Source organism: Qipengyuania aquimaris (assembly GCF_009827445.1).
GTDB lineage: Bacteria > Pseudomonadota > Alphaproteobacteria > Sphingomonadales > Sphingomonadaceae > Qipengyuania > Qipengyuania aquimaris.
The window spans coordinates 654,172-766,416 of the sequence record NZ_WTYI01000001.1; the positions used below are offsets into that span (position 1 = coordinate 654,172).

Consider the following 112,245-nt stretch of genomic DNA (forward strand, 5'->3'; position numbering starts at 1 on the left):
GTGACCCGTACGGGAATCGAACCCGTGTTTCAGCCGTGAAAGGGCCGCGTCCTAACCGCTAGACGAACGGGCCACACCCGTTGCCGGGTCGGTGGCGTGGCGGGGCACTTAGGCGGGGGCGTCGAAAGCGTCAAGCCTCGAATTGTGCAACTTGCCGATCAGTCTGCGAAAGCGGCGTCTTCGAGGTGCAGTTCCGCATGCGGACGGCTGCCCCAATCGTCGATCTTTGCGCGGCCTGCCAGCCACAGTCGTCGTCCACGCGAGCCACGGAGAAGGGCCTGGCCCATCTCGCTGTCGGCGGCCCGGAATGCGATTCCCTTAAAGCTTTTTCCGTCATCGCCGCTGGCAATCAGGCGGACATGGTCCGTGCCCACGATATCGCATTTCACGAGCCGCACGGGACCGACTGCTACACGCGGACCTGGCCAGCCAACCCCGTAAGGCCCCCCGGCATCAAGCGTGTCGACCAGCTCGGGCGTGAGACCTCCCGGAGCGACCGCGATATCAAGCAGCATCTCGAGGTTGTCGGAAGCGCGTGCGACCGCCTGCTCGAGATGGCTGTCGAGCCAATCGGCCAGCGCATCGATCTTGCCGGCCTCTACCGAGAGTCCTGCTGCCATCGCGTGTCCGCCACCCTTGACCAGAAGGCCTTCCTCGCGCGCACGGATAATGGCAGCGCCCAGATCTACGCCGGAGATCGAACGTCCCGATCCTTTGCCTTCCCCTGACGCCTCGTCCACCGCGATGACAACCGAGGGTTTGCCGGTCTTTTCCTTGATCCGCCCAGCGACAATGCCAATCACGCCGGGATGCCACCCTTCGCCGCTGAGAACGTGGACGGCACGATTGTGCTGGGCGGCGAGCTGTTCTTCCGCCGCCTGCTGGACTTCGGCCTCGATGGCGCGCCGTTCCTCGTTGAGTGCAGAAAGCTGAGCGGCAATCTGCGCAGCTTCCTCCGTATCCTGCGTGGTGAGCAATCGCACGCCCAAGGTGGATTCGCCGACGCGCCCACCAGCGTTGATGCGCGGTCCCAACGCAAAGCCCAGATCGGAGCAGACCGGACTACGCTTGAGCCGGCTGGCATCGATGAGTGCCGCCATGCCCGTATTGGCGCGCTTGCCCATCACTTTCAGGCCCTGTGCGACGAATGCACGGTTAAGACCATGCAAGGCGGCGACATCGGCGACAGTGCCAAGCGCGACGAGGTCGAGCAGGGCGAGCAGGTCGGGTGCGGGACGGTTCTCGAAATATCCGCTTTCGCGCAGAGTCCGGACGAGCGCGATCGCCAGCAGAAAGGCCACACCAACTGCCGCGAGATGGCCATGCGCTGCGGCAAGGTCGTTCTCATCTAGCCGGTTCGGATTTACGAGCGCGACCGTGCGCGGAAGTTCGGGCGAGCATTTGTGGTGATCGACGACGATCACGTCCACGCCCGCATCGCTTGCCATGGACAATGCATCATGAGCCATTGCGCCGCAGTCTACCGTAACCACGAGGCTGGAGCCGGATTGACCCAGCTTGATCAGCGCTTCGCCCGACGGACCGTAACCTTCCAGCAGGCGATCCGGGATATAGTAGTCCGCATCGACACCGAGCTCCCGAAGCAGCCGGATCAGCAGCGCGGAACTGGTCGCGCCATCGACGTCGTAATCGCCGTAAACGGTGATTTTCTCATTCGTCAGGATAGCCTGCGCAATACGTTCTGCAGCCACGTCCATGTCATTGAATTCGGACGGATCCGGAAGGAAATCGCGCAGGGTCGGGGTCATGTGGCGATCGATGTCGTCGGAAGCCACCCCGCGCGCGAGCAGGATCTGCCGCAGGATGTCGTTGCCGCCCGCGAAATTTCCCTGCCCGAGGTCCATATTGCCTCCGCGCCAGCGCCACGCTTTTCCGGAGAGCGAGCGCGAAACGCCATAAACATAGGGCAGTGCTGATGTAGCCATGCTGATGTTCTACCTTCTACTGCTAGTGCGCAGCAAGCTGCCGCCATTGACAATCGACAGCCATGCTGGATGGTTCAGAGTGAGATGGAAACAGGGCCGCTACTCATAATCTGGCATAGCCGAACAGGCACGAGCGAGTCGCTCGCCAAAGCCGCCAAGGATGGCGCCGGAGAAGCAGCAATCCTTCTTGCCGCGGGCGAGGTGGAACCGGCCGATATCCTCGAGGCGGCTGGGTATCTCTTCGTTTGCCCGGAGAACCTCGCATCGATGAGCGGCTGCATGAAAGAGATGTTCGATCGCTGCTATTACCCGGTGCTGGGAAAAATCGAAGGCAGGGCTTTTGCCACTATCATAGCGGCGGGTTCCGACGGGGAAGGGGCGCAGCGCCAGATCGATCGTATCGCGAAAGGCTGGAGGTTGAAGCGCGTCTTCGATCATTTGATCGTCAATACGGATGCCCAGACTGCCGAAGCGATATTGGCATCGAAGGTTGTCCCTGAAGATCAGTTGAGGACCGCGAGAAGTCTGGGGGAGGCATTCGCCGAAGGCATCGGGCAGGGAATTTTCTAGACGCAGTAGAATCAACCAGTCTGGAAGTAATTCGGCGCAAGAGCCTCGACGTCATAGAGCATTTCGCTAAAGGCTTGAAATCAGTGGGATCGGGGATTTGGGACGCACTATGTTGAAGGGGTCGGTAGAAGCGAATGATCGACCGGCTCCTGTTGATGCCTTATTCTTGATCTTTGATCGCGATCGCCGACCGCAAAGGTCGGATTTGATCGATGCTATCTCGACTATCCAAGACACTTCAATCAGTCACGATCCTTTCGAGCGGGATGCTCTGCACCGTCAAGCTCGTGAAGCTGGCGCTGTCAGGCGGGACGGCACATGGCTGGAATTGCTTAAATGGGGAATGACGTTCGATTGTCTCGGACTTGCTCCAGGACCGAAGCTCGCTTTGCCGCCAGTCAGACATCGACTGAGCATTTCATCCGATATCGACTTGGCCTCTCAGGATACCATCGCGCTTACGCCTGGTCCCCATCTGGCGGATGCATCGAACAGCATTCCTGTCGTGCGAGCATTGCTAGATACTGCGATGGATCTGACTAAGGCTCTCGAAGGTGTTGAATCTCTGTGCTGGGGGCCGAGTGGATCGGCGATGTCTCGGTCGGTTTTCACCTCGCTCGCTTCTTCATGGATTGAGGGAGGACCTTTCCCTGCTCTCGGACTGATTGGATACTATCTCGATCGCGAAGGGCGTCTTCGTTCCGATGGGTTGCAATGGTTTTTGGGCCGTGAGCTGGCTCTCTCGCCGGATCTATCACGAGATCGAAATGCAGCAACGCGCATTGCGATACGATTGATCAATGAACTGATGCCGCTCGGGCGCTTGGATCAAGAGACACGATTCATCTGCGATGAAGGGGAGGAACTGTTCGTCGCGCCGGCCCCCGAGCATCTGATCGAGGTTCGCAAGATGTAAGGAAATCGTTTTGGGTCGCCATCTCTATCTGGACGAGCGCTTTCGCGTGCCTTTTCGTGCGGTCAACCGGCGAGGAGCGCGGGACCATGATCCGGCAATGCAACGACATCATCTTCTGCCGCGGCAATTGCTGAATCGTTCTTGTTTCGGCTCGATGTTCGCTGCGTTGGGACGAGAGCGCATCGGTTTTGACGACTTCAGGATAAACGGCATGCTGTTGCCGTCGTGCGAAAGGGCTGCACAGCGCACGGCATTACCTCTCCACCGCGGCCCGCATCAGGATTACAATGCCATGGTGATAGATCGCGTCGGGGATATCGAGGCCTTATGGACAGTTCGCCGCAAGTCCGATTGCGACGCGGCTGGCCGCGATGCGATTGCCGACTTGAGAATGCTCCAAAACGCGCTTCGCAAGCAGCTTCTGGATGAGGCGCGCCCGATCCGTCTCAATCGCAGGGATCCGACCGGCAAGAGCATCGATTTCTCGGAACTCGATGCCCTGGCCGATGATCTGTGGGCGGCCGCAGCCTAGGCGGTCGCTTCGGCGAGAGCCTTCTTGGCTGTGGTGTATTCGCTTTCCAGCCGGGCTACCATGTCCTCTACCGGGCCCACGTTCTTCACCGTTCCGATACCTTGCCCTGAACCCCAGATGTCTTTCCATGCCTTGGCCTTGGTGTTGCCGCCACTGCCGAAGTTCATTTTGCTCGGGTCACTTTCCGGAAGGTTTTCCGGATCGAGGCCAGCGTTTTCGATGCTGGAACGCAGGTAATTACCATGCACCCCGGTGAAGAGGTTGGAATAGACGATGCCGTCTGCGCTGCCTTCGACGATGCCTTCCTTGTAACCGTCGACGGCGTTCGCTTCCTCGGTCGCGATCCACGGCGAACCGATATAGGCAAAATCGGCTCCGAGAGCTTGCGCTGCCAGGATAGAGCGACCGTGGGCGATCGAACCGGATAGCGCGACCAATCCATCGAACCACTCGCGGATTTCCTGCATCAAGGCGAAGGGGCTGAGCGTACCGGCATGGCCGCCAGCGCCTGCGGCGACCGGGATGAGCCCATCGGCGCCCTTCTCGATGGCTTTGTGAGCGAAGCGATTGTTGATGACGTCATGCATGGTGATGCCGCCCCAACCGCGGACCGCGTCGAAGATTTCTTCCCTCGCGCCTAGGGAGGTGATTACCAGTGGAACCTGCCATTTCGCGCAGGTCGCCATATCCGCTTCGATGCGGTCATTGGATCGATGAACGATCTGATTGACCGCGAATGGCGCTGCCGGGCGATCCGGGTTGTCCCGGTTGTGGGCTGCCAGTTCTTCGGTGATACGATGAAGCCATTCGTCCAGTTCGCTTTGCGGACGCGCGTTGAGAGCCGGGAAGCTGCCGACAATACCGGCCTTGCATTGGGCGATCACCAACTCCGGCCCGGACACGATGAAGAGAGGCGATCCGATTACCGGAATGCGCAGTTTGTCGAACGGGGCAGGCAGGCTCATGCTGGAAGGCTCCTCTACTCTTCTGAAGCAGCGTGCCTATGGCGCAGCATCCGACTTGTCGAGTGTGACGTTACGTAAACGTCAGGCCCCATCCAGCAAGTGTTCCATACCGTATACGCGTGCCGCGGTGCCAGCGAAGAGCGCGCGCTTCTCATCGGCGGAATGGCCTTGTGCCAGGCGCTTGAATGCATTCCACAGGACAGAATAGCTCGCACCCCATCTATCGACAGGATAGTTGCTTTCGAACATCGCGCGATCCGGGCCAAAGCTCTCGATGCAAGTCTCGACGTACGGGCGCCAGAGCGCTGCCAGATGCTCCGACCCGTGACCCTTCGCAGGGCCTTCTTCGGGCATGCCGCAAAATGCCATCGCCAGGCCTCCCAGCTTCACCGATACGTTGGGGCATTCGGCGAGCGCGTGGATCGATCTGCGCCAGCGATCAAAGTTTTCATGCAGTTTGCCGCGATAACTCGCGATGTTGAGCGGTGTGCCGCAATGGTCGAGGATGATTACCTGCTCCGGAAACCTTTTCGCCAATTCGATGACGTCGCCAAGTTGCGGCTCGAGAAGCCAGGCATCGAAGGTTAGTCCGTATTCGGAATAGGCTTCGAAACCGACCAGGAATGCGTCACTGCGATACAGGCCTTCGGGAGCGTGAAACGGCGGGCCGAGGACCTCAGGATCGGCGTCCCACGCACTCGCGTGGCGTATGCCCCTGAAACGCCCGTTCCCCGCAGCGACCAGCGCTTCGACGACAGGGCGGACCGCATCCCCTAGCGTCAAATCGGCATGACCGACAATGCCGGCACAGGGGCGAATATCCCCATAGAGTCCGCTGGCACCCTGCGCGGCCACACCGTTGACGAACTCGACTTCACCGACACTTTTCAGCGCATCGTCTCGAGTGGCATCATAGAATGCGCCGCATTCCATGAAGACCGTGCCAATGATGTTGTGACCCGTGTTGATGTCAGCCATCAACTCGTCGAAAGTGTAATAGGCTGCACCTGCGATCGCTTCGATGAAGTCGTGGCGAGGTTCGGGAAAGGCAGGAACGAGCGGCCTCAGGTCCCACAGGTGATGATGGGGATCGATGATTGGCAGTTCGGGTTCGAGAATTTCTTCCGACATCTTCAATCTCCTGCAAAGGCACTAGGATAGGCCGCCAGATTCCAGTCCTGCCGTCTTGCCACCGGCCTCGTCGAGCGTCTTGTGGATCTTGGCCGGATCGCAATTTGCATCAACACAGTCGACCGAAACGAAAACGCGCCCTTTCCGAATTTCCTGCTCATAAAGAGTGGCAGCGACACCATCCACATCATGGTCGGTCAGCATCTTGGCGATGCCGCTCCCGGTTGCGCCGATAATCCCGGAAAATGCAGCCACGGAAGAGAACGCAGAGGCGGTAAGAGCTCCGGCAACCGCTACCGGACCGACGCCGGGAATGATAAGGATCGCTGTTCCGAGCATTGCACCTGCGATACCGCCGCCAGCCATGGCAGAGGCAATGCCGAGATAGCCATGCCCTTCGCTCGGCTTGTAATCCGCGTCGAGATATTGGCTGGTCCGCCACACCATCGACACGGCTTTGTCCGGAATGCCTTCCTGACGCAGTTTCTCTACGGCCGCTTCTGCGCTTCCCGAACCTTCGAAGACCGCCGTCACTATTCGGGCGGAATTCGATCTCATGTGACGCCGCGCTTCCAGGAAGGTGCGGGCGAACTTGTCTCTTTCGGACTCGCCAGGGAATGTGACCCTCAGCCCCGAGGATTCGTGCAGTTTCTTGACACTCGGCGAGCGCGGATGCCTAAAAAGCGTGCGCAAAAGCATATCGACGGTGGAAGGCCGCAGCACCGAATTGGTGCCCCGATTGATCCATTCCATACGACGCGGGCGAGGGTGCGAACGCTCCAGATAATAAAGCGCCGGCAGATGGTCAGCCTTGATGACGTAGAAGGGGTCTTCCAACGGGATTGCTACTCATCCAGCGGCGATAACAGCCTGTTTTATTGCGATAGTGACCCTGTTCTTACCATACACAGTATGTTGCGCTTGTATAGAACCAGCATGCAATCCCGCTGTGGGACACAATTAGTCTCGGGGCGCTCTCGATACTGCGGAATTTGCCGCGCTAAGCACCGACCGAACACTGGCTGTCGCGACATCTTCATCGATGCCGCATCCCCATATAGTGTTACCCTCTCCGTCGCGGCATTCGAGATATGCCGCGGCCTGGCTGTCGCGACCGGTGGTCAGTGCGTGCTCGCTATAATCAATAATTTCGAGTTGCAGGCCAAACGCCTTTTCGATGGTCGAAAGCACCGAGGAGATCAGGCCGTTGCCGCGGCCGGAAACGCTTTGCTCGACACCATCGACAGCGATCGTCCCGCTGAACAGCCTGGTGCCGTCCGATGCGCGCCGCTCGTCATAATCGACAAGCTGGAAGCGCTTCTCGCTGGTTTGGACGTGGTAAGCCCGTTTGAAGGCTTCCCAGATGTCCGCTGCGCCCAGTTCGCGGCCGAGCTCGTCTGCCATGCGCTGGACATGGGGGCTGAAATCGGCCTGCATTTTCTTCGGCAGCTTGAGGCCCTGATCCTGTTCGAGGACCCATGCAAAGCCTCCCTTGCCGGATTGCGAATTAACGCGGATGACCGCCTCATAAGTGCGCCCGAGATCGGCAGGATCTATTGGCAGGTAGGGGACGCGCCAATGAGGATCGTTCTGCACCTCATGGGCCGCGAATCCCTTCTTGATTGCGTCCTGATGGCTGCCCGAGAACGCGGTGTAGACCAGCTCGCCGCCGTAGGGATGGCGCTGGTGCACGGGCAGTTCGTTGCAGTACTCCACCGTCTCGATAACCCGGTCAATGTCGGAGAAATCGAGGCGGGGATCGATACCCTGCGTGTACATGTTGAGCGCCATCGTTACGAGGCAGCAGTTCCCCGTCCGCTCGCCGTTTCCGAAAAGGCATCCTTCAACTCGGTCCGCTCCGGCCATCAGGGCCAGTTCGGCTGCAGCAACGCCGGTGCCACGATCGTTATGGGTGTGAAGGCTGATGACCGCACTGTCCCGATTGGGCAGGTTGCGGATGAAATATTCCACCTGGTCTGCGTAGATATTCGGAGTGGCCGCTTCCACCGTCGCAGGCAGGTTGAGGATGATCGGATGTTCGGGAGTGGGGGCAAGAACTTCCATCACCGCTTCGCAAACCTCGAGGCTGAAATCGAGCTCTGCGGTTGAGAATGTTTCCGGCGAATACTGGAAGTGCCAGTCGGTGCCCGGTTGCTGCCCCGCCTCGTCGCGCATGACCTTGGCACCGCGAACGGCGATATCGCGCACCTGCTCCCGCGTCATGCCGAAAACGACTTCGCGCCATGCGGGGCTGACCGCGTTGTAGAGGTGCACAATGGCCTGCTTCGCCCCCTTGAGACTGGCGAAGCTCGTACGGATCAGGTCTTCCCTGCTTTGGGTGAGGACTTGCACCAGCACATCGTCCGGGACGCGGCCTGATTGGACGAGGCCGCTGATGAAATCGAACTCTGTCGCGCCCGCGCTGGGAAAGCCGACTTCGATCTCTTTCACGCCGATCTCGACGAGGAGATCGAAGAAGCGGTTCTTCTTGTGCGCATCCATCGGATCGACGATTGCCTGGTTCCCGTCCCGAAGATCGGTCGACAGCCAGCGGGGCGGGGCGGTGATTGTTCTGGTTGGCCACTGACGATCGGTCAGGGGGACCTGGGGAAAGGCCGAGTATTTGGCGCTGGGGTCGCTGAGCATTGGCATGGAGAAACTCGTATCGGGGTTCGGCTATCGTCGGAAAGGCCCTTGGGTGCGCGGTGCACCCTGATGGCACACCGAGTTCACGCCCAAGGGCGTGTAAGTCGCAGAAGTAGTCCGATGCGGTTCATAGCATGATGAATTGCGCAATTTTTCGCGCAGGACAAGGTGAAGTTTTCTTTTCTATCGCCAACGCAGGCGATCGCGGGTCAATTCTTGCACGTTTGTAACACCCATGAGGCGCATGCCCCGCTCGATTTCGTCCTGCAGTATGGCAAGTGCGCGCTCGACACCTTCCTGGCCGGCCGCGGCGAGAGCATAGAGGTAGAGCCTGCCACCGGATGCAGCGGTTGCGCCCATCGCAAGGCTTTTCAAAACGTGGGTGCCACGCCGAACGCCGCCGTCGCAGATGATTTCGATCTCGCCTCCGACGGCATCGACGATTTCCTGCAATTGGTCGAAAGGGGCGCGGCTGCCGTCAAGCTGCCGTCCACCATGGTTCGAGATCATGATCGCGTCCGCTCCGATCTCGACTGCGCGCCTTGCATCGGCAGCGCTCATGACGCCCTTGAGGCAGAACGTGCCGCCCCAGTCCTGCCGTATCCGTGCGGCGGTGTCCCAATCCATGTTCGTGTCGAGCATGGTGTTGAAGTAATCCTGGATGCTCACGGCCTTGCCGGTTCCCTCCTGCACATGGCCATCCAGGTTGGGCAGGCGGAACCTGGGGGAGAAAATGTAATTGAGTGTCCAGTACGGCCGCGTCGCGTAACTCCACAGCGATGAGGCGGAAAAGCGGGGCGGGGTGGTGAATCCCGAGCGCAGGCAGCGCTCCCTCTTGCCCGATACGATCGTGTCTACTGTGAGCGCCAAAGCGTCGAAGTGGCTTTCCTGACAGCGTTCGATCATGCTCGCGTTGAGGCCCTTATCCTTGTGGACGTAGAGCTGGAACAGCTTGGGGCCGCTGGTCAGGCTGGCGATTTCCTCGATCGAGTGTGTCGCCAGGCTCGAGATACCGAACCACAGGCCGAATTTCTCCGCAGCGAGTGCGACTGCGCGCTCGCCGTCGCGGTGGAAAGCTCGCTGCAGGGCTGTCGGGCTGAGCATGAGGGGAAGCTCGCTCTTTCGCCCCATGATGGTGCAGCTAGTGTCGATCTCGCCCACACCGGCAAGTACGTCCGGCACCAGGTCGACACTGTCGAACGCGCTGGTGTTGCGGGCCTTCGTCAGCTCGTCGTCTGCGGCACCGTCGATATAGTCGAAGACCGGCCACGGCAACCGAGCCTTGGCCAGCTTGCGGAAATCATCGATATTGTGGCAGTCGGACAAGCGCATGCGGACCGTCGTGAAGGCTCGCGATGCGCTTGTCGAGAGGCCTTACTGCAGTTCGAAGGCTGCGCTTATGTCGAGGTCGACTTCGCTTCCGACTACTGGCGCGAGGTAATCGATACCCCATTGCGTCCGGTCGATTGTTGCGCGCGCGTGGAAACCGACTGTGCGCGCTTCGTTCATGGGATTCTGGCCTGCGCCGGTGAAGTCGACGAGCATGGTGACCGGACCGGTGTTGCCGTTCATCGTCAGCTGTCCGGTAACAACCGCCGATGTGTCGCCGACCCGGCGAACGGAAGTCGAAACGAACCGTGCCGCTTCCGGATCTGGGCCGAAGAAGTCTGGTTCCGCCCCGTCCTTGCCCGGGCGCAGGAGATGGTCGCGCAAGCCCTCACTAGGCACGGCCACGCTGGTGATGGGGATCGAGATGTCGAAACTGCTCGCTTCGATGTCCGCAGGATCGAAGGTCATAGTGCCCTCGATATCGCCGAACAGTCCAAAGTAGTCGTTGAAGCCGAAGTGGCTCAAGCTCCACTGCACGAGGGTGTGCGCGGGATCGAGGGCGTAGTTGCCGGCAGCGACGCGGCTGGCGTCGACGGCACCCGGCACCTGGCCTTTTCCCTGGGCAGAAAACGAAGTGACGGCTAGGCCTGCGCTGGTGGCGAGGGCTAGGGCGAGGATCGGCTTTTTCATGTTCGGTCTCCTGCGGGAATGCCCTCTTGCAAAACCGCAGCGCCAGCCTCGTTCCTGATTAGGCGACACGAAAATCCGATCACTCTAACCGAGTGCGCGACGTTCGTCCGGTGTGAGCCTTCGCGGAGTGGCTATCGGCTGCAATGTCATCGGATCGAACAGCGGATTGCGCCTCCGGTCGCCGGAAAAAATATCGCGGATCAGGCGCTTGAAGAAGCTGCGCAGCAGGGCGTTCATCGAAAGTGGCTTCAGGCCATCGGTGTTGCCGGGAGCGTCTTCCAAGAAGAGGTGTCCCCGTACCGGACCAAGGGCTGCGCGTCCTCCCGGTTCGCAATTCGCGACAAGCACGGTTGTATAGGGAAGCTTCCCGTTCGCGTAGGTGTTGAACATCGGCGTGTCGCAGCACTTTGCAAACCAGCGTAAGGTCGGCTTGTCGGTCATGTGAAGACCTGCAAGCTGGTCCGCGCCCGAATAGAATGCGAGCCGGGCGCAACGGGTCTGGTAAAGTTCGGTCCCACCAGCCTCGTCCAATATGCGGTCTTCTGCACCGAGGAACTTCGGTACCGACTGGCAATCGGTGCAGTGACAATAGACGTGGTCCCCTTCACCGGGACCGACATCTTTCACGACACCCGTCACGGTGCCGCAAGCGCAAGAGAAGGCGAGGTCCGTCATGACCTCACCCTCTCCGTATCGCGCTGAACCGCAAAGGGTTTTCGACTAATTGCGTTCTTTGTCGACGAGCTTGTTGGCGCCGATCCACGGCATCATGGCGCGAAGCTGCGCTCCGGTCTTCTCGATCGGGTGGGCTGCTGCGGCCTTGCGGCTGGCCTTGAGCTCGGGCTGTCCCGCCTGGTTGTCGAGCACGAAATCTTTCACGAAGCGACCCGACTGGATGTCCTTGAGCACGCGGCCCATCTCGGCCTTGGTCTCTTCGGTGATGATGCGCGGGCCGGTCTTGATGTCGCCATATTCTGCGGTGTTCGAAATCGAATAGCGCATGTTCGCGATGCCGCCTTCATAGAGCAGGTCGACGATCAGCTTGGTTTCGTGGAGGCATTCGAAATAGGCCATTTCAGGCGCGTATCCGGCCTCGACCAGCGTTTCGAAACCGGCCTGGATCAGGTGGGTGATCCCGCCGCAAAGCACTGCCTGTTCGCCGAAGAGGTCGGTTTCGCACTCTTCCTTGAAATCGGTCTCGATGATGCCCGACCGACCGCCGCCGACTGCGCTGGCATAAGAGAGCGCCAGTTGCTTGGCGAAGCCGTTGCCGCCGGATTGGATGCTTTCCTGGTGGACGGCGATGAGGCAGGGGACGCCGCCGCCCTTGATGTACTCACCGCGAACCGTGTGGCCGGGGCCCTTGGGGGCAATCATGATGACGTCCACGTCAGCGGGCGGATCGATCAGGCCGAAGTGAATATTGAGACCGTGCGCGAAGGCGAGGGCGGTTCCGGGACGCATCTTGCCCGCAACCTCGCCCGCATAGATCGCAGCCTGGTGCTCGTCGGGCGCGAGGATCATGAGCACGTCGGCCCATTCGGCGGCTTCCGAGACAGTCTTGACGGTGAAGCCTGCGCCTTCGGCTTTCTTTGCCGTGGCCGAGCCTTCGCGCAGGGCAATGACGACTTCGCCCACACCGCTGTCGCGAAGGTTCTGCGCGTGAGCGTGGCCCTGGCTGCCGTAACCGACAATGGCGACCTTCTTGTCCTTGATCAGCTGCTGGTCGCAATCGGCGTCGTAATAAACTTGCATTTCTAACCCCATATTAGGCGCGGTCTGGCCCGCGCATCATACCAACGATCCCCGAGCGGCCGACCTCGACGAGGCCGAGTTCACGCATCAGGACGATGAAACTGTCGATCTTGTCCGGCGCGCCGGTTAGCTCGAAAACGAAGCTTTGCGTCGTGGTGTCGACGACATTCGCGCGAAACAACTCTGCAATGCGTAGCGCCTCGACCCGGTCGTCGCCCTTTCCGGCGACCTTCACCAAAGCCAGTTCGCGTTCGACGTGCGCGCCGTGTTCGGTCAGGTCGATGACCTTGTGGACCGGTACCAGCCGCTCCAGCTGGGCGCGGATCTGGTCGATCACCGGCTCGGGACCGCGGGTCACGATGGTGATCCGGCTGATCGCATGGTCTTCCGATATGTCGGCCACCGTCAGGCTGTCGATATTGTAACCGCGCGCGGTGAACATGCCGGATATCTTGGCAAGAATGCCGGCTTCGTTGTCGACGATCACGTTCAGGACGTGACGTTCGCTGGACTGCTCGGCGATTTTCACGGCTGGCGCTCCTGCCAGACAGGTTCGAACATGCGGCCTTCTCCGTCGTAATCGCGCAGGAAATCGCGTCCGCGGCGGACCGCTTCGAAATTGTCGGTCTGGCGCGAGAGATCGAGCTGGTCCAGTAACAGAACCCAGCTGCCATCGTCGCGTTTTTCGGCAACATCCATGCCGATGAAACGGTGCCCGTCATCCTCGAGCCAGTCGAGCAGACGCTCCGCATCTTCGCGCGCGAACCATTTCTTGCGTTCTGCGCGCTGCGCGAATTGGGTGGGGATTTTCATATGCATACCCATCACACCAGCGCCTTCGCTTCGTCGTCCATCGTGCCCCCGACCTGGTCGCCATAGAGGAGCATCTCCGTATGCGCCGCACCGCTCGGGATCATCGGGAAGCAATTGGCATCCTTGGCCACCTGGCAATCGACGATCACCGGCCCGTCATGGGCGAGCATCGCCTCGATCCCCGCATCGAGCTGGCTTTCATCCTCGATACGAATGCCCTTCCAGCCATATGCTTCGGCCAACTTCACGAAGTCGGGCAGGCTGTCGGAATAGCTGTTCGAATAGCGGCTTTCATAGGTCAGTTCCTGCCACTGGCGGACCATGCCCATGTATTCGTTGTTGAGGATGAAGACCTTGACCGGCAGGCGGAACTGGCTCGCCGTACCGAGCTCCTGGATATTCATCTGGATACTCGCTTCACCGGCAATATCGATGACGAGGCTGTCGGGATTGCCCAGCTGCGCGCCGATGGCGGCCGGCAGGCCGTAACCCATCGTGCCGAGGCCGCCGCTGGTCAGCCATTTGTTGGGGCCCATGAAGCCGAAATACTGCGCCGCCCACATCTGGTGCTGGCCGACTTCGGTAGTGATGATGGGATCGCGGTCCCTGGTTAGCGCGAACAGGCGCTCGATGCTCTTCTGCGGCATTATGACATCGGAACGTTCGGGATAGGCGAGGCAATCGCGCGCCTTCCAGCCGAGGATACGCGCCTGCCATTCCGACAGGTCGTTGGGTTTGCGCGCGCCCCATTCCTGCAGCAGCTGGTCGAGCACATTGCCGCAGTCGCCCACGATGCCGAGATCGACCGGCACGATCTTGTTGATCTGCGCGCGGTCGATGTCGATGTGAATCTTCTTCGCCTGAGGAGCGAAAGCGTCCAGCCTGCCGGTCACGCGGTCATCGAAACGGGCACCAACTGCGATGATGAGATCGGCCCGGTTCATCGCCATGTTGGCTTCGTACGTGCCATGCATGCCAAGCATTCCGAGCCAGTCGGGATGGTCTGCCGGAAAGGCCCCGAGGCCCATGAGGGTGCTGGTAACAGGCGCGCCGGTTGCCTTCTGCAATTGGCGCAAGCGCTCCGTTGCCTTGGGCCCGGCGTTGATGACACCGCCGCCGGTATAGAAGACCGGGCGTTCAGCCTGCGCCAACATCTGGATGGCCTGCTCGATCTCGCTCGCGCTGCCGTCGACTTCTGGCTGGTAGCGATGCGAGGGCAGGGGCGCATCGTCTTGGTCGCCCCAGGATGCGAGCGCGATCTGAACGTCCTTGGGAATGTCGATCACAACCGGTCCGGGACGCCCGGTAGTAGCAATGCGGAAAGCTTCCTCGATCGTGGCGCGCAGGCGCTCCGGATCTTTGACCAGATAGTTGTGCTTGGTGCAGTGGCGCGTGAGACCAACGGTATCGGCTTCCTGGAAAGCGTCGGTGCCGATCAGGCCGGTGGGGACCTGTCCGGTGATGACCACCATAGGTATGGAGTCCATGTAGGCGTCGGCGATGCCGGTGACTGCATTGGTTGCGCCCGGACCACTGGTGACAAGGACAACGCCCGGTTTGCCGGTCGAACGCGCGTAGCCTTCAGCCGCGTGGGCAGCGCCTGCTTCATGGCGAACGAGGATGTGCCGGATATCGTCGTCTGCAAACAGCTCGTCATAGATCGGCAGCACTGCACCGCCGGGGTAGCCGAATACGAATTCGACACCCTGCCGCTTAAGGCATTCGATCAGGATTGCGGCGCCGCTGCGCTCTTCCGACACGGGTATTCCTCCACTTCCAGTCACAAATCGGCCCGGCGCTGGGGTCATAGCACCGGGCCGACAGGAGCCTCCGTATGAGTAACGAATAGCGCGTTGTCAACTCGATTTGCGTAACAAAGAAACAAAATGATCCGCCAAAGCGTCATTAATGTTACTCGTTCGCGGCCATGTCTCCGGCGGCTGGTGCCTGAACCACGTGTATTGCCGTTTGGCGTACCGACGTGTCGCAATCTGGCCAGCGACGATGGCTTCATCCCGCGATAGCTCGCCTTTGAGATAGCCCGCGATTTCGCGGACACCGATGGCGCGCATAACGGGAAGCTGGGGATCGAGGCCTCGCTCGAGCAAGCTTTCCACTTCCTCGACCGCGCCACCTTCCATCATCAAGACAAAGCGGCGATCGCAGCGCTCGTATAGCCATTCGCGTTCGGGCAGCAGGACAAGCGGGGAAAGGCTGATTTCCCCAGCGATACCGCCTGTCTTGCGTGCCTGCCAATCCTTAAGCGTTCGGCCGGTCGATCGCACGACTTCGAGTGCCCTTGCGGTGCGTGCAGCATCGGCCGGCGCAAGGCGGGATGCGGCCTCCGGGTCCTCTGCCTCCAGCGCTTCGCGCGCCTCTGACTGGGATAGAGCTCTTACCTCGTCACGTAGACTTTGGACGATAGAAGGTACGGGCGCGATGCCTTCCAATAGCGTGCGCATGTAAAGTCCAGTACCGCCGCATAGGATCGGTATCGCACCTTCGTCGTGAAGTGCGGAAATTTCGCCTTTGGCGGCTTCGGCCCAGTCGGCTGCCGAGCACGCGGTCGCACCGTCCCATGCACCGTACAGGCGATGCTCGATGCCCTGCATCTCTTCTTCGTCGGGCCGCGCCGAAAGGGCCTGGAGATCGGAATAGACCTGCGCGCTGTCGGCGTTGATGACGACGCCGCGTCCGCCGCCTTCTTCGATGGCTTTCGCAAGGCGCACCGCCAGATCGCTCTTGCCGCTTGCGGTCGGCCCTGCGATGAGCGTCACCGGTTTTTCAAGAGACGGTTCTTCAGGAGAATAGGCAGTGCTCATCGCGCGACTGATAGCAGAGCAGGAAGGACTGGAAACCCGCCTAGAAAAGGCGCGGGCAGGATTGGACGAGGCGGGAATGCCGCTGGCGTCCGCTGCCATGATGGATTTCTGCGGAGAAGTTCTCGAAATCACTTTTCCCGCCGGACAGGCCGATACGGTGACCGACATCCTGTCCGATGCGTTTGGCGATTGCGACATGCTGGTGGCCGATCATGCAATCGAAGTCCCGCGCCTGTTCGTTTCCGACATGGATAGCACGATGATCGGCCAGGAATGCATCGACGAGCTGGCCGACTATGCCGGCATCAAGGAACACGTCGCCGAAATCACCGAACGCGCGATGCGCGGCGAGCTCGATTTCGAGGCGGCGCTCAGGGAACGCGTCGCACTGCTCGAGGGGCTGGACGAAACGGCCATCCAGCAATGCCTCGATGAACGCATCCGCCCCGTCGCGGGTGCGCGTATATTGGTCCAGACCCTGCGAAGCCATGGCTGCCGCCCTGTCCTCGTCACCGGAGGGTTCCATCATTTTGCAGACCCGGTGGCAGAGATGCTCGGCTTCGACCGAGTGGTCGGCAATCGCCTCGCTGTAGCCGACGGCGAGCTTACCGGAAAACTCGCAGGGCCCGTCAGCGATGCATCGACGAAGCTTGCAACGCTGGAAGAGGAGCGCGGTCAGCTGGGCGAGGGCGCGCGGGTTCTGGCGACCGGGGACGGGGCCAACGACATACCCATGATCGTCGCTGCAGATTACGGCGTCGCGTACCGCGCCAAGCCCAAGGCGAGGGATGCCGCAAGCGGCCGAATTGTCAGCGAAGACCTTACAGTTTTGCTGTCTCTTCTAGGGATTGCGCGATCCGATTGGGTAGAAGGCTGAAATTGAGACGGTTTTTTGGCGCATCCGTCCAATAGAAATCGCCAATACTGGGCTACCACCCTGATCGGGATCAAAGATGGTAGTCGACGTTACTCATATGGCCGGACCGGGCGTAGATCATGCTGCAGACGGAATTCCGTTCCGGCACCCGGCACGGCCGCATCGCAAGCGCAATCTTCGGCGCGCGCTCCATCACTATCGAAAGCTGGTCGAAAACAAGGAAGACACCTCGCACGTCTTCCATATTTACGACGCGCTACCTTCCGAACATTTCGAACCTGATGCCGAGCGTTTGGCCTTGACCGATCATGGCGAAATGCTCCGCAAGTCGGAGCCTTATCTTCCGCACATCCTGGACGACCACAAAGCGTTGAGGGCCCTGCCCAAGGGCACGGTCGGACAGGCCTATTGCGATTTCATGCAGGCGCAGGGACTGACCGCTGAAGATCTGGCGAGGAAGGGTACATGGTCCGGCAGGCCGATCTACGGCGATATGATCGAATGGTTCGGCTGGAGACAGCGCGATACGCATGATCTGCTGCACGTAATGACAGGCTATGGCCGGGACACGCTGGGAGAGGCGTGTGTCCTCCTGTTTACCCACGGTCATTCGCCAAGCCCGGCACACTTGCTTCTCGGATACTCCGGCGCCCTGAAGATCAGGCAGTCAGTGCAGACGCAGGCGCCTGTCATCGATGCTGCACGCGAAGCACGCCGCGCGGGCAAGGTCTGCGCTGGGCTTATCGGGCATCCCATCCGCGAGGTGCTGCACATGGACCTGCATCACGCCCGCCAGACCTTGGGCTTTTCGGAACCGGTCGCTTACCGCCGCTGCCACGAGATCTGGCAGGACGAGAATATCGACCCGCACCAGCTCCTGGCGCGCCAGGCCTGACGGGTCAGAGCCAGGAACTGATCGTCGACAGGGGTTTCTTGTCGAGAGCGTGTTTGGGGACCGTTGCCCCTTCTGCGGGAAGGCCGGCAACCACGACCATCAGGGGCTTCTCGTGTTCCGGCCGTTCACAGATTTCGCGGAGGAATCCCATCGGGGAAGGGGTATGTGTCAACGTCGCGAGGCCCGCTTCGTGGAGCGTTGCGATAAGCATTCCACAGGCGATCCCCACGCTTTCGTTGACGTAATAATTCTGCGTCTTCCCGTCTTCGGCGATACCGCCTTTGCGCTGGGCGAAGACGACGATCAGCCATGGCGCGGTTTCCAGGAAAGGCTTGTCTGCATCGGTCCCCAAAGGGGCAAGCGCCTCGAGCCATTCCTCGCTCGCCTTGCCGGAATAGAAAGCGCGTTCTTCGGCTTCGGCGGCTTCGCGAATGGCGCGTTTCCTGTCTGGCGAGGAGACCACGGCAAAATGCCAGGGCTGGTGATTGGCGCCATTGGGCGCGGTGCCTGCCGCCTCGATCGCGGCCTCGATTACCTCGCGGGGGACCGCTGCATCGGAAAAATACCTGCAAGTGTGCCGCTGCTTGAGGCTGTCGCGCATCGAACGCGCGCGCTCGATGCGCGTTTCATCGTCCATCGCGGGCAGAGAATACGGTACGGTTTCGTGATCCAGCATGACCCCTCCTATTCCTGTTTCGGCGGTGAAAGGGAACCCGTTACATGGACAGGCAATTTACAGTATTGTAAGTTGCTGCCTGCAATGGAGTCTCGCATGGCACTTTCTGAACGTCCCCTCGTGCATCCGGAACGCAAGACCAGCGGCATTCGTCCGCTCAAGGCGTGGCAGCATTTCCGCAAGCTCGTTGCCGACAAGGAAGACACCGCGCAGGTGTTCCACATTATCGAGTCGCTGAAGGGCAAACGCAGCCACCTGCAGGCGTGGAGCTTCGTGCAGTCCGATGAGGGGCGCCGGTTCCTCAAAAACGGAACCGACATCCCGGCAATGCTCGACGATCACGAGCGTTGGTCCGACTGTGGCCCGAATACGGTGGCCGCGAAGTACATTGCCTTCATGAAGCGCGAGGGATTGTCCGCCGCTGGATTGGTGGCGGAATCGCACAGGTTCAATCCGCCGGAAAATCGCCATGACGATCTGACGGAATGGTATTTCTGCCGCCTGCGCGACACGCACGACCTCTTCCACATCCTGACCGGTTACGGGCGTGACGCTCTGGGCGAGGCCGCGTTGCTCGGCTTCAGCTACGAACAGAATCTCAATCCCGGCGTGTTGTTCATCGCTTATGCCGGTGCGCGCCAGATCAAGAAGGGTACGGGGACTTCCGCCCCGATCTTTGCTGCGATCAATGAAGGCCGCCGGCTCGGCAAGGCGGCGAAGAAGCTGGCGCATATGGATGTCGAGCAAGTGATGCGCGAGGACATCGAAGTCGCGCGCAAGCGGCTGAACGTCGGGAAGCCCGAGACCTATTTCCGCTGTCTTGAAATCATGCGCGGTGAAGGCCTTACCGAAGACCAGATCATGCCGCCGCAGCAGCAGGCTGCCTGATCTTCAGCGCAATTCCTTGCGGATGGCGAATTTGAGGCCCGACCAGGTCTCGTCCACTGCGCATTTCTTAGTGTCCACAAACCCCAGCGCCAGCCCCGCTTCGCGCACCGCGTGTTCGTCGATTTCGGTCGCGACGCCTGATGCCTGTTTCGGCCAGCTGACCCAGACATGGCCATCGGGCGACATCGCATCGCGCAGCACAGCCAGCTTCTCTTCCATCGCCGTTTGATCGGTTACGAAGATATGGGCCGCGTCCGGTCCGGCCTCAGGACCCGGGACGAATGTCAGTTCCAGTGCGTATTCATCGATCTCGTCGATGATACTTTCGGGCATGCCGTCGAACCACACGGTAAGTCCGTCCCTGAGGGACAGCTTTTTGGCGAGGGGTGTGTCGGAATAGCCAGCGCTCATCGTTTCAGTTCCAGTCCTGCATGCCGCAATCGCCCAGGTCGACTGCAAGGTGCCATAGCGCGCCCACGGCGAAAGCGCGAACCCACCACTTGGGCACCAGCAGCATCGCGCAATATATGCCGGCAGCGATCCAGCCGTGAAGCGGGTGGAAGCCGATGCTGCACCGGTCGGGATCGAATATCGGATCGGCCAGCAAATGATCGAGGTCGATCAGATTTGCCGAAACGATGACCAGCCCCGCGCGGAGCCAGTTCTTCGCCCATAGGAGCCGGGCGATCAGGAAGGGGGCAAGCCAATGCCCGCCATAGTGAAGTGCAAGTTGAAGCAGCGCCACGGGCGCTGCCTCAGCCTTCCATCCACTTGCTGAAGAAGCTCTTGTGGGCTTCGCGCAGCTTGGTCACCGGGACGCCGAATAGCTCGTTCCCGCCGACAGTGCCGAGGCGACGAAAACCGACGCGGGCCGTGTCTTCATTTTCCGTTCCCTTGGCGAGATAGGCGTTGAACGCCTCTGCATCGGGGACGGTGATGACATAGCGGCCCTGGTCTTCGCCGAACCACCACTGCGCCTGCGTGTAATCGTCATTGCCGATGGTCTCTGCACCCATGCCGCTGGCCATGGCCATTTCGGCGAGTGCCACGGCAAGACCGCCATCGGAGACATCGTGAACCGCGCTGACCAGACCTGCCTCGATCAGTTCGCGCACGCCTTCGCCCGCGTTCTTTTCCAGCGTCAGGTCGACCGGCGGAGCGCGGCCTTCGTCGCGGCCATGGATTTCGGCAAGCCACAGCGATTTGCCGATGTGCGAACGTTCCGGATCGGGGGTCGCCCATTCTTCTGGCCAGATGAGGTAGATCGCCTCGCCTTCGGCCTTGAAGGGCATGGTCATCATCTTGGCGTAATCGTCGATCAGACCGACGCCGCCGATAGCCGGGGTGGGCAGGATCGCGCTGCCGCCGCCGGTCGCCTTGCTCTCGTTGTAAAGGCTGACGTTGCCCGAGACGATCGGGAAGTCGAGCGCGCGGCAGGCGGCGCCCATACCGTCGAGCGCATGGACGAACTGAGCCATGATTTCGGGGCGCTGCGGATTGGCAAAGTTGAGGCAGTTGGTGACAGCGAGGGGACGCGCGCCGACTGCGCACAGGTTACGGTATGCTTCCGCGATCGCCTGCTTTCCGCCTTCATACGGGTCCGCGTGGACGTAACGCGGCGTACAATCGGTGCTGATCGCCAGCGCCTTTTTCGTGCCATGCACCCGCACAACGCCGGCGTCGCCGCCCGTCTGGAGCGTATCTGCGCCAACCTGGCTGTCGTACTGTTCCGAAATCCAGCTGCGCGAGGACAGGTTGGGGGAGGCGAGGAGAGTAAGCAGGTCGCCGCCGACATCGCTGGTGTCGGGGCGGTCAACCATCGGCTTGATCCCGGCCCAGGCGGTGTACTCTTCCTTCGAAAGATACGGGCGGTCGTATTCGGGCGCATCTGCGGCGAGCGGGCCGAGCGGAATGTCGCACACCACTTCGCCGCCGAATTCGAGCACCATGTGCCGCGTGTCGGTAACTTCGCCGATTACCGCGAAGTCCAGCTCCCATTTCTCGAAGATGGCCGCCGCCATTTCTTCCTTGCCGGGCTTCAGCACCATGAGCATGCGCTCCTGGCTTTCGCTCAGCATCATTTCGTAGGGCGTCATGCCTTCTTCGCGGCACGGCACGTTGTCCATGTTGAGGCGGATACCGGCCTTGCCGTTGGTCGCCATCTCGACACTGGAGGAGGTGAGGCCTGCCGCGCCCATGTCCTGGATCGCGACAATGGCATCGGTGGCCATCAATTCGAGGCAGGCTTCGATCAGCAGCTTTTCGGTGAAGGGATCGCCCACTTGAACCGTGGGGCGCTTGGCGTCGGCATCTTCCTCGAAATCGGCAGAGGCCATGGTCGCGCCGTGAATGCCGTCGCGGCCCGTCTTCGAGCCTACATAGACGATCGGGTTTCCGACGCCGGTCGCGGCCGAATAAAAGATCTTGTCAGCATCGGCGACGCCAACGGTCATGGCATTTACGAGGATGTTGCCGTCATAGGCCGGGTTGAAATTCGTCTCGCCAGCGACGGTCGGGACGCCCACGCAATTGCCATAGCCGCCGATGCCCGCGACCACGCCCTGCACGAGGTGCTTCATCTTCGGATGGTCGGGCCGTCCGAAGCGCAACGCATTCGCGTTTGCAACCGGGCGCGCGCCCATTGTGAAGACATCGCGCAGGATGCCGCCGACGCCCGTCGCAGCACCCTGATAGGGTTCGATGTAGCTCGGGTGGTTGTGGCTCTCCATCTTGAAGATGGCGGCCTGCCCATCGCCGATATCGATGACGCCCGCGTTCTCGCCCGGACCGCAGATGACCCACGGAGCCTCGGTCGGCAGTTTCTTCAGGTGAAGGCGGCTGGACTTGTAGGAGCAATGCTCGCTCCACATGACCGAGAAGATGCCGAGTTCGACGAGGTTAGGCTCTCGTCCAAGGGCGTTCAGGACGCGCTCGTATTCTTCTTCGGAAAGGCCATGCTGGGCAACGACGTCGGGGGTGATTTCGCTCATGGCCCGCGCCCTTACGGTGCTGCGCGCCGAGGCGCAATATGCAGGGCTACCACAATGGTGGGCTTGCCACTCCCAGGCCGACCTCGTTGCGATGCCAGCGGGTCGTGCCAACCCAGTAGGCGAGGGCAGTGAGGAACCCGAAGGCGAAGAGCGCCGTCAGGGGCAGGGCGATCGAATATTCTGTAGGTTGTGGGCCGAACCAGCTTACAAGTTGGAAGACCAGCATGAAGCCGATCAGGATCAGCGGGGGTACGATCGGCCCCTTGGTTGCACGCATGAACCAGATGAATGCGCCAAGAGTGATTCCCAGCTCAAGCGGGATTTCGATCCACGGGTAATTCCACAGTCCCCAGCCAAGCTTTTCGTCCCCTCCTGCGAGCGTGAGATCGGGGCGATGGACGAACAGGTCCAGCACCCAGTGGCTCATCACCACGATCGCGGTCCAGGTCGCAGCCACTGCGTTGCGAAAGGTAATGCCGACCACCGCTGCAAAGCCTACCGCGAACACCGCTGTGCCGAGCAGGCTGTGCGTATAGGGCATGTGATAGAGGTCGAGCGGGCTCATTACCGTGATGCCGGGTTCGATCCTCGCCTGCTCGATGCCGACCATGAAGAAGGCCATGAAGGCCCAGTCCACCAGCTGAGCGGCGATGAACAGCGTGCCCAGCTTGGGGGCTTCGTTCGTGATTGCGCACGCGGCGAAAGCCGGTGCGAAGTGACCAATGAACATGGAGCTGCTGCTTCCCTCAGGCGAGTTTGCTCGCGGCGTAGGTGGCGACGGTTGCTGCAACCGATGTGGCGAATGCGCCCCAGATGATGTCGGCGATGGTAACCGTGGTCGACCACTGCTTGAGCGTTGCCTGGTTCGTCAGGTCATAGGTCGCGTAGCAGATCGCGCCGAGCAATGCCCCGTTGAGCGCCGCGCTGCCGAGCCCGGCGCTGAGGCCGGGGCGAACTGCGAACCAGACCATAGCGGCCACGTAGGCGGCATAGAACACCAGTGCCGGGCCCATCCGGAAGCTGTCGGCAAGCATGTCGCCGAGCCGGGGGCGATAGAAATTATTCCCGGCCCAGCCGAGCCACAGCGCGTCCAGCGCCCCGAAAGCCAGTGCCGCTGCAACGAATGCGATAATCCACGTCATATCCGCTCCCCAGTTTTTCCATGTTCTTGACCGCGCGGCTGCGCCCCGTCAATGCTCACCCCATATGACAGAGGGTCTAGACAAGCCGATCGGCGAAATGAGTTTCGAGGAAGCGCTCCGCGCGCTCGAAGGTGTCGTGCGCAATCTCGAAAGCGGGGAAGTGCCGCTCGACGAAAGCATAGCGCTCTACGAACGCGGCGAGGAATTGCGCAAGGCGTGCCAGGCAAGACTGGATGCGGCGCAGGCGCGTATCGAAAAGATTGTCCAGGGCGCCGACGGCAAACCTTCCGGGACCGCGCCCTTCGATGCGGAAAGCTGAGGCATGACCGTAATGACCGCAATGCCCGATCTACTGGCCGACGCTTTCGAGCGGATTCAAAGCGAGGTGGACGGGGCATTCGATGCTTTCCTTCCCGTGCCGCAGGATACTCGCGCGCGTCTGGTCGAGGCGATGAGGTACGCAGCGATTGGCGGGGGGAAGCGCGTCCGGCCTTTGCTGGTCTGCGCCACTGCACAGCTCTTCGGAGTGACGCGCCAGGCCGCCGTCAATGCCGGTTGCGCCGTCGAGGCGATCCATGCCTATTCGCTGATCCACGACGACCTTCCCTGCATGGACGATGACGATCTGCGCCATGGCAAGCCTACGCTGCACAAGCAGTTCGACGAGGCGACAGCGGTCCTCGCGGGCGATTGCCTCCACGCGCTGGCATTCGACATCCTGACCATGCCGGACACCAGCAACGACCCCTTTGTTCGCGCAGAGTTGGTGGCTGCTCTTGCCAAGGCAAGCGGCCATGAAGGCATGGCTGGCGGCCAGATGATGGACATCGTTTCCGACGAACAGAATTACGATCTGCGCCAGGTTACCCGCCTGCAACAGCTCAAGACAGGCGCTCTGCTTGCCGCCAGTGTCGAAATGGGGGCGATCCTTGGCCGCATCCCGCCCGAAGGCCGCACGCACTTGCGCGCCTATGCACGCGACATCGGGCTTGCGTTCCAGATCGCCGACGATCTCCTCGACGTAGAAGGTGACGAGGAAAAAGCCGGGAAAGCGCTGCGCAAGGACGAGGGGCAGGGCAAGCAGACCTTCGTGACCCTGATGGGCCGCGATGCCGCGCGCGCGCAGGCGGAAATGCTGGTCGAGCAAGCTGGGCAGCACCTTGCCAGCCACGGTTCGGACGCTGCATTGCTGGTCGAATTGGCGCGATTTGTCGTGAAGAGGGATCACTGATGGGCGAACGTATCGGCATTTACCCGGGGACTTTCGATCCCATCACACTCGGTCATGCGGATATCATCCGCCGCGGATCGAAGCTGGTCGACAAGCTCATTATCGGGGTGACCACGAACCCTTCGAAGAACCCGATGTTCTCGACCGAGGAACGCTTCGCGATGGTAGAGCGCGAGATCGCACGTATGGGACTTGGCAATGTCGAGGTCGAAGGATTCAATGCGCTGCTGGTGAAATTCGCGCAAAAGATGGGCGCCAACGTGCTCATTCGCGGACTACGAGCCGTCGCCGATTTCGAATACGAATACCAGATGGCCGGCATGAACCAGCAGCTCGACGACGATATCGAAACGGTTTTCCTCATGGCAGACGTCTCGCTTCAGCCGATTGCCTCCAAGCTGGTGAAGGAAATCGCCCTTTTCGGCGGTGATATCACGCCCTTCGTGAGCCAGGCGGTTTGCGAGGATGTGGTCAAGCGTGTGGAAGAAAAGGGACAGCTGGGCGACTATTGATCCTGCCAAAGCTATTCATTGAACCGACAGCGCCCGCTCGCTAGGGCGTTTTGCATACCAGACAATTCGACGGAAACCCGATGCTCAAGACCTCGCTTGCCTTTGCTGCCGCCGCCCTGACGGCTCTCGCTCCGCTATCCGCGACAGCGCAGGATGCCGAAGCCCCGGCTCCGCGCGCGAAATTCGAGCCGATTAATTACAGCGTACAGGAAGATCCGGAGAACATCCTGCTGCTCGACCTGTCCAATGGCGAGCGGGTGGCAATCCGCCTGATGCCGAGCTGGGCGCCCAACCATGTTGAGCGTATCAAGACGCTGGCCCGCGCCGGTTTCTATGACGGCGTGATTTTCCACCGCGTAATCGACGGCTTCATGGCGCAGACCGGAGATCCGACGGGCACCGGTCAAGGCAGTTCGGAGCTTCCCGACCTTGAGGAAGAATTCAACATCATGCCGCACGTACGCGGTACCGTGTCGATGGCCCGCGCTGCCGATGAAGACAGCGCGAACAGCCAGTTCTTCATCGTCTTCTACCCGCGTTTCAACCTCGACAAGCGCTACACGAATTTCGGCCGCGTGATTTCGAACATGGCCGCAGTCGACGCGATCAATCGCGGCGAACCGCCGCAGGACCCCACTCGCGTCCTTCAGGCTTCGATCGCGGCTGACAATCGTCCGGTCCCGGCTGCTCCGCGTATCATGGCCGATCCCGAGGTTACTACGGACGATCTCAACGCGCCGATCGGTTAAGCGCTTTTCCTGAACCCGCCATGCGTTTAGAGGCGCTGGCGATGAAGGTAGACCTGTTCGATTTCGATTTGCCGCCCGAACGCATAGCCTTGCGTCCGGCGCGCCCGCGCGATGCCGCTCGCATGCTCGTCGTCGAGGGTGCCGAGGGGCCGATGCGCGACTGCGGCGTGTGCGATCTTCCTTCCCTGCTGAAGGCGGGCGACGTGCTGGTCTTCAACGACACCCGCGTCATCCCGGCACAGCTCGAGGGGCGCCGCGGCGAAGCGAAGATTGGCGCAACCCTTCACAAGCGCGTCGACCTGCGCCGGTGGCAAGCCTTTATACGCAACGCGAAGCGCGTGCGGGCAGGGGACCTGATCGAGTTCGGCGGGGGCGTTTCCGCCATTGCCGAAGAGCGCTTGCCCGACGGGTCTTTCATCCTGGCATTCGAGAGAGACGAACCGGTCGAAGTGCTGCTCGAACGCGCAGGTCGCATGCCCCTTCCGCCCTATATCGCCGGAAAGCGCGAGACCGATGCGCAGGACCGGGAAGACTACCAGACCATGTTCGCAGCCGAGGACGGTGCCGTCGCAGCGCCCACGGCGTCACTGCATTTCACCCCCGAACTCGTCGCCGCTCTGGATGATGCAGGCGTGCGCAGGGAAACCCTCACCCTCCATGTCGGGGCCGGGACCTTCCTGCCGGTAAAGGCGGAGGATACGGACGATCATGCCATGCACTCGGAATGGGGCCGGATCGAACCCGAGGTTGCAGACCGGCTCAACGCAGCGCGCGCATCGGGTGGCCGGATCATCGCCGTCGGTACGACGAGCCTCCGCCTGCTCGAAAGTGCGACGCAGGCCGATGGCGTGATCCGCGCGTTTGCAGGCGACACCGACATCTTCATCACGCCCGGATATCAATTCCGCGCGGTCGACGGCCTGATGACCAATTTCCACCTGCCGAAATCGACCCTGATGATGCTGGTGAGCGCCCTTATGGGCAGGGACCGCATGATGGCGGCCTACTCCCACGCGATTGCCAACGAATACCGTTTCTACAGCTACGGCGACTCATCGCTTCTCATTCCCTGAGCCGGGGATCGGTCCGCAGTCCGAACTTGGCTCTCCCGATCCTTGGCCTATGGTGACCGCGAGGTCCGAATCGCGACCTCAATTCAACGGAGGGACGCAATGAAATTCACCGGTCTGGCAGCGCTAGCCGCAGTCGCCATGAGCACGCCGCTCGCGGCGCAAAGCATGGTTGCAGCGCCGAACGAAGCATCGGCGAAACTGGGGCAGTGCCTGGTCGACAGGACCACCGGCAGCGATCGCACGCTGGTTGCTCGCTGGATGGCAGGCAGCATGGCATCCTCACCGATGATGGAGGGCCTGGTCGAAGTCGATACCTCAGCGAAGGAGCAGGTCGATCGCGAGATGGCCGACCTCTTCGCCCGCCTGCTTACAAAGGACTGCAAGGCGCAGGCCAAGGTAGTCATGCAGAGCCGCGACCGGATGGGTATGCAGGCTGCGGGCGGTCGGCTCGGCGAGATCGCGAAGGCGGAACTGATGATGGACCCAGCGGCCATGCAGGCTCTGATGGCGTATATCCAGTATATCGATCCCGCTGCCATGATCGCGCTGGCCGAGTAGGAGCGCTATCCTGAGCTCGGACCCGATCCTCGAACTCGAAGGGCTGACCAAGGTCTACCCAGGCGGCCTGAAGGCGCTCGACAATGTCGACCTGACTATCCGCCGGGGCGAGATCTTCGCCCTGCTCGGGCCGAACGGAGCGGGCAAGACGACCCTGATCGGCGCGGTTTGCGGCCTTGTGCGGCCGACATCCGGCACCATGCGCGTATTCGGGCACGACCTCGCTACCGAGTGGCGCCAGGCGCGTAGCCGGATCGGCCTCGTGCCGCAGGAACTGAGCACCGACATGTTCGAGCCGGTGAAGCGTGCGGTTGCCTACTCTCGCGGGCTCTTCGGGCTTCCGCCCAATCCGGAGCGGATAGAGGAAATCCTGCGCTCTCTCAGCCTGTGGGAGAAGCGCGACGAGCGGATCATGGCCCTGTCGGGAGGAATGAAGCGCCGCGTGCTTATCGCCAAGGCCCTGGCGCATGAGCCCGACCTCCTGTTCCTCGACGAACCTACCGCAGGTGTGGACGTCGAATTGCGCAAGGGCATGTGGCGCATCATCGACCAGATGCGCGAGCGCGGGGTCACGGTGATCCTGACCACACATTACATCGAAGAGGCCGAGGAAATGGCCGACCGCGTCGGGATCATCAGCGGCGGCAGGATCCTGATGGTGGACGAGAAGGACGCCATGATGTCCCGCCTTGGCAGAACAGAGGCACACATTACGCTCGCCAAGCCGCTGGACGCACTGCCGGCAGCGCTCGGACACTTTCCGGTCGAGCTGGAGGATGGTGGAAATGCGATCTGCTATCGCGGCGGGGACGGGACCGGGAAGGGCAAGGAAGAGGTCGCTGCTCTGACCAAGGCCCTGATCGCGGCCGGGATCGATTACTCAGGTATCGACACGCGCGAGAGCAGCCTGGAAGACATTTTCGTCACCCTGCTCGGTGAAGACGAGGATGCGGCATGATCAACTGGCGTTCGACCTGGTCCATCTACACGCGCGAACTGATGCGTTTCCTGCGCACGGCCTTTCAGTCCGTCCTTGCGCCGGTCCTGACCACATCGCTGTATTTCATCGTTTTCGGTGCGGCCATCGGCGGGCGGATGCCTGACCTTGGCGGGGTCGATTACGGCGCTTTCATAATTCCCGGTCTACTGATGCTGACCTTGCTGGGCGAGACGACCAGCAATTCAAGTTTCGGCATCTACATGCCGCGCTTCACGGGTACGATCTACGAGCTTTTGAGCGCCCCTGTCGGAGTGGGCGAAACCCTGATCGGATTCGTCGGGGCAGCCATGACCAAGAGCCTTATCCTTGCAGCGATCATCCTCCTGACCGCGCGCCTGTTCGTCGATTATTCGATCGCGCACCCTTTGCTAGCAGTGATCTATATCATGCTAGTGGCCGCCGCCTTCAGCCTGTTCGGCTTCATCCTCGGGATCTGGGCCGACAATTTCGAGAAGCTGGGCATCATCCCGATGCTCTTTCTCACGCCGCTGACTTTCCTCGGCGGCACCTTTTACTCGATCGACATGCTGCCCAAGCCCTGGGACACGATCGCGCTGGCAAATCCGATCGTATACCTCGTCAGCGGGCTGCGCTGGACCTTCTACGGCAGCAGCGATGTGAACATCTGGATCAGCTTCGGGATTACGCTCGCTTTCCTGGCGGCATGTACCGGCGTGATCGCCTATATCTTCAAGACAGGCTGGCGACTGCGCGCATGACACGCTAGGCGCGGGCGCCATGAAGAACCTGCGTCATATCCTGATAGCCCTTTTGGTCGGGTGCCTGGCTGTGCCCGCCAGCGCCGAGCTTCCTGAAGCCGCCCGGACAATGATCGAAAACGCAATCGCGACCGGCGATGCGGCTAAGGTGGATGCCGTGATATCGGTCGCCCGCTCGAGCTTTCCTGACGATGCGAGCGCAATCGACACGCTCGAGAACGGCTGGAAGGCTACCCTTGCGGAACGTACCGCCGCGGCCGAGCAGGCGCGGATCGCCACGATCAAGGACGCCGGCCCGCTCGATCTGTGGTCGGGCGAGGGCGAGATCGGCGGCTTCCAGTCGTCCGGCAACACCGACAGCGTCGGCATTGCAGCGTCACTCAAGATGAAGCGCGAGGGCATCGACTGGAGCCATCGTGTTCGTGCGCGTCTCGACTACCAGCGCCAGAACGGCGAGACGAGCCGCGAACAATACCTGCTCGCCTACGAGCCTCGCTGGCAGTTCAACGACCGGATGTTCGTCTACGGCCTCGCCCAGTACGAGCGCGACAAGATCCAGGGTTTTTCGGGCAGGTACGCCGTATCGGGCGGGATCGGTTACAAGCTGGTGGACAGCGAAACGCTCGCCCTGTCGGTAAAAGCGGGTCCGGCATATCGGGTCACCGAGTACACCGATGGCCGGACGGAAAACCGTATTGCGGCACTAGCGGGCCTCGATTTCGACTGGCAGATTTTCGAACGCCTTTCGTTCACTCAGGACGCGAATGCGCTGGCCGAAACGGGCGGGGAAGCGCAGCTGATCGTCGATGGATCGAACACCAGCCTGACCTTCATCAGCGGTCTCGATTTCGAGATCAACAACCGCCTCCGCTCGCGTTTGTCGTACCAGATCGACTACGACAGCAATCCGCCCGTCGGAAAAGTCTCGACCGACACGCTGACCCGCGCCACGCTTATCTATGGATTCTGAAATGGCCAGCCGGTTCGACTTCAAGATGGACGCGACCGACGGTGCTGCGCGCACTGGTCGTATCTCGATGCTGCGCGGTGACATCCGCACGCCCGCGTTCATGCCCGTAGGCACCGCCGCCACGGTCAAGGCGATGAAGCCGGAGACCGTGCGAGCGACGGGCGCGGACATTATCCTCGGCAATACGTACCATCTTATGCTGCGCCCTGGTGCAGAGCGCGTTGCCCGGCTTGGCGGTTTGCACAAATTCATGAACTGGGATCGCCCGATCCTCACCGATAGCGGCGGCTATCAGGTGATGAGCCTGTCCGACCTGCGCAAACTGACCGAAAAGGGTGTCGAGTTCCGCAGTCATATCGATGGCTCGAAGCATATGCTGACGCCCGAGCGTTCGATGGAAATCCAGCGACTGCTCGGGTCCGACATCGTTATGGCCTTTGACGAATGTCCGCGCGCCGACCGTCCGCGCGACGAAATCGCAGCCAGCATGCAAATGTCGATGCGCTGGGCCAAGCGGAGCCGCGACGGTTTCGACGCGGGTGGTGAACACGCCGAGCGTTCTGCCCTGTTCGGCATCCAGCAGGGCGCCCTCGACGAGGAATTGCGCAAGATCAGCGCGGAAAAGCTCACCGACATCGGGTTCGACGGTTACGCGATCGGCGGCCTTGCAGTGGGCGAGGGGCAGGAGGCGATGTTCGCCACGCTGGATTTCGCACCCGCCCAATTGCCGCAGGACCGGCCACGATACCTGATGGGCGTCGGCAAGCCCGACGACCTGGTCGGCGCCGTAGAGCGCGGGGTGGATATGTTCGATTGCGTCTTGCCGAGCCGGTCGGGTCGAAATGGACAGGCTTTCACCTGGCATGGCCCATTGAACCTTCGCAATGCGCGGTTCGCCGAGGACACGGGACCGCTGGACGAGAAATGCGCCTGCTCGGTTTGCTCTACCTATTCGCGCGCCTATCTTCATCACTTGCAGAAAGCGGGCGAGATACTCGGAGCGATGCTGATGACCGAACACAATATCGCATTCTACCAGCAGCTGATGCAGGCCATGCGTGACGCTATCGCTGCGGGCACTTTCGCGGCCTTCGCCTCTGACTTCCGCAGGGATTACCTTGGAGCCGCCAAGCAGTGACGTGGCGCCGCGCAGCTGTGATCGGCGCGTCCGGCGGCATTGGCGCGGCGATTGCCGACAGGCTGGAAGCTGACGGGGTCGAGGTCATCCGTCTGAGTCGTTCGGGCGGTGACGTGAAGATAGACCTGGAAGACGAATCCAGCATTGCCGAGGCAGCAGCGAAATCGGGCGAGAGTGGACCACTCGACCTCGTGTTCGTCGCGACCGGCTTTCTCCATGAGGAAGGCAGTGGCCCCGAGAAGGACTGGCGACATCTGGAGGCGGAAAACCTCGCGCGAAACTTTGCGATCAATGTCACCGGGCCGGCACTGGTGGCCAAGCATTTCCTGCCGCTCCTTTCGGATGAACGGCGCTCTGGGTTTGCGGCGCTTTCGGCAAGGGTCGGGAGCATATCCGACAATCGCCTGGGTGGTTGGTATGCCTACCGGGCAAGCAAAGCTGCGCTCAACATGATGATCCGGAGCCTGTCGATCGAACTGGCGCGAAAGAAGCCTGAGGCCTTTTGCGTCGGACTACATCCCGGCACGGTCGACACGCGGCTGAGCGTGCCTTTCCAGCGCAATGTCCCGGCGGGCAAGCTGTTCACGCCGGAATATTCTGCGGCAAGTCTTCTGGACGTCCTCAACGGGCTTGGACCATCGGACAGCGGAAAGTGTTTTGCCTACGACGGCGAGGAAATTCCGGCCTGATGAAGAGTAGAGGCGCAAGATGACCAGTTGGCGTGCAGGTGGCGGGCTCCCGTCGAACGACCGGAACGAGATTACTGCGCTGGTCGTCATGGCGATCGTCACGATCCTCCTGTGGCATTCGCCTTACGGCGGATATCTGCTCTACCCGTTCACGATCCTGTCGACCTGGTTTCATGAAATGGGACACGGCCTTGCGGCGATGGCATTCGGCCACGAGTTCGAGCGGTTGGTCATATTCCCCAATGGTTCGGGCTATGCTGCGCACCTGTCCGAGGGCGAGCCGTCCAGATTGTCGAGTGCCCTGATCGCAGCCGCCGGACTTCTGGGGCCGACATTCGCAGGATGCGCGCTGATCCTGTCCTCACGAACGAGGCGCGCTACTCGGAATGCGCTGGTTGTACTGGGCGGGGTGTTATTGGTCTCGACCCTTATCTGGGTGCGTTCCCTCACGGGATGGCTGGTCCTGCCTGCAGTCGGGCTGGCCTGTCTCTGGTTCGCTTTCAAGGCAAAGCCGAACCAACGCCATTTCGCAGTCCAGTTCCTTGGCGTGCAGGGCTGCATCAGCATCTATCGCGACTTCGGCTACCTGTTCAGCCAGGGCGGCATGCTCGGCGGGCGGCCGCAGCTATCGGACACCGGTCACATCGCGCAGGCGCTTTTCCTGCCGTACTGGTTCTGGGGTGGCCTCATCACAGCGATTATCGTCGCAATGATCTACTGGTCCCTACGCTTGGCCCATTCGCGCTGACCAGGCTTTTCCTGCATTTCGAGGATCGTCCCGCGATAGGCGGTGAAGCTGCCGCCGGGCCCTGTGAAGCCGGCGCCGATCGCGTTTGCATTGCGCTGTGCGTCGGTGAGCGAGGCATACCATTTGCCGATGCGATTGCGTGTCACGAAGCGATAGAAGACCATAGCATCGACACAACGCCAGGCCCGTGGCTGGTTCCTGCAACTTCTTGAAAATGCGACCAATCGAAACGAAAAGGGCGGCCCCGCAGGACCGCCCTTTCGTGTTTCGTTGCCGAAGTGATCAGCGCGAATAGAATTCGACGACCAGGTTCGGTTCCATCGTGACCGGGTAGGGCACTTCGTCGAGCTTCGGCACGCGGGTGAAGGTCACCTTGTCGGTGCCGTCGGGCGCGACGTAGTCGGGAATTTCACGCTCGGGCAGGCTCTGCGCTTCGATGACGAGAGCCATGTCCTTGGCCTTGCTGCCGAGGCTGACGACGTCGCCGACCTTGACGCGGGCCGATGCGATGTTGGTCTTCACGCCATTGAGGAAGATGTGGCCGTGGCTCACGATCTGACGGGCGGAGAAGATGGTCGGAGCGAACTTGGCGCGATACACAACCATGTCGAGACGCTGTTCGAGCAGGCCGATCAGGTTCTGACCGGTGTCGCCCTTCATGGCCGACGCTTCCTTGTAGGTGCGCTTGAACTGCTTCTCGGTCACGTCGCCGTAGTAGCCCTTGAGCTTCTGCTTGGCGCGCAGCTGCAGGCCGAAGTCGCTCATCTTGCTCTTGCGACGCTGACCGTGCTGGCCGGGGCCGTAGGAACGCTTGTTGACCGGGGAATTCGGACGACCCCAGATGTTTTCACCCATCCGGCGGTCGAGTTTGTACTTGGCGCTCTTGCGCTTCGACATAAGTCTTTCCTTCAATTTGCTGAGCGAACCCAATGTCCGCCATCCAACCCGGCATCGCACCGCTGGAAGAGTGTTCCAGCGCGGCTACCGCTTCACCGGGGTGCGGAGCCAATTAGCGAAGGCGCGCGCATAGCAGGATTGTGCAGCGCGTCAAGCGTTGCGCGCTGCCTTGCAGAAGGCGCGGATCATTTCCGGGTCCTTATGGCCCGGCGCGGTTTCGACGCCCGAGGAGGTATCGAGCAGCGGCGCGCCCGTCTTCGCCAGCGCACCTGCCACATTGGCGGCAGACAGCCCGCCGGCCAGCCCCCATCCGGGCTTGCCCCGCCATGCAGACAGCAGGGACCAGTCGAAGCTGAGCCCCATGCCACCGGGGAGGGCCGCATCCTTGGGCGTCCGCGCATCGAACAACAGGAGATCGGCAACCCCATCGTGGGCCTTGGCCTTTTCGACATCCCTCGCAGTCGCGACGGGAATTGCCTTCCAGACCGGCAGCCCGAAGCGTTCCTTCACCTGCGCCACGCGCTCCGGCGTTTCCTCGCCATGCAACTGGATTGCATCGAGTCGGCCAGCCCTGACGCTTTCTCCGATCAGGCCGTCGTCCGCATCTACGAAAAGGCCCACGCGCCCGATAGTGGATCCCGCACGCGCAGCCAGTGCTGCTGCAGCGTAACCGTCCACGTGTCTGGGGGAGGGCGGAAAGAACACCAGTCCTACGAAGTCGGCGCGCGCCGCTGTCGCTGCGTCGAGGGCATCCGGGGTCGAAATCCCGCAAATCTTGATCGCTACATCGGTCATGAAGTGAACCTAGGTGTCCGCGAGCCGCTTTGCCAGCACCGCGAATTCCAGCGGTGGATCGCGGGGAACCGGGAACGGGCGGGTTTCGCTCGTCCGCTTATATCCGCGCCGCTTGTACCAGGATATCAATGAGGAGCGCTGTGTAATCACAGTCATTTCGAGCGTTTCTATGCCGCGTTTCAAAGCTGCCAGTTCCGCCGCTTCTAGCAGCGTCCCGCCAAGCCCTCCCGACTGCATCGTTGGCGAGACGCACAGCATTCCGAGATAGCCGCATGTCGCGTCGAGCTGTGTCACGGCAACGCAGCCGATCGGCGCTCCGGCATCGCCCCGGGCCAGCTGGAAGCTGACTTTTTCGTCTTTGATGAGGCGCTCGATCTCTTCGAGAGAAGTGCGTTCGTCGTCGAGGAGGTCGGCTTCGTGGTTCCAGCCCTGCCGCGCGCTGTCGCCGCGATAGGCGCTCTCTATGAGGAGCTTGATCTCGGCGGCATCCGCAAGGGATGCCTCGATAATGGAAGTCAAAGAGTAGCCTCGATCGCGCGGGCCGCTTCGGCGGGATCGTCCGCCCGGCTGATGGGGCGTCCGATGACGAGCACGCTGGCGCCGTCGTCGCGCGCCTGGCGTGGTGTGACCACGCGCTTCTGGTCGCCGACCGCGCTGCCGGCGGGACGCAGGCCTGGAACGACGAAATAGCCGTCTTTCCATTGATCGTGCACGGCTTTCACCTCGTGACCGGAACACACGATCCCGTCGAGCCCGCTGTCCTTGGCGAGTTCCGCGAGACGCATGACCTGGTCGTGTGCCGTGCCCTGGACGCCGGTGCGCTGCAAGTCGCGGTCATCCATGCTGGTGAGCATGGTGACGCCGACCACCTTCGTGTTCTCTCCCGCAGCAGCCTTCGCGTCTTCCATCATCGCGCGTCCGCCGCTGGCATGGATGGTGACGATCGAAGGTTCGAGCTGGTGGATCGCGTGCATCGCACCGGCCACCGTGTTCGGGATGTCGTATAGCTTCAGATCGAGGAAGATCGGCAGGCCGAGCTGCCCGATCATGTGCACCCCGTGCGCGCCGTGGGCGCAGAAGAATTCCAGCCCCAGCTTGATCCCGCCGACGTGCGCCTTGACCTTTTCTGCCAGCGCAACTCCATCGCGCAGGCGAGGGACGTCGAGAGCGAGGTAGACAGGGTTGCTCATGACCGCGCGTCGGGTTCCGGATCTACAGGATTGGCAGGCTCGGCCACTGTCGAGGCCGCTGGCGTAGGTGCAGGGCGATCATCGGCACGCGGTGCCGCCATCTGAGAGGTCGCTTGCTCAAGCGCGGTAATCCGGCGCGTGTGACGCCAGCGTACCCCGCGATGATAGAGCCACATCGGCACGATCCCGATCAGGAAAGACACGATGACGAGGGCAGGCACGCGGGTGTCCCACACGATGCCGGGCCAGATGCGCACATCGATCTGCTTGTCCCAATTGCCGAAGGAAAAGGCGAGGATCGCCACCAGCAGTGCAATCCAGAGGATCGTTCGGACGATTTGCATTTCTTAGCTACCCCTCACCGGTTTTCCGGCAATGCTAGGCGCACACCAGACGTGTCGCAAGGCTCAGCCGAAAACGCGGTCGAAGATCGTATCGACCTGCTTGAAGTGGTAATCGAGGTCGAAGCGTTCCTCGAGCTGCTCGTTCGAAAGCGCGGCGGTCACTTCCTCGTCCTGCTTGAGCAAGTCGAGCAGCATCAGCCTGCCATCCGATTCCCACACCTTCATCGCGTTGCGCTGGACGAGGCGGTAGGCGTCCTCGCGGCTCACGCCGTTCTGGGTAAGGGCGAGCAGGACGCGCTGCGAATGGATGAGGCCGCCCATGCGGTCCATGTTGGCCTGCATGCGCTCCGGATAGACGAGCAGCTTGTCGACCACGCCGGTGAGGCGCGCGAGAGCGAAGTCGAGCGTGATGGTCGCATCGGGGCCGATGAAACGCTCCACCGAAGAGTGGGAAATGTCCCGTTCGTGCCAAAGTGCCACGTTTTCCAGCGCGGGCAGGGCGTAGGCGCGGATCATGCGGGCCTGTCCGGTGAGGTTCTCGGTCAGGATCGGGTTGCGCTTGTGCGGCATAGCCGACGAACCCTTCTGGCCCTTGGAGAAGAATTCTTCCGCTTCAAGCACCTCGGTGCGTTGCAGGTGGCGGATTTCCACCGCAACACGCTCGATCGATCCGGCGATAACCGCGAGAGTGGCAAAATACATGGCGTGGCGGTCGCGCGGGATGACCTGGGTGGAAACCGGTTCCGCCTTCAGGCCCAGCTTTTCGGCGACATAATCCTCGACGCTGGGGTCGATATTGGCAAAAGTACCGACAGCGCCGGAGATTGCGCAGGTCGCGATTTCCTCGCGCGCGGCGACCAGGCGGGTCTTGCAGCGATCGAATTCCGCATATGCCTGGGCCAGCTTCAGGCCGAAAGTCACCGGCTCTGCGTGGATGCCGTGGCTGCGCCCTATGGTGGGCGTGTACTTGTGTTCTTCCGCACGGCGTTTGATCGCGGCGAGCAGCTGGTCGAGATCTTTCAGCAGCAGGTCGGTCGAACGCGCCAGCTGGACCGCCAGTGTTGTGTCGAGCACGTCGGAACTGGTCATGCCCTGGTGCATGAAGCGTGCTTCATCGCCAACGTTTTCGGCAACCCACGTGAGGAAGGCGATCACGTCGTGCTTGGTCACCGCCTCGATGGCGTCGATCGCCTCAACATCGATCTTGGGATCGGTCGCCCACCAGTCCCATAGGGCTTTCGCGGCGCTCTTGGGCACGACGCCAAGCTCGCCGAGTTTCTCGGTCGCGTGCGCCTCGATTTCGAACCAGATGCGATATTTCGCCTCCGGCTCCCAGATGGCGGTCATGGCAGGGCGGGCATAGCGGGGGACCATCGGTCGACTCCGAGTCTAAGGATTGCGGTGCAGGGGTGCGCGCTAGGCAAGGGCGCGCGTGCTGGCAAGGGGAGGGGCGGCATGCATTCAAAATATTGGTGAACAGGCAGTTTCGCATGCTCACTCACTGTGATTGCATGTGGTTCGAATTGCGGTAAGTTGTTCTACATGAACGATCAGACGATACTTCCGATTTCTCGAACAAGCCTGGCTGCATCGGCCGCGATGGCAATCATTCTGGCTGCTCCTGCCAATGCAGGTGAAACGGTTCTTTATGGCCCGGCGCCCGATTGGATTGACGCAGCGTCGCTTGATCTAATCGACGTGGAGGACGCGCCTTCTACCCTTATCTACGATTGGCAGCAGCGCCTCGAGGATGGTGTCGTCACCGAATACGAAGATGCCGCGATCCGCATCGACAATCCCGAGCTACTCATGGACCACGGGACTGTTTCGCTTTCCTGGCTGCCCGACAAGGGCGACCTGACTGTGCATCGCGTTGAAATCATCCGCGGCGATGAGCGTATCGATGTTATCGACGGCGGCACGGAATTCGAGGTTATCCGCCGCGAACGAGGCCTCGAACAAAGGCTTCTCGATGGACGCCTCACTGCAACTCTCGCTGTTTCCGGCTTGCAGGTCGACGATATCCTTCGTGTTACCCATTCGGTCACTGTCGATGACCAGGCGCTCGGCGATGAGATGCAGGCTTCGCAATATCTCTTCCAGGAGCCGTGGCAGGTCGGTTTCTCGCGGGCGATAGTCAGCTGGCCCGAGAACGAAGATGTATACTGGCGCGCTGAAGACGTAGCCGGAATAGAGCCTCCGGTGGTCAAGGAAGGCTACAAGACGCTCACCGTGGCGCTGCCGATAGATGAACTGCCGGATATGCCGGGCGATGCCCCTTCGCGCTTCAGCCGCGATCCTGTCTTGCGGGTCGGGACATTCGCCGATTGGCAGGAATTGTCGCGCGCTTTCGCTCCGCATTACCAGGTAGCGGCCGAGGTGGCTGATGACAGCGCTGTCGCTGCGAAGGCTCGCGAAATTAGGGCGGCTACCAGCGATCCGCTTGAGCGCACGGCCTTGGCAGTGCGGCTGGTTCAGGACGAGGTGAGCTACCTCCTCAACGGTCTCGATGGCGGCAATTACATGCCGCAGTCGGCGGACGAGACGTGGGAGAAGCGCTACGGAGACTGCAAGGCTAAGTCGGTCCTGCTGTATTCCCTGCTGTCGCAAATGGGTATCGAAGCGATCCCGGTGCTTGTCTCCACCAGGGGAGGCGATGCGATCCCCGAATTGCTGCCGATCCCCGGCAATTTCGATCACATGATCGTGCGCGCAAACATCGACGGCACGGATTACTGGCTCGATGGCACCAGCACCGCAACGCGCCTGTCCAACATCGGCGATGTCCCGGCGTTCTTCTATGCCCTTCCGTTACCGGTAGAGGGCGCGGACCTCGTCCCGATGATGCAGCGCCGCAAGGCTATACCAAACATGGCTATGGACGGCACTACCGATTACTCGGCAGGGATCGATTTCCCATCGCTGTTCTCGCTCACGATGAGGATTTCCGGGCCGCAGGGCGCCAGTCTCAGGGCCGCGGCCGACGAAGCGGACGAAGAACAGCTGAAGCGCTTTGCTTCAAGCTTTGCTTCCGGACCCGGAGGCGCACTGACGTCGGTGGCCTTGTCCTATGACGACGAAGAAGCTGTCGGAATTCTCGAGGTCGAAGGCGTCATGCCCACGGAATTTACCTGGACCGACGGCCGGATGCGGCTGAGTTCGGACCAGACCGAAAGGTTTGCCTTCAACCCGGACCGGGCGCGGCCCGAATGGCGCGATATCCCCGTGAGGACGGGAGGTCCGCAGTACACCCGCATCAACGCCACTATCGTTTTGCCTGACGGAATGACCGATTTCGAGGCGACGGGCGATGCTGTCATCGACGACGGGTTCGCCAATACGGTCATCTACGGCAAGCGCTCGCTCGACGGGAACGTCATCCGCTACGACGTCGATGTCTGGAACGACCTCGGCGAAATTCCCGCTTCGAACCTGCCGGCGCACAAACGCAAGGTCCGGCAGTTGAACGCACTCAAATCGGAAATCCTCGCACCCGAGGATTTCGCCTGGCGATGGGAAGTGGACAGCGCAATGCTCGCGCGCCGCGTGAAGCCCCTGCTCGAAGCCTATGATGCGGCAGTAGATTTCGCTGCTGATGACGATTGGAGCCCCTTGACCCAACGCGCCAGCTTCAAGGCGCAAATCTTCGACTGGGAAGGGGTGCTGACCGACCTCGATACTCTTATCGCCAACCAGCCGAGCGCCTATCTCCTTGGCTGGCGCGGCGGTGTGCACGAAGCCCTCGGCAACCGGGAGGCCGCGATCGCGGATGCGCAGGCCGCCTACGATCTCGATCCGAGCACATACTTGGCCCTCAATCTGGCGGAGCTTCTTGCTTACGGCGGCCAGCGTGACGAGGCGCTCGAACTGCTGTCAAACCTTCCCGTCAGCGACGATGAGGAAGGCTCATACGCCAGCACCTTCGCTACGGTCGCCGGTCTTGCCGGTCGTACGGACGATGCGATTGCAGCGCTGGAAGAGCAGGTGGCGGACAAGCCGACCAATGCGTCGGTCCTGAATGCGGATTGCTGGTTCCGCGGACTGTTCAATGTCCAGCCTGAAGCCGCCTTGTCATCCTGTACGAAAGCCATCGAACGCGCGACCAACAGCGCGCCTATGCTCGATAGCCGGGCGATGGTCAGCTACCGGATGGGCGATTACGACGCTGCGCTCAGCGATCTGGACAGCGCTCTGGAACTGGCGCCGGGCCTGTCTGCATCTTTGTATTTGCGCGGTATCGTGCGCCTTGAAAAAGGTGACAAGGCAGGCCGTACGGATGTCGAGCGGGCGCTGCGCATGGCGCCGGAGCTGGCGGCCAAATATGCGATGCACGGTGTCGTCCCTAAGGACTGAGGCTATAGCCTAGATCAAACCCTTTGCGCGCAGCGACACATGGCTGCCGCGCCCCATGATCACGTGGTCATGCACGGTGATGTTGAGCAGGCGCCCTGCCTCGGCGATCCGGTTGGTGATCTGGATGTCCGCACGGCTGGGTTCGGGATCGCCGCTCGGGTGGTTGTGGACCAGGATCAGGGCCGACGCACCGATGTCGAAGGCCTTGCGGATCACCTCGCGCGGATGGATCGCAGCCTCGTCCACCGACCCTTCTGCCGCGAGATGATCGAGGATCAGCCGGTTGCGGGTGTCCAGGTAAAGCACCCGCACGCGCTCATGCTTCAAATGGCTCATGTCGATGGCGAGATAATCGATCAGGGCCTGCCAGCTACCGAGCACGGGCTGCTGTTCGATTTCGCCGCGCGCCATGCGGCGGGCTGACAGGGCGATGGCGTGTAATGTGGCGGCGCTGGCATCGCCCATTCCCTTGACCTGCGCCAAGGCACCCGGATCCGCATTCAGCACGCCGGAGAAGGAGCCGAACCTTTCGATCAGGCGCTTCGCCAGCGGTTTGGTATCCCCTTGCCGGAATGCTCCGAAGAGGAGGTATTCGAGCAGCTCGTAATCGGCCAGCGCTTCCGCGCCACCGCTAAGCAGGCGGCTTCGCAACCGCTCGCGATGACCGGCGCCGGCATGCGGTTTTGCATTGCTGGTTTCCTGCGGCAAATTCGACCCCCGAAGCGCGACCTTTCAAACGCTTGCATTGCCTTCGCACTGCGATGGGCGCAAGTGTGCACGGGATGGAAGAGGTCGCATCGCCCACACATTCCGATTCCCGGCCGCGGTGGCGCAAAAAGCGCTACGCCGCGCCCGGCCTCACGTTGCTGGTGTTGCTGGCCCTGTCGCTGACCGCGTGGTCCAGCCGCGAATCCATCGCCGACGACTTCATCCGCGACCAGCTCGACGTTTACGGGGTCGAAGCAACCTATGAGATCGAACGGATCGGCGGGCAAACGCAAATCCTGCGCGATGTGGTGATCGGCGATCCGGAGAGGCCGGACTTCACTGCCGAGAAGGTCATTCTTGAACTGGAACATCGCTTGGGCCTGCCTTCTGTCGGCAGTGTGGAGCTGGTCGCGCCGCGTTTGTTCGGGACCTATCGCGACGGACAGCTGAGTTTCGGTTCACTCGACCCGATCGTTTTCGACGACAGCGGCGAATCCACGGGATTGCCCGATTTACGCCTCTCCATTCGCGATGGGCGCGGCCTGCTTGAAACCGACTTCGGCAATGTGGGATTGAAGCTGGAAGGCGCCGGCCCGCTGCGTGACGGGTTCGCGGGGGTCCTTGCGGCCAACGCGCCCGAATTCAACGCGTCGGGCTGCGACCTGTCGGGAGCGACCCTGTTCGGGGAGATCACGACAGCAGCGGGAGCACCCGGTTTCGACGGTCCCTTGCGAGTTGAAAAGCTTGCCTGCGGGGATGAGGGTGTGACGGTTGCGAATGTCGTCGCACAGCTGGAAGCGGACCTCGAACCATCGCTGGCGGATCCGAAGATCGCTGCCCGTTTCGATACCGATGCAGTCACGCTGGTGGGCGTTGCGGCACAGTCCCTGTCGGGGAACCTGCGCTTACAGTTGAGGGATGACGATCTCGCCGGAAGCTATACTATCGCTGCCCGCGGCGTCGCCAACGAGCAGGTCATGGCAGCGCTACTGACTGCTGATGGGGATGTGCGCGGCAGGGATGGCTTCTCGCGCATTGAGATCGACAGCGCTGTCGAAGGCAACGGCCTGCGGCTCGGGCCTGCGCTGATCGCATCGGTGGAGAGCCTTGCGAGTAGCGGCGAGGGTACGCTGGTCGAACCGATCGCGCGAAAAATCGCTGCCGCATTGCAGGCGCAGACCCGGGGCAGTTCGCTACAGGGTCGCGTTCGTGTGAGCCGTACGGAGGACGCACTCACGCTGCTCGTCCCCGAAGCCGAGGTTCGCGGCGGGCAGGGCGCAAGGCTGCTGTCCGTTTCGCGGTTCGAGGCGAGCAGGCAGGGTGATACGCCGATGCGCTATTCGGGCAATCTGGCGACCGGCGGTCCCGGCATCCCGCGCATTTCCGGACGGATGGAGCGAAGGACCGAGAGCGGTCCTGCATTCCGCCTGTCCATGGCCCCCTATGAAGCAGGCGTGGCGCGCCTCGCCATCCCGAGCCTGTCGATCGTCCAGTCCGATCGCGGCGCATTGGGCTTTTCGGGCGAAGTGGAGGCGAGCGGGCCGCTTCCCGGCGGTGCGATCGATGGCCTGTCGATGCCGGTGTCGGGTCGTTATGAGCCCGGTGGCAGCCTGGCATTATGGCGAGATTGCACGCGCCTGTCCTTCCGTCGGCTAGCCGTGTCGAACCTCAATATTGAAGGTCCTGGCCTGACCCTGTGCCCGCCGCCCGGCAAACCGATCCTCGCTTACTCAGCGAGCGGGTTGCAGCTTGCCGCTGGCGCACCGCAACTGGACGTGAGGGGAACCCTCGCCGATACGCCGATCCGCATTGCCAGCGGGCCGGTCGCCTTTGCCTGGCCCGGCGTGGTGAAGGCGCGCGATCTCGATGTCGTGCTCGGTCCTGAGGATACGGCAAGCCGTTTCGCTATTACCGATCTGGATGCGCGCCTTGGCGAGGAAATCGAGGGAAGTTTCTCCGATGCCGAGATCACCCTTGCATCCGTGCCGCTTGATATCCGCAACGCCCAAGGAGACTGGTCCTATGCGGGCGGGGTCTTCGCGATTGCAGATGCCGCGTTCCGCCTTTTCGACAGGGCAGAGCCAGACCGGTTCGAGCCGCTCGCAGCGCGCGAAGCATCGCTCGCTCTGCATGACAATATCATCACCGCGCAGGCCGACCTGCGCGAACCGGAGAGCGACCGTCTCGTCACCGCAGTGGACATCGACCACAATCTCGGCACCGGAGCAGGATCGGCGCGGCTGGTGGTGGACGACCTGCTGTTCGACGACCGGCTGCAATTTGCGGACCTCACGCCGCTCGCGCTGGGCGTGATTGCCAATGCGCAAGGGTCTATCGACGGGGTGGGGCGCATCGCGTGGTCCGCCGATGGTGACGTGACCAGCAGCGGCGAGTTTTCGACCGATAGCCTCGACTTTGCCGCCGCCTTCGGCCCGGTAAAAGGCGCAAGTGGGACCATCCGTTTCACCGACCTTCTCAGTCTGACGACCGCTCCCGGCCAGAAGCTGCGCGTCGCGTCGATCAATCCGGGGGTCGAGGTGCTGGACGGCGAAATAGAGTTCGCGCTTCGCAACGGCGAAGTCCTTGCCATTGCAGGCGGCAGCTGGCCCTTCATGGGCGGACGCCTTGTCCTGCGGGACTTCGACTTCAACCTTGGTGTCGAGGAAGAGCGTCGCTACGTTTTCGAGATAATCGGACTGGAAGCGGCGCAGTTCGTCGCCCAGATGGAGTTGGAGAACATCTCCGCCACCGGCACATTCGACGGCACGGTCCCGATCGTGTTCGACAGCGACGGCAATGGCCGGATCGACGAAGGCATACTGATTTCGCGGCCGCCGGGAGGCAATCTCTCCTATGTCGGCGACCTGACCTACGAAGACCTCTCGGCAATCGCCAATTTCGCCTTCGATGCGCTGCGAAGCATGGATTATTCGCAAATGCGCGTGGTCATGGAAGGACCGCTTGCGGGCGAGATCGTCACCCGCGTGCGCTTCGACGGTGTGCAGCAGGGCGAGGGCTCGAAGAAAAACATAGTCACTCGGCAGATCGCCAAGCTGCCGATCCAGTTCCGGATCAACATCCGCGCCCAATTCTATCAGTTGCTGACCTCCATGAAGGCCATGTACGACCCTTCGGCCGTCCGCGACCCGCGTGAGCTGGGACTGCTTAGCGACGACGGACAGCGCCTGCTGCGCCGCTCCATCACCGGCGAGGAAGCCGTACCAGAAATCGACCCGGAAGATGTCATTCCGGATGAACCCACCATTCAGGACCAGGAAAGCGAGGATGCGCGATGATACGAGCATATTTGACTGACCCTTCGCCCCTTGCGACAAGCGAACTCATGCAAGTTTCGGGGGCCAAGATGGGCAGACGGTTATTGGCGATTGCGGCAGTCCCGCTCGCGCTGGGAGGGTGCATCACAGTCGAGGCACCGACCGAGCCGATCGTGATCGAGTTGAACGTCAATATCCGCCAGGAAGTGATTTATCGTCTTGCCGAAGATGCCGGCAACACGATCGAAGAGAATGCGGATATTTTTTGATGGGTGAGATTATGACCAGGTCGATTATCAGGACTGCTCTTGGCGCGGCGGCTATCGCAACTGCGCTCGGCGGCATTGCCGCACCCGCTTTCGCCCAGCGCGACCCCGCCTATGCAGCGGCGCGCGCGGCTGGTCAGGTCGGTGAAAAAATGGACGGCTATCTCGGCATCGTCGGCGTGGAAACCGCCGAATTGCGCCGTGTCGTCAACGACATCAATATCAAGCGCCGCGCAGTTTATGCAGAGCGTGCGCAGGCGAATAACGCAACTCTGGAAGAGTATGCACTGACAGCCGGATGCCAGGCGATTCTCGCCACTACCCCGGGCGAGAAATACCAGGCACCCGACGGCACGTGGCAGACCCGCACTAGCGCCGCACCCCTGCGCGATTCGCGCTGTCCTTGAGGCCGGTTGGAGGCCACATGGAGCGGGGCATCTGCGGAACGCTAGTCACTAACTCCTAGAAACACGCAATTCACACCCCCTTCGTGTTGACTCGCCAATGCCCCCCTTCTAAGGGGGCGGCGCCCTTGGCGGGCAAGTCCCTGCGCGTGCCGCGCAACCCCCTGTAGTAAGGAGCAAGGCATGAGCGATGACGAACCCGCACGGGAACCCATCGAGGAGGATGCGCGGATCGACGCGCTGGAAAAGCGGCTAGCAGCCGCCCAGCAGCGCGAAGAGCAGCGTAACCGACCCCAAGGCTCCGGAGCCGATGCGAATTATCGCAGTGGAAACCGGGTGTTGGCAGATCTTCTCGGCGGGCTCCTTGGCGGTACGGTGATCGGATATGCCATCGGCTATTTTACCGACACCAATCCGTGGGGTCTGTTGGTCGGGCTGTTCCTCGGGATAGTCGTGGCTTTCAGGAACATCATCCGCGCGGCAAATCAGGGCCCCGGCGAATAATCCGCAAGGATTTCCGGGGCTTTCGTTACAGGATTTGAAGGACTAACTGACGTGGCAGCCGAACAGGCCAAAGTCGACCCGATGTACCAGTTCACCATCAAGCCGCTCGGCGGTTCGGACGCGTGGACTCTGGGCGAGGGCTTCAACATCGCCTTTACTAACAGTGCAATGTGGATGCTCATCACGACCGTGGTGCTCTTCCTCTTCGTGCTCGGCGGGATGAGGCGTCAGCTGGTCCCCGGCCGCTGGCAGATGATGGTGGAAACCTTCACCGGCTTCATCGACAACATGCTCGAAGCGAACATCGGCAAGGCTGGGCGCAAATATGTTCCCTACGTCTTCAGCTTGTTCATGTTCATCCTGTTTGCGAACCTGCTCGGCCTCCTGCCGCTCGGCGTTGTGGGCGTTCATCCGTTCACCTTCACGAGTCACTTCACCGTTACCGGCGTGCTCGCGATCATCAGCTTCTCGATCGTCCTGCTGGTCGGTTTCTGGAAGCACGGCTTCCACTTCTTCAGCCTGTTCGTGCCGCACGGCACGCCGCTGCCGATGATCCCGGTCATCGCACCGATCGAATTCATCTCCTTCATGGTCCGTCCGTTCAGCCTGGCCCTGCGACTGTTCGTTGCAATGATGGCCGGCCACGTCCTGCTGGAAGTCCTTTCCAGCTTCGTGATCGACGGCACCAACGCCGGCGTGGGCTTCGGCCTCCTCGTCGGCCTCCCAAGCTTCATCCTGATGATCGGCATCTGCGCGCTCGAACTGCTCGTTGCCGGCATCCAGGCCTACGTCTTCGCGCTGTTGACTGCACTGTACATCAACGACGCCGAAAACCTTCACTAAGACCTTTCAACAATACACGTTTTTCCCAAAGGAGTTTGTCATGGAAATGGAAGCTGCAAAGCTCATCGGTGCGGGCCTCGCCGCGATCGGTGCCGGTATGGCTGCGATCGGCGTTGGTAACGTCTTCGGTTCGTTCCTCGAAAGCGCACTGCGCAATCCGGGTGCTGCAGACGGCCAGCAGGGCCGCCTGTTCATCGGCTTCGCCGCTGCCGAGCTTCTCGGCCTGCTGGCGTTCGTCGTTGCCATGATCCTGATCTTCGTCGCCTAATCGACGACAATCGAGATCGCACCGGTCGGGTCTGTCCCGGCCGGTGCATTGAATTTCCCGTACCCGCTTTTCGAGAGCTGAGATGCCACAGATAGCACAGCTTGCCGATACATGGTCCAGCCAGGTTTTCTGGTTGCTAGTGTTCTTCGGCATCACTTTCTTCGTCGTCGGCAACCTCATGGTGCCTAAGGTGATGAGTACCGTCGCCGAACGTGATGGCCAGATCGCTGCCGACCTCGCCGCTGCAAAGGCCGCGCGCGATGCTGCCGACGAGCAGGAAGAAGCATGGCGGGTGCGTGAAAACGAAAACCGCGCTGCCGCGCAGGCGATCGTCGCCAAGGCCAAGGACGAGGCTGCGGCCAAGTCCGAAAAGAAGCTGAAGGCGGCGCAGACGCGTATCGACAAGAAATTGGCCGATGCGGAAGCACGGATCGGCGATGCCCGGACGGAAGCGCTCGCCGAAGTCGAAAGCGTTGCCGTCGAAGCGGCGCAGGATATCGTCAAGACGCTTGCGGGCGTTAAGGTGACCAAGCCTGTCGCAACCAAGGCGGTGAAGGAGGCCATGGCAAATGGCTAACACGACTGTTCCCGAAGTGTTTGCGACCGAGGCTGCGCAGGCAAGCGTCGAAGTCGACGCCGGTGCCGGCAAGCATGTAGAGCCGATGCTGTGGGGCCTTGCGCCTTACCAGTGGGTCTCGATCTCCATGCTGGTCCTGCTCGCATTCGCTTTCTTTGGTGCCAAGGTGCACAAGACGATTGCAGGCGGACTTGACGGCAAGATCGCAGCGATCAAGCAGCAGCTCGACGAAGCCAAGCAGCTTCGCGCCGAAGCGGAAGCGCTTCGCAAGGAGTATGCCGACAAGATCGCCGGTGCCGAGAAGGACGCCGAAGCCATGCTGGAAAATGCCCAGCATGAAGCCGATGCGATCCTGGAAAAGGCGGAAGCCGACAGCAAGGCGATGGTCGAACGTCGCAAGCGCATGGCAGAAGACAAGATCGCCGCTGCCGAACGCGAAGCCATCGAAGACGTCCGCAACCGCGCTGCGCTGGCTGCCACCTCGGCAAGCCGCAAGCTGATTGCCGAAAAGCATGACGCCGACGCGGACAAGGCGCTGGCCGATAAGGTTATCGCCGGAATCTGATTTCGCCGTTTGGCGACACGAAAAAGGCGCGCGAAACTTCGGGTTTCGCGCGCCTTTTTCATTGCGGATAGCGGCCAGGCCGTCAGCCTCTGAGGCGCAAAGTCAGGGTTCCAGGACTATCTTTCCGAAGATGGTCCCGGATTGCATCGCCTCGTAAGCTTCTTTCCAGTCCGACAGTGGCAGGATCCGGTCTACGTGGGGCGTGATCCTGCCTGTGCTGGCCAGCCCGTCGATTGCCTGCGCGATCCGTGCACCCCTGTCGGGAAAGCGGCGGCTGTATTCGCCTGCCCGGACGCCAACGATCGAGAATCCCTTGATGAGGGGGATGTTCATGGCGATCTCGGGAATGCGTCCCGCCACGAAGCCGATGACCAATAGCATCCCGCCAAAGGTGACGCAGCGCGTGCTTTCGTCGAACACGTCGCCACCGACAGGATCGAAGACGAAATCGCAAAGCCGGCCCTCGGTGAGCGCCGAGATATCCTCACGAAATCGACCCTTATTGGTGATGACAGCATCGGCCCCGGAAACAGTGGCCAGTCGGTCGAGTTTCGCCTCGGAATGGGTTGCCGCGATAACCTTGGCGCCAAGGGCCTTGGCTAGGTCGCAGGCCGCAAGGCCGACACCGCCGCTTGCCCCGTGCACCAGGACGGTCTGTCCAGCCTCGAGCTTGCCCAATTCGACAAGCGCGACATATGCCGTCTGATAGGCCGCACCCATCGCCGCGGCCTGCGGAAAATCCACGCCATCGGGAATGTGCCTGAGGGCAGACGGGGGAAGGGCGATCGCCTCTGCAAAGGCGCCGGTCTTCGCGCCGCCCATGACCCGGTCACCGACAGCGAAACCGCTTTCGGGGTTTGCCTCGATCACCTCGCCAGCCATCTCGAGGCCGGAGATGAACGGGATCTCTGGTTTGAACTGGTACGTGCCCCGCGTCATCAGCAGGTCTGGATAGTTCAGCGACGCCGCCCGGACGCGGACCAGGACCTCGCCATCCGCGCGGACGGGATCGGCGACATCAACCAGCTCCACTGCGGACAGGTCGTCCGACAGGTCCTGGACTACGACTGCCTTCATTGGCTCAGAAATTGTCCTTGGCCGCACGCAACGCCGCGAATGTTTCGGCAGGCGAGCTTCCGCCCCAGCGATCGCGGAGCTCGGCGCTATCGGCGCGCAGGAACGGATTGGTTTCCAATTCGCGTGAGAGCACCGTCGGAACCGTGGGTTCACCCTTCGCCCGCTTTTCTTCGACGCGGGCCGCATAAAGCTGCAGTTCGGTGTTGTCCGGGTCCGCATGCAAGGCGAATTTCGCGTTGGCGGCGGTGTATTCATGCGCGCAGTAAAGCTGGGTATTGTCGGGAAGCTGCCGGATGCGGTCGAGGCTGTTCCAGAATTGCTCCGGCTCGCCTTCGAACATCCTGCCGCAGCCCAAAGCGAAAACGCTGTCGCCCACAAATGCCGTATCGGCCTCGGCAATGTGGTAGGCGATGTGACCATTGGTGTGCCCCGACACATCGATCACGCGGGCCTTCCATTCGCCGAGCACGACGCTGTCGCCATTGCCCACTACGCGGTCGATCGGGCTGAGTTTCTCGACTTCCTGCGGCGCGACGATCTTGGCGCCCGTCGCTTCGACTATGGCCTTGTTCCCGCCCGCATGGTCAGGGTGCCAGTGGGTGTTCCAGATCTGCGTGATGGTCCAGCTCTTCGCCTCTGCCTGCCGCAGGTATTCAGGCCCGTCGGGCGTGTCGATCGCTGCCGTCTCCCCGCTATCGGGATCGTGGAGGAGGAATCCGTAATTGTCGGACAGGCAGGGGAACTGGTGAACTTCAAGCATGAGAGGAGGGTAATCCCTGCTGCACCAAAGTGAAAGGCCCGCCTGCTCCTGAGAGCAAGCGGGCCTTCCTGATTAGCCTTGAGAAGGCAGGAAGAGCTTAGTCTTCCTTCTTCTTCAGTGCTTCGCCGAGGATGTCGCCGAGCGATGCACCCGAATCCGACGAACCGAACTGTGCAACCGCTTCCTTCTCTTCCGAGATCTGGCGGGCCTTGATCGAGAAGGTCGGCTTCTTCGAACGATCGAAGCCGGTGACCATGGCGTCGACCTTCGCGCCGGGCTGGAAACGGTCGGGACGCTGTTCGTCACGATCGCGGCCGAGGTCCGAACGCTTGATGAAGCCGGTAGCGCCATCTTCGCCGACCTGGACTTCGAGACCGCCATCGCGGACTTCGAGGACGGTGACGGTGACGACCTGGTTCTTGCGGAGCGAGCTGCCTGCGCCTGCTTCGGTCGGAGCGCCCTTTTCGAGCTGCTTCATGCCGAGGCTGATGCGTTCCTTTTCGATGTCGACATCGAGAACGACGGCTTCGACTTCCTCGCCCTTGCGGTGCAGGGCAAGCGCGTCTTCACCCGAGATGCCCCATGCGATGTCGGACATGTGGACCATGCCGTCGACGTCGCCCGGAAGACCGATGAAGAGACCGAATTCGGTGGCGTTCTTGACTTCGCCGGTGACCTTGGCGCCAACGGGGTGCGCTTCGGCGAATTCTTCCCACGGATTGCGCTGGGCCTGCTTGAGGCCGAGCGAAATGCGGCGCTTTTCGCTGTCCACTTCGAGGACCATGACTTCGACTTCCTGCGAGGTCGAAACGATCTTGCCGGGGTGGACGTTCTTCTTGGTCCAGCTCATTTCCGAAACGTGGACCAGGCCTTCGATGCCCGGCTCGATTTCGACGAATGCGCCGTATTCGGTGATGTTCGTAACCGTACCGGTCATCTTCATGCCGACCGGATACTTCGCTGCGACACCATCCCACGGATCCGACTCAAGCTGCTTCATGCCGAGGCTGATGCGCTGGGTGTCTTCGTTGATGCGGACGATCTGGACGGTCACGGTCTGGCCGATTTCGATCATCTCGCTGGGGTGGTTGACGCGCTTGTAGCTCATGTCGGTGACGTGAAGCAGACCGTCGATGCCGCCGAGGTCGACGAATGCACCATAGTCGGTGATGTTCTTCACCACGCCATCGATGACCTGGCCTTCAGCCAGCTTGTCGATCAGTTCGCTGCGCTGTTCTGCACGGGTTTCTTCCAGCACGGCGCGACGCGAAACGACGATGTTGCCGCGACGACGGTCCATCTTCAGGATCTGGAACGGCTGCGGCATGTCCATCAGCGGGGTGACATCGCGCACGGGGCGGATGTCGACCTGCGAACCGGGCAGGAAGGCCACGGCGCCGTCGAGGTCGACGGTGAAGCCGCCCTTGACGCGGCCGAAGATGCGGCCGTCGACGCGCTTGCCTTCGCCGAACTCGCTTTCAAGCTTGTCCCAGGCAGCTTCGCGACGTGCGCGATCGCGCGACAGCATGGCTTCGCCGTCGGCGTTCTCGATGCGGTCGACGAAAACTTCGACTTCCGAACCGACCGAGAGGCCGTGGTCGTCTTCGCCGCGCATGAATTCCTTGAGATCGACGCGGCCTTCGCTCTTCAGGCCGACATCGATGTGCGCCATGCCGTTTTCGATGGCAGTGACGGTGCCCTTGACGACGCGACCTTCGAAGCCGCCGTCATCGGCGCCACCGAGTTGCTCGTCGAGCATTGCCGCGAAATCGTCGCGGGTGGGATTGGCTGAGGTTGCCATGGGTTGTGTAGTCCTAACGTTCGTTTTGCTACCGGCCACCGGTTTTACCGGGGTCTTTCTCCGTCTGCCTGTGCACCATTGCACGGGCCGTACGGGGCAAGAGGGCCGTGATCTCCGCAGAGCCGTATGCCGCTGCGAAGGTCCATCGAATCCGAGGATTGAGTGAACGGGCGCGCGCCTAGGACAAAGCGGGCTGGAAAGCAAGGAAATACGGCCTTCCCGCACCGTCTTTGCGCTGGCCGGTCGAGGTGATACGAAAAGCTCTATGACCGCTCTCGTCCAATCGCTCGCCAGCTACCGCGAATTCCATCGCGACCATCGCAATGTCCTCACGCACGCGCTCGGCATCCCGATGATCCTGCTGTCGGTGGAAGTCCTGCTCTCTCGGCCCGTCTGGGACGTGTCCGGCATGGTGCTGACGCCGGCGATCGTCGCGAACGTTCTCGCGGCCTTGTGGTATCTCAGGCTCGACCTCAAGTTCGGCGCGCTGATGACGTTGCTTCTCGCCGTCTTTGCCTTCGTAGGTCACCAGATAGCGCAGGTGTCCGACCTTGCCTGGCTTGGCGGGGGGATCGGCCTGTTTGTGATCGGATGGCTGTTCCAGTTCGTCGGCCACCATTACGAGGGGCGCAAACCGGCATTCGTCGACGATATACGCAGCCTGCTGGTCGGGCCGCTGTTCATGGTGGCGGAAGGGCTGTTTGCGCTTGGTCTCTGCCAGGATCTGCGACGCAAGGTCGAAATGGGCCCGGCGGAGGAGTCTCTCAGGAGCTGAGTGCTTCTTCGACCGCCGCGATTGCCGCGGCGATCGCCTCGTCCCGGTCGAGCGAGCTGGTGTCAATCACCATGGCGTCTTCTGCCGGGACGAGCGGAGCGACGGCCCGGTTGCGGTCGCGTTCGTCGCGGCGGCGCAGGTCGTCCTGGATTTCGAGCAGCGTCACACCTGCACCACGATCGCGCATCTCCAAGAAGCGGCGGCGTGCGCGTGCTTCTACGCTGGCTGTCACGAACAGCTTCGCGTCTGCCTCGGGAGCGATCACCGTGCCGATGTCGCGTCCGTCGAGCACTGCACCCCCATCGCGGGTGGCGAAAGCGCGCTGTCGCTCGAACAAGGCCTCGCGCACGTCGGGATGGATGGACACGCGGCTTGCAAGGCCGCCAGTTGCTTCATCGCGCAGGTGCGGATCGTCTAGCAGGCTGTCGGGAAAGCTGGTGGCCGCCAGCGCGTCGGTCGCGTTGTCGGGATCAGACCCGTCCAGGAAGACCTGTCGACCGACCGCGCGATATAGCAGTCCAGTGTCGAGATGGGGCAGCCCGAAATGCTGGGCGAGAGCCTTGCCAATCGTGCCTTTGCCCGAGGCGGTCGGTCCGTCGACGGCGATGATCATGCGCTTTTCCTGCGCGTCTTGAGCGCTTTAGCCAAGCCCCAGATGGCGATCGCTGCCCAGAAACCTTCCAGCACGAGGCTCGGCCAGTTGGTGTGGACCACCAGCGATACGGTCAGCAGCGCGGCCCCGGTCAGGTTGGTGCCGTGCAGGATGATGGGGTTCGGCTCTTCCTTGTATGTAAGGTAGGCATAGGCGCCGATTATGCAGGCCGTGCCGACGAAGCCGACCATGGATGCCCAGTCGAGATTGATCATGCCGATGCCTCGTCGATCAGCGCAGTGAAATTAGGGAAGCTGGTTGCGATGGGTTCGGTGCTGTCGATCTCGACGCCGGTTTCGCTGGCGAGGCCTGCGACCGCCATGCTCATCGCGATGCGGTGGTCGAGCTGGGTGGTGACCGTGCCGCCTCCGGGCAGTGGCTCGCCGCCCGAACCGGTAATCAGCAATCCGTCTTCGCGTTCTTGCACTTTCGCTCCGGCGAGCTTGAGCGCGGCTGCCATGGCGGACAGCCGGTCGCTTTCCTTGACGCGCAGTTCCTCGAGCCCGCTGGTAATCGTGGCGCCTTTCGCCATGGCTGCCGCTACGAAGAGGACCGGGAATTCATCGATCATGCTCGGCGCGATGTCGGGATCGACCTCGATGCCGGTGAGCGGCGCATGACGCACGCGCAAATCAGCGACAGGCTCGCCGCCGACTTCGCGCGGGTCGAGATAGTCGATGTCGGCGCCCATCTGTTTCAGCACCCGGAAGATACCGTCGCGTGTCGGGTTGAGGCCCACATTCTCGATCACGAGGTCGCTTCCCGGCACTATGCTTGCCGCCACGGCGAAGAATGCTGCCGAAGAGGGGTCACCCGGCACTTCTATATCGCAAGGGGACATATCGACTGGTCCGGTGACGGAGATGTGTTTTTCGCCGTCAATTTCTTCGACCGTGACTTCGACACCGAAGGCACGCAGCATGCGTTCCGTATGGTCGCGGGTAGGAACCGGCTCGATCACTGTCGTCGTGCCGGGCGTATTCAGGCCAGCCAGCAGCACGGCACTCTTCACCTGCGCGCTGGCGACAGGAAGGCGATATGTCATCGGGACGGCTGGCTGCATCCCCTCCATGATCAGCGGCAGCGTGCCGCCGGGGGAAGGGGTGAAGCTCGCGCCCATGTCAGACAGCGGATCGATCACGCGTCCCATCGGGCGCTTGGAAAGGCTCGCATCGCCGGTGAAGACCGCTGTAATGCCGTGGCTGGCCACGAGGCCCATGAGGAGGCGCGTCGACGTGCCCGAATTGCCCATGTCCAGCGCAGCTTCGGGTTGCAGTAGCGTGCCGACGCCGACGCCATCGACGCTATAGGTGCCGTCGTCCGCCTTGCGGACCTTCGCGCCCATCTGCTCGAGCGCGCGGCCCGTCGCCAAAACGTCCTCGCCTTCCAGCAGGCCGCGGATGGTGGTGGTCCCTACCGCCAGGGCCCCGAACATGAGCGAGCGGTGGCTGATCGATTTGTCGCCCGGCACGCGAATGCGTCCGGTCAGCGGGCCACGGGGAGTAAAGCGATGGGCGGTCAAGCGGGCTTCCGGCTGGAATTGCAGGGATGGAGCGCGGGTCTTTGACAGTGGCAATGGCTTCTGGCAAGGCGCGCGCGCAGTTGATTCCTGCCCAGCGGGATCCCATCAATACAATTACGAATTCACGGCGACCCGGCCCGATGCCGGGGCGGCAAACATCAAGGATTACACATGGTCAAACCTGAATGGGGCACCAAGCGCACTTGCCCGAATTGCGGCACTCGCTTCTACGATCTTAACAAGGAAGATCCGGTAACCTGCATCGAATGCGGTGAAGAATGGACTCCCGAGCCCGTTCTCAAGTCCAAGCAGCCGATCCTCGCCGAGGAAGAGAAGAAGGACAAGAAGGGCGAAGCCGACAGCGATCTCGGCGGTGACGACGATGACGATCTCGACATCGACATCGACGAAGACGACGATTCGCCCGACAATGAAGTCGATCTTGGCGGCGACGACGATCTCGGTGTCGAAACCAAGTCCAAGGGCGACGACGACAACGCCGACGAAAGCTAATTTTGCTGTTGCATTGCGGGAGGCCTGCTTATATTGGGCGCCTCCCGCAAGGGTGACGCACCTCCCAGGATGCGTCAGCGAAAAATGGCTCGGGGCCTTAGCTCAGCTGGGAGAGCGCTACAATGGCATTGTAGAGGTCAGCGGTTCGATCCCGCTAGGCTCCACCATTTCGATGGGTTTGATGGTAGCAGGTCGTGGCGACGGCTGCGGCTTGCTTCCACCACACCCGGGCACACGTTTGGGTTTCATAGGGGTCTGACCCCACGCTGGCCGACGAGTTTTCGTCCGCCGGCGTTTTTCGCGTTTATCCGGTGCTCAGGCGTCGGGAAGGAGTAGAACGGCCATGTTCGACAATCTGTCCGACCGGCTCGGCAATGTCTTCGACAAGCTCAAGGGCCGCGGTGCGCTGTCCGAAAGCGATGTGCGCGAAGCCATGCGCGAAGTTCGGATCGCGCTCCTCGAAGCCGATGTCGCGCTGCCCGTCGTGCGCCGTTTCATCGATGCCGTCACCGAAAAGGCGATCGGCTCGGAAGTCCTGAAATCCGTCACTCCCGGCCAGCAGGTCGTCAAGATCGTCGACGACGAACTGGTCGACATGCTCGGCGGCACCGAGGTCGAGGGGCTGAACCTCAACGCCAAGCCCCCGGTCGTCATCATGATGGTCGGCCTGCAGGGTTCGGGTAAGACGACCACGACGGCCAAGCTGGGCAAGCTGCTGCGCGAAAAGCACGGCAAGAAGGCCATGATGGCCTCGCTCGATGTCAATCGTCCGGCAGCGCAGGAACAGCTCAAGGTGCTGGGCGAACAGGTCGATGTCGCGACCCTGCCGATCGTGCCCGGCCAGCAGCCGGTCGATATTGCCCGCCGCGCCATGGAAAGCGCAAAGCTTCAGGCTGCAGACGTCCTGCTTCTCGATACCGCGGGCCGCCTCCACGTCGACGAAGCGCTGATGGCGGAAATGAAGGCGATCAACGCCGTATCCGCCCCAACGGAAGTGCTGCTGGTGGTCGACAGCCTGACCGGCCAGGACGCGGTCAACGTCGCGCAGAGCTTTACCGGCGAAGTGCCGCTGACCGGCGTGGTGCTGACCCGCATGGACGGCGATGCACGCGGCGGTGCGGCGCTTTCGATGCGCTATGTCACCGGCAAGCCGATCAAGTTTGCAGGGACCGGCGAAAAGCTCGACGCGATCGAGGCCTTCGATCCCAAGCGTGTGGCCGGCCGCATCCTCGGCATGGGCGATGTCGTCAGCCTCGTCGAAAAAGCTGCGACCGCTATCAAGGAAGAAGAGGCCGAAGCGCTCGCCAAGAAGATGGCGAAGGGCGAATTCGACCTCGACGACCTTCGCATGCAGTTGAAGCAGATGCAGAACATGGGCGGCCTTGGCGCGCTTGCAGGCATGATGCCGGGCATGAAGAAGGCCAAGCAGGCGATGCAGGCCAGCGGCATGGACGACAAGGTCCTTGTCCACATGGATGCGATCATTTCTTCCATGACCCCGAAGGAGCGCAAGCATCCCAAGCTGCTCAACGCCAAGCGCAAGAAGCGCGTGGCAGCAGGTTCGGGCACGCAGGTCCAGGAAGTGAACAAGGTGCTCAAGATGCACCAGGAAATGGCCAAGGCCATGAAGCAGATCAAGAAGATGGGCGGGTTGAAGGGTCTCGGTGCCCTGTTCGGCAAGGGCGGTCTCGGTGCCGCCATGCCGGGCCTCGGCGGCCCCGGCGGGCCCGGTCCCATGGGCGGACTGCCCGGGCTGGGCTCGGGCGGCGACAAGGGGCCGAGTGTCGATCCCGACACGCTCCCCGCCGATCTGCGTGATATGTTGAACAAGAAATAAACGAAATTACCGATATTTACATTCGAAAGGTGAAGTAAAATGGCAGTTGCAATTCGTCTGTCGCGCGGTGGCGCAAAGAAGCGTCCCTACTACCGCATCGTCGTGTCGGACTCGCGCAGCCCGCGTGACGGCAAGTATCTCGAGCAGATCGGCACCTACAACCCGATGCTGCCGAAGGATTCGGGCGAGCGCGTGAAGCTCGACGAAGACCGCGCACGTCACTGGCTGAACGTTGGCGCCAAGCCGAGCGATCGCGTGCTGCGTTTCCTCGACGCAGCCGGCATCCTCGAGCGTGCACCGCGCAACAACCCGAAGAAGGGTGAACCGGGCGAAGCCGCCAAGGAACGCGCTGAAGAGAAGGCTGCGAAGGCTGCCGAAGCCGAAGAAGCTGCCAAGGCCGCTGAAGAAGAAGCCCAGAACGCTGAAGCTGCTGAAGCCGAAGCTCCGGCTGAAGAAGCTGCTGCTGAAGAAGCTCCGGCCGAAGAAGCTGCCGCTGAAGAAGCACCGGCTGAAGACGCAGCCGAAGAAAAGGCCGAGTAAGCCTTCTCCATGCAGGACAAGCCCGCCACCCTTGCCGCCGTCACCGGTGCGCATGGCGTGGCGGGCGAAGTCCGTATGAAGCTGTTCGGCGAGGGCGTCGATGCCCTGAAAGCCCACAAGAGCTTCAACGACGGTACGCTGACGCTTTCCAAGGTGCGCAGCGACAATAAGGGCGGCGCAATCGCGCGCTTTGCCGAGATCACCAGCCGCAACGATGCCGAGGCCCTGCGTGGCACGGTGCTGACGGTTCCGATCGATGCCCTCCCGCCGCTGGAGGAGGGCGAATTCTACTATTCCGACCTGCTCGACCTGCCAGTAGTGACCGATGCGGGCGAGGCCGTGGGCCGCGTGTGCGCGGTCGAGAACTTCGGCGCGACGGATATCGTCGAGATCGAGAAGCCCGACGGCAAGAAGTTCATGGTGCCCCTGACGGAGCAGGCTGTACCCGGCTGGGATAGCGAAAAGCTGACGATTAGCGCCGACTTTGCGGAATAGCCGCTCGCAGATCGCTGTATTACTTGTGTAGAGCGCCTGTCGACTTGGCGGTTCGGCGCGGACACGGTCCTGACCTCGTTAGAATGCCATTCCTGGGGTGACCGCCATGCTTGATTCCGTACCCTTCCTTATCGCCTCTTACGCCGCCATGAGCGCGGGGATGAGCCTCGCCGTGCGCAAGGTGTCCCCGACGATGGGTCCGCGGTTGCGGCACCTTTTCGCGGGTGCGGCGCCACTTGCGGTCCTCCTTGCGATCAGGCTCGAAGGCGGGCCGAGCACGACGCTGGACGGCATGGATCTGCTTGGCGCAGGGGGCCTGCTCGCCCTCGGGGTGGCCACCTCCAGCCTTGTCGGGAAGTTCCTCCCGTCGCGCAAAGCAGGTGAAAGCCAGCTTCCATCTCGCTGAATATCGCTGGAGCTGAAGGCCGCACGGGATAGCCAAGCGGTTCCACCCGCGCTAACCGCGTCGGCATGACGACGCTCAAGGTAGCCATTGTCCAGGCCGCGCCGATCCCGCTCGCGATTGACGACGGGATCGAGAAGGCCGTGCGCCTTGCGCGTGAGGCTGTCGAGGGCGGGGCGCAGCTTGTGGCGTTCGGAGAGACCTTCCTCGGCGGCTATCCGCTATGGCTGGACGAAGCGCCCGGCGCGGCGCTGTGGGACCATCCCGGCGCCAAGGCGCTGCACCGGATCATGCTCGAACAGGCGGTGGTGGCTAATGACGAGCGCCTGCTGCGCTTGCAGGAACTTGCCGACGAGAGCGGTGCGGTCATCGGCATCGGCGCGCATGAGCGGGTGCGGCAGAGCCTCTACAACAACCAGATGACTTTCCGCCCCGGCCTGCCGGTGCTCGACCATCGCAAGCTGGTGCCCACGCATGGCGAGCGGCTCATCTGGATGCGCGGCGACGGTTCGACGTTGGGCGTGCATCAGGCGGAATGGGGCAAGGTCGGCAGCCTGATCTGCTGGGAGCACTGGATGCCCTTGGCACGCGCGGCGATGCACAATCTCGGCGAGAGCGTCCATGTTGCGGCTTGGCCCACCGTGCGCGAGGAATACGCACTCGCTTCGAGGCATTATGCGATGGAGGGCCGCTGCTTCGTACTGGCGGCAGGGCTGGTGCAGAAGAAGGACGATCTTTTCGACGGGCTGGAACGCGCGGGCGGCGATGCGGCGGCGAAGGAGTTGATCGAGGCGATTGAAGGCGATGCGCTCAATCGCGGTAGCTCGATGATCATCGCACCTGATGCGCGAATCGTGGCGCAGGCGGGCGAGAGTGATGAAACACTATTCGCGGAACTCGACCTCGGTGAGGTCGGTCAGGGATTGGCGAGCCTCGATACCGATGGCCATTATTCGCGGCCGGATGTCTTCGAGCTCAACGTAGATACCCGATCAATGATCGGGGTGAACTGGGGGGCGAGATGACGTTGTTCTTCGGTTTGATGTTGTTTCTCATCACAAACGCCTTGGTAGGTTCGGCTCTAGCGATTGGGCTTTCGAAGTGGCTGCCGAGATTTCCGCGCTGGTTGCGAGCGCTTGGAGCCGCGGCGCTTGGTCCAGTTCTGATTGGAATCATGATCGTGATGCGCGACAACGCCGAGTGGGAGAAAATCTTGATATTCTCACTCATCGTCGGGGCCGTTGCGATCTTGATTGCCTTTCCATGCGCTTATCTAACTTCTCGTTGGCAGGATAGGAGGCGTGGGACTCATGGTCCCGCTAGCGACGCCGCATGACCTTCGCCGCCACCATCCTGACCCTCTACCCCGAGATGTTTCCCGGGCCGCTGGGCGTGTCGCTTGCGGGCCGCGCGCTCGAGCGGGGGGACTGGTCGTGCGAGACGGTCCAGATCCGCGATTTCGCCACGGACAAGCACCGCACGGTCGATGATACGCCTGCAGGCGGCGGGGCTGGCATGGTGCTCAAGCCCGACGTGTTGGGCCCCGCCATCGAGAGCGTGGGTTCCGGGCGCCCGATCCTGGCGATGACACCGCGCGGCAAGCCTATCACGCAGGCACGTGTTCGCGAGATTGCGCAGGGATCCGGCGTTGCTTTCCTGTGCGGTCGGTTCGAGGGTTTCGACGAACGGATTTTCGACCACTACCCTCAAATCGAAGAGGTCAGCCTTGCCGATATCGTCCTGTCGGGCGGAGAGACTGCCGCGCTGGCCATACTCGACGCTTGCATTCGGCTACTTCCCGGAGTAATGGGCGCGCCCGATAGCGGAGTCGAAGAGAGCTACGAAAACGGCCTCATCGAATATCCGCAATATACCCGACCTCAGGAATGGGAAGGGCGCACGATCCCTGAAGTGCTGCGATCGGGGGATCATGCGAAAATCGCTGCTTGGCGCAAGGCAAGGAGCGAGGAAGACACACGGTTACGCAGGCCGGACCTTTGGGATCGCTATAGTGGCGATCGGGACCAGTCTGCCTCTGGCGCGCGGCGAAAAGACTAAGGAAACGGTTCGATGAACCTGATTCAGCAGCTCGAAGCGGAAGCTATCGAGAACCTCGGCAAGGACGTTCCGGAATTTCGCGCCGGTGACACTGTACGTGTCGGCGTGAAGGTCAAGGAAGGCAACCGCGAGCGTGTCCAGAATTTCGAAGGCGTTGTCATCGCCCGCTCCAACCGCGGCATGGGCAGCAACTTCACCGTCCGCAAGCTTTCGTTCGGCGAAGGCGTGGAACGCGTGTTCCCGCTCTACAGCCCGATCGTCGACAGCATCACCGTGGTCCGCCGCGGTATCGTGCGTCGCGCGAAGCTCTACTATCTGCGTGGCCGCACCGGTAAGCGCGCTCGTATCGCCGAGCGTCGCGACAACGCCCCCAAGGCGTAAGGCTCGCAACAGCGAATTCGAAGGGCGGTCCTGCGGGGCCGCCCTTTTTCGTTTGGCCGCTATCGTTCGACCGAAAAGAAAGGGCGGTGCTCCTGAAAGGACCGCCTCCCAAGAACCCAAAAGAAAGGGCGGTGCTCCTGAAAGCACCGCCCTTGTCACGTGGGGATCATGATGAGCCTTGCGGCCCGTTCTGATGCCTCCGGAAGCCGTTGAGCCGGAAAGTGGCTCCCGATGACAGGGACCCTTCTGCAGGACAGGCGTTAAGGGGATTTAAGGAAGCGCGCTTAAGGCGAAATTAGGCATGAATTGCGCGCTTTTTTCCAAGGCTTGCTTTCCACCCCGCAGCTTGCGAGAGCATGGCACCGCAATCAGGGAGAGAAAATTGCGCGTTTTGACCTTTGCCACGGCCCTGGCGCTCGGCACCTGCCTTGCAGCGCCTGCGCTAGCCGACGATCACACCACTACAACACAGGCGGCCCCCATGGACCTGACCTTCGAACGCGTTTTTGCCTCTCCCTCGCTCGATGGCCCCGCACCGCGCCAGGCGAAGCTTTCGCCGGACGGGCGCTACCTGACCTTGCTGCGCAACCGCGAAGACGACCGCGAGCGCTACGATCTGTGGGCCTATGACCGCGAGAAAGACGATTGGTCGATGCTGGTCGACAGCGAGAAGCTGTCTTCGGGCCGCGAATTGTCAGAGGACGAAAAGATGCAGCGCGAACGCGCGCGCGTCGGCAGCCTCAAGGGCATCATCAGTTACGAATGGACGTCGAACGGCAAGGCACTGCTGGTGCCGCTGGACGGCGATCTCTATCTCGCAGGGCTCGATGGTGAAGTCGTTCGCGTCACCGATACCGAGGAGAGCGAGCTCAATCCGACGCTGAGCCCGCACGGCAACTTCATCTCCTTCGTGCGTGACCGCCAGCTGTGGGTTGGCCCGGTGATAGGCGAACATGCGCCGGTCACGCCGAAGGAAGGCGAAGCGATCCGTTGGGGCGAGGCGGAATTCGTCGCGCAGGAGGAAATGGGCAGGCTCACCGGATACTGGTGGTCGCCCGATGAGAACCGTATCGCAGTCCAGCGCTTCGACGAAAGCGGCGTGGGCATCGTCACCCGCGCGGCCATCGGCGCGACCGGCACCAAGGTATTCGACCAGCGCTATCCCGTTGCCGGCAGCGCCAATGCCGTGGTCGAATTGTTCCTGATGGATCCGGACGGTCAGAACCGCGTGAAGGTGGACCTGGGCGATGATCCGGATATCTACCTCGCCAGGGTCGATTGGGCAGGCAACGAACTTTACGTCCAGCGCCAAAACCGGGAGCAGACCAAGCTCGATCTGCTGAAGGTCGATCCGGCCACCGGTGAAAGCGAAGTCGTGTTCACCGAGAACGCCGCAGTTGACGATTACTGGATCAACCTGTCGGACGACTACAAATGGCTGGATGACGGCAGCCTGATCTGGTGGTCGGAACGCGACGGATATGGCCATCTTTATCGCTACGCCGAAGGAAACTGGCAGCAGCTGACAAGCGGCGACTGGGTGGTGACGAAGCTGCTCGGCGTCGACCAGGCGCAGGGCCGCCTCTATTTCCAAGGGACGAAGGACGATGTCCTGGCGCAGCAGATCTATAGGTTCGATCTTGCCGACCCGTCGGAGGTCACGCGCCTGACCGACCTGTCCTACGTCAATTCCGGCACCATGGATAACAAGGCGCAGACGCTGCTTGTGACGCGCTCGAACGATGACCGCCCGCCGCAAAGCTATCTCGCGGATGCAGAGGGGACGCGTCTCGCCTGGATCGAGCAGAACGAGCTTGATGGTGATCATCCCTATGCGCCTTTTCTCGCCAGCCACAGGCCCACGCAATATGGCGTGCTTCCGGCCGAGGACGGCACGCTGCTCTATTGGGAAATGGTCGCGCCCGACCTTGAGCCGGGCAAGAAGTATCCGGTCTATTTCTACCATTATGGCGGACCTGGCCCGCAGATTGTTACGAAAGGCTGGAATGGCGCGCTGCGCCAGGCAATCGTCGACAAAGGCTATATCTGGTTCGCTCTCGACAACCGCGGCAGCGCCAATCGCGGGGTGAAGTTCGAACAACCGATCTACCGGGCCATGGGCGGCGTCGAAGTACGCGACCAGAAGGCGGGGGCAGAATTCCTCACCCAGTTCGATTTTGTCGATCCCGACAAGATTGCGATCGATGGCTGGTCCTATGGCGGTTACATGACATTGAAGCAGCTTCAGGCCGACCCGGGTCTGTATGCCGCCGGTATCTCTGGTGCACCGGTCACGCGGTGGGAATTGTACGACACGCATTATACCGAGCGTTACATGGGTACGCCGCAGGACGACGCGGAGGCTTACGAGGCCGCTTCGGCCATTCCTGACGCGACGAAGATCACGGATCCCATGCTGCTGATTCACGGGATGGCGGACGACAACGTCGTGTTCGAAAATGCGACCGAACTGATCTCCGCGATGCAGGAAGGCAATGTGCCGTTCCAGATGATGCTCTACCCCGGCTACACGCACCGCGTTTCGGGCGAGCAGATCTCACCGCATCGCTACAACACCGTGTTCCGCTTTCTGGAGCACCACGGAGTCACCCCGCCGGAGTGACGCTTTGCCGCCCGCAATCGAATGTGCGCTTGCGGGCGCGCCGGCAATCGCTATCTCGGCGGCAGATTGATTTTGGAGAAGTGATTTGGGCTATCGTGTTGCCGTAGTCGGCGCGACTGGAAATGTCGGACGCGAAATGATGATGGTGCTGGCCGAGCGCGGGTTCCCCTGCGACGAGGTGGCGGCCGTTGCCTCCAGCCGCTCGCACGGCACCGAGGTCGAATTCGGCGACACCGGCAAGATGCTCAAGTGCAAGAACATCGAGCATTTCGACTGGGCCGGCTGGGACATCGCCCTGTTCGCCGCCGGTAGCGGTCCGGCGAAGGAGTACGCGCCCAAAGCTGCTGCAGCGGGTTGCATCGTGATAGACAACAGCTCGCTTTACCGGATGGACCCGGACGTGCCGCTGATCGTGCCGGAAGTGAACCCGGAAGCGATCCACGACTATTCCAAGAAGAACATCATCGCGAATCCCAACTGCTCGACCGCGCAACTGGTTGTCGCGCTCAAGCCCTTGCACGACGCAGCGACGATCAAGCGCGTCGTCGTCTCCACCTACCAGTCGGTTTCCGGCGCGGGCAAGGCGGGCATGGATGAGCTGTTCGAACAGAGCCGCAATATCTTCGTTGGGGACTCTGTCGAACCGGTGAAGTTCACCAAGCAGATCGCCTTCAACGTGATCCCGCACATCGATGTCTTCCTGGACGATGGTTCGACCAAGGAAGAATGGAAGATGGTGGTCGAGACCAAGAAGATCCTCGACCCGAAGATCAAGCTGTCGGCCACTTGCGTGCGCGTGCCGGTCTTCGTCGGCCATTCCGAAGCGGTGAACATCGAATTCGAGAACGAGCTTTCGGCGGAACAGGCGCAGGACATCCTGCGCGAAGCACCGGGCTGCATGCTCGTCGATAAGCGCGAAGATGGCGGCTACACCACGCCTGTCGAAGCGGCCGGCGACAGCGCCACCTACATCAGCCGGGTGCGCGAAGACGCCACGGTTGAGAACGGCCTTGTCCTGTGGTGCGTATCCGACAACCTTCGCAAGGGCGCGGCACTCAACGCAGTGCAGATCGCCGAATTGCTCGGTCGCGAGGTCCTGAAGAAGGGATGATCAGAGCGGCTTCTCTTGCGGCGCTACCGATCGTCATTAGCCTTGCAGCTTGTAGTGAGGAACCTGCCCCCGAACCCGCGGAAATGCAGGTGGTCGACCGGTTTGAGGACGCGCGCATCGTCGTCAATGCCAACGGATTGGCCGCGGCAAGCGACAAGGGTGCTATGGTCATGCGGTTCGGCTCGCCTCGTGCGGAGGTCGACGCCATGGCTGAAAGCGCCTGGGGCGAGGCTGGCGAAAAATCGCGGCAGGAAGAATGTGGTGCAGGCGCTATGGATTTCACCTCTTACGGCCCGCTGCAAATCGCTTACCAGGATGATCGCTTTGCGGGATGGTTCGTGCGTGAGGGCGAGGGCGTCGTCACGTCGGATGGCATCCGGACAGGCGCGACACTTGAAGCGTTGAAATCAGAACGTCAGGTGCGCGAGATCGACAGCACCTTACCCGGCGAATTCGAATATACGACCGGTGATTTCGGCACGATCAGGGGTTTCGCGGAGGACGGGACGATAACGGCCCTACAGGCCGGATTGAGCTGCTTCTTCCGCTGAGGCTACGCGTCTGTATAAGGCAGGCATGACCCTTACCGCAGAGCTCTATTTCAGCTTTCGTTCGCCCTACAGCTATCTTTCGGTCGGTCGTTACCGCGCGATGACCGAAGAGTTCGATCTCAAGATCGCGCTAAGGCCCGTCTACCCGCTTGCGATCCGGCAGCCAGATTTCTTCGAACGCAACCACCCGAACTGGCTCGGCTACACCATGCGGGACATGATCCGCGTGGCTCAATTCCACGACATTCCCTTCGGCGCGCCGCGGCCCGATCCCATTATCCAGGACATGGCGACGCGGCAGATCGCCGACGACCAGCCTTATATTCGCCGCGTGACGCGCATGGGGCAGGCCGCTGCCCGACGCGGTGCCGGGCTGGTTTTCGCAGCCGAAGCGGGCCGGTTGATCTGGGGCGGGCAGGAGAACTGGCACGAAGGCGGACACCTCGACCGCGCGCTGGAGGCAGCCGGACTGGGGGTCGAGGAAATTATCGCCGAGGTGCAGGGCGATGCAAAGACGCTGGACGCCGAGATTGCCGCCAACCAGGAAGCGCTCGAAGCCGCCGGCCACTGGGGTGTGCCCACGCTAGTCTTCGACGGAGAGCCTTTCTTCGGGCAGGACCGTATCGAAATGGTCAAATGGCGGATGGAGCAGAAGGGGTTGGAAAAGCGGTGAAGGGAGAATTGACCGGCGGGTGCTTGTGCGGCTCGGTGCGCTATGTGCTCAAGGAAGGCATGCGGCTTGCGCCATATGCCTGCCATTGCACCGACTGCCAGAAGCGGACCGGCACGGCGTTTTCGGAACACATGCTGTTCGCGGAGAAAGATATCGAGGTCGAAGGTGCGCTCGATACTGCGGAATATACGCAACCTTCCGGCGCGAAATCTACGATTTATGGATGTGGGACCTGCAAGGCTAGGATCTACGCGGTAAACGACCGCCGGGCCGGCTTCGCCAGCTTGCGGTGCGGAACACTGGACGTCAGCAGCGACATCGTCCCCGCGGCACATGTCTGGGTGAAGAGCAAGCAACCGTGGATCTTGATCCCGAAGGATAGCAAGACGATGGAAACGCAGCCGTCCTCTACGGAAGAATGGGTCTCGCTGGTGGGGCTGGCATGAGCGCCGAACATTTCGAAAGCTTCGACGGTACTCGGCTGGCCATTCACCGTGTCGGCGAGGGCAAACCGCTGGTCTTGCTCCATGGCCTGTTTTCAAGCGCGCAGATGAACTGGATCAAGTTCGGGCATGCCGAGGAGATCGCCTCGCGTGGGTACGAGGTCATCATGCTCGATTTTCGGGTCCATGGTGACAGCGAAGCCCCGGAGGAGCCGGAGAGGTATCCGCTAAACGTCCTCGTGCGGGATGTGGCGGCGCTTGTCGATCATCTAGGGCTCGAGGTCTATGACCTCGGCGGATTTTCTCTGGGGGCGCGGACATCGCTGCATGGCGTGGCGCATGGAATCCTGTCGCCAGAGCGGGTGATCGTGGGAGGCATGGGCACGGCGGGTCTTGGCGAATGGGGCAAGCGCAGCGCATTCTTCAAGCGCTTGATCGATGAGTTCGACACGATCGAGCGCGGTGACCCGGCGTATTTTTCGATGCAGTTCCTGAAGTCGCAAGGCGTGAATCGCACCGCGGCGCGGCTCTTGCTCGACACGATGCCGGATCTCGATCTCGCGATGCTGGACAATGTCTCCATGCCGACGCTGGTCGTGTGCGGTGACGAGGACCGCGATAACGGCTCCGCAGAAGCGCTGGCCGAACTTTTGCCGAATGCCGAATATGCCGAAGTCCCGGGTACCCACATGGGAAGCGTTACCAAGCCCGATCTCGGACGGGCGATGGCCGACTGGCTGGATCGGACCGCGTGAATCTGCTTGTCCGTTACTGGTGGATCATCTGGCTCCTCGGCCTGCTGGTGTTTGCCCTGTTGCGTATCCCGCACGGGCCCTTGGCAATCCCCGAGGTTCCCGGCGGCATATTCGATCACCAGGCTGCGGGTAGTGCAGCCGAAGTCAACCGCATCCAGCAGGCGTGGGGCGATGCGGGCCTGCTCGGTCACGCGCAATGGGGGATGATCGGCGATTTCCTCTTCATCGGGCTCTACGGCATCGGTGCGACCTTGGGCGGCATGGCCTTGCGTCGTTCATTTCCCACTGCGGGAATGGTTGTTGCTGCAGCGGGCGGGATTTTCCTTGTCACCGATTACGCTGAGACGATCGCGCAATTCATCCAACTGACTTCTATGCAAGGGGATGACGGGCTCGCTCGGCTCGCCGCAACTATGCAACCTATCAAGATGGTCGCGTTTGGCGTGAGCTTCCTCGGCATATTGGCCTTGCTTGTCGTTCGTCGAATGAGAAACCGAGCGGGTTGATAAAGCCTCCAGACAGGTGCAATCCGGTGACATACGAAACCGGATTACCCTGTTCGAGAGGATACACATGAAATTCGCACCCGTAGCGCTGTCCGCGCTCGCCATTTCGCTTGCTGCCTGCACCACCGCAAATGCGGAGCCGATGCCTTCCGCACCGCTCGCGCCGGTGGCAGATGCCGATCCTTATCCGATGACGCCGACAGGGGCGGCTGCATGGGTCGACATGGTCGAAAAGGACCTCTTCGATTTCGGCGTCGAATACGCGCGCGTTGCCTGGCTCAACTCAACGTATATCGTTCACGACAGCGATATGCTCGCTGCGAAATACGGGGCCGAAGCGACCCAGAAATCGGTCGCTTATGCGAACAAGGCGGCCGAATATGCACGGGTCGCCGGCCTCGATCCCGAAGTCGCTCGCAAGCTCGATATCCTGCGCAACGGCATCGTCATGCCCGCTCCGGTCCGCGATGGCGCCGCAACCGAACTCTCCGACATCGCGACGCGCCTTGGTTCCGCCTATGGCAAGGGCAAGGGCACGCTGAACGGAGAGGAGATCAACGGCTCCGATATCGAAGCCGAGATGGGCAACCTCGAACGCACTCCCGAAGAACTCGCCGAAATGTGGGCCAGCTGGCACGACAATGTCGGCGCGCCGATGCGCAGCGACTACCTGCGCATGATCGGTATTGCCAACGAGGGTTCGAAGGAGCTTGGCTTCAACGACCTGGGCGCAATGTGGCGCTCCAATTACGACATGGATCCCGACCAGTTCGCCGCCGAGACGGAACGGATGTGGCAGGAAGTGAAGCCGCTCTACATGGCGCTGCACACCTATGTCCGCTCCAAGCTCAACGAGAAGTATGGCGACGCCGTGCAGCCCGCGACCGGACCCATTCGCGCCGACCTGCTCGGCAATATGTGGGCGCAGGAATGGGGCAATATCTACCCGCTCGTCGCTCCCGAGGGCGCCGGTGACATCGGCTATGACCTGACTGAGCTCATCGAAGAAGACGGTATGGACGAGGTCCAGATGGTCCGCGTGGGCGAACAGTTCTTCTCTTCGCTCGGCTTCGAACCGCTTCCGGAAACCTTCTGGGAGCGCAGCCAGTTCACCAAGCCGCGTGACCGCGAAGTGGTCTGCCACGCCAGCGCCTGGGACGTGGACAATGTCGACGACCTGCGCATCAAGATGTGCATCAAGCGCAATGCCGACGACTTCAAGGTCATCCACCACGAGCTTGGTCACAATTACTACCAGCGTGCCTACAACCAGCAGGATTACCTGCATCTCAACGGCGCGAACGACGGCTTCCACGAAGCGATCGGCGACATGATCGCGCTGTCGATTACGCCCGAATACCTGGTGCAAATCGACATGCTTGATCGTGCAGACGTGCCGAGCGCGGACAAGGACATTGGCCTGCTGCTGCGCGAGGCGATGGACAAGGTGGCCTTCCTGCCCTTCGGCCTGATGGTCGACCGTTATCGCTGGGGCCTGTTCGACGGGTCGATCCCCGCCGAAGGCCTCAACGCCGGCTGGAACGACCTGCGCCTCGAATACCAGGGCATTACGCCCCCGGTGGCGCGCGATGAGACGAAGTTCGACGCGGGCGCGAAGTACCACATCCCGGGCAACGTGCCTTACACGCGTTACTTCCTCGCGCGGATCCTGCAGTTCCAGTTCTACAAAGCTGCGTGCGACCAGGCTGGCTGGGAAGGGCCACTTCACCGCTGCTCGTTCTATGGCAATGAGGAAGTGGGCAAGAACCTCAACGCCATGCTGGAAATGGGCGCAAGCAAGCCGTGGCCCGATGCTCTGGAAGCCTTCACCGGCGAGCGGCAGATGTCCGGCAAGGCAATGGTCGAGTATTTCGCACCTTTGATGGCTTGGCTGGAAGAGCAGAACCAGGGCAAGCCGCAGGGATGGTAAGAATGCGGATCGCGGCGCTCCTCCCCATCCTGCTCGCGTCTTGCGCGCCGGTGGCGGAGGACGGGCCGCGTGCCGTATCTGACAGTCATGCAGATGGCGCGCTGTTCGTGGCGGGCAAGTTCGGCAACACGCTGGCCAAGATCGACCTTGCCAGCGGGACCGAGGTTGCGCGGGTGGACAGCTGCGCCAACCCGCACGAACTGGCGACGTCACCCGACGGCAAACACGTGGCACTCGCGTGCTATGGCGGAACCAGTGTCGACATTTTTCGGACCAGCGACCTCGGCCGCGTGAAGTCGGTGGAGCTTGGTGAAAGCGCACGTCCGCACGGGATCGTATGGCACCCGAACGGCGATCTCTACGCAACCGCCGAGGGGCGGCAGTCAGTCTTCTGGATCCGCTCCCCGATGGGCGAGCACGAGACGTTCGAATATTCGACAGGGAAGGTAGGCAGCCACATGGTTGCCGTCTCGCCCGATGCGCGTCACGCCTGGACGACCGATCTCGGCTCGAAGACAGTCACGCTGGTCGATTTGAAGACCCGCCGCGCCCCGCTCTCGGTCGAAGTGGGTGAGGAACCAGAAGGCATTGCGCTAAGCCCCGATGGCGAGACGCTGTGGGTCTCCGCACGCGGCTCCAACAAGGCTTTCGCGCTTGATCCCATGTCCCTCGCGATCCGCAAGGAGGTCGATACCGGACGCTTCCCGTTGCGTATTGCTGTCCGTCCGCAAGGTGACTTCGCGGTGACCAGCGACCTTGCCGATGGCGGTCTGTCGGTGATCGATACCGCGACCGGAGACGTCGTGCGCACTATTCCTGTATCCAGTCCCGAAGAAGCGCAGATGCGCTTTCAGGTCACGATCCTGTGGTCGCCCGACGGGGAACGGCTTTACGCCGCAGAGACACGTTCGGACACAATCGCGGAAGTCGATTTCGCTAGCGGAGAGGTCTTGCGCCGCCTACCGGGTGACGGAGGCGGAGACGGACTGGCGATCATCGAATGAGCGATAAGAAGATTTTGCCCGTGGTGGGGTGGCGGGAGCTGGTACACCTTCCCGAGCTTGGTCTGCGGGGTATTCCCGCGAAAATCGATACCGGAGCGCGCACGTCGTCCTTGCACGGCGTGGTGCTTGACGAGTTCGAACGTGACGGAGAGAAATACGTCCGTTTCGCCGTCGACTTCGAAAAGCCCCATGTGCGTCAGATATGCGAGGCTGTTCATGTCGATATCCGCGGGATCACCAGTTCCAACGGCGAGACGCAGTATCGTTATGTCATCAAGACGCCATTGAAGATCGGCGACATCAGGTTTCGTGCGGAAATCAGCCTGGCCGACCGGTCGGACATGAAATTCCCGATGCTGATCGGCCGCTCGTCCCTGCGTCGTAGATTTGTCGTGGATTCAGGATATTCCTGGCTCCAGACGCCCGAAATGAAGGTCAAGAAAGGCCACAAGCCATGAAAATCGCCATGCTTGCGCGCAATCCCAATCTCTATTCGCACAAGCGCCTCAAGCAGGCGGCGGAAGAGCGCGGGCACGAGCTCGATATCCTCAATACGACGCGCTGCACCGTGCACATCGCGAGCCACCGGCCCGAGGTGTATTACAACGGCGAGGCTTGCGTCGGCTATGATGCTGTCATCCCGCGCATCGGCGCCTCTATCACGAATTACGGTCTCGCAATCCTGCGCCAGTTCGAAATGCGCGGATGCTGGCCGCTCAACGAAAGCGTCGCCATCGGCCGCAGCCGCGACAAGCTGCGCTCCATGCAAATTCTCGCCAAGCACGGCCTTGGCCTGCCGCTGACAGCCTATGCCAATGATCCGAAGCAGGCCGAGGAGATCATCAAGGCGGTGAAAGGCCCACCCGTGGTCATCAAGCTACTGGAAGGCACCCAGGGCATTGGCGTCGTGCTTGCCGAAACCATGTCTTCGGCCAAGTCGGTGATTGAGGCCTTCCGCGGGGCCAATGTGAACATCCTCGTCCAGGAATTCATAAAGGAAGCTGGCGGTATGGACATTCGCGCGCTGGTCGTCGGCGGCAAGGTCGTTGCTGCGATGAAACGTACCGGCGCTGCCGACGATTTCCGTAGTAACCTCCACCGTGGCGGCAGTGCGCAGCTTATCAAGATTACACCGGAAGAACGCTCGACCGCCGTACGCGCGGCCAAGCACATGGGCCTGAATGTGTGCGGCGTGGACATGCTGCGCAGTAACCACGGCCCGGTGATCATGGAGGTCAATTCTTCACCTGGCCTCGAAGGCATCGAAAACGCCACTGGCAAGGACATCGCCGGGATGATCATCGACTACATGGCGGCCAACGCAAAGGTCGGGAAGACCAAGACAAAGGGTAAGGGTTAGAACGAATATGAGGGAATGGTTTGTAAGCGTCGCTGCGGTCGCGGCTATGACCGGTTTTCCTGTCAGTGCTCAATCAAGTGACTTGGTTCGCGCGAGCGATCCTGCTGACATGGTGACGACTTTAAGAGAAGCAGGCTACGATCCGGAATTGACCGAAGACGGCGTCGGCGATCCGATGATCAAATTGACCCTTTCGGGCTACCGGGCGTCGATCCTCTTCTACAATTGTTAGGACCACAAGGATTGCCAGTCGATCCAGTTCTCCGCCGGTTTCGACCGGGACGAACCGGTAACTCGGAAGCCGCCCTCAAGATGAGCAACGATTATCGCTATATGGCGGTGCGGCTGGACGAAGAGGGCGATCCTTACATTCGCTGGGACGTAGAGGTCGGTGATGGCCTGCCGAAGCCACTGTTCCTTCGCTCAGTCTTACGTTTTACTGAAAGCATGGATACAGCAGCAAGCGTCGTTTTCGCCGAGTAGACCAGAATTGGCGCCAGCGGGCACTGGCCAGAGGAAGGCAGCGAGAACGGGGCTGGTTGCTTTTACTGTTATAATACGGCAATACGGTTTCACTGGAGATCGAGATGCCTGATCAGGATTACGGAGCAATCGCGCGTTGGACGGGTGCAGCCCTGTTTACTGCGCTGGCGATCGGAATTGCCAATGCCACGGTGGTGTCGCCCGGGATTGATATCAACTTGTCCGCCAATGTGTCTGACGTATCGACAAGAATGCTGGAAGCCGAACAAAGTCTGCGGGCACGCGGCTGGCTGCTTACGGCTATTTTCTTTGCCGAGTTGCTGGTGGTTTTAGGGCTGTTCCATCTGACGCGCGATGCGAGTCGGTTTGGCGCAGGATTCGCAACTTTGGCTGGCGTGGTGGCTTCCACATTAGCGCTTTGGGGGGCGGTCAATGCATTTAATGCCGCCGAAGTCGCCAGCGGCAACCTGCCTGCGAGTACCGATCCGGGCGGTCTAGCGGCGATTCAAGCGATCACAAACTATTCGAGCTTTCATCTCGCGCTCGTCATGTCGAGCATATCCAACGCCGTCTTCTACCGGTTATTCCTTACCAATCGCAGGCTTCCAGCATGGATTGCCGGTTTCGGCTTATTTGCTTCGGTTGTCGTCGCGATAGCCATTGTTGCGAGAGACTTCGTGCCGCCTTTGACATCTTCGCTAGTCACCAATGCGTTTATGGCTTGCAACTTGATAGCGCTTGTCCTGACGGCAGCTTATCTTCTCATTGGCTCTCGCGAAGTTGTTGCAAAACCTTCCGTGCTCACCTGAACGGCGGCTCGTTGAAGGCGCGCAGCTTGCGGCTGTGCAGTTTCGGGCCTTCCTGCCTCAACAAGTCGCATGCCGTCACACCGATCTGCAAGTGGGCAGCGATGGCTTCCTCGTAGAACTTGTTCGCCTGGCCGGGCAGCTTGATCTCGCCATGGAGCGGCTTGTCCGAAACGCATAGCAGCGTGCCGTAAGGGACGCGGAATCGGTAGCCCTGGGCCGAGATGGTCGCGCTTTCCATGTCGATACCGACGGCGCGGCTGAGGCTCAGGCGCTTTGCCGACTGGGTATAGCGCAGCTCCCAGTTACGATCGTCGGTGGTGACTACGGTGCCGGTACGCATGCGCTTCTTGAGGTCGCTGCCATGCTCGCCGGAGACAGCCTCCGCCGCTTCGGCCAGCGCCTGCTGGACCTCCGCGATGGCGGGAAGCGGGATTTCCGGCGGGAGGACCGGGTCGAGCACGTGATCGTCGCGCAGATATGCATGGGCAAGCACGTAGTCGCCGATCTTCTGGCTGGGGCGCAGACCGCCGCAGTGGCCGATCATCAGCCATGCTTCGGGGCGCATCACCGCCAGGTGATCGCAGATCGTCTTCGCGTTGGACGGACCAACGCCAATGTTCACCAGCGTGATGCCGCCGCCGTTCTTGCCGACAAGGTGGTAGGCGGGCATCTGGTGGCGACGCCACGCGGTATCGGACAATTGGCCGCGCGCATTGTCGGTCGCTTCGGTAATCATCAGACCACCGGCACCAGCAAGCGCGGTGTAGCCGTTCTTGCCAAGCTGCGATCCTGCCCAGTCGACGAACTCGTCCACATAGCGGTGGTAGTTGGTGAACAGGATGAACCGCTGGAAATGCTGCGGATCTGTTCCGGTGTAATGCGCGAGCCTGGCAAGGCTGAAGTCCGTGCGCAGGCCGTCGAATAGCGACAGCGGGATGGGATCGTCGGGATTGTCCAGCTCGATGCCGTCGGCCAGCTCGTCGCCGATATCGGCGAGGTCGGTGGAGGGGAAATGGCGGGCGATCTCATTGGGGTCGATACCCGCCAGTACCGCGCCTGCTTCACCATCGAGGACGTAGGGGAAGGGGATTTCCTGACGTGAGGAGCCGACCTCCACCTCGATCTCGTAATTCGATCCGATCAGTTCGAGCTGTTCGCGCAGGTAATTGCGGAAGAGGCTAGGGCGGGTGACCGTCGTTGCATAGAGCCCGGGCATGTTCAGCCGGCCAAATGCGCGGTTGGAACCGTCGGGCATCTGGCCGCCACGAAACAGCAGGCGGAGTTCGGGATAGGCGTAACTGCCGTCCTTGCGGCGTTCGGCGGCGGGCAGTTCGCGGGTCTTGCCGAAAGCGATCACATCTTCCCGCAGGCGAGTGATCGCCGCGTCATAGACGGTTTCGAGCTTGTCGAGGATCTGGTCGATTGATTCCATGGCTGGATTTTCTCCTGGCTTCTTGTTGTTTTGATGACACCTCCTGCCACAGGAAGGGGCCTGTTACAAAAAGGGCGCGGAGACCGAAGTCGCCGCGCCCTGTTTGTTCGAGGTCGATGGGCTTACGCGTCGTCGCCTTCCGGCTTGGTCGCTTCGATGAGGGCTTCGCTTTCGCTGGTGCCTTCTTCGGTGCTGACGCCATCTTCGAGCATGTCGGCGGGGATTTCACCCGGCTCGAGGCCCGTGTCGATGCGGTTGGCTTCGGCCTGCTCTTCGATTTCGCGCTGTTCTTCTTCGAACATCTGCGCGAGCACGTCGACGCCCTGGCTCTGCAGTTCGGCTTCGTCGTCCGAACGGGCGACGTTCGCCTTCACGGTGACGGAAACCTCGGGGTGGAGGTCGATGCGCACGTCATGCATGCCGATCGTCTTGATCGGGTTGCCCATGATGACCTGCTTCTTGTCGATCTCGTGACCCTTGTCGGAAAGGCCGTTCACGATGTCGCGAACGTTGACCGAACCGTACAGCTGGCCTGCGTTCGAAGCGGCGCGGATCAGCACGACTTCGACGCCGTCCACCTTTTCACCGGCCTTTTCGGCTTCGGCGCGGCGTTCGGCGTTTTCCTTCTCGAGGCGTTCGCGGTTGGCTTCGAAGACCTTCTTGTTCGCAGCGTTGGCACGAAGGGCCTTCTTCTGCGGAAGGAGGAAGTTACGCGCATAGCCGTCCTTCACGGTGACGACGTCACCGATCGTGCCGAGCTTTTCGATGCGCTGGAGGAGAATGATATCCATGGTCTCTGCTCCTTACTTCACGATGTACGGAAGCAGGCCGATGTGGCGTGCGCGCTTGATCGCCTTGGCGAGTTCACGCTGCTTCTTCGCGCTGACGGCGGTGATGCGGCTGGGTACGATCTTGCCACGCTCGGACATGAAGCCCTGGAGGAGGCGAACGTCCTTGTAGTCGATCGCTGGGGCATTCTTGCCGGCGAACGGGCAAGACTTGCGGCGGCGGAAAAACGGACGGGCCATCAGTTACGCTCCTCGCGTTCGCGGCGCTTCTTGGAATCGCGCTCGTTCTTGCGCATCATCACCGACGGACCTTCTTCGTGTTCGTCGACACGGATGGTCATGTAACGGATGACGTCTTCGTTGATGCGCGTCTGGCGTTCGAGTTCTGCAACAACGGAGCCGGGGCCCTCGATGTTGAGCATTACGAAATGCGCCTTGCGGTTGCGGTCGATCTTGTATGCGAGGCTCTTAAGGCCCCAGGTTTCGGTCTTGGTGACCTTGCCTTCGTTCTTTTCGACGATTTCGGTCGCCGTGGCTGCGAGCTGGTCAACCTGAGCCTGGCTCAGGTCCTGTCGCGCCAAGAAAACATGCTCGTAGAGAGCCATGCTCTTGTCCTTTCAATTGTCGGCCGATCGCTGGCTGATCCGCGGGATTGCGGGGCCCCTCCGGCTTTCTTCTTTCCTTCGCCCGGAAGCGAGGGATGCGCGCACATAGCCGGATTCTGCGCGAATGCAAGGCAAACTGTCCCCTTGCGCAGGTGGAACGTGCAAGGCAGGGGGCCGTTGGCAGTGGAAACACAGGAGATTTTGCGTGCCCGGCGGACTTGTAGCGCTTTTGGACGACGTTTCGGTAATTGCCCGCACAGCTGCCGCATCGGTGGACGACATCACTGTCGCTGCCAGTAGGGCCGGCACCAAGACTGCCGGAGTGGTGATCGACGATGCGGCCGTAACGCCATCGTACGTCACGGGTCTGAGCCCGGCTCGCGAGCTTCCGATCATTTGGAAAATCACGAAAGGATCGCTCAAGAACAAGTTGCTGATCCTTTTGCCAGGCGCCTTGATACTCAGCTGGCTCCTGCCCTCGGCGATCATCTTCATCCTGATGCTGGGCGGGGCCTACCTCTCCTATGAAGGTGCCGAAAAGGTAATGGAGAAGCTGGGCGGCGAGAAGCACGGCAAGACGCTCGAGGACGAGATCAACGATCCCGTAGCCTTTGAAAAACAGCGCGTTGCGGGCGCCATCCGTACCGACCTTATCCTTTCTGCCGAGATCATGGCGATCACTCTCAATGAAGTGGCTTCGGAAGATTTCATCGTGCGAGCCGGTGTGCTGGCAGTCGTCGGCATCGCGGTTACACTGTTCGTGTATGGCGCGGTGGCGATTATCGTGAAGCTGGACGACATTGGTCTCCATCTTTCCGAACGCAAATCGCAAGCTGCGGAGAAATTCGGACACTTTCTGGTGCGCTCGGTTCCCTACATCCTCAAGGCACTCTCGTTCATCGGCACGATCGCGATGCTGTGGGTAGGTGGGGGAATTATCCTCCATGGCCTGCACGAGCTTGGTCTGCACGGCCCCTCGGATTGGGCGCATGGTGTGCAGCACGCCGTTGAAACGGTCACCGGAGGTTTGTCGGGCCTTCTTGGCTGGGCCACCTATGCCGCGATTTCCGCGCTGGTAGGGCTTGGCTTGGGCTTCGTGATCGCGATCCTGCTGCACAAGGCCTTGAAGATGGGCCATGGCATGGGCGAGGGCGCCGAGGCCCACTAAGTCCTCACGACAATCGCTGGAATATCTTCCGGGCAAAGTCGCTCAGCGTATCGTCGCGCGCGCCCATCACTACGATTCGGTCGCCTGGGCGCGCGAGCGACACCAGGCGGTCCTCGACATCCTTGCGCGACGGCACGTGTTCGGCCCTTGCGCCGCCCTCAGCGATGAGTTTCACGATCCGCTCGCTCCCCTCCCTGCGGTCCACCGTCCCGCCGAAATAGACGGGGTCAGAAAAGATTACGCGGTCGTCTGCGCCCATGACGTCGACGAAGGTCTGGGCCAATTCGGCACCCATCTGGCGCAATGGGCCATATCCGTGGGGCTGGAAGAAGGCGAGCAAGCGGCCGTCGTGGGACTTCAACGTCTTTAGCGTGGCTGCGCACTTCTCCGGATTGTGTCCGAAGTCGTCGATGACGGTGATGGCCGCGTGCGTCGTGCCCACAATGTCGAAACGCCGGGCCAGTCCGTCGAAACCGGCCAGCGCCTGGACGGATTCTGCAACCGGCACACCAGCTGCTGCCGCGCCGGCAATCGCCGCGAGGGCGTTCGAGAGATTGTGGCGACCGGGCATGTTCAATCGCAGCGCGTGCTGGCTGCCGTCATGCCGGTCTACGACCATGGCGGCCTGCCGGACAGGCCCCTCAGCGATGCTACCCGCTTCGATCCCGATCTGTGCCTTCTCCTGATCGATACCGAAGGTGAGGGCTTCCTTGGCGTGGGGAAGCAGGGCGAGGGCTTCCGGATCATCCGCGTTGATCACCGAGATGCGACTGCGCGACAGATAATCGCCGAACAGTTGGCGCAATTCCTCCATGCTCTTGTGATCGAGAGAGACGTTGAGCAGGATCCCGACGGCCGGCTTGTAGAGCGCGATCGAGCCATCGCTCTCGTCGACTTCGCTGACATAGAGGCTCTGCGAGCCGACGACCGAACTGGCGAACGGGCGCTGGGGCGAGACGAAGTTCTTCATCACCGCGCCATTCATCACCGTAGGTGCGCGGCCGGTCGCCTCCAGAATCCATCCGAGCATGCCGGTAACGGTCGATTTGCCGCTTGTCCCTGCCACCGCCAATCCGGCGCCGCTGGTGTTGAAGAGGATAGAATTGAGTTCGGCACGCGTCAGGCGCAGGCAATCAAGTTTGTTCGCCATCCTGATTTCCGGAACAGTGTCCTCGATCGCAGCGGATGCGACGACGATCTGCTCGTTAGAGACGATCCCGCTGCCGTCCTGGGGATGCAGTTCGAAACCTTGCTTTTCGAGGGCAGCGAATTTCTTTGGAGTGCGTCCCTGGTCGAAGCTGCGATCGGATCCTGCTACCTTGCAGCCGCGCCCCTTGAGGATCTGCGCAAGCGGCAGCATGCCTGATCCGCCGATGCCGACGAAAAAGAACGGGCGGGCGAATAGTTCGTCGGGGCTGGGGAAGTCGCTCATTCCAGCCTCGCTATGCAGTTGCAGCCGCCAAGACAAGCAGGCATGACCGCAGATGTGCACCGTCCAATCCGAAAAGTGGCCATTTGCGCCCCCGCGACCCCGCTCAAGCGCGAATATGCGCAGGCCGCAGGCAGGCTCGCGAGCGACGAATTTCCTGAACTAGCATTACATTTCCACGAGCAGTGCTTCGTCGAGGAAGGGCACTTCGCAGGCTCCGATGACAGGCGTTTGGCGGCCCTGCTCGATTGTGCGAACGACGCCAGCAACGATGCGGTGTGGTTTGCCAAGGGCGGATATGGCTCAAACCGGATCGCCGCTCAATTTCTCGAAAAGGCTGGTGATGCCGCGAAGAACAAGCTTTTCTTGGGCTATTCCGACTGCGGGACGCTACTGGGCGCACTTTATCGGGCCGGGATCGGTACCCCGATTCATGCGCCCATGCCAGTCGATATCAAACGCGAGGGCGGCGAGGCGGCCATTCGCCGCGTCCTCGCCTATATGTCGGGAAATCCGGACGGACTCGAGCCTTCGCTTACCGATAGACCGGTCGCTGCGTTCAATCTCTATACGCTTGCCATGCTGGTCGGCACTCCGTTCATGCCCGACCTTACAGGCCACGAAATCCTCATCGAAGAGGTCGGCGAGTACGAGTACGCCATCGACCGCCTGCTCTTCCATGTGACGGCCCAGATCGGTGACATTGCGGGAATCAGGCTGGGCGAAGTTACGGCGGTTCCCGAAAACGATCGGCCGTTCGGGGCGAGCGCGCAGGAAATCGTGGAAGACTGGTGCCGCCGTAGCGGCATTCCCTACCTCGGCCGGGCGGAGGTCGGGCATTCGTCTGCCAACAAGATCGTGCCTTTCGGTCTTGAGGGACGGACCTTGCGCGCCTAAGCGCCGCTCCCAACAGGAGAGAAACATGACAGCATTCATTTTCCCCGGTCAGGGAAGCCAGAAGGTCGGCATGGGAACGGAACTGGCCGATGCCAGCACCCACGCACGCGAAGTCTTCGAGGAAGTGGACGACGCGCTGAACCAGAAACTGTCTTCCGTCATGCGGGACGGCCCGGAAGGCGAGCTGACGCTGACGTCGAACGCGCAGCCGGCCATCATGGCCAATTCGATCGCCACTCTGCGCGTCCTGGAAAAGGAATTCGGCGTCATTCTGGCGGACAACGCCACCTGCGTAGCGGGCCATTCGCTGGGTGAATACTCCGCACTGTGTGCCGCCGGCGCGTTCGGCCTTGCCGAGACCGCGAAGCTGCTGCGCCTGCGCGGCATCGCGATGCAGGATGCCGTGCCGATCGGTGTCGGCGCCATGGCTGCTCTTCTCGGTGCCGACATCGAGAAAGCCACTGCACTGGCAGAAGCGGCGGCCGAGGGGCAGGTGTGCGAAGTCGCCAATGACAACGATCCGACGCAGGTCGTGATTTCCGGTCACGCAGAAGCCATCGATCGCGCAATCGAACTGGCGAAAGAGCACGGGATCAAGCGCGGTATCAAACTGCCGGTATCCGCGCCCTTCCACTGCTCGTTGATGGAACCCGCCGCACAGCGCATGAAGCTGGCGCTGGAAGAGACATCGCCCTCGGCTTTCTCTGTGCCTCTGTTCGCAAATGTGACGGCGTCGCGTGTCACGGACCCCGCCGAAGAGCAGCGCCTGCTGGTCGAGCAGGTAACGGGCCGCGTTCGCTGGCGCGAAAGCGTGCTCGCCATGCGTGAGGCGGGCGTCGAACGCTTCGTCGAGCTCGGCGGCAAGGTGCTCGGACCGATGGTCGGCCGCATCGACAAGGAGGCGACCACGATCAGCCTCGCAACCATGGAAGATCTCGAGAATTTCGCGAAGGAGAACGCATGATGTTTAGCCTCGAAGGCAAGACCGCACTCGTTACCGGCGCCAGCGGCGGCATCGGTTCGTCCATCGCCTATGCCCTGGCGCGCCAGGGTGCGCGCCTGGCGCTGTCGGGTTCCAACGGCGACAAGCTGCGCGCCTTTCGCGAACAGCTGAATGCGGACACCGGCGGCGATCATGTCGAGATCACGTGCAACCTTTCCGACACCACGCAGGTGGAAGAACTCATTCCGGCGACCGTCGACACGCTGGGCAAGATGGACATCCTCGTCAACAATGCCGGGATCACGCGCGACAATCTGACGATGCGTATGAAGGACGAGGAGTGGGACGAGGTGATCCGCATCAACCTCGAAGCCAGTTTCCGTCTCATGCGCGCCAGTGCGCGTCCGATGATGAAAGCCAGGGGCGGCCGCATCATCTCGATCACCAGCGTCGTGGGCCATACCGGCAACCCCGGGCAGATGAACTATGTCGCTGCAAAAGCCGGCCTCACTGGCATGAGCAAGAGCCTCGCCCAGGAACTCGCCAGTCGCAATATCACCGTCAATTGCGTCGCGCCGGGCTTCATCCGCACGGCGATGACCGATGCACTTACCGACGACCAGAAGGCCGCCATCAATGGCCGGATCCCGATGGGCAGGATGGGCGAGGGCGACGAGATCGGCTCGGCCGTGGCCTATCTCGCCAGCGACGAGGCTGCCTATGTCACCGGCCAGACGCTGCACGTGAATGGCGGCATGGCGATGATGGGCTAAATACCCCTTTATCCCCAAGGAATCGATCAGGGGGCGGGTTCCGGACGTGACGGAGCCTTGCCCCCGTAGGCGGCCTCGCTAAGGTCGTTATCCGTATTCCGGCGCGCGGGGGCGATTCCGGCCCTTGCTTCGCCCAACAGGGACGAAAGAAGGACCCATGAAGGCCACTATCGAACGCGCTACGCTGCTGCGCTGTCTCTCGCACGTTCAGTCCGTCGTCGAACGGCGCAACACTATCCCGATCCTGTCGAACGTCCTCATCGAGGCGGAAGGCGACGGCTTGCGCGTGATGGCGACCGACCTCGACTTGCAGGTGGTCGAACACATGGAAGCCAGCGTCGAGAGCGACGGTTCCGTCACCGTTTCCGCGCACCTCCTGTTCGATATTGCGCGCAAGCTGCCCGACGGCAGCCAGGTCAGCCTGGAAACCGCCGACAACCGCATGGCGATCAAGGCGGGCCGCAGCCGCTTCTCGCTGCCCACCCTGCCGCGCGACGATTTCCCTGTGATCGTGGAAGGCGATCTGCCGACGAGCTTCGAGCTTCCGGCCAAGACGCTCGCTGAAATGATCGACCGCACACGGTTCGCGATCTCGACGGAAGAAACCCGCTACTACCTCAACGGCATCTTCCTGCACGTTTCGGACGAAGACCAGCCCGTGCTCAAGGCTGCCGCGACCGACGGCCATCGGCTCGCACGCTTCACCCTTGCGCGTCCCGACGGCGCGGAAGGGATGCCGGACGTCATCGTGCCGCGCAAAGCCGTTGCCGAACTGCGCAAGCTGCTGGAAGAGAAGATGGACGGCAACGTCCAGATCGACCTGTCGGCCAGCAAGATCCGTTTCACCCTCGGCGGCGAGGGCGGAATGGTGCTCACCAGCAAGCTGATCGACGGGACCTTCCCGGATTACTCGCGGGTCATCCCCACAGGTAACGACAAGCTGCTCAAGATCGACCCGCGCACCTTCCACGAAGGTGTCGACCGTGTCGCCACGATCGCGACCGAGAAGACCCGCGCGGTAAAGATGGGGCTCGACAAGGACAAGGTGACACTGACCGTCACTTCGCCCGACAACGGCACCGCAACCGAAGAACTTTCGGCCGAATACGGTGCCGACGGCTTCGAGATCGGTTTCAATGCCGGGTATCTCAAGGACATCCTTGGCCAGATCGATAGCGACACCGTCGAAATCCACCTAGCCGATGCCGGTGCGCCGACGCTGATCCGCAAGGATGATGACAGCCCGGCGCTCTACGTCCTGATGCCGATGCGGGTTTAACGCTCGCAATCGGGTTCTTGCTTGGCTAGCGTCTCTCTCAAAGAGGGAGATGCGCCATGCACCAGGTTCACGTCGAAAAATCGAAACTGACCAACGCCAATTTGGTGGAGGGCGACGCTGGCCCGCTGGCCGACGGCGGTGTGCGCCTTGCCATCGAGAGCTTCTCTGTCACGGCAAACAACATCACCTATGCGGTGGTCGGCGACGGGTTCGGTTACTGGAATTTCTTTCCCGCGCCCGATGGCAAGGGCATCGTCCCGATGTGGGGCCACGCGCGCGTGACCGAAAGCAGACACCCGGGATTCGCTGAAGGGGAGCGGGTCTACGGCTATCTCCCAATGGCGACACATCTCGATGTAGTCCCGGGCAAGGTATCGGCTTCGGGCTTCGTGGACATGGCCGAACATCGCCAGCCGATGAGCCCGATCTACAACCAGTATTCCCGACTTGCCGCTGACCCGGAGCATGATCCCGCGCGCGAGGGTGAGCGCATGATCTTCGGACCGCTCTTCAAGACGGGCTTCCTCATCGAATATTTCATGCGCACGCAGGACTGGTTCGGTGCAGGGCAAGTGATCCTCACCAGCGCGAGCTCGAAGACGGCGATGGGCCTCGCCAGCGTGACCAAGCGCCGTTCGCCCGAGATCAGGCGCATCGGCCTGACGTCGGCAGGCAATGTAGAGTTCGTAAAAGCAAGCGGCCTCTACGATGAGGTCCTGCCCTACGATGCCGTCGGACAGATCGCCGCCGAACCCAGCGTTACGGTCGACTTTGCCGGTAACGCCGGACTGCTAGGCGATCTGCACCAGCACTTCGGGGATGCCCTCAAATATTCCTGTCTCGTGGGTGCCACCCATATCGAGGAGCGCGGTGCGGGCATGGGCGGCGCGGCGAATCTGCCCGGGCCGACGCCCACGCTCTTCTTTGCCCCGGACCATGCAGTGGCGCTCTTCAAGGAGCATGGCCCGGAAAAGGCAGGCGCGATGGTCGCCGAAAGCTGGCGCGGCTTCCTGGAAGACGCAGGCGATTCCATCGAAATCGAACGCCATTCCGGGCTTGCCGCAGCCCGCGATGTCTTCGTGGAAATGGTGGGCGGCAAGGTCGATCCCGCGAAGGGAATCGTGATCGAGCCTTAGATCTCGATAGCTATCTTGCCGAAGTGCCCGCCGCTTTCCTGGTGACGGAAAGCGTCCGCCAGTTCGGCTAGCGCGAATGTGTCGCTGATAACGGGCTTGATGCCATTGGCCTCGATTGCGGCGATCATGTCCTGCTGCATCGCACGGCTACCCACGGTCAGGCCCTGCACCTTCAGGTTTTTCGAAAACAGGAGGGCGGTCTGCACGGGACCGGCGAAACCGGCGAGCACACCTATCAGGGCGACATGGCCCCCGACCCTGGTGGCCAGCATCGATTGATCCAGCGTCCCAGCGCCGCCAATCTCGACGACGCAATCTACCCCGCGGCCGCCGGTCAGCTCGAGGGCTTTCGGACCCCAGGCCTCGACTTCCTTGTAATTGATGAGGTGGTCCGCACCCATCGATTTGACCCGTTCCAGCTTTTCGTCGGAGGAACTGGTGGCGATGACGGTGGCGCCCGCAGCCTTGGCGAACTGCAAGGCGAATATCGACACGCCGCCGGTGCCCTGGACGAGCACGGTGTCGCCCGGCTTCACTGCGTAATCGACGAATAGGGCGCGCCATGCCGTCAGCCCGGCGCAAGTCAGCGTGGCCGCTTCCGCGTGACTGAAACCGGCGGGGGCGCTGGTGAACCAGTGTGTCAGCGCGGTGATACGTTCTCGCGCGTAACCGTCGATCCCGTCACCGGGAACACGAGTGAACGCAGCTTGTGGCGGCTGCCCGTCGAGCCAGTCGGGAAAGAAGGTGCTCACGACATGATCGCCGACAGCGAATTCGGTGACACCTTCACCAACTGCAGTGACCACTCCGGCCCCGTCCGACATCGGAATACGTCCCAGCTCGGTCGGTATCATCCCTCTTACGACCGCATAGTCGTGATAATTCAGCGAGCTCGCCTTGATGTCCACGCTGATTTCACCTGCCGACGGGGGAGGGGGCGCGTCCATCTCGACGAGTTCGAGAGCGTCCAACGTGGATGGTGTGGCAGTAGTGCGGATAGCTTTCATTCTGCGGCCTCCGCCAGTTCGGCGCGTTGCGGCCCGCGGATCAGTCCTCCCGGCGTTTCGCCAGTCCATTCTCCTTCGCGGAATGTCACGACGCCATTCTTGATGGTCGCGACATATCCATCGGCCTTTTGCAGCAGCCTCTTGCCGCCAGCGGGCAGGTCGAAAGCAAGCCACGGCTTGCCCAGCTTCAGGCGTTTCATGTCGATAATGTTGATGTCCGCGAGATAGCCCGGTGCGAGTATACCGCGATCCTCGAGGCCGTAGAGACGGGCCGTGTCACTGCACTGGCGCTTGATTGCATTCTCGAGACTGATGGTCCCGCGCGAACGATCACGCACCCAGTGCTGGAGCATGAAGGTGGGCGAGGCTGCATCGCAAATCGTGCCGCAATGCGCGCCGCCGTCCGACAGCGAGTTGACGGTGTCGTCGGCGTGCTGGAGGTCGTGGAGAAAATCGAGGTTGCCGTCCGCGTAATTCAGGATGGGAAGGTAGATGAAGCCTTTGCCATCGTCGCGGCAGAGCAGGTCATAGGCATATTCGTCACCCGAAACGCCCGCGGCCTTCGCGCGTTCGAGAATGCTTTCCTCGGCTGTCGGCTCGTAATTGAAGTCGGGGTCCATTTCGAACTGCATGTTCCAGCCGCCGCATACGACCATGATCAGTCCGATGATGTCCTGGTTGACCTCGGAAAAATCGTGTTGCTCGGCAAGCAGCCTGGCCTTGAATTCGGGATCGAACAGCTTTGCCTCCTGCTCTTCCCACGGAAGGTCCTCGATTCTCTTCCAGCTCGGTTTGAGGCGGAAAGGATGGACCGTGCCGCGCCATGCCATGACAATGCCATTTCCACGCAGCGCGATCTGGGCGACGATATTGGCACCATTGTCGTTTTCCGCGCGCATGGAGGTTATCTGCTCGTCCAGCGGCATCTCCTTGGCGATCGACTGTAGCGCGGCATAGGTGCAGGGCAGGCCCGTCTCGCGACTGAGCGCGCCCATCCAGCCGAACTCGTCCCAGTCGCGCTTCATGTCGCTGGCCATCTCGAATACGCCATGTCCCGCCCGGCCCATGGCGCGGCCGATCTCGATCAGTTCTTCCTTGGTGGCCGTGGTCCCCGGCACGACCTCGCCGTCGACATCGCGGTGCAGGACCGTGCGAGAGGTCGAGAAGCCCAAGGCACCGGCCCGCACGCCTTCCTCGACGATGGCAGACATCTTCCTGATGTCCTCGTCGGTCGGAACAGCACCGGGCCGTTCGCGGTCTCCGAGTACGTAGGCGCGCACAGAACCGTGCGGGACGTGCGTCCCGACATCGACCGTTCGGGGCAGCTTTTCGAGTGCGTCGAGATATTCGGGGAAGGTCTCCCAATCCCAGCTCATGCCCTCGGCGAGCGCGGTCCCGGGAATGTCCTCGACCCCTTCCATCAGGCCGATCAGCCATTCATGCTTGTCGGGCTTGGCGGGCGCGAAGCCCACGCCGCAATTGCCCATCACGACCGTGGTGACGCCGTGCCAGCTGCTGGGGGCCATTTCCTGGTCCCAGGTCGCCTGTCCGTCATAATGGGTGTGAATGTCGACGAAGCCAGGCGTTACCAGCAGGCCGGAGGCGTCGAATTCCTCTGCAGCATCGCCCGATATCTCGCCCACTGCGGCGATCAACCCGTCCTTGACGGCGACATCTCCGGTAAAGCGGTCTTCTCCGGTTCCGTCGACGACAGTCCCTCCGCGGATGATCAGGTCGAATGCTGGCATGGTTGTGGCTCCTCTCTCGAAAGAGAAGGTTCCACATTGCAACCTATGAGTCCAGCGCCGACTAGTCGGGACGGCGTGTCATTTGCACGCTCAGCAGCGTTGCGACTCCGACGAAGAAGAGCAGGTTGATCGAGAGCATGCCGATGCGCTGGTCGCCCGACCACAGCGTGAACTGCTCGACCAGAAGAGGGCCCATCCAGACCGTGATCGTGCCGGCGATCGCGTATAGCCCGAAGAACTCTCCGCTCCGGCCCTCTGGGGCGAGTGCAACCAGCATGGTTCTGCTCGAAGAGATGCTGGCCGTCGCAGTGACAGCGATGATGCTGATGAGGCCGAGGTATGCGAGATCGGAGAGAGTAGGAAATATGATACCGTCCCAGACCTCGAAATTTGCGACGAGGCCGAGGAAAAGGCTTTCCTGCGTGATCGACAGCTGGACGAGCCCGGTGACAATCATGGCCCCGATTTCCAGCGCCAGAGCGCGCTTCACGCCGACCTTCTCCTCCAGCCACCCGCCGAAGATTCCGCCCCCGAACGCGCAAATGCTCGCGAAAATCGCATAGCAGAGCATCTCGAGAAAATTCCATTCGAGGAACAGCGCGACATAGACCGCTCCGAGTGCCAGCAAGGCTGCCATCCCATCGGCGTAGAACATGCGCGCCAGAAGGAATTTCATGAGCTCGCGGTAATGCGCTGCCTCGCGGACCGTGCGAATGACGCTCTTGGCGCCCTCGCGAAATGCCTTGGGCCAGCTCGCACCGGGCGTTCCCGGGTCCTTCGCATTGAGGAAGAAGGGGATCGAAAAGCCGGCCAGCCATGCGGCACAGACGGGTCCTGCCAGCCGTGCGTGTTCGAATTTGGTGAGGTCGACGCCGAACTGCGCTTCGGCGAAGGGCCAGCCAACGAGCGCGGGCAGGACGAAGAGCAGCGCGATGGCGATGAAGATAAGCGATGCGGCGAGGTTGCCGAGGCCGAGGCCGAGACCGGATATCATCGCCAGCCGCCGCGGTTCGCCCGCAACGCTCAGCATCGCGTTATGGGTGACCTCGGAATAGGTGTAGCTGACATAGGCAATTACCAGCAGTGTCATGATTACCGGCACCGACAGGCCCTGTCCTCCCGGCATTGCGAACCACAGCAGAGCCGAGCAGATCGTGATGGCGGCGAGGAAGATGGCAAGGATCGGCTTCAATCTGCCGCCCCGGTCCAGAGCCGCCCCGAGGAACGGTGCTGTAAGCGCGGCTATGAAACCCGCCCACTTGGTGACCGAAGCGATGGTCGCTTGTCCGCGTGCATTTGCCGCTGCCTGCGCATCTTCGGCAGCAAGTCCATCGAGCTCTCCGCTTGCGAGCAGGTCGGCCCCGATAATGTCGCGCGCAAAATACGGCGCAAAAATGTAGATGACGATCAGGATGTAGTAGGGGTTTCGGGCCCATTCAAACACGGCCCAGGCAAATCCGGTCTTACCCAAAGCGCCCCCGGTCCCGCGCGATCCCCGCACCGCCAAAGGACGGACGAGAGGATCGGGAGCGGCGCTGTCCATCAGTCGCCTAAACGGGCATCAGGCCGCTGCACGGTCCTCGCCTTCCGGTGCATCCAGGAATTCGCGCAAGGCTGCCACGCTTTCATCGGCGTGGGTGAGAAGGAAGAGGTGTCCTCCGCCCTTCATGACTTCCAGCCGGGCATTGCGGATCGCGGAAGCCAGGATGCGCCCGTTGATCAAAGGCACGATCTGGTCGTCGTCGCCCATCATGATCAGCACTTCCTTATTGAGGAAGGGCAGGGCGGGCAGGCTTGTCCAGCCGAGCATCGCCAGTAGCTGGTACATGTAACCACGCGGAGACGGCGGCTTGAGCCGGCCGATGTGGCTGTCTTTCTGATGCGCTTCGCCATCGGGATCGACACCGCCATACAGCGTGGCGAAGTGTTCGTTCATGAACTCCGGATCGATGTAGCGGCGCGGATCGGCCATCTTGGTAAGTGCCGCTGGATTGCCCGGCACCATCAACATGCCTGCGGTGGTTGCCGCGAGTACCAGCCTGCGGGTGCGTTTGGGGTGCTGGAGCGCGAAATGCTGGGCCATGGCACCGCCCCAGCTCACGCCCATTACGTCCACTGTCTCGACGCCAAGGCGATCGAGGATCTGGCTGGCAGTCCAGCACATCGTGAAGGGATTATACGGCAAGACCGGATCCGGACTTTCACCCGTGCCCGGCATGTCGAACATGACGAATGCGCGTTCCGTCAGCATTTCCGCCAGCGGTGCGACGGCTTCGATATTCGCCCCGATGCCGTTGAAAAACAGCAGCGGCGGATGCTCGCTTTGCTGGTCCAGACGCCAATGCGCGACGCGCAAGGTACGACCGCCTGCCTCGATCATCTCGATAGTGGCGGTCATGGGTTCGTCTTTCGATGCGGTCACGCGCGTATCCTGTTGCTTGCCGACGAGGGTGTCAGCACTCCTCCATAACGTAGAGACCGGGGGCGGGGTCCAGCGGCTGGTACGCTTTGTTCCCCAATTTCGCGGGGGCCTTCTTCTTCTCGCCGGCGCGGCTCTGCACCCATTCCATCCAGTATGGCCACCAAGAGCCTGAAACCTCTTCGGTTCCCTTGAGCCACTCGTCGGCAGTCTCGGGCAGCTTTTTCTTCTCGTCCTTCTGGATGTAATAGCGCGCTTTCGGGTTGCCCGGCGGGTTCAGGATGGCCTGCATGTGCCCCGAATGCGACAGGACGTAGGTCACATCCTTCGAGCCGAACAGGCGCGTGGAGCGATACGTCGCCTTCCACGGCGTGATATGGTCGGTCACACCGCCCAGGATGAACAGGTCGCTGGTCACCTTGGATAGGTCGATCTTGTGGTCGACCATTTCGACCTCGCCCTGCTTGGTGAAAGCAAGGGTTTCGAAGACGGTCAGGAAGTCGCCCATCAGGGCAGCTGAAAGGTTGGTCGCGTCTGCATTCCAGAACAGGACGTCGAATGCGGGCGGATCCTGACCGAGAAGGTAGTTGTTGATCACGTAGTTCCAGATCAGGTCGTTCGGACGCAGCCAGGCAAAGCCACGTGCAAGATCGTCGCCCTTGATCACGCCCTTCTTGGACGCGCGGCGCTTGGCAAGGGCCAGGCCGTTTTCCGACACCAACGAACCGGCTTCGATATCGTTCTGCTTGGGGTGGAGGACGCAAACCATCAGCGTCAGCGCACCGAGCAGGTCATCCTTGTCGGACGCCATCTTGCTGGCCAGCATCGAGGCAGTCTGGCCGCCGGAACAACCGGCCGAGACATTGACCTTCTTGGAGCCGGTGATCTTGCTGACCGCTTCCATCGCTTCACGGCAGGAACGAACATAGTCGGCCATGTCCCAGTGGCCCTGCTCCTTGGTCGGATTCTTCCAGCTGATCACGAAGGTCTGGATGCCGTTGTCGAGCTGGTACTTCACCACCGATTTTTCCGGCGAAAGATCGTTGATATACATCTTGTTGATCTGCGGCGGGATGGTGAGCTGCGGGATCTCGTAAACTTCGTCGGTGGTCGGTGCGTACTGGACCAGTTCCATCATCTCGGTGCGCAGGACAACCGAGCCTTTCGACGTGGCGATGTTTTCGCCCAGCTTGAACGGCTTCTTGTCGACCTGGCTGACCATGCCCTTGTTGTGGACCATGTCGTCGTAAGCGTTCTTGAGCCCCTTGATGAGGCTGAGGCCGCCGGAATCGATAGCCATCTTCTGCGCCGTCGGATTGCCGACCAGCGTATTCGTGGGGGCAAGCCCGTCGATGATGATATTCGAGATGAAGCGGGCGCGGTCGCGCTCCAGTTCGTCGAGTTCGAGGTCTTCGAGCCAGCGGGAAGCGCCCTTCTGCACCGCGAGGTAGTATTGCATGCCAGCCCGCATGAACGGATTGTACTGCCATGCAGGATCGCGGAAGCGCTTGTCCTTTGGGTCGGGTGCCAGTTCGCTCTTGCCGGTCATGATCTTGATCATGTCCTGGCCGACTTCCTGGCTATGCTTCATCAGTCTTTGGGGATCGGATGCGGTCTCGCGCAGCATGACGGCAACCGCACCGAAGATATCCTCCCGCGTCAGGCCGATAAGCGGGCCAAGTGCGCTGGTGGATTGTGCGGCTTCGTCTTCGAGCTGTGCCATATCGTGTGGATCCTCTTTTTCTTTGTTCTTGCTACTATTCCAATGCAGCGCGCCGCGCCAGTGTTCCGCTTATTTGCGCGCGGCAATCATGCTTTCGATGTCGACGAACTTCTCGCGCGGGGCGCCTTCACGCGCCGCAGCGGCTTCCGCTTCCTCGATCTTTTGCCAATCGCGGAAGGTGACGATGTCGAGGCCGCGATCGCGCGCGAGTTCATCGAAACCTTCGCGCCCACGTTTGCGCCCGCCTTGCCCGATATCTTCTGCCACTTTCTCGATCACGCCGTAACCGTCCGGGCGGTTCGTCCCGATAGTGCCCGTGGGGCCGCGCTTGGCCCACCCGACACAATAGAGGCCCGGCAGGATGCGACCCTCGTCATTGGCGAAACGACCTTGTCTTTCGTCGAATGGAACCCCGTCGATGGCGGACGAGCGGTAGCCGATGCATGTCACCGCCACATCGGCCGGCACTACGTAGGTCTCGCCGGTACCGGTGGCGCGTCCTTTCTCGATGGTGGTGCGTTCGACTTCTACTCCGGTGAGGCGACCGCCCTCGCTTATGAAGCGGACCGGGTTCGCGAAGAAATCGAATTCGATGGCAATCGCCTTCTCCCCATGGATGCTTTCCGGGATGGCGGCGAAATCGCGTAGGAGCGTCACGGATTTACGCAGGCCGGGTTCGAGGATCGCGTCATCATCGACGGGAGGAAGATCGTCTCCGTCTACCCGAGGGCTTGCACGGTCTAGATGCATCAGCTCGCCCAATTCCTTGGGGGTCATCATGATCTGGTGCGGTCCGCGCCGACCGAGAATGGTGATGGTTTCGAGGTTGGAGCCGCGTAGCATTGCGAGGGCGTGCTCGACTATATCCGATCCTGCCAGCTCGGCTTCGGTCTTGGACAGGATACGGGCCACGTCGAGAGCGACATTGCCCATGCCGATGACGACCGCGTGGCGCTTCGACAGGTCCGGATCGATGGAGGCAAACTCGGGGTGACCGTTATACCAGCCGACAAAGGCAGCGCTGCCGAAGATATTCGCAGCATCTTCACCTTCCAGCCCAAGCGACCGGTCCTCGGGGGCACCTGTGGCGAATACCACGGCGTCGTATAGGTCCTGCAACTCTGCGACGGAAACGTCTTCGCCGACCGTCACATTGCCTACGAAGCGGACGTTGTCGCTCAGAGCGGTTTTTTCGTACCTGCGAGCGACTCCCTTGATCGACTGGTGATCTGGCGCCACGCCCGTTCGGATGAGCCCATAAGGAACTGGAAGCTTGTCGAAAACGTCGACGCGGGCGTCATCTTCCCATTGCTTCCCTGCAGCTTCGGCAGTGTAATAGCCAGCCGGGCCGGACCCGATGATTGCGATATGACGCATGAGCGGTTTTCTCCCCCCGCAGTTCTGTCGACGACAATGCCTTTAGGCATCCCGCGACGCAAGCACCCTCGCGAACCCTGCATATGCAGCGCACCTGATGGTTATGCATTGGGTAACGATTTCCCGCTAAACGAGCCCATCTACCGCGTGATAAAAGCGGATAAACGGGACGATCGGGTTTTTGATATGAGTGGATTCTTCTCGAAGCGGGGCAAGAAGCCTTCCAAGGCAAAAGTTGCGGCGAACGAAAACCCGGGCGGCGAGACCGATGCGCCTCAGGCGTTTTCGCGCATCCAGATGCTCGACAGCTTCGAGAACGCCGGCTTGGGATGGTTCTGGGCAACCGATGCAGAGAACCGCCTTATTTATCTGTCTCCGTCCGCTGTCGATCAGGCTGGATTGACCAAGGAAGAAACGATCGGCCAATCTGTTGCCGATTTTTTCCACCAAGACGAAGAGCACGTTCGGGAAGGCCGTCCGCTGAAATTCCTGGTCAGTGCACGGAACTCCATCTCACACCACCCGGTAAAGGTGGCCGCAAGTCGCGAAGAAAGCCCGCAATACTGGGAATTGACCGGCGTCCCGCAATACGATGAGGAAAAGAACTTCATCGGCTATCGCGGAAGCGCGAAGGATGTCACCGCCAGCCGAGCTTCGCGTATCGATGCCGAACGAATGGCGCAGTATGATTCCCTCACTGGCCTCGGCAATCGACACAGGATGACCAAGCGGCTCACTTCGACGCTCAAAGCTTTTCACGCATCCCAGCGTAGCTGTGCGCTGCTGATGCTCGATCTCGATCGGTTCAAGCAGGTCAACGACACTCACGGACATCCGGCAGGCGACGACCTGCTCAAACAGGTCGCGAACCGGATCGAACGCATTGTTGGCAATAAGGGCGAAATCGGGCGCCTAGGCGGCGATGAATTCCAAGTCATGCTGCAGGATATGGATGACCGCGCCGAATTGGGCGAGCTTGCCGATCGCTTGATCAAAATGATCTCCCAGCCATACCAGGTGAACAACACCCGCGTGACGATCGGCACTTCAGTTGGTGTTGCGGTTTCTCCGTTCGACGGCGTTGAGCCCGACGAACTGGTCAAGGCAGCCGATCTTGCGCTTTATGCTGCGAAGAACAAGGGTAAGGGTTGCTATCGCTTTTATAATGTCGACATGCGCGACGGGGCACAGACGCGTAACCAGATCGAGACGGATCTGCGTCGTGCGATGGAAGATGGCGAGCTGCGCATGTACTACCAGCCGATCGTCAGCTCCCAGGACCACAATCTCAAATGTCTCGAAGCGCTGATGCGCTGGGAGCATCCGGAGCGGGGCTTTATCCCGCCATCTCAGTTCATCCCGGTCGCCGAGGAGATTGGGATGATCAATGAGCTTGGTGATTGGGCCTTGCAGCAAGTTTGCAAAGATGCTGCTGGCTGGCCTTTCGAGCTACGCGTTGCCGTCAATGTTTCGGCGATCCAGTTCGCACAGGATGATTTCCCTGAAAAGGTGAAAGAAGCTCTGCGTGAAGCGCGAATGCCTCCCGCCAGGCTCGAACTCGAAATAACGGAAAGCGTCTTCGTCGGGGATGCCGGACGGACACAGGAAATGTTCGAAGACCTGAAGCGAATTGGTGTGCGGCTGGCTCTCGATGATTTCGGCACCGGGTATTCTTCGCTCAGCTATTTGCAGAAGGCACCCTTCGACAAGATCAAGATCGACCAGGCGTTCGTCCGCGGCGCAACCGAGAAGGGCAACAACAATCCTGCGATCATGTCGGCCATCGTCAACCTGGCAGAATCGCTTGGTATGGAAACGGTGGCAGAGGGCGTTGAAACGAAAGACGAGCTCACCCTCGTCAAGGAACGCGGCGCAAGTCACGTCCAGGGCTTCATTTTCTCGCCTGCCATCAGCCATGACGAGCTTCTCGAAAGGCTCGAAAACAAAGAACTAAAATATGAAGCGCGCGGCCCGGAGCGGTTCCGTTCCGAACGCAAGAGCGTCTTCCGCAGGGTCGGGCTAATTCACGAGGATCACCGGTATCATGTGACTATGCGGGACCTGTCCAAGACAGGCGCGAGGGTCGAAGGGCTACTCAATGTGCCGGTCGATACGCAGGTCGTTCTCGATCTTGGTGGCGGGCAGCTTGCAGTTGCAGTCGTTCGCAGGTCGGAAGAGTACACTCAAGGGCTCGAATTCGAGACGCCTCTGATCAGTGACGGTGCGGACGGTCTTTGCACCCGTCACCGTGTCTCGCCCTACGAGATCGCATCTGCATCCAACGCGCCGCTCGCCAGTCTGCCGGAGGACCCGTATGCCTTGCTCATGGCGGAAAACGCCGCGAACGGCACGCGCAAGCAGTTTCTCGAGGTCGATACGAGCAATGCGTCCCGCAAGCGCAAAGCCGGCTAAAGGTGATTTCGAGACCGTCGTTAGGGCAAAAATAACCATTCTCACGTAGACCCGAACCTGCAAGTTCACTGTAGTAGAGGTCTACCCGCCATGGGGGCCATGCCCTTTTCCAACCTGTTCTCGTCGCGTGGCGAAGCGTCTACGTCTGCGGTCCGCCAAGGTATCGCTGCGGAGGACAAGCTTCGAATAATCGACGAAATCGAGAGCAGCGGAGCGCTGGGATTCTGGTCGACCGACCGCAACGGGAATATTGCTTATCTTTCGCCCGCTATAGCCGAGCGATTGGGCTCCTTGCCCGAAGAACTTATAGGCACGCCTCTCCAGCAGGTCCTTATCCCCGTCGAGGGTGAGACCGATGGAAGGTCTCTGGGCCTCAAGCTGAACACCCGAAAGTCTTTTTCCAATTTGTCGGCGCAGGCGCAAGCAAGCGACAATGATGCCGTGCTGTGCCTGTCGGGAAGGGCGCTCTACGACGAAAAAACGGAATTCGCCGGCTTCCGCGGCAGTGTCGTCGACATCACCGAAGATTTCCGTGCTGAGGCCGAAGCTAACCGGCTCGCAAAATTCGACTCGCTCACTGGGCTCGCCAACAGGCACCGCATGGAGCAGCGCATTGACTCCACGCTAAAGACCTTCTGCGCAGCCGAGCGCACCGCAGCCTTGATGATGCTTGATCTTGATCGCTTCAAGCAGGTCAATGACACCCTTGGGCACGCCGCTGGCGACCAGCTGCTGCAACAGGTCGCAGACAGGCTTCGCAGCGCCGTGGGCGGCCGTGGCGAGATTGGTCGCCTCGGTGGTGACGAATTTCAGGTCTTGATCCCCGACATGGACGATCGAGGCGAACTGGGTGAAATCGCAAAGAAAATTATCCAGATGCTCTCGCAGCCCTATTCGGTCGAAGAAGGGCGCTGCACGATCGGCTGCTCCGTAGGCGTGGCGATCGCGCCTTACGATGGCGTCGAACGCGACGAATTGTCACGTGCTGCCGACCTGGCGCTGTACGCGTCGAAAAACGGCGGCCGCGGTCAGTTTCGCTTCTACGGCGCGGACCTCGAGCACGAGGCCAATTTGCGTAAGCGCATGGAAGACGATCTTTCTGCGGCCATCGAGGCAGGTGATTTCGCCCTCGAATACCAGCCGGTTGTCGACCTTGGGTCGAACACGGTCATCGGGTTGGAAGCCAAGTACACCTGGGAAGACGAAGATCGCGGTCGGGTGGCTCCCGAAACGTTCCTTCCTATAGCCGAGGGCAGTCGACTCATTGTGCCGATAGGCGAATGGGCCCTTCGCCGTGCGTGTGAGGATGCGGTTCAGTGGCCGGGCAACCTTCGGCTTTCCATGAATATTTCGCCGGTGCAGTTCGAAGCCAATGGTTTTGCCGAGCTGGTCGAGAAGATTCTCGAAGAAACCGATTTAGACCCGGCTCGACTGGAGCTGGAGCTCAACGAGAGCGTTCTGTTGGGCGATGCATCGAAGGTAGATGCGACGCTCGGCCACCTCTTCAAGCTCGGGGTTCGCCTGACGCTAGATCAATACGGGACAGGGCGTTCTTCGCTGGCTTACCTGCGCCGCGCACCGTTCAATACGTTGAAGATCGGAGCGAACTTCTTCGAGCCCATGCTAGGCAATGACCTCGGTGACATGGAATTGGTCCGCGCGGTGGTGGCACTTGCGAACGCGCTTGGCATGGAAACTGCCGCTTCGGGCGTTCATGCGCTCAAGTTGATGCAGGAGCTGAAGCACCTAGGCGTCGGTCAGGTCCAAGGCTTCGTCTATTCCGATGCCGTCAGCCACAGCCAGGTTCTCGAAGAGATAGACAAGGGCGTCTGGGTCCTTGAACCGACCGACCAGGGCAACCAACGCGCCAATCGCAGGACGGTCTACCGCAAGATCGGTGTGATCCACGAAGATCACTACTACGATGTGACCTTGCGCAATCTGTCGCGCTCGGGTGCGATGATCGAAGGGCTCGAGGATGTGCCTGTTGGCACCATGTTCGTGCTGGACTTCGGCGGCGGGCAACTCGCCGTCTGCACTGTTCGCCGGACCATGGGCGATACGCAGGGGCTCGAATTCGAACAGGAACTGGTCGACGACGGGGCAGGTGGCTTGTGCACGCGAAACCGTGTCAGTCCCTATGAATTGGCGGCCGCCGGAGCTCCACTCGAAGCATTGCCTGCCGGCAAGTACGCGATGGCCGCTCAATCGTCTGCGCCGGCGAGCTATCCCAAGTTTAAGCTTTCCGAAAATGCTGCGGCGGCCAGCAAAAACTGAGCGCGTGACCATTCGCGCGATTACGGCTGACACGCAATCAAAGCGGGGCTAAAGGGCGGTCGCAATGACTGACCTTTCCAAGATCCGCAATTTTTCCATCATCGCGCATATCGACCATGGCAAGTCCACGCTGGCCGACCGGTTGATCCAGCATTGCGGCGGGCTGACCGATCGCGAGATGTCCGAGCAAGTCCTTGATAACATGGACATCGAGAAGGAGCGCGGCATCACCATCAAGGCGCAGACCGTGCGCCTCAACTACACCGCCAAGGATGGCGAGACCTATGAGCTTAACCTCATGGACACGCCCGGCCACGTCGACTTCGCCTACGAGGTCTCCCGCAGCCTCGCCGCCTGCGAAGGCGCGCTCCTGGTCGTGGACGCGGCGCAAGGCGTCGAGGCCCAGACCCTCGCCAACGTCTACCAGTCGATCGAGCACGACCACGAAATCGTCCCCGTCATCAACAAGATCGACCTCCCCGCCGCCGAACCCGACAAGGTCCGCGCGGAAATCGAGGAGGTCATCGGCCTCGACGCGTCGGATGCCGTCCTCACCTCCGCCAAGTCAGGCATCGGCATCGAGGACACGCTGGAAGCCCTCGTCGCCCGCATCCCCGCGCCCTCGGGCGACCGCGACGCACCATTGAAGGCCATGCTGGTCGATAGCTGGTACGACCCCTACCTCGGCGTCGTCATCCTCGTGCGCGTCATGGACGGGGTCATCAAGAAGGGCCTCAACGTCAAGTTCATGCAGGGCGGCACGCAGCACCTGATCGACCGCGTCGGCTGCTTCACCCCCAAGCGCACCGACCTGCCCGAACTCGGCCCCGGCGAAATCGGCTTCATTACCGCGCAGATCAAGGAAGTCGAACAGGCCCGCGTCGGCGACACCATCACCACGGTGAAGGGCGGGGCGCCCACGCCGCTGAAAGGCTACAAGGAAGTGCAGCCCGTGGTCTTCTGCGGCCTCTTCCCGGTCGACGCCGCCGAGTTCGAGAAACTGCGCGAAAGCATCGGCAAGCTGCGCCTCAACGACGCCAGCTTCAGCTACGAGATGGAAAGCTCCGCCGCGCTCGGCTTCGGCTTCCGCGCCGGCTTCCTCGGCCTGCTGCACCTGGAAATCATCCAGGAACGCCTCAGCCGCGAATACGACCTCGACCTCATCACCACGGCCCCGTCCGTGGTCTACCGCGTGCACCTCGCCCATACGAAGAACGAGGACGCCGCCGTCGTCGACATCCACAACCCCGCCGACTGGCCGGACGTGAACCGGATCGACGCGGTGGAGGAACCGTGGATCAAGGCGGTGATCTACACGCCCGACGAATATCTCGGCGCCATCCTCAAGCTGTGCCAGGACCGCCGCGGCATCCAGACCGACCTCACATACGTCGGCGGCCGCGCACAGGTGAGCTACGAGCTGCCGCTGAACGAAGTGGTGTTCGACTTCTACGACCGCCTGAAATCGATCAGCCGCGGCTATGCCAGCTTCGATTACGAACAGATCGGCCTGCGCGAAGGCGACCTCGTGAAGATGAACATCCTCGTCAATAACGAGCCGGTCGACGCGCTATCGCTGATCGTCCACCGCAGCGTTGCGGAAGAGCGCGGCCGCGGCATGTGCGAGCGTCTGAAAGACCTCATCCCGCGCCATTTGTTCAAGATCCCGATCCAGGCCGCGATCGGCGGCAAGATCATCGCCCGCGAAACCATCGCCGCCCTGCGCAAGGACGTCACCGCCAAATGCTATGGCGGCGACATCAGCCGCAAGAAAAAGCTGCTGGAGAAGCAGAAGAAGGGCAAGGCCCGGATGCGCGAGTATGGGAACGTGAGCATCCCGCAGGAGGCGTTTATTGCTGCGTTGCGGATGGGGGAGGAATAATTTCTGAAAATGACGTGAGAAGAATTTACATCGTTTCGTAAAGGCCTCAATGGAAACATCTGATAAGGCTTGGAGAAAAGAAATGGTGCCCGTTTTATCTGTGCTTAATATGAAAGGGGGGGTCGGAAAAACGACTGTCTCCGCACACGTGATGAGGGTGCTCTACCATCGACAGCAGAAGCGAGTCCTCCTTGTCGATTTGGACCCGCAGTTCAATTTGACGCAGGCGCTTCTGACTCAAGCCGACTATGACGACATTCTCGAAGCCAAGAAAACTGTAATGGCTGCGTTTGAGCCCCAGCCGTCCAATGATTTCTTTAAAGTTAAATCGACCAAGAATGCGCCTCCTGCAGCTTCTTCATTGACCAAACGTCTTCGTCAAATAGGCAAGGGAGAAAAAGCAAAGCTGGACATTATTCCTGGCGCATTCGATTTAATGAAATATACTATGATCGACGATCCGGCCCAGCTTAAAATTGCATCGGATCACTTCAAATGGTTTATTTCGACTGCAAAAAATGAGTATGATCTTATAGTACTGGACTGCAATCCAAGTAGTTCTTTTGTCACTAAATGCGCTCTCGAAAACTCAACGCATGTTCTTTCTCCTGTGCGTCCGGACAAATTTTCCGTACTCGGCGTAGGGATGGTCGATCGGCTGTTTCAACATCTTTCTTTAGCCCCAGTGCATATGACATTGATAAACGGGGTTCGTCGCTATGATCCCGCCTCGCCTGTTGAAATAGAGCTCAAAGCTCACCCGAAATTTGGTGCAACCGTTCTCGGTCAACGGCTGAATGTAAGCACACATTTGGAAGCCCACCCGTCCTACACTGGCTTTGCAACTGATCGCAAAGGGCCCTATTCCTCGGTGTTGCGTGCGGAGATTGGAAAGATTGCCGATGAGATATCGCATAGGCTAGGTGGGTGGTCATGAGAATCAGACCCCAACAACTCCGCGTTTTTGCTGCCATCGCGATGCAAAGAGTGAGCGAGCGCGATCTCAGGACAACGCACGAAATTATCCAGGGGCTGAGCCCAGTTTCATTTATCGATTTGATCAGAGATCTCGAGGATGAGATTGAGAATTCGCTCAATGTTAGTTTTGAGAGCAAGGAAGAACGAGGATTCGCAGGTTCGGAATTTTCCAGCCTTTACATGGAGTTGGATCGTATCCGACGTAAAGATTTGAAAGTTCCGGTGGCTAGCTTCGTGGAACTCCTTTCGGAAGCTCTTCGCAAAGACCCTTCCGTCGAGCTTTCAAGTCTTCCTCCATTTGATCCCCGTCGAGGACTTCAGGCGTGGATCAAGCGATTGATTAAGGCGGTCGATGATCACCAAATCTATCAAGCCGTCATGTATTTACGAGATAGAAGCGGTCGAGAAGATGCCGGCTCTGCCTGGAAACTACGGTGAACAAAGAACAATTTGACGAATTAATTGCGAATATCCAGTCTTCGGCTCTAGATTTCATCCCGTTGGCAGATCAGGGTTCGGAACGTCTTCGCCCTTCACTTGCATGGGTCGGGCATTACCTCGATGTGTCGGGCGATGATCCGAGCGCAATCTTATTGAAAGCTGCGTACGGGAGCGCCGTCGAAAGCGTTAGCATGACAGCATTCGGAATGGTTCGTCCCGCGATGCTCGCATTGCGATCGCACTATGAATTGAGCCTGCAATATCTCTATTTCAAAGATCATCCTAAAGAGTTGAAAAGTCTTCTCGACTTTCGTTCTCAAGGCCCACTCCCTTCGGTAGTTAAGAGGTATTTGAAAGAGTTTGCGCCAAATTTCGAGTCAAGGCTCGGTAAACTTTCAAAGGTGGCCCGTCGTGAACTTAGCGATCCGTATGGGGTCTTGTCCGGTGTTGCACATGGTAACGCTCTTAATTCTATCTCTGTCGCCTCGATGCCTCACGAGCTCGTAGAGGAAAAACAATTTGTTGAACAATCGCTGGCTATTTTTAAAGCAGTTGGAGAGTCGTTGGCCGACTACTATTTGTCAGAATTTGATGCTAATTGGCTGTCAGTTCCCGAGCTAGTAAAGCAAGATGTAATGGAAAGACTTGGCGGCAAGAACCCCGCTTCCGAACTCATGCTGTAGGTACGAAAGGCCATAGGATTATGACCTTCGGCGTTTTCATGCACAAAGATGGGTCGATCTACGACGACATTCCTGAGGTGCATTACCAGTTTCCGAAAAGCTATCTCAGCCGCGCTCAGCAGATGGTCGGCGACTGGATTGTCTATCGCGAGCCAGTTAAGATTCCGAACTCCAAGGGGTTCTTTGCGGTGGCGAAGGTCGAGGAAATTATCCCTGACCCAAAGGAGCCTGACCGCTATCGAGCCATCATTGAGGCAGGAAGCTATCTGCCGTTCGAGCCGACCGTGCCGCATATCGTGAATGGCGAGCAGGTCGAGCGCGGTGTTCTCAATGAGGAAGGCAAGGTCTCTGGCCGCGCCCAAGCCGCCGTCCGCCCGCTTTCGCATTCCGACTTCGCTCGCATCATCTCGCTTGGCCTACCGGATGAGAACTTCCTCCCTCGCAGCGATGACGAAGTTGTCGAGGTCAACCGCGTTCGCGAGCATCAGACCCCGTTCGAAATCGAGCGGCCCATTGTCCAGTCGCTCGTCTCCAAGCCTTTCCGCGACCGCGCTTTCCGGCGCGCCGTGATGCACGCTTATGATGGCCGCTGCGCGGTGACAGGGTGGAAGCTGGTCAATGGAGGAGGCCGCTTGGAAGCGCAGGCCGCGCATATCCGTCCGGTCGAGCATGGCGGCCCCGACAGCGTGCGTAATGGCCTCGCGCTCTCAGGCACCGCGCATTGGATGTTCGACCGTGGGTTGATCGGCTTCAGGGATGACCTTGAGATTATCGTGCACCGTAAGGTGAACGACCGTGAAGGGGTTGAGGCAATCATCAACCCGACCGGCAAGCTCAAGGCGCCGGAGATTGAGTCTTATAGGCCGCATCCGAAGTTTTTGTCTTGGCACCGCGAGTTTCATGGGTTCCAGAGTTGATCGAGTAAGCGAGGGATCAGGAGAATGAGCGGCTTGAACGAGATGTATGACTACCATCGCGAGATGACCGACGCTGTTTCGCAAATTTCCGGCGATGAAGAAGAATGGGTGTGGGTGATGAATGAGGAACATCGTCGACGCTATCGAACCTCCTCGAGCATGTGATGGGCACCTATCCTGACGACAGCGAGAACTTCGGCATCGGGATCATGACTGGCGAACCTTCGAACGGTGAGCCTTTCGAGCTCGTTCGACGTCATTGGCTCGGGTTCGATGAGGACGAAGAGGCCTAGTCCAACTTTAATCCCACCCATCATCCTTGAGCGTCCGCTTGCGCGGATATTTCTCTTGCTGCGGCTCCGGGGGGCGCTTTTGCCAGTGGGGCGGGGGTAGGGGGATGGGGTTCTCGGTGTGGGACGCGGCGGGATCGTCGGGAGCGGTGCGCTTGGCGTAGTGGGGGTGGTCCGGGTCGTCCTGGGCGCGGTAGCCGTTTGCTGCGTCCTCTGCCCTGATGCGCTTGTATTCCTGCCATGCAGCCCAGGCGCGGGGGCTGTGGTTGCGCTCCATCAGGGCCAGCGTGTCCTGGACCTTGCGCTCTATACTGGCGCGCACCTCTGCCGGAGTGACGCGGGCCTGCTCGGCCTCCCATTCCTTGCGCCATTCCTTCTTCTTGCGTTTCAGCTCCATTGTGCCGATCGCGTTCATCGCCTTGGCGCGGCGTTGACCCTCCGGGCCAGCTGCGCTTCCGGCAAACCGCTCGGGCGCGCGGTTTCTCAGCATGAACATCAGCAGGCGGTCGTTATAGGAAATGCGGGTGCCGACTAGCTGGCCATAGGAGTAGACGGGCACCTCCACCCCGTTGAGCGCGCGGTCCATGGCGACGTCCTCGATCCGCTTCATGCCGAAATCGAGCGCGGCCTCCCATGCGGCGGCGAATTCCTCGGCCCCGGGCTGGCGGCGCAGGTTGTAGGCGCCGTGGGTAGACCGGTTCACCGCGCGGCAGGCGGAGGCGACGCTGCCGGTATCGGCCAGCGCTTCGATGAAGGCGCGCTGGACATGCGGTTTCCACCCGTTGCTGCGGTCCCTCAGGCGCGGGACGGGGGTGAAGTCGGGCAGGTGGGTAGCAGGTTTGGTGTCGGACACGGCGGCTCTCCCATGCGAAAAGGGCCGGGGAATGCCCCGACCCTTCGCAGTAGGAAAATGGATTCTCTTGTTTGCGCACCGACCTCCGTCGGCGCGTCCTCGCTATGCGTGCAGCAAGCTGCACCCGCTGCGGGCGGGCGGTTGCCCTTGCGGACTGCTGGTCGCAGTCCGGGTGACGGCAGTCAGAGGCCGACTGGCCGTCGCGCCTTATGGCGCGGAAGCCTAAGGGCCCGGACGGGCCCGCCGGCGTTTGAGGCCACACAAATTACGGCCGCGTCTGGCCGTCGCCGTGGACGAGGTATTTGAAGCTGCACAGCTGCTCGAGGCCGACGGGGCCGCGGGCGTGCATCTTGCCGGTGGCGATGCCGATTTCCGCGCCCATGCCGAATTCCCCGCCGTCGGAGAACTGGGTGGAGGCGTTGTGCATGACCACCGCGCTGTCGACCGAGGTGAGGAACTGGCGGGCAGCGTCCGCGTCTTCGGTCAGGATGGCGTCGGTGTGGTGGCTGGAGTGGTCCTCGACCCAGGCGATGCCTTCTTCGAGGCCGTCCACGATCTTCACGCTGGCGATCGGATCGAGATATTCGGTGCTCCAGTCATCTTCGCTGGCAAGCTTGAGCCGGTCGTCGATGGCAACCGCTTCCGCATCTCCGCGCAGTTCGCAGTCTGCCGCCACGGCGTCGGCGATCTTGGGCACGACCTGGTCGGCGATGGCGCGGTCGATCACGATGCTCTCGGTCGCCCCGCAGATGCCGGTGCGGCGCAGCTTGGCGTTGCGGATGACCTTCACCGCCTTGTCCACGTCTGCCGCAGCATGGACGTAGGAGTGACAATTGCCGTCGAGGTGGAGGAGGGTGGGCACGCTCGCCTGGTCGCGGACCAGTTCGACGAGGCCACGGCCTCCGCGCGGGATGACGAGGTCGACGAATTCATCGGCCTTGAGCAGTGCAGCCACCGCAGCACGGTCGGTCGTCTGGACGGTCTGGACCGCATCCTTCGGCAGGCCTGCAGCTTCGAGGCCCTTCTGCATCGCTTCAACGATGACGCGGGTCGAATGACGGCTTTCGCTGCCGCCGCGCAAGATGATGGCGTTGCCGCTCTTGAGGCACAGGGCAGAAGCGTCCGCGCCCACGTTCGGGCGGCTTTCGTAGATCATGCCAATCACTCCGATCGGCACGGCAACGCGCTCGATGCTGAGGCCGTTGGGGCGTTCGAAGGTCGCGAGCTTGCGACCGACAGGGTCGGGCAGTTCGGCGATTTCTTCCAGCGCCTTGGCCATGCCTTCGATGCGGTCTTCGGTCAGGCGCAGGCGGTCGATGAAGCTTTCCGGCTTCTTGCCTTCCACACTGGCGACGTCCTTGCCGTTCGCATCGAGCAGGTCCGGCGTCGCTTCGCGCAGCGCCTTGGCGGCTTCGCGCAGGGCGATGTTCTTCGCCTCGGTACTGGCGGTAACCAGGCCGCGCGCTGCCTTGCGGGCGCGCTGGCCGAGATCGTGGATATGGATTTGCGGGTCGAGTGTCTGGTCGGTCATGATGTCTCTTCTATCAAATTATTGTGGCAGGCTGGAGGCAGCGCGTTCAGCGCAGCTCGACCGCCCGGTCGTAGCAAGCCTGCAAGGTCGCACGCAGGCGTTCGGTGAGGCCGCCATCGCCATTGAGCGCATTGAGGCCGGCGGCCGTGGTCCCGCCCTTGCTGGTCACGCTGTTGCGAAGCTCTTCGAGCGACAGCGCGCCCGGCTCGGCGGCCATGTCGATCGCGCCGCCCATGGTGCCGAACACCATGTCGCGGGCCTGTTCTTCGGTAAAGCCGTGTTCCATGGCGACCTCGACATAGGCGCGGGCGATTTCGAACACATATCCCGGTCCCGAGCCTGCAACGGCAGTAACCCGGTCGAGCTGTTCTTCGGTGTCCACGGTGACGGTCGTTCCCGCGCGGGCCATGAATTCCTGCGCATGGGCGAGATGTGTTTCGCTGGCTGCGGGGGAGGCGAAAATGCCGCTCACTCCGCGGCCGATGGCGGCGGGCAGGTTGGGCATCACGCGAATGACGGGCGCATCACCCATCGTCGCGGAAAGGCGCGCGGAAGAATAGCCTGCCGCAATCGAGATCACGTAGCCGTCCGGTGCGATGTGTCCGACATAGTCCGGCATGATGTCGTCGATCATCTGCGGCTTCACCGCGACGATGATGCAGTCGAAGCGTTCGCCGTCGAGCGCCGCGCGGTCCGACACCAGCCTCGCCCCTCCGGGCACGCTTGCTTGCCCCGGGTCGACCACGGTGATCGATTCCGTTCCCTTGGACCATTGCTCCAATAAAGCGGATCCCATCTTTCCGCATCCGACTATCAGGACTGTATTGATAATAATAATTCACCGTTCTGCGCATTCAGCGCGTTGATTAGAGTATCGAGTTCTTCGAAAAACTTTGAATAGGGTTTCGTAGACCCGAAAATATTGATAAGAGTATTTCTTGTTATTTATATCCTCGGAAAATTTTCAAAATCCTATTGTGCAACGCACCATTACTATCTATATGGGTTTCCGAAAATTTCAAGGCTGAATAACTTTTTGATTATGACCAAACCCAAGACCATCGTTGTTAAGATCGGCTCCGCGCTGCTGGCAAATCAGGAATTGCTTACCCCCCGCTATGGTTTCCTTCAGCGGATGATGGAGGATATCGCCCACTTGCGATCCGAAGGGTGGAATGTAATCGTGTGTTCCTCAGGGTCCGTCGCGCTTGGTCTGCGTATCATTGGTGAAACGCCCGAAAGCGCTGGCGTTTCGGATAAACAGGCCGCTGCTGCTTGCGGCATGCCACTGCTTCTCAATGCCTACAAACAGGTCGGGCACGAGTTCGGCTTCGATATTGCCCAGGTTCTTCTGACGCTGGGCGATTTCGAAGATCACCGCCGCTTCCTTAACACGCGCAACACGGTCCATCGCCTGTTGGAATCCGGGATCATGCCGATCGTGAACGAGAACGACACGATCACGACGGAGGAAATCCGCGTCGGCGACAATGATCGGCTCGCGGCCAAGGTTGCGCAGATGGTCGGCGCATCCGATTTCATCATCCTGACCGGCGTAGACGGTCTCTACGATCGCAACCCTGACGACCCGGAAGCAAAGTTCGTGGCCGAAGTTCACGATGTGAACCAGTATATGGATGCGACCAAGGGCAAGTCCACGCTGGGAACGGGCGGCATGGCCACCAAGCTGCAGGCCGCCAACATGGCACAGGAAGCCGGTGTCACCACGTGGATCGCGCAAGGTGAAGTGGATCGTCCTCTTTCGCGTGTCCTCGACCGAACGGGGCGCGCCACCAAGGTCATTCCCAATCCCGAGCCGCTTTCGGGCTGGGACAGCTGGATTGCCAACCGCCTGCAGATGGCGGGAAGCCTGGTGGTCAACGAATCCGTCGCGTCGAACATTGCGACTGGCGACAGGCCGATCCGCCGTTCCGATGTCATTTCCGCCGATGGCGATTTCACGCGTGGGGATGTGCTGCACATTTACGATAACAAGGGGATCGAACGGGCACGCGGCCTGTCCGACTTCACCTCGGAAGAACTGCGCGTCATGATCAACAACCCCGATACCGATGCCGAACAGCTGCTTGGCTATCGCACGAAGGGCGAAATCATCCGGAGCAACAATCTGGTCGCCCTCGACACACGCCACCTCTTGTGGGACGCGCCTGCCGCGCTCAGCGAAGGCTGATCTTCCCGGACAGGGCGGCTCACCGATTTATCCGGTGGGTTAGGCGCGAACTTCACTTGGCGTTCAGCGGGGGTCTGGCTATAGGCTCGCCACCATGACGACCCATTCGCGTTTCGCTCGCAAGCTCGCCCTCGGTGCCCTCGTCGGTGCCACCCTTGTCACTGCCGGTTGCGCAAGCCGCGGCGGGGGCGGGGCGGAAGACACCGCTTACATCGCGCGTGATGTCGAAACGCTCTACGCCGAGGCGAAGGAACGGCTCGATCGCAACCAGCCCAAGCTGGCAGCCGCGCTGTTCGACGAGGTGGAACGTCAGCATCCCTATTCGCCTTGGGCCCGCCGCGCCCAGCTGATGAGCGCATTCAGCTATTATGTCGCGCAGGATTACAACAAGACGATCACCACGGCGCAGCGCTTCCTGTCAATCCACCCGGGTAACAAGGATGCGCCCTACGCCTACTACCTGATCGGTCTCAGCTATTACGAGCAGATCAGCGATATCCAGCGCGACCAGAAGGTGACCGAACAGGCGCTGACCGCGCTGCGCGAGGTCGACCGCCGTTTCCCGCAAACCGAATATGCCGCTGACGCGCGCCTCAAGGTCGACCTTGTGCGCGACCATTTGGCCGGCAAGGAAATGGAGATCGGCCGGTATTACCAGCGTTCGGGCAAGTGGATTGCATCGCAGATCCGTTTCCAGAACGTGGTCGAAAATTTCGAGACGACCAGTCACGCTCCCGAAGCGCTTTACCGCCTGACCGAATCCAGCCTCGCGCTCGGCATTCCGAGCGAAGCGGTGAAATACGCGGCCGTCCTCGGTGCCAACTATCCGGGGAATGAATGGTACGAAAAAGCCTATGAACTGGTTCAGGACCACGCCGCAGGCGTCAGCGCCAGCTAGGGCAGGGCACACTTCCATCGAGAAAGGCGCCACGGCAACGCGGCGCCTTTTTTCTCGCCTGGAATCGGGCGGTTACCGGCGTCACGGAAGAAATCTGCGGAATCCTTGAAACCAGATCGATCCGTTCGCATTTCATTACTGCGGACCGGGCCCCTCTGGCGTGCGCGAGAATGTGCACGTGATGTCGGACCGCATCGGACAACCGATGCGCGCTGGCAGGCCTTTCCCCTCCCCCTCCCAGCCTGACAGCGCCATCGGGTGTCCGATCGACATAAGCCTCGATTTCGGAGACTACGATGACGGCCCGTACTTACAGACTGACCCAGATCCACCAGCGGATCGACGAGCGCCTGCGCCTCGAACTGCGCAAGCGGACGCCCGACTGGCTGGAAATTGCGCGTCTCAAGAAAATGAAATTGCGCGCGAAAGACGCGCTGCATAGCATGGCCAAGCGTGCCAGGCCTGCCTGACGGCAGTTAAGGGGGCCGTCGCCGCGCAGCTATCCCCATGCGCAGGCGGCGGCTGCCCACTCTTTTAAAGAATACCGGAGTAACTCATGGTCAAAGCTATCGCCCCTATGTTGCGAGACTTCCTCCAGAAGGAATCAGCCGGCGGCATCGTCCTGATTTTTGCCGCGCTGCTCGCCCTTGCGGTAGCAAATTCTCCATTGCTCTCTGCCTATCAGGATGGGCTGGCGACGCCCGTGGTGTTCGGTATCGGCGGCTTCGTCATCGACAAGCCCCTGCTGCTGTGGATCAACGACGGCCTGATGGCCGTGTTCTTTTTCCTCGTGGGCCTGGAGGTGAAGCGCGAGATTTTCGAAGGTCAGCTTTCCAGCTGGGACAAGGCTTCGCTCCCGCTGATTGCCGCGATCGGCGGCATGGCGATCCCGGCTGTGATCTTCCTGGCGCTCAATGCGAACTCGCCCGAGAGCATCAATGGCTGGGCCATTCCCGCAGCGACCGACATCGCGTTTGCGCTCGGTATTCTGTCGCTACTTGGCTCACGTGTCCCCGTTGCGCTGAAAGCGCTGCTGCTCGCCATCGCCGTGATCGACGACATCGGCGCGATTGCGATCATCGCGCTGTTCTATTCGGGTGAGCTCGACACCGGCATGCTCGGCCTTGCCGCGATCGTGTTCGTGGCGATGCTCGCTATCGGCCGGGCGAAGGTCCAGTCGACCATTCCCTATATCCTCCTCGCGATCCTCATGTGGGCTTTCGTGCTCAAGTCGGGCGTCCATGCCACGCTCGCCGGTGTCGCTGCGGCGATGACCGTGCCGCTCGATGCGAAGAGCGATCACGGTCCGCTCGAGACCATGGAGCATGCGCTGCACCCCTGGGTGGCGTTCCTGGTGATCCCGATCTTCGGCTTCGCGAATGCGGGTGTGACCCTGTTCGGCCTGTCGCCCTCAGCGCTGCTCGAACCCCTTCCGCTCGGCATTGCTCTCGGCCTCCTGATCGGCAAGCAGATCGGCATCTTCGGCTTTGCATTTGCAGCTGTGAAGCTGGGGCTGGCGAAACTGCCGGAGGAAGTGAACTGGGCGCAAGTCCACGCGATGAGCCTGCTGGCCGCGATTGGTTTCACCATGAGCCTGTTTATCGGCAATCTCGCCTTCGCTTCGCCCGAGCAGATCGATGCGGTGAAGATCGGCGTGCTGTCCGGCTCGACCATTGCGGCGCTGGCCGGATACCTGCTCCTCAAGCGTGCTTTGCCACTGGAGGATCAAGGGGCGGATGAAGCTGTTGCTAACGGAACAAAGGGTGGATGACGCGAGGCTTCGCGTGGGCTAGGAGTTCTTCCGATGCTCACCCGGCTGGCCATCCGCAATATCGTACTGATCGAAGCGCTCGACCTCGATTTCGGGCGCGGCCTCGGTGTGCTCACGGGCGAGACGGGGGCGGGCAAGTCGATCCTGCTGGATTCGCTGGGCCTTGTCCTGGGCAACCGCGCCGACAGCGGCCTGGTGCGCGGGGGCGAGGACAAGGCCAGCGTCAGCGCCAGTTTCGAATTCGCATCCCTGCCGGATGCTCTCGCCGAATTGCTCGACGATGCCGATATCGAGATCGAGGAGGGCGAACCGCTCATCATCCGTCGCCAGCTGAAAGCAGACGGCAAGAGCAAGGCCTTCGTCAACGACCAGCCCGTCAGCGTCGGCCTGCTGCGCGAAATGGCCGGTCACCTCGTTGAACTGCACGGCCAGCACGACGACCGCGGCCTCGTGAACCCGCGCGGACACCGCGCCTTGCTGGACCGCTTCGCCGGCGGCGAGACCGCCAAGGTCGAGCAGGCCTGGTCGACCTGGCGCGATGCCGAGGACAAGCTGGCCGAGGCACGCGCCAATCTCGAACAGGCAAAACTCGACCAGGATTTGCTGTTGGCCCATCTTTCCGAACTGACCGCGCTCGAACCGCAGGCAGGCGAAGAAGCCCGCCTCGCCGAAACGCGCGCCGCCATGCAAAAGGGCGAAAGACTGTCCGGCGATCTCGAGGAACTGCGCCACTTGTGGGAAGGATCGGACTCCCCGCTTGCGTCCCTTCGCGTGGCCGCGCGCCGCCTTGACCGGATCGCCCCCGAACACCCGCTGCTCGCCGAAGCGCTTGCCGCCCTCGACCGCGCGGTGATCGAGGCAGGCGAGGCTGAAGACAAGTTGCAGGCAGCTGGAGAAGCGCTGGAACACGATCCGCAAGCGCTCGACGCTGCCGAAACCCGTTTGTTCGAACTGCGCGCGATCGCTCGCAAGCACCGCTGCGAGGTCGACGAGCTGCCCGAAAAGATGCGCGAGATGCGCAGCCAGCTCGATTCCATCGAGGGCGGTGAAGCCGAACTCGATGCGCTGGAACAAGCGGCCAAGACTGCTGGCGCTCGCTACACTGCAGAGGCCGAGGCGCTCCACGCTAATCGGGTAGCCGCGGCCATGCGGCTCGACGAGGCGGTGGCGCGCGAACTTGCCCCACTCAAGCTGGATGCCGCGCGCTTCAAGACGGCTGTCGCCGCGCTGCCGGAAGATCGCTGGGGCCCGCATGGGATGGACAGCGTCGAATTCCTCATCGCCACCAATCCGGGCGCCGATTTCGCGCCGCTCAACAAGATCGCAAGTGGCGGCGAACTGTCGCGCTTCATCCTTTCATTGAAGGTTGCGCTCGCCGAACAGGGCGGGGCGGCAACCGTCATTTTCGACGAGATCGACCGCGGCGTGGGCGGGGCGGTTGCCAGCGCTATCGGCGAGAGACTTGCGCGCCTCGCGAGTGACGGTCAGCTGCTGGCCGTAACCCACTCCCCGCAGGTCGCGGCGCGCGGCGGGATGCACTACATGATCGCCAAGAGCTCCGAGGGCACGGTCACCAGGACCAGCGTGACATTACTCGACGAAGCGGGTCGGCAGGAAGAGATCGCCCGCATGCTTTCGGGTGCGGAGGTCACGCCGGAAGCGCGCGCCCAGGCGGACAGGCTGCTTGAACGAGCGTGAGATCCCTTACTCCGGAACTGCAAAGCGTCCTGTGAGATGATGCTCTACCTGTTCGTTTTCGGCCCCGCCGTAGTCACCTATCTCTGTCTCGTAGCTTTGCCCCAAGGGCGGACTGCGTTGATCGGAGTGGGTATCGCGGGCTTCCTTTTCGCGCTCACGCTGCTTGCCACGGATTGGCACGACGAGGCCTACCTCGGACCACTCCTCGCTCTCGTAGGTGGTGCCATCATGTTCGCGTGTCTGGTCCAGCTTGCTCGGGCCTTACTAAACCTCGACCGTAAGCGATGGTCCTATCCCGTCGCGGCGCTCCTCGTGCTTGTCGGGGTCATGCTTCCACTCGCATCGCTTTTCAAAGCTAGCCTGTAATCGTTTCCCAAAGCCGAAAGGTTTTGACGCGAGGACGACGGTTTTGAGCGGGCCAAGTGAAACATCCAGCAGGAACTTGTCAGCAGCGCAGGCTTTCATTCGTTGATGCGCATTGCCTCTCGCCTTTTTGCTGTGGCGCTTATGTTGTGGCTGGCCGCCTGCTCTACCTACCTGCCTCGCTACGAACCGCAGAAAGGCGCGTTCGCGACCAAGTATTACGAGAACATCCAGACGCCTCGCCTCGCACTGCTGGAATACCGGTTGGGCAATTATTTCGAGCAATCGAAACGCCCTTATCCCGTCGTGTGCGCGGCAGCCGCGAATGTCGATCCGCATGACAAGGCGTCACAGGCGCGCGCGCTTGATCCGGATGTCGAACTCAAGCTGATCGCCCGCTTCCCGGGCCTTTCCCCTTTATCGCGTTGCGAGCGCGACGGGCTGGATATCGTGGCAACGGATACGCAGCAGGCAGCCGCCATCTTCGACGTTCACGATTTGGTGTGCGACACGCCCACGGTCTGCCTTGCATGGGCAGGCTATTATGCGAACGGCCAGCATGGCTGGAGCTACTTTCGGATGACTTTCGAGGGTGGCGAATGGCGCATCGAGCGTGAAGAACTGAACATAGTACTCACCGCCGCTGACCGTGATCGACAGGATTTTCCGGCGGCCCGGGCAGAACTGCCCGACACACCGCAAATGGCGCTGCTAACAAACCTGCTGGACGAACAATTCGCCAATCCGGACCATTACGCTACGACCTGTGCGACCATCACGCCGGGAAACCAGGCCTCGCAGGCGCTTCCCGACGAGATCGAGGTCGCGCTGATCCAGAACTACCCCGAGCTCGCGCCTTTCGACCGCTGCGTCTGGAAAGACGACGCGCTGGTCGTCGACGCCGTTACCGGTGAGCGGGCAGTCATATATTCGGTGCGTCGGACCGTCTGCCCGACGAAAGACGAATGCACTGCATGGGGCGGCTGGATCACGGCCAATCTTGGCGCGCAGGCGTGGGAATATCGCATCCGGCGTATCGACGGCAGCTGGACCGTCGAACGCACCGGCAATGGTGTTATTTCCTAGGTTACGCCTCTTGCTCGCTCTGGCTGAGATAGATGAGCGTCATCATCGCCATCGCACCAAAGAAGAAGGATCCGTAGAACGGTCCTTCTCCAAGCGGCATTTGCCATAGCTGGTATCCGGCAACCGCGACGCCCTGGAAAAGTCCCCACCAATTGATGACAGCCGCGCCCATCGCGATCTTCGCCCATTTCTTGCCTGCAGCGAAATCCGCGCTCAACGCATTGCGGAG

120 protein-coding genes and 2 tRNA genes (1 of these 122 only partly in view) are annotated in these 112,245 nt (G+C 61.2%); 73 read left to right on the top strand and 49 right to left on the bottom strand.

Features of this window, described 5'->3' with window-relative positions; all coding sequences use genetic code 11:
* Position 1 precedes the first annotated feature (1 nt).
* Together GRI34_RS03180 and recJ are read right to left on the bottom strand one after the other, a co-directional pair.
* Positions 2-73: transfer RNA gene (locus GRI34_RS03180), tRNA-Glu, on the bottom strand.
* Between the two features lie 85 nt (positions 74-158).
* Positions 159-1,946 (bottom strand): single-stranded-DNA-specific exonuclease RecJ, encoded by a 1,788-nt coding sequence (gene recJ, locus GRI34_RS03185; RefSeq protein WP_160594700.1) that lies wholly within the window; start codon positions 1,944-1,946, stop codon positions 159-161.
* Positions 1,947-2,030: 84 nt separating this feature from the next.
* Between recJ and GRI34_RS03190 the strand changes: the two genes are divergently transcribed.
* The 3 genes from GRI34_RS03190 to GRI34_RS03200 all read left to right on the top strand — a co-directional run bounded on the left by GRI34_RS03190 (position 2,031) and on the right by GRI34_RS03200 (position 3,964).
* Entirely contained in the window at positions 2,031-2,516 is a 486-nt protein-coding gene (locus GRI34_RS03190; RefSeq protein ID WP_160594701.1) for a flavodoxin family protein, read from the top strand.
* 109 nt (positions 2,517-2,625) lie between these two features.
* Complete coding sequence (locus tag GRI34_RS03195) at positions 2,626-3,432, top strand: hypothetical protein (protein WP_160594702.1); 807 nt, start codon at positions 2,626-2,628, stop codon at positions 3,430-3,432.
* Between the two features lie 10 nt (positions 3,433-3,442).
* Positions 3,443-3,964 (top strand): AHH domain-containing protein, encoded by a 522-nt coding sequence (locus GRI34_RS03200; RefSeq protein ID WP_234028140.1) that lies wholly within the window; start codon positions 3,443-3,445, stop codon positions 3,962-3,964.
* Here GRI34_RS03200 and GRI34_RS03205 read toward each other — a convergent pair.
* From GRI34_RS03205 to miaA, 12 genes are all read right to left on the bottom strand, one after another.
* Entirely contained in the window at positions 3,961-4,929 is a 969-nt protein-coding gene (locus GRI34_RS03205) for an NAD(P)H-dependent flavin oxidoreductase (RefSeq protein WP_160594703.1), read from the bottom strand. The genes GRI34_RS03200 and GRI34_RS03205 overlap by 4 nt on opposite strands.
* An 81-nt stretch (positions 4,930-5,010) precedes the next feature.
* The gene (locus GRI34_RS03210; RefSeq protein ID WP_160594704.1) at positions 5,011-6,060 is read right to left on the bottom strand and encodes an amidohydrolase family protein; all 1,050 of its coding nucleotides are present in this window, start codon (positions 6,058-6,060) and stop codon (positions 5,011-5,013) included.
* Positions 6,061-6,081: 21 nt separating this feature from the next.
* Positions 6,082-6,618, bottom strand: coding sequence for a hypothetical protein (locus GRI34_RS03215; RefSeq protein ID WP_160594705.1), 537 nt, complete (start codon positions 6,616-6,618; stop codon positions 6,082-6,084).
* Positions 6,619-7,020: 402 nt separating this feature from the next.
* Positions 7,021-8,712: a 2-isopropylmalate synthase gene (leuA, locus tag GRI34_RS03220; RefSeq protein ID WP_160594706.1), complete on the bottom strand. Its 1,692-nt coding sequence runs from the start codon at positions 8,710-8,712 to the stop codon at positions 7,021-7,023.
* Between the two features lie 177 nt (positions 8,713-8,889).
* Entirely contained in the window at positions 8,890-10,038 is a 1,149-nt protein-coding gene (locus GRI34_RS03225; RefSeq protein WP_160594707.1) for an alpha-hydroxy acid oxidase, read from the bottom strand.
* Positions 10,039-10,080: 42 nt separating this feature from the next.
* Positions 10,081-10,725: a YceI family protein gene (locus GRI34_RS03230; protein ID WP_160594708.1), complete on the bottom strand. Its 645-nt coding sequence runs from the start codon at positions 10,723-10,725 to the stop codon at positions 10,081-10,083.
* A gap of 84 nt (positions 10,726-10,809) precedes the next feature.
* On the bottom strand, positions 10,810-11,400 hold the full coding sequence (locus GRI34_RS03235) for a DUF6151 family protein (RefSeq protein ID WP_160594709.1): 591 nt from the start codon (positions 11,398-11,400) through the stop codon (positions 10,810-10,812).
* Positions 11,401-11,445: 45 nt separating this feature from the next.
* On the bottom strand, positions 11,446-12,480 hold the full coding sequence (gene ilvC, locus GRI34_RS03240) for a ketol-acid reductoisomerase (protein ID WP_160594710.1): 1,035 nt from the start codon (positions 12,478-12,480) through the stop codon (positions 11,446-11,448).
* A 13-nt stretch (positions 12,481-12,493) separates the two neighbouring features.
* Complete coding sequence (gene ilvN / locus GRI34_RS03245; protein WP_090479858.1) at positions 12,494-13,009, bottom strand: acetolactate synthase small subunit; 516 nt, start codon at positions 13,007-13,009, stop codon at positions 12,494-12,496.
* Positions 13,006-13,293, bottom strand: coding sequence for a hypothetical protein (locus tag GRI34_RS03250; RefSeq protein ID WP_160594711.1), 288 nt, complete (start codon positions 13,291-13,293; stop codon positions 13,006-13,008). Before GRI34_RS03250 ends, ilvN begins: the two co-directional genes overlap by 4 nt.
* 11 nt (positions 13,294-13,304) lie before the next feature.
* Entirely contained in the window at positions 13,305-15,053 is a 1,749-nt protein-coding gene (gene ilvB / locus GRI34_RS03255) for a biosynthetic-type acetolactate synthase large subunit (protein WP_160594712.1), read from the bottom strand.
* A 96-nt stretch (positions 15,054-15,149) separates the two neighbouring features.
* A complete protein-coding gene (gene miaA, locus GRI34_RS03260) occupies positions 15,150-16,115 on the bottom strand; it encodes a tRNA (adenosine(37)-N6)-dimethylallyltransferase MiaA (RefSeq protein WP_160594713.1) in 966 nt (321 codons plus the stop codon).
* On the opposite strand from miaA, the gene serB reads away from it, so the two are divergent.
* On the top strand, positions 16,108-16,992 hold the full coding sequence (gene serB, locus GRI34_RS03265) for a phosphoserine phosphatase SerB (RefSeq protein ID WP_160594714.1): 885 nt from the start codon (positions 16,108-16,110) through the stop codon (positions 16,990-16,992). The two genes, miaA and serB, sit on opposite strands and share 8 nt — an antisense overlap.
* A gap of 76 nt (positions 16,993-17,068) precedes the next feature.
* Positions 17,069-17,887 (top strand): Coq4 family protein, encoded by an 819-nt coding sequence (locus GRI34_RS03270; RefSeq protein ID WP_160594715.1) that lies wholly within the window; start codon positions 17,069-17,071, stop codon positions 17,885-17,887.
* Between the two features lie 4 nt (positions 17,888-17,891).
* On the opposite strand, the gene GRI34_RS03275 is transcribed toward GRI34_RS03270, so the two are convergent.
* Positions 17,892-18,563 carry a nitroreductase family protein gene (locus GRI34_RS03275; RefSeq protein ID WP_160594716.1) on the bottom strand — a complete coding sequence of 224 codons (672 nt, stop codon included), beginning with the start codon at positions 18,561-18,563 and terminating at the stop codon, positions 17,892-17,894.
* A 96-nt stretch (positions 18,564-18,659) separates the two neighbouring features.
* Between GRI34_RS03275 and GRI34_RS03280 the strand changes: the two genes are divergently transcribed.
* Complete coding sequence (locus GRI34_RS03280) at positions 18,660-19,451, top strand: Coq4 family protein (RefSeq protein WP_160594717.1); 792 nt, start codon at positions 18,660-18,662, stop codon at positions 19,449-19,451.
* Between the two features lie 3 nt (positions 19,452-19,454).
* Here the strand turns inward: GRI34_RS03280 and GRI34_RS03285 are convergent, their stop codons facing one another.
* From GRI34_RS03285 to GRI34_RS03305, 5 genes are read right to left on the bottom strand one after another with little or no spacing between them, the layout of a single operon-like run.
* Positions 19,455-19,862, bottom strand: coding sequence for a YdeI/OmpD-associated family protein (locus GRI34_RS03285; RefSeq protein ID WP_160594718.1), 408 nt, complete (start codon positions 19,860-19,862; stop codon positions 19,455-19,457).
* Positions 19,863-19,866: 4 nt separating this feature from the next.
* Positions 19,867-20,196, bottom strand: a complete 330-nt coding sequence (locus GRI34_RS03290) for a DUF6122 family protein (protein ID WP_160594719.1) — start codon at positions 20,194-20,196, stop codon at positions 19,867-19,869.
* A 10-nt stretch (positions 20,197-20,206) separates the two neighbouring features.
* Positions 20,207-22,441, bottom strand: coding sequence for a phosphoribosylformylglycinamidine synthase subunit PurL (gene purL / locus GRI34_RS03295; protein WP_160594720.1), 2,235 nt, complete (start codon positions 22,439-22,441; stop codon positions 20,207-20,209).
* Between the two features lie 46 nt (positions 22,442-22,487).
* A complete protein-coding gene (locus GRI34_RS03300; protein ID WP_160594721.1) occupies positions 22,488-23,171 on the bottom strand; it encodes a hypothetical protein in 684 nt (227 codons plus the stop codon).
* A 16-nt stretch (positions 23,172-23,187) separates the two neighbouring features.
* Entirely contained in the window at positions 23,188-23,583 is a 396-nt protein-coding gene (locus GRI34_RS03305; protein ID WP_100261053.1) for a DUF2177 family protein, read from the bottom strand.
* 64 nt (positions 23,584-23,647) lie between these two features.
* On the opposite strand from GRI34_RS03305, the gene GRI34_RS03310 reads away from it, so the two are divergent.
* The 12 genes from GRI34_RS03310 to GRI34_RS03365 all read left to right on the top strand — a co-directional run bounded on the left by GRI34_RS03310 (position 23,648) and on the right by GRI34_RS03365 (position 32,970).
* A complete protein-coding gene (locus GRI34_RS03310; protein ID WP_160594722.1) occupies positions 23,648-23,902 on the top strand; it encodes an exodeoxyribonuclease VII small subunit in 255 nt (84 codons plus the stop codon).
* 3 nt (positions 23,903-23,905) lie between these two features.
* Positions 23,906-24,814, top strand: coding sequence for a polyprenyl synthetase family protein (locus tag GRI34_RS03315; RefSeq protein WP_199800103.1), 909 nt, complete (start codon positions 23,906-23,908; stop codon positions 24,812-24,814).
* Positions 24,814-25,326, top strand: coding sequence for a pantetheine-phosphate adenylyltransferase (coaD, locus tag GRI34_RS03320; protein WP_160594723.1), 513 nt, complete (start codon positions 24,814-24,816; stop codon positions 25,324-25,326). Before GRI34_RS03315 ends, coaD begins: the two co-directional genes overlap by 1 nt.
* Before the next feature lie 80 nt (positions 25,327-25,406).
* Positions 25,407-26,075 carry a peptidylprolyl isomerase gene (locus GRI34_RS03325; RefSeq protein ID WP_160594724.1) on the top strand — a complete coding sequence of 223 codons (669 nt, stop codon included), beginning with the start codon at positions 25,407-25,409 and terminating at the stop codon, positions 26,073-26,075.
* A gap of 41 nt (positions 26,076-26,116) precedes the next feature.
* Positions 26,117-27,148: a tRNA preQ1(34) S-adenosylmethionine ribosyltransferase-isomerase QueA gene (gene queA, locus GRI34_RS03330; protein WP_160594725.1), complete on the top strand. Its 1,032-nt coding sequence runs from the start codon at positions 26,117-26,119 to the stop codon at positions 27,146-27,148.
* 99 nt (positions 27,149-27,247) lie between these two features.
* Positions 27,248-27,706, top strand: coding sequence for a hypothetical protein (locus tag GRI34_RS03335; RefSeq protein ID WP_160594726.1), 459 nt, complete (start codon positions 27,248-27,250; stop codon positions 27,704-27,706).
* A gap of 7 nt (positions 27,707-27,713) precedes the next feature.
* Entirely contained in the window at positions 27,714-28,664 is a 951-nt protein-coding gene (locus GRI34_RS03340) for an ABC transporter ATP-binding protein (RefSeq protein ID WP_160596374.1), read from the top strand.
* Positions 28,661-29,425: an ABC transporter permease gene (locus GRI34_RS03345; RefSeq protein WP_160594727.1), complete on the top strand. Its 765-nt coding sequence runs from the start codon at positions 28,661-28,663 to the stop codon at positions 29,423-29,425. The genes GRI34_RS03340 and GRI34_RS03345 overlap by 4 nt, the downstream gene beginning before the upstream one ends.
* A 19-nt stretch (positions 29,426-29,444) precedes the next feature.
* Positions 29,445-30,395 carry a DUF481 domain-containing protein gene (locus GRI34_RS03350; RefSeq protein ID WP_160594728.1) on the top strand — a complete coding sequence of 317 codons (951 nt, stop codon included), beginning with the start codon at positions 29,445-29,447 and terminating at the stop codon, positions 30,393-30,395.
* A 1-nt stretch (position 30,396) separates the two neighbouring features.
* A complete protein-coding gene (gene tgt / locus GRI34_RS03355) occupies positions 30,397-31,533 on the top strand; it encodes a tRNA guanosine(34) transglycosylase Tgt (protein ID WP_160594729.1) in 1,137 nt (378 codons plus the stop codon).
* Positions 31,530-32,222, top strand: a complete 693-nt coding sequence (locus GRI34_RS03360) for an SDR family NAD(P)-dependent oxidoreductase (protein WP_160594730.1) — start codon at positions 31,530-31,532, stop codon at positions 32,220-32,222. The genes tgt and GRI34_RS03360 overlap by 4 nt, the downstream gene beginning before the upstream one ends.
* Before the next feature lie 19 nt (positions 32,223-32,241).
* A complete protein-coding gene (locus GRI34_RS03365; protein WP_160594731.1) occupies positions 32,242-32,970 on the top strand; it encodes a M50 family metallopeptidase in 729 nt (242 codons plus the stop codon).
* Here GRI34_RS03365 and GRI34_RS03370 read toward each other — a convergent pair.
* From GRI34_RS03370 to purB, 7 genes are all read right to left on the bottom strand, one after another.
* Positions 32,937-33,116, bottom strand: coding sequence for a hypothetical protein (locus tag GRI34_RS03370; protein ID WP_325065172.1), 180 nt, complete (start codon positions 33,114-33,116; stop codon positions 32,937-32,939). The genes GRI34_RS03365 and GRI34_RS03370 overlap by 34 nt on opposite strands.
* A gap of 136 nt (positions 33,117-33,252) precedes the next feature.
* The gene (gene rpsD, locus GRI34_RS03375; protein WP_100261066.1) at positions 33,253-33,867 is read right to left on the bottom strand and encodes a 30S ribosomal protein S4; all 615 of its coding nucleotides are present in this window, start codon (positions 33,865-33,867) and stop codon (positions 33,253-33,255) included.
* 150 nt (positions 33,868-34,017) lie between these two features.
* Positions 34,018-34,662, bottom strand: a complete 645-nt coding sequence (locus GRI34_RS03380) for a phosphoribosylanthranilate isomerase (protein ID WP_160594733.1) — start codon at positions 34,660-34,662, stop codon at positions 34,018-34,020.
* 9 nt (positions 34,663-34,671) lie between these two features.
* Positions 34,672-35,181 (bottom strand): GNAT family N-acetyltransferase, encoded by a 510-nt coding sequence (locus GRI34_RS03385; protein ID WP_160594734.1) that lies wholly within the window; start codon positions 35,179-35,181, stop codon positions 34,672-34,674.
* On the bottom strand, positions 35,178-35,852 hold the full coding sequence (gene pyrF, locus GRI34_RS03390; protein WP_090479786.1) for an orotidine-5'-phosphate decarboxylase: 675 nt from the start codon (positions 35,850-35,852) through the stop codon (positions 35,178-35,180). Before pyrF ends, GRI34_RS03385 begins: the two co-directional genes overlap by 4 nt.
* The gene (locus GRI34_RS03395; protein WP_160594735.1) at positions 35,849-36,196 is read right to left on the bottom strand and encodes a DUF1049 domain-containing protein; all 348 of its coding nucleotides are present in this window, start codon (positions 36,194-36,196) and stop codon (positions 35,849-35,851) included. Before GRI34_RS03395 ends, pyrF begins: the two co-directional genes overlap by 4 nt.
* Before the next feature lie 63 nt (positions 36,197-36,259).
* Complete coding sequence (gene purB, locus GRI34_RS03400) at positions 36,260-37,570, bottom strand: adenylosuccinate lyase (RefSeq protein WP_160594736.1); 1,311 nt, start codon at positions 37,568-37,570, stop codon at positions 36,260-36,262.
* 168 nt (positions 37,571-37,738) lie between these two features.
* Between purB and GRI34_RS03405 the strand changes: the two genes are divergently transcribed.
* Complete coding sequence (locus tag GRI34_RS03405; RefSeq protein ID WP_234028141.1) at positions 37,739-40,549, top strand: DUF3857 domain-containing protein; 2,811 nt, start codon at positions 37,739-37,741, stop codon at positions 40,547-40,549.
* A gap of 9 nt (positions 40,550-40,558) precedes the next feature.
* On the opposite strand, the gene radC is transcribed toward GRI34_RS03405, so the two are convergent.
* Complete coding sequence (gene radC / locus GRI34_RS03410) at positions 40,559-41,257, bottom strand: RadC family protein (RefSeq protein ID WP_160594738.1); 699 nt, start codon at positions 41,255-41,257, stop codon at positions 40,559-40,561.
* A 74-nt stretch (positions 41,258-41,331) separates the two neighbouring features.
* On the opposite strand from radC, the gene GRI34_RS03415 reads away from it, so the two are divergent.
* The 8 genes from GRI34_RS03415 (at position 41,332) to GRI34_RS03450 (ending at position 47,959) form a co-directional block, all read left to right on the top strand.
* Positions 41,332-44,553, top strand: coding sequence for an intermembrane phospholipid transport protein YdbH family protein (locus tag GRI34_RS03415; protein ID WP_160594739.1), 3,222 nt, complete (start codon positions 41,332-41,334; stop codon positions 44,551-44,553).
* 68 nt (positions 44,554-44,621) lie between these two features.
* A complete protein-coding gene (locus tag GRI34_RS03420; protein ID WP_100261537.1) occupies positions 44,622-44,801 on the top strand; it encodes a YnbE family lipoprotein in 180 nt (59 codons plus the stop codon).
* 11 nt (positions 44,802-44,812) lie between these two features.
* On the top strand, positions 44,813-45,205 hold the full coding sequence (locus GRI34_RS03425; protein ID WP_160594740.1) for a YdbL family protein: 393 nt from the start codon (positions 44,813-44,815) through the stop codon (positions 45,203-45,205).
* Positions 45,206-45,385: 180 nt separating this feature from the next.
* On the top strand, positions 45,386-45,706 hold the full coding sequence (locus tag GRI34_RS03430) for an AtpZ/AtpI family protein (RefSeq protein WP_160594741.1): 321 nt from the start codon (positions 45,386-45,388) through the stop codon (positions 45,704-45,706).
* A gap of 51 nt (positions 45,707-45,757) precedes the next feature.
* Positions 45,758-46,549 carry a F0F1 ATP synthase subunit A gene (locus GRI34_RS03435; protein WP_325065173.1) on the top strand — a complete coding sequence of 264 codons (792 nt, stop codon included), beginning with the start codon at positions 45,758-45,760 and terminating at the stop codon, positions 46,547-46,549.
* Between the two features lie 40 nt (positions 46,550-46,589).
* Positions 46,590-46,817 (top strand): F0F1 ATP synthase subunit C, encoded by a 228-nt coding sequence (locus GRI34_RS03440; RefSeq protein WP_006832363.1) that lies wholly within the window; start codon positions 46,590-46,592, stop codon positions 46,815-46,817.
* 82 nt (positions 46,818-46,899) lie between these two features.
* Positions 46,900-47,394, top strand: a complete 495-nt coding sequence (locus GRI34_RS03445; protein ID WP_160594742.1) for a F0F1 ATP synthase subunit B family protein — start codon at positions 46,900-46,902, stop codon at positions 47,392-47,394.
* Positions 47,387-47,959 (top strand): F0F1 ATP synthase subunit B family protein, encoded by a 573-nt coding sequence (locus GRI34_RS03450; protein ID WP_160594743.1) that lies wholly within the window; start codon positions 47,387-47,389, stop codon positions 47,957-47,959. The genes GRI34_RS03445 and GRI34_RS03450 overlap by 8 nt, the downstream gene beginning before the upstream one ends.
* A gap of 102 nt (positions 47,960-48,061) precedes the next feature.
* Here GRI34_RS03450 and GRI34_RS03455 read toward each other — a convergent pair whose 3' ends face one another.
* The 3 genes from GRI34_RS03455 to rpsA form a co-directional block, all read right to left on the bottom strand.
* Positions 48,062-49,036 carry an NADPH:quinone oxidoreductase family protein gene (locus tag GRI34_RS03455; protein WP_160594744.1) on the bottom strand — a complete coding sequence of 325 codons (975 nt, stop codon included), beginning with the start codon at positions 49,034-49,036 and terminating at the stop codon, positions 48,062-48,064.
* Between the two features lie 4 nt (positions 49,037-49,040).
* A complete protein-coding gene (gloB, locus tag GRI34_RS03460) occupies positions 49,041-49,796 on the bottom strand; it encodes a hydroxyacylglutathione hydrolase (RefSeq protein WP_160594745.1) in 756 nt (251 codons plus the stop codon).
* A gap of 97 nt (positions 49,797-49,893) precedes the next feature.
* Positions 49,894-51,597, bottom strand: a complete 1,704-nt coding sequence (gene rpsA, locus GRI34_RS03465; protein WP_090479754.1) for a 30S ribosomal protein S1 — start codon at positions 51,595-51,597, stop codon at positions 49,894-49,896.
* Between the two features lie 265 nt (positions 51,598-51,862).
* Here rpsA and GRI34_RS03470 point away from each other — a divergent pair, with 265 nt between their 5' ends.
* Positions 51,863-52,372, top strand: coding sequence for an Mpo1 family 2-hydroxy fatty acid dioxygenase (locus GRI34_RS03470; protein WP_160594746.1), 510 nt, complete (start codon positions 51,863-51,865; stop codon positions 52,370-52,372).
* Here GRI34_RS03470 and GRI34_RS03475 read toward each other — a convergent pair.
* From GRI34_RS03475 to aroA, 3 genes are read right to left on the bottom strand one after another with little or no spacing between them, the layout of a single operon-like run.
* Positions 52,362-52,985 (bottom strand): (d)CMP kinase, encoded by a 624-nt coding sequence (locus GRI34_RS03475; protein WP_160594747.1) that lies wholly within the window; start codon positions 52,983-52,985, stop codon positions 52,362-52,364. The two genes, GRI34_RS03470 and GRI34_RS03475, sit on opposite strands and share 11 nt — an antisense overlap.
* Positions 52,982-53,239, bottom strand: a complete 258-nt coding sequence (locus tag GRI34_RS03480) for a CBU_0592 family membrane protein (protein ID WP_160594748.1) — start codon at positions 53,237-53,239, stop codon at positions 52,982-52,984. The genes GRI34_RS03475 and GRI34_RS03480 overlap by 4 nt, the downstream gene beginning before the upstream one ends.
* Positions 53,236-54,546 (bottom strand): 3-phosphoshikimate 1-carboxyvinyltransferase, encoded by a 1,311-nt coding sequence (gene aroA / locus GRI34_RS03485; RefSeq protein WP_160594749.1) that lies wholly within the window; start codon positions 54,544-54,546, stop codon positions 53,236-53,238. Before aroA ends, GRI34_RS03480 begins: the two co-directional genes overlap by 4 nt.
* Before the next feature lie 171 nt (positions 54,547-54,717).
* Here aroA and GRI34_RS03490 point away from each other — a divergent pair, with 171 nt between their 5' ends.
* From GRI34_RS03490 to GRI34_RS03600, 23 genes are all read left to right on the top strand, one after another.
* Positions 54,718-55,059, top strand: coding sequence for an FYDLN acid domain-containing protein (locus GRI34_RS03490; RefSeq protein WP_100261085.1), 342 nt, complete (start codon positions 54,718-54,720; stop codon positions 55,057-55,059).
* A 91-nt stretch (positions 55,060-55,150) separates the two neighbouring features.
* Positions 55,151-55,226, top strand: a tRNA-Ala gene (locus GRI34_RS03495).
* A gap of 176 nt (positions 55,227-55,402) precedes the next feature.
* The gene (gene ffh, locus GRI34_RS03500; protein ID WP_090479734.1) at positions 55,403-56,896 is read left to right on the top strand and encodes a signal recognition particle protein; all 1,494 of its coding nucleotides are present in this window, start codon (positions 55,403-55,405) and stop codon (positions 56,894-56,896) included.
* 39 nt (positions 56,897-56,935) lie between these two features.
* Positions 56,936-57,436, top strand: coding sequence for a 30S ribosomal protein S16 (gene rpsP / locus GRI34_RS03505; RefSeq protein ID WP_160594750.1), 501 nt, complete (start codon positions 56,936-56,938; stop codon positions 57,434-57,436).
* A gap of 9 nt (positions 57,437-57,445) precedes the next feature.
* Positions 57,446-57,931, top strand: coding sequence for a ribosome maturation factor RimM (gene rimM / locus GRI34_RS03510; protein ID WP_160594751.1), 486 nt, complete (start codon positions 57,446-57,448; stop codon positions 57,929-57,931).
* 106 nt (positions 57,932-58,037) lie between these two features.
* The gene (locus GRI34_RS03515) at positions 58,038-58,337 is read left to right on the top strand and encodes a hypothetical protein (RefSeq protein WP_160594752.1); all 300 of its coding nucleotides are present in this window, start codon (positions 58,038-58,040) and stop codon (positions 58,335-58,337) included.
* A 65-nt stretch (positions 58,338-58,402) separates the two neighbouring features.
* On the top strand, positions 58,403-59,359 hold the full coding sequence (locus tag GRI34_RS03520) for a carbon-nitrogen hydrolase family protein (protein ID WP_160594753.1): 957 nt from the start codon (positions 58,403-58,405) through the stop codon (positions 59,357-59,359).
* 307 nt (positions 59,360-59,666) lie between these two features.
* Positions 59,667-60,392, top strand: a complete 726-nt coding sequence (gene trmD, locus GRI34_RS03525; protein ID WP_160594754.1) for a tRNA (guanosine(37)-N1)-methyltransferase TrmD — start codon at positions 59,667-59,669, stop codon at positions 60,390-60,392.
* 12 nt (positions 60,393-60,404) lie between these two features.
* Positions 60,405-60,773: a 50S ribosomal protein L19 gene (gene rplS / locus GRI34_RS03530; protein WP_090479716.1), complete on the top strand. Its 369-nt coding sequence runs from the start codon at positions 60,405-60,407 to the stop codon at positions 60,771-60,773.
* Positions 60,774-61,155: 382 nt separating this feature from the next.
* Entirely contained in the window at positions 61,156-63,396 is a 2,241-nt protein-coding gene (locus GRI34_RS03535) for a S9 family peptidase (RefSeq protein ID WP_234028142.1), read from the top strand.
* Between the two features lie 85 nt (positions 63,397-63,481).
* A complete protein-coding gene (locus GRI34_RS03540) occupies positions 63,482-64,507 on the top strand; it encodes an aspartate-semialdehyde dehydrogenase (RefSeq protein ID WP_160594755.1) in 1,026 nt (341 codons plus the stop codon).
* Positions 64,504-65,058 carry a hypothetical protein gene (locus tag GRI34_RS03545; RefSeq protein WP_160594756.1) on the top strand — a complete coding sequence of 185 codons (555 nt, stop codon included), beginning with the start codon at positions 64,504-64,506 and terminating at the stop codon, positions 65,056-65,058. The genes GRI34_RS03540 and GRI34_RS03545 overlap by 4 nt, the downstream gene beginning before the upstream one ends.
* A 25-nt stretch (positions 65,059-65,083) precedes the next feature.
* Positions 65,084-65,731: a 2-hydroxychromene-2-carboxylate isomerase gene (locus tag GRI34_RS03550; protein ID WP_160594757.1), complete on the top strand. Its 648-nt coding sequence runs from the start codon at positions 65,084-65,086 to the stop codon at positions 65,729-65,731.
* Entirely contained in the window at positions 65,728-66,177 is a 450-nt protein-coding gene (locus GRI34_RS03555) for a GFA family protein (RefSeq protein ID WP_160594758.1), read from the top strand. Before GRI34_RS03550 ends, GRI34_RS03555 begins: the two co-directional genes overlap by 4 nt.
* On the top strand, positions 66,174-66,929 hold the full coding sequence (locus tag GRI34_RS03560; RefSeq protein ID WP_160594759.1) for an alpha/beta fold hydrolase: 756 nt from the start codon (positions 66,174-66,176) through the stop codon (positions 66,927-66,929). Before GRI34_RS03555 ends, GRI34_RS03560 begins: the two co-directional genes overlap by 4 nt.
* On the top strand, positions 66,926-67,435 hold the full coding sequence (locus GRI34_RS03565) for a hypothetical protein (RefSeq protein ID WP_160594760.1): 510 nt from the start codon (positions 66,926-66,928) through the stop codon (positions 67,433-67,435). Before GRI34_RS03560 ends, GRI34_RS03565 begins: the two co-directional genes overlap by 4 nt.
* A 67-nt stretch (positions 67,436-67,502) precedes the next feature.
* Positions 67,503-69,365, top strand: a complete 1,863-nt coding sequence (locus GRI34_RS03570; RefSeq protein WP_160594761.1) for a M2 family metallopeptidase — start codon at positions 67,503-67,505, stop codon at positions 69,363-69,365.
* Between the two features lie 2 nt (positions 69,366-69,367).
* The gene (locus tag GRI34_RS03575; protein ID WP_160594762.1) at positions 69,368-70,369 is read left to right on the top strand and encodes a YncE family protein; all 1,002 of its coding nucleotides are present in this window, start codon (positions 69,368-69,370) and stop codon (positions 70,367-70,369) included.
* Positions 70,366-70,827 (top strand): ATP-dependent zinc protease family protein, encoded by a 462-nt coding sequence (locus GRI34_RS03580; protein ID WP_160594763.1) that lies wholly within the window; start codon positions 70,366-70,368, stop codon positions 70,825-70,827. The genes GRI34_RS03575 and GRI34_RS03580 overlap by 4 nt, the downstream gene beginning before the upstream one ends.
* On the top strand, positions 70,824-71,729 hold the full coding sequence (rimK, locus tag GRI34_RS03585) for a 30S ribosomal protein S6--L-glutamate ligase (RefSeq protein WP_160594764.1): 906 nt from the start codon (positions 70,824-70,826) through the stop codon (positions 71,727-71,729). The genes GRI34_RS03580 and rimK overlap by 4 nt, the downstream gene beginning before the upstream one ends.
* A 7-nt stretch (positions 71,730-71,736) precedes the next feature.
* Positions 71,737-71,961, top strand: coding sequence for a hypothetical protein (locus GRI34_RS03590; RefSeq protein ID WP_160594765.1), 225 nt, complete (start codon positions 71,737-71,739; stop codon positions 71,959-71,961).
* Between the two features lie 80 nt (positions 71,962-72,041).
* Positions 72,042-72,212, top strand: a complete 171-nt coding sequence (locus tag GRI34_RS03595; RefSeq protein WP_160594766.1) for a hypothetical protein — start codon at positions 72,042-72,044, stop codon at positions 72,210-72,212.
* A gap of 104 nt (positions 72,213-72,316) precedes the next feature.
* The gene (locus GRI34_RS03600; protein WP_160594767.1) at positions 72,317-73,021 is read left to right on the top strand and encodes a DUF4386 domain-containing protein; all 705 of its coding nucleotides are present in this window, start codon (positions 72,317-72,319) and stop codon (positions 73,019-73,021) included.
* On the opposite strand, the gene GRI34_RS03605 is transcribed toward GRI34_RS03600, so the two are convergent.
* The 4 genes from GRI34_RS03605 to rpsF form a co-directional block, all read right to left on the bottom strand.
* Positions 73,014-74,453, bottom strand: coding sequence for an AMP nucleosidase (locus GRI34_RS03605; protein WP_160594768.1), 1,440 nt, complete (start codon positions 74,451-74,453; stop codon positions 73,014-73,016). The two genes, GRI34_RS03600 and GRI34_RS03605, sit on opposite strands and share 8 nt — an antisense overlap.
* Positions 74,454-74,575: 122 nt before the next feature.
* A complete protein-coding gene (gene rplI, locus GRI34_RS03610; RefSeq protein ID WP_090479677.1) occupies positions 74,576-75,244 on the bottom strand; it encodes a 50S ribosomal protein L9 in 669 nt (222 codons plus the stop codon).
* A 12-nt stretch (positions 75,245-75,256) separates the two neighbouring features.
* The gene (gene rpsR, locus GRI34_RS03615; protein WP_090479673.1) at positions 75,257-75,481 is read right to left on the bottom strand and encodes a 30S ribosomal protein S18; all 225 of its coding nucleotides are present in this window, start codon (positions 75,479-75,481) and stop codon (positions 75,257-75,259) included.
* Positions 75,481-75,846 (bottom strand): 30S ribosomal protein S6, encoded by a 366-nt coding sequence (gene rpsF / locus GRI34_RS03620; protein WP_090479670.1) that lies wholly within the window; start codon positions 75,844-75,846, stop codon positions 75,481-75,483. Before rpsF ends, rpsR begins: the two co-directional genes overlap by 1 nt.
* Positions 75,847-76,051: 205 nt before the next feature.
* Between rpsF and GRI34_RS03625 the strand changes: the two genes are divergently transcribed.
* The gene (locus GRI34_RS03625; RefSeq protein WP_160594769.1) at positions 76,052-77,014 is read left to right on the top strand and encodes a DUF808 domain-containing protein; all 963 of its coding nucleotides are present in this window, start codon (positions 76,052-76,054) and stop codon (positions 77,012-77,014) included.
* 4 nt (positions 77,015-77,018) lie between these two features.
* On the opposite strand, the gene GRI34_RS03630 is transcribed toward GRI34_RS03625, so the two are convergent.
* Complete coding sequence (locus tag GRI34_RS03630; RefSeq protein WP_160594770.1) at positions 77,019-78,446, bottom strand: Mur ligase family protein; 1,428 nt, start codon at positions 78,444-78,446, stop codon at positions 77,019-77,021.
* A 66-nt stretch (positions 78,447-78,512) separates the two neighbouring features.
* On the opposite strand from GRI34_RS03630, the gene GRI34_RS03635 reads away from it, so the two are divergent.
* From GRI34_RS03635 to GRI34_RS03655, 5 genes are all read left to right on the top strand, one after another.
* Positions 78,513-79,340: an LD-carboxypeptidase gene (locus GRI34_RS03635; RefSeq protein ID WP_325065225.1), complete on the top strand. Its 828-nt coding sequence runs from the start codon at positions 78,513-78,515 to the stop codon at positions 79,338-79,340.
* 25 nt (positions 79,341-79,365) lie between these two features.
* Entirely contained in the window at positions 79,366-80,304 is a 939-nt protein-coding gene (gene fabD, locus GRI34_RS03640; protein ID WP_160594772.1) for an ACP S-malonyltransferase, read from the top strand.
* Entirely contained in the window at positions 80,304-81,056 is a 753-nt protein-coding gene (gene fabG, locus GRI34_RS03645; RefSeq protein ID WP_160596377.1) for a 3-oxoacyl-[acyl-carrier-protein] reductase, read from the top strand. Before fabD ends, fabG begins: the two co-directional genes overlap by 1 nt.
* Before the next feature lie 157 nt (positions 81,057-81,213).
* Entirely contained in the window at positions 81,214-82,335 is a 1,122-nt protein-coding gene (gene dnaN / locus GRI34_RS03650; RefSeq protein ID WP_090479659.1) for a DNA polymerase III subunit beta, read from the top strand.
* A gap of 56 nt (positions 82,336-82,391) precedes the next feature.
* On the top strand, positions 82,392-83,471 hold the full coding sequence (locus GRI34_RS03655) for a DUF2855 family protein (RefSeq protein ID WP_160594773.1): 1,080 nt from the start codon (positions 82,392-82,394) through the stop codon (positions 83,469-83,471).
* Here GRI34_RS03655 and GRI34_RS03660 read toward each other — a convergent pair.
* The 6 genes from GRI34_RS03660 to GRI34_RS03685 all read right to left on the bottom strand — a co-directional run bounded on the left by GRI34_RS03660 (position 83,468) and on the right by GRI34_RS03685 (position 91,745).
* A complete protein-coding gene (locus tag GRI34_RS03660) occupies positions 83,468-84,478 on the bottom strand; it encodes a zinc-dependent alcohol dehydrogenase family protein (protein WP_160594774.1) in 1,011 nt (336 codons plus the stop codon). The two genes, GRI34_RS03655 and GRI34_RS03660, sit on opposite strands and share 4 nt — an antisense overlap.
* Positions 84,475-86,226, bottom strand: a complete 1,752-nt coding sequence (locus tag GRI34_RS03665) for an N-acyl-D-amino-acid deacylase family protein (protein ID WP_160594775.1) — start codon at positions 86,224-86,226, stop codon at positions 84,475-84,477. Before GRI34_RS03665 ends, GRI34_RS03660 begins: the two co-directional genes overlap by 4 nt.
* A 61-nt stretch (positions 86,227-86,287) precedes the next feature.
* Positions 86,288-87,769 (bottom strand): MFS transporter, encoded by a 1,482-nt coding sequence (locus GRI34_RS03670; protein ID WP_160594776.1) that lies wholly within the window; start codon positions 87,767-87,769, stop codon positions 86,288-86,290.
* Positions 87,770-87,787: 18 nt separating this feature from the next.
* Complete coding sequence (locus tag GRI34_RS03675) at positions 87,788-88,648, bottom strand: alpha/beta fold hydrolase (RefSeq protein ID WP_325065174.1); 861 nt, start codon at positions 88,646-88,648, stop codon at positions 87,788-87,790.
* Between the two features lie 31 nt (positions 88,649-88,679).
* Complete coding sequence (locus GRI34_RS03680; protein WP_160594777.1) at positions 88,680-90,368, bottom strand: PHA/PHB synthase family protein; 1,689 nt, start codon at positions 90,366-90,368, stop codon at positions 88,680-88,682.
* Between the two features lie 69 nt (positions 90,369-90,437).
* A complete protein-coding gene (locus tag GRI34_RS03685; protein WP_160594778.1) occupies positions 90,438-91,745 on the bottom strand; it encodes an FAD-dependent oxidoreductase in 1,308 nt (435 codons plus the stop codon).
* A 186-nt stretch (positions 91,746-91,931) separates the two neighbouring features.
* Between GRI34_RS03685 and GRI34_RS03690 the strand changes: the two genes are divergently transcribed.
* The 9 genes from GRI34_RS03690 (at position 91,932) to GRI34_RS13350 (ending at position 101,628) form a co-directional block, all read left to right on the top strand.
* Positions 91,932-94,157 (top strand): EAL domain-containing protein, encoded by a 2,226-nt coding sequence (locus GRI34_RS03690; protein WP_160594779.1) that lies wholly within the window; start codon positions 91,932-91,934, stop codon positions 94,155-94,157.
* A gap of 90 nt (positions 94,158-94,247) precedes the next feature.
* Positions 94,248-96,434, top strand: a complete 2,187-nt coding sequence (locus tag GRI34_RS03695; protein ID WP_160594780.1) for an EAL domain-containing protein — start codon at positions 94,248-94,250, stop codon at positions 96,432-96,434.
* Between the two features lie 64 nt (positions 96,435-96,498).
* The gene (lepA, locus tag GRI34_RS03700; protein ID WP_160594781.1) at positions 96,499-98,316 is read left to right on the top strand and encodes a translation elongation factor 4; all 1,818 of its coding nucleotides are present in this window, start codon (positions 96,499-96,501) and stop codon (positions 98,314-98,316) included.
* A gap of 49 nt (positions 98,317-98,365) precedes the next feature.
* Positions 98,366-99,253: a ParA family protein gene (locus tag GRI34_RS03705; protein ID WP_160594782.1), complete on the top strand. Its 888-nt coding sequence runs from the start codon at positions 98,366-98,368 to the stop codon at positions 99,251-99,253.
* A complete protein-coding gene (locus tag GRI34_RS03710; RefSeq protein WP_160594783.1) occupies positions 99,250-99,732 on the top strand; it encodes a hypothetical protein in 483 nt (160 codons plus the stop codon). The genes GRI34_RS03705 and GRI34_RS03710 overlap by 4 nt, the downstream gene beginning before the upstream one ends.
* Positions 99,729-100,418 (top strand): hypothetical protein, encoded by a 690-nt coding sequence (locus tag GRI34_RS03715; RefSeq protein WP_160594784.1) that lies wholly within the window; start codon positions 99,729-99,731, stop codon positions 100,416-100,418. Before GRI34_RS03710 ends, GRI34_RS03715 begins: the two co-directional genes overlap by 4 nt.
* Positions 100,419-100,438: 20 nt before the next feature.
* On the top strand, positions 100,439-101,335 hold the full coding sequence (locus GRI34_RS03720) for an HNH endonuclease (RefSeq protein WP_160594785.1): 897 nt from the start codon (positions 100,439-100,441) through the stop codon (positions 101,333-101,335).
* A gap of 24 nt (positions 101,336-101,359) precedes the next feature.
* On the top strand, positions 101,360-101,500 hold the full coding sequence (locus GRI34_RS03725) for a hypothetical protein (protein ID WP_160594786.1): 141 nt from the start codon (positions 101,360-101,362) through the stop codon (positions 101,498-101,500).
* A complete protein-coding gene (locus GRI34_RS13350) occupies positions 101,500-101,628 on the top strand; it encodes a hypothetical protein (RefSeq protein WP_267903945.1) in 129 nt (42 codons plus the stop codon). Before GRI34_RS03725 ends, GRI34_RS13350 begins: the two co-directional genes overlap by 1 nt.
* Before the next feature lie 7 nt (positions 101,629-101,635).
* Here the strand turns inward: GRI34_RS13350 and GRI34_RS03730 are convergent, their stop codons facing one another.
* The 3 genes from GRI34_RS03730 to GRI34_RS03740 all read right to left on the bottom strand — a co-directional run bounded on the left by GRI34_RS03730 (position 101,636) and on the right by GRI34_RS03740 (position 104,847).
* Positions 101,636-102,478, bottom strand: a complete 843-nt coding sequence (locus tag GRI34_RS03730) for a hypothetical protein (RefSeq protein WP_160594787.1) — start codon at positions 102,476-102,478, stop codon at positions 101,636-101,638.
* Positions 102,479-102,743: 265 nt separating this feature from the next.
* Entirely contained in the window at positions 102,744-104,009 is a 1,266-nt protein-coding gene (locus GRI34_RS03735) for a glutamate-5-semialdehyde dehydrogenase (protein WP_160594788.1), read from the bottom strand.
* Between the two features lie 46 nt (positions 104,010-104,055).
* Entirely contained in the window at positions 104,056-104,847 is a 792-nt protein-coding gene (locus GRI34_RS03740) for a pyrroline-5-carboxylate reductase family protein (protein WP_325065226.1), read from the bottom strand.
* A 204-nt stretch (positions 104,848-105,051) separates the two neighbouring features.
* Here GRI34_RS03740 and proB point away from each other — a divergent pair, with 204 nt between their 5' ends.
* From proB to GRI34_RS03775, 7 genes are all read left to right on the top strand, one after another.
* Positions 105,052-106,200 carry a glutamate 5-kinase gene (gene proB / locus GRI34_RS03745; RefSeq protein WP_160594790.1) on the top strand — a complete coding sequence of 383 codons (1,149 nt, stop codon included), beginning with the start codon at positions 105,052-105,054 and terminating at the stop codon, positions 106,198-106,200.
* A 94-nt stretch (positions 106,201-106,294) separates the two neighbouring features.
* The gene (locus GRI34_RS03750) at positions 106,295-107,098 is read left to right on the top strand and encodes an outer membrane protein assembly factor BamD (protein WP_090479604.1); all 804 of its coding nucleotides are present in this window, start codon (positions 106,295-106,297) and stop codon (positions 107,096-107,098) included.
* Positions 107,099-107,394: 296 nt separating this feature from the next.
* Complete coding sequence (locus GRI34_RS03755; RefSeq protein ID WP_160594791.1) at positions 107,395-107,568, top strand: YdcH family protein; 174 nt, start codon at positions 107,395-107,397, stop codon at positions 107,566-107,568.
* 86 nt (positions 107,569-107,654) lie between these two features.
* Positions 107,655-108,869, top strand: a complete 1,215-nt coding sequence (gene nhaA, locus GRI34_RS03760) for a Na+/H+ antiporter NhaA (RefSeq protein ID WP_160594792.1) — start codon at positions 107,655-107,657, stop codon at positions 108,867-108,869.
* A 33-nt stretch (positions 108,870-108,902) separates the two neighbouring features.
* On the top strand, positions 108,903-110,567 hold the full coding sequence (gene recN, locus GRI34_RS03765) for a DNA repair protein RecN (RefSeq protein WP_160594793.1): 1,665 nt from the start codon (positions 108,903-108,905) through the stop codon (positions 110,565-110,567).
* Positions 110,568-110,603: 36 nt separating this feature from the next.
* Positions 110,604-110,933 (top strand): hypothetical protein, encoded by a 330-nt coding sequence (locus GRI34_RS03770; protein WP_160594794.1) that lies wholly within the window; start codon positions 110,604-110,606, stop codon positions 110,931-110,933.
* 132 nt (positions 110,934-111,065) lie between these two features.
* Positions 111,066-112,016 carry a hypothetical protein gene (locus tag GRI34_RS03775; RefSeq protein ID WP_160594795.1) on the top strand — a complete coding sequence of 317 codons (951 nt, stop codon included), beginning with the start codon at positions 111,066-111,068 and terminating at the stop codon, positions 112,014-112,016.
* Between the two features lies 1 nt (position 112,017).
* Here GRI34_RS03775 and GRI34_RS03780 read toward each other — a convergent pair whose 3' ends face one another.
* A protein-coding gene (locus GRI34_RS03780) for a DUF2165 family protein (RefSeq protein WP_160594796.1) crosses the window boundary here: on the bottom strand, positions 112,018-112,245 show its final stretch. The gene runs 264 nt beyond the window's last position; 228 of the gene's 492 nt are visible here — the last part of the coding sequence; the start codon falls outside the window, past its right edge; it ends in the stop codon at positions 112,018-112,020.

Excerpts from the sequence above, each read along its gene's own strand:
- recJ (WP_160594700.1), bottom strand. The coding sequence starts at position 1,946 with ATGGCTACATCAGCACTGCCCTATGTTTATGGCGTTTCGCGCTCGCTC.
- GRI34_RS03190 (WP_160594701.1), top strand. The coding sequence starts at position 2,031 with ATGGAAACAGGGCCGCTACTCATAATCTGGCATAGCCGAACAGGCACG.
- GRI34_RS03195 (WP_160594702.1), top strand. The coding sequence starts at position 2,626 with ATGTTGAAGGGGTCGGTAGAAGCGAATGATCGACCGGCTCCTGTTGAT.
- GRI34_RS03205 (WP_160594703.1), bottom strand. The coding sequence starts at position 4,929 with ATGAGCCTGCCTGCCCCGTTCGACAAACTGCGCATTCCGGTAATCGGA.
- GRI34_RS03210 (WP_160594704.1), bottom strand. The coding sequence starts at position 6,060 with ATGTCGGAAGAAATTCTCGAACCCGAACTGCCAATCATCGATCCCCAT.
- GRI34_RS03215 (WP_160594705.1), bottom strand. The coding sequence starts at position 6,618 with ATGAGATCGAATTCCGCCCGAATAGTGACGGCGGTCTTCGAAGGTTCG.
- leuA (WP_160594706.1), bottom strand. The coding sequence starts at position 8,712 with ATGCCAATGCTCAGCGACCCCAGCGCCAAATACTCGGCCTTTCCCCAG.
- GRI34_RS03225 (WP_160594707.1), bottom strand. The coding sequence starts at position 10,038 with ATGCGCTTGTCCGACTGCCACAATATCGATGATTTCCGCAAGCTGGCC.
- GRI34_RS03230 (WP_160594708.1), bottom strand. The coding sequence starts at position 10,725 with ATGAAAAAGCCGATCCTCGCCCTAGCCCTCGCCACCAGCGCAGGCCTA.
- GRI34_RS03235 (WP_160594709.1), bottom strand. The coding sequence starts at position 11,400 with ATGACGGACCTCGCCTTCTCTTGCGCTTGCGGCACCGTGACGGGTGTC.
- ilvC (WP_160594710.1), bottom strand. The coding sequence starts at position 12,480 with ATGCAAGTTTATTACGACGCCGATTGCGACCAGCAGCTGATCAAGGAC.
- GRI34_RS03250 (WP_160594711.1), bottom strand. The coding sequence starts at position 13,293 with ATGAAAATCCCCACCCAATTCGCGCAGCGCGCAGAACGCAAGAAATGG.
- miaA (WP_160594713.1), bottom strand. The coding sequence starts at position 16,115 with ATGAGCACTGCCTATTCTCCTGAAGAACCGTCTCTTGAAAAACCGGTG.
- GRI34_RS03270 (WP_160594715.1), top strand. The coding sequence starts at position 17,069 with ATGGTAGTCGACGTTACTCATATGGCCGGACCGGGCGTAGATCATGCT.
- GRI34_RS03275 (WP_160594716.1), bottom strand. The coding sequence starts at position 18,563 with ATGCTGGATCACGAAACCGTACCGTATTCTCTGCCCGCGATGGACGAT.
- GRI34_RS03280 (WP_160594717.1), top strand. The coding sequence starts at position 18,660 with ATGGCACTTTCTGAACGTCCCCTCGTGCATCCGGAACGCAAGACCAGC.
- GRI34_RS03285 (WP_160594718.1), bottom strand. The coding sequence starts at position 19,862 with ATGAGCGCTGGCTATTCCGACACACCCCTCGCCAAAAAGCTGTCCCTC.
- purL (WP_160594720.1), bottom strand. The coding sequence starts at position 22,441 with ATGAGCGAAATCACCCCCGACGTCGTTGCCCAGCATGGCCTTTCCGAA.
- GRI34_RS03300 (WP_160594721.1), bottom strand. The coding sequence starts at position 23,171 with ATGTTCATTGGTCACTTCGCACCGGCTTTCGCCGCGTGCGCAATCACG.
- GRI34_RS03305 (WP_100261053.1), bottom strand. The coding sequence starts at position 23,583 with ATGACGTGGATTATCGCATTCGTTGCAGCGGCACTGGCTTTCGGGGCG.
- GRI34_RS03310 (WP_160594722.1), top strand. The coding sequence starts at position 23,648 with ATGACAGAGGGTCTAGACAAGCCGATCGGCGAAATGAGTTTCGAGGAA.
- GRI34_RS03315 (WP_199800103.1), top strand. The coding sequence starts at position 23,906 with ATGACCGTAATGACCGCAATGCCCGATCTACTGGCCGACGCTTTCGAG.
- coaD (WP_160594723.1), top strand. The coding sequence starts at position 24,814 with ATGGGCGAACGTATCGGCATTTACCCGGGGACTTTCGATCCCATCACA.
- GRI34_RS03325 (WP_160594724.1), top strand. The coding sequence starts at position 25,407 with ATGCTCAAGACCTCGCTTGCCTTTGCTGCCGCCGCCCTGACGGCTCTC.
- queA (WP_160594725.1), top strand. The coding sequence starts at position 26,117 with ATGAAGGTAGACCTGTTCGATTTCGATTTGCCGCCCGAACGCATAGCC.
- GRI34_RS03335 (WP_160594726.1), top strand. The coding sequence starts at position 27,248 with ATGAAATTCACCGGTCTGGCAGCGCTAGCCGCAGTCGCCATGAGCACG.
- GRI34_RS03345 (WP_160594727.1), top strand. The coding sequence starts at position 28,661 with ATGATCAACTGGCGTTCGACCTGGTCCATCTACACGCGCGAACTGATG.
- GRI34_RS03350 (WP_160594728.1), top strand. The coding sequence starts at position 29,445 with ATGAAGAACCTGCGTCATATCCTGATAGCCCTTTTGGTCGGGTGCCTG.
- tgt (WP_160594729.1), top strand. The coding sequence starts at position 30,397 with ATGGCCAGCCGGTTCGACTTCAAGATGGACGCGACCGACGGTGCTGCG.
- GRI34_RS03365 (WP_160594731.1), top strand. The coding sequence starts at position 32,242 with ATGACCAGTTGGCGTGCAGGTGGCGGGCTCCCGTCGAACGACCGGAAC.
- rpsD (WP_100261066.1), bottom strand. The coding sequence starts at position 33,867 with ATGTCGAAGCGCAAGAGCGCCAAGTACAAACTCGACCGCCGGATGGGT.
- GRI34_RS03380 (WP_160594733.1), bottom strand. The coding sequence starts at position 34,662 with ATGACCGATGTAGCGATCAAGATTTGCGGGATTTCGACCCCGGATGCC.
- pyrF (WP_090479786.1), bottom strand. The coding sequence starts at position 35,852 with ATGAGCAACCCTGTCTACCTCGCTCTCGACGTCCCTCGCCTGCGCGAT.
- GRI34_RS03395 (WP_160594735.1), bottom strand. The coding sequence starts at position 36,196 with ATGCAAATCGTCCGAACGATCCTCTGGATTGCACTGCTGGTGGCGATC.
- purB (WP_160594736.1), bottom strand. The coding sequence starts at position 37,570 with ATGGTCCCCCGCTATGCCCGCCCTGCCATGACCGCCATCTGGGAGCCG.
- GRI34_RS03405 (WP_234028141.1), top strand. The coding sequence starts at position 37,739 with ATGAACGATCAGACGATACTTCCGATTTCTCGAACAAGCCTGGCTGCA.
- GRI34_RS03415 (WP_160594739.1), top strand. The coding sequence starts at position 41,332 with ATGGAAGAGGTCGCATCGCCCACACATTCCGATTCCCGGCCGCGGTGG.
- GRI34_RS03420 (WP_100261537.1), top strand. The coding sequence starts at position 44,622 with ATGGGCAGACGGTTATTGGCGATTGCGGCAGTCCCGCTCGCGCTGGGA.
- GRI34_RS03425 (WP_160594740.1), top strand. The coding sequence starts at position 44,813 with ATGACCAGGTCGATTATCAGGACTGCTCTTGGCGCGGCGGCTATCGCA.
- GRI34_RS03430 (WP_160594741.1), top strand. The coding sequence starts at position 45,386 with ATGAGCGATGACGAACCCGCACGGGAACCCATCGAGGAGGATGCGCGG.
- GRI34_RS03440 (WP_006832363.1), top strand. The coding sequence starts at position 46,590 with ATGGAAATGGAAGCTGCAAAGCTCATCGGTGCGGGCCTCGCCGCGATC.
- GRI34_RS03445 (WP_160594742.1), top strand. The coding sequence starts at position 46,900 with ATGCCACAGATAGCACAGCTTGCCGATACATGGTCCAGCCAGGTTTTC.
- GRI34_RS03450 (WP_160594743.1), top strand. The coding sequence starts at position 47,387 with ATGGCTAACACGACTGTTCCCGAAGTGTTTGCGACCGAGGCTGCGCAG.
- GRI34_RS03455 (WP_160594744.1), bottom strand. The coding sequence starts at position 49,036 with ATGAAGGCAGTCGTAGTCCAGGACCTGTCGGACGACCTGTCCGCAGTG.
- gloB (WP_160594745.1), bottom strand. The coding sequence starts at position 49,796 with ATGCTTGAAGTTCACCAGTTCCCCTGCCTGTCCGACAATTACGGATTC.
- rpsA (WP_090479754.1), bottom strand. The coding sequence starts at position 51,597 with ATGGCAACCTCAGCCAATCCCACCCGCGACGATTTCGCGGCAATGCTC.
- GRI34_RS03470 (WP_160594746.1), top strand. The coding sequence starts at position 51,863 with ATGACCGCTCTCGTCCAATCGCTCGCCAGCTACCGCGAATTCCATCGC.
- GRI34_RS03475 (WP_160594747.1), bottom strand. The coding sequence starts at position 52,985 with ATGATCATCGCCGTCGACGGACCGACCGCCTCGGGCAAAGGCACGATT.
- GRI34_RS03480 (WP_160594748.1), bottom strand. The coding sequence starts at position 53,239 with ATGATCAATCTCGACTGGGCATCCATGGTCGGCTTCGTCGGCACGGCC.
- GRI34_RS03490 (WP_100261085.1), top strand. The coding sequence starts at position 54,718 with ATGGTCAAACCTGAATGGGGCACCAAGCGCACTTGCCCGAATTGCGGC.
- ffh (WP_090479734.1), top strand. The coding sequence starts at position 55,403 with ATGTTCGACAATCTGTCCGACCGGCTCGGCAATGTCTTCGACAAGCTC.
- rpsP (WP_160594750.1), top strand. The coding sequence starts at position 56,936 with ATGGCAGTTGCAATTCGTCTGTCGCGCGGTGGCGCAAAGAAGCGTCCC.
- rimM (WP_160594751.1), top strand. The coding sequence starts at position 57,446 with ATGCAGGACAAGCCCGCCACCCTTGCCGCCGTCACCGGTGCGCATGGC.
- GRI34_RS03515 (WP_160594752.1), top strand. The coding sequence starts at position 58,038 with ATGCTTGATTCCGTACCCTTCCTTATCGCCTCTTACGCCGCCATGAGC.
- GRI34_RS03520 (WP_160594753.1), top strand. The coding sequence starts at position 58,403 with ATGACGACGCTCAAGGTAGCCATTGTCCAGGCCGCGCCGATCCCGCTC.
- trmD (WP_160594754.1), top strand. The coding sequence starts at position 59,667 with ATGACCTTCGCCGCCACCATCCTGACCCTCTACCCCGAGATGTTTCCC.
- rplS (WP_090479716.1), top strand. The coding sequence starts at position 60,405 with ATGAACCTGATTCAGCAGCTCGAAGCGGAAGCTATCGAGAACCTCGGC.
- GRI34_RS03545 (WP_160594756.1), top strand. The coding sequence starts at position 64,504 with ATGATCAGAGCGGCTTCTCTTGCGGCGCTACCGATCGTCATTAGCCTT.
- GRI34_RS03550 (WP_160594757.1), top strand. The coding sequence starts at position 65,084 with ATGACCCTTACCGCAGAGCTCTATTTCAGCTTTCGTTCGCCCTACAGC.
- GRI34_RS03560 (WP_160594759.1), top strand. The coding sequence starts at position 66,174 with ATGAGCGCCGAACATTTCGAAAGCTTCGACGGTACTCGGCTGGCCATT.
- GRI34_RS03570 (WP_160594761.1), top strand. The coding sequence starts at position 67,503 with ATGAAATTCGCACCCGTAGCGCTGTCCGCGCTCGCCATTTCGCTTGCT.
- GRI34_RS03575 (WP_160594762.1), top strand. The coding sequence starts at position 69,368 with ATGCGGATCGCGGCGCTCCTCCCCATCCTGCTCGCGTCTTGCGCGCCG.
- GRI34_RS03580 (WP_160594763.1), top strand. The coding sequence starts at position 70,366 with ATGAGCGATAAGAAGATTTTGCCCGTGGTGGGGTGGCGGGAGCTGGTA.
- rimK (WP_160594764.1), top strand. The coding sequence starts at position 70,824 with ATGAAAATCGCCATGCTTGCGCGCAATCCCAATCTCTATTCGCACAAG.
- GRI34_RS03590 (WP_160594765.1), top strand. The coding sequence starts at position 71,737 with ATGAGGGAATGGTTTGTAAGCGTCGCTGCGGTCGCGGCTATGACCGGT.
- GRI34_RS03595 (WP_160594766.1), top strand. The coding sequence starts at position 72,042 with ATGAGCAACGATTATCGCTATATGGCGGTGCGGCTGGACGAAGAGGGC.
- GRI34_RS03600 (WP_160594767.1), top strand. The coding sequence starts at position 72,317 with ATGCCTGATCAGGATTACGGAGCAATCGCGCGTTGGACGGGTGCAGCC.
- GRI34_RS03605 (WP_160594768.1), bottom strand. The coding sequence starts at position 74,453 with ATGGAATCAATCGACCAGATCCTCGACAAGCTCGAAACCGTCTATGAC.
- rplI (WP_090479677.1), bottom strand. The coding sequence starts at position 75,244 with ATGGATATCATTCTCCTCCAGCGCATCGAAAAGCTCGGCACGATCGGT.
- rpsR (WP_090479673.1), bottom strand. The coding sequence starts at position 75,481 with ATGGCCCGTCCGTTTTTCCGCCGCCGCAAGTCTTGCCCGTTCGCCGGC.
- rpsF (WP_090479670.1), bottom strand. The coding sequence starts at position 75,846 with ATGGCTCTCTACGAGCATGTTTTCTTGGCGCGACAGGACCTGAGCCAG.
- GRI34_RS03630 (WP_160594770.1), bottom strand. The coding sequence starts at position 78,446 with ATGAGCGACTTCCCCAGCCCCGACGAACTATTCGCCCGCCCGTTCTTT.
- fabD (WP_160594772.1), top strand. The coding sequence starts at position 79,366 with ATGACAGCATTCATTTTCCCCGGTCAGGGAAGCCAGAAGGTCGGCATG.
- fabG (WP_160596377.1), top strand. The coding sequence starts at position 80,304 with ATGTTTAGCCTCGAAGGCAAGACCGCACTCGTTACCGGCGCCAGCGGC.
- dnaN (WP_090479659.1), top strand. The coding sequence starts at position 81,214 with ATGAAGGCCACTATCGAACGCGCTACGCTGCTGCGCTGTCTCTCGCAC.
- GRI34_RS03655 (WP_160594773.1), top strand. The coding sequence starts at position 82,392 with ATGCACCAGGTTCACGTCGAAAAATCGAAACTGACCAACGCCAATTTG.
- GRI34_RS03660 (WP_160594774.1), bottom strand. The coding sequence starts at position 84,478 with ATGAAAGCTATCCGCACTACTGCCACACCATCCACGTTGGACGCTCTC.
- GRI34_RS03665 (WP_160594775.1), bottom strand. The coding sequence starts at position 86,226 with ATGCCAGCATTCGACCTGATCATCCGCGGAGGGACTGTCGTCGACGGA.
- GRI34_RS03670 (WP_160594776.1), bottom strand. The coding sequence starts at position 87,769 with ATGGACAGCGCCGCTCCCGATCCTCTCGTCCGTCCTTTGGCGGTGCGG.
- GRI34_RS03680 (WP_160594777.1), bottom strand. The coding sequence starts at position 90,368 with ATGGCACAGCTCGAAGACGAAGCCGCACAATCCACCAGCGCACTTGGC.
- GRI34_RS03685 (WP_160594778.1), bottom strand. The coding sequence starts at position 91,745 with ATGCGTCATATCGCAATCATCGGGTCCGGCCCGGCTGGCTATTACACT.
- GRI34_RS03690 (WP_160594779.1), top strand. The coding sequence starts at position 91,932 with ATGAGTGGATTCTTCTCGAAGCGGGGCAAGAAGCCTTCCAAGGCAAAA.
- GRI34_RS03695 (WP_160594780.1), top strand. The coding sequence starts at position 94,248 with ATGGGGGCCATGCCCTTTTCCAACCTGTTCTCGTCGCGTGGCGAAGCG.
- lepA (WP_160594781.1), top strand. The coding sequence starts at position 96,499 with ATGACTGACCTTTCCAAGATCCGCAATTTTTCCATCATCGCGCATATC.
- GRI34_RS03705 (WP_160594782.1), top strand. The coding sequence starts at position 98,366 with ATGGAAACATCTGATAAGGCTTGGAGAAAAGAAATGGTGCCCGTTTTA.
- GRI34_RS03710 (WP_160594783.1), top strand. The coding sequence starts at position 99,250 with ATGAGAATCAGACCCCAACAACTCCGCGTTTTTGCTGCCATCGCGATG.
- GRI34_RS03720 (WP_160594785.1), top strand. The coding sequence starts at position 100,439 with ATGACCTTCGGCGTTTTCATGCACAAAGATGGGTCGATCTACGACGAC.
- GRI34_RS03725 (WP_160594786.1), top strand. The coding sequence starts at position 101,360 with ATGAGCGGCTTGAACGAGATGTATGACTACCATCGCGAGATGACCGAC.
- GRI34_RS13350 (WP_267903945.1), top strand. The coding sequence starts at position 101,500 with ATGGGCACCTATCCTGACGACAGCGAGAACTTCGGCATCGGGATCATG.
- GRI34_RS03735 (WP_160594788.1), bottom strand. The coding sequence starts at position 104,009 with ATGACCGACCAGACACTCGACCCGCAAATCCATATCCACGATCTCGGC.
- proB (WP_160594790.1), top strand. The coding sequence starts at position 105,052 with ATGACCAAACCCAAGACCATCGTTGTTAAGATCGGCTCCGCGCTGCTG.
- GRI34_RS03750 (WP_090479604.1), top strand. The coding sequence starts at position 106,295 with ATGACGACCCATTCGCGTTTCGCTCGCAAGCTCGCCCTCGGTGCCCTC.
- GRI34_RS03755 (WP_160594791.1), top strand. The coding sequence starts at position 107,395 with ATGACGGCCCGTACTTACAGACTGACCCAGATCCACCAGCGGATCGAC.
- nhaA (WP_160594792.1), top strand. The coding sequence starts at position 107,655 with ATGGTCAAAGCTATCGCCCCTATGTTGCGAGACTTCCTCCAGAAGGAA.
- recN (WP_160594793.1), top strand. The coding sequence starts at position 108,903 with ATGCTCACCCGGCTGGCCATCCGCAATATCGTACTGATCGAAGCGCTC.
- GRI34_RS03770 (WP_160594794.1), top strand. The coding sequence starts at position 110,604 with ATGATGCTCTACCTGTTCGTTTTCGGCCCCGCCGTAGTCACCTATCTC.